105 protein-coding genes (1 of these 105 cut by a window edge) are annotated in these 114,310 nt (G+C 70.4%); 56 read left to right on the top strand and 49 right to left on the bottom strand.

What is annotated here, in order from left to right; all coding sequences use genetic code 11:
* Positions 1–27 precede the first annotated feature (27 nt).
* Positions 28–1,254, bottom strand: a complete 1,227-nt coding sequence (locus KI385_RS01910; RefSeq protein WP_238570494.1) for a beta-ketoacyl-[acyl-carrier-protein] synthase family protein — start codon at positions 1,252–1,254, stop codon at positions 28–30.
* A gap of 1,062 nt (positions 1,255–2,316) precedes the next feature.
* On the opposite strand from KI385_RS01910, the gene KI385_RS01905 reads away from it, so the two are divergent.
* On the top strand, positions 2,317–2,478 hold the full coding sequence (locus KI385_RS01905; protein ID WP_238570493.1) for a hypothetical protein: 162 nt from the start codon (positions 2,317–2,319) through the stop codon (positions 2,476–2,478).
* An 85-nt stretch (positions 2,479–2,563) separates the two neighbouring features.
* Here KI385_RS01905 and KI385_RS01900 read toward each other — a convergent pair whose 3' ends face one another.
* The 3 genes from KI385_RS01900 to KI385_RS01890 all read right to left on the bottom strand — a co-directional run bounded on the left by KI385_RS01900 (position 2,564) and on the right by KI385_RS01890 (position 4,844).
* Positions 2,564–2,923, bottom strand: a complete 360-nt coding sequence (locus tag KI385_RS01900; RefSeq protein ID WP_238570492.1) for an MmcQ/YjbR family DNA-binding protein — start codon at positions 2,921–2,923, stop codon at positions 2,564–2,566.
* A 155-nt stretch (positions 2,924–3,078) separates the two neighbouring features.
* Positions 3,079–3,576 (bottom strand): potassium channel family protein, encoded by a 498-nt coding sequence (locus tag KI385_RS01895; protein WP_425356849.1) that lies wholly within the window; start codon positions 3,574–3,576, stop codon positions 3,079–3,081.
* A gap of 308 nt (positions 3,577–3,884) precedes the next feature.
* Positions 3,885–4,844 (bottom strand): trypsin-like serine peptidase, encoded by a 960-nt coding sequence (locus KI385_RS01890; protein ID WP_238570490.1) that lies wholly within the window; start codon positions 4,842–4,844, stop codon positions 3,885–3,887.
* Positions 4,845–5,343: 499 nt separating this feature from the next.
* On the opposite strand from KI385_RS01890, the gene KI385_RS44415 reads away from it, so the two are divergent.
* Positions 5,344–6,078, top strand: coding sequence for a hypothetical protein (locus KI385_RS44415; RefSeq protein ID WP_425356848.1), 735 nt, complete (start codon positions 5,344–5,346; stop codon positions 6,076–6,078).
* A complete protein-coding gene (locus KI385_RS01880; RefSeq protein WP_238570489.1) occupies positions 6,056–7,285 on the top strand; it encodes a hypothetical protein in 1,230 nt (409 codons plus the stop codon). Before KI385_RS44415 ends, KI385_RS01880 begins: the two co-directional genes overlap by 23 nt.
* 258 nt (positions 7,286–7,543) lie before the next feature.
* Here the strand turns inward: KI385_RS01880 and KI385_RS01875 are convergent, their stop codons facing one another.
* The gene (locus KI385_RS01875) at positions 7,544–8,446 is read right to left on the bottom strand and encodes an NAD(P)-dependent oxidoreductase (protein ID WP_238570488.1); all 903 of its coding nucleotides are present in this window, start codon (positions 8,444–8,446) and stop codon (positions 7,544–7,546) included.
* Positions 8,447–8,575: 129 nt separating this feature from the next.
* Between KI385_RS01875 and KI385_RS01870 the strand changes: the two genes are divergently transcribed.
* From KI385_RS01870 to KI385_RS01855, 4 genes are all read left to right on the top strand, one after another.
* The gene (locus tag KI385_RS01870; protein WP_238570487.1) at positions 8,576–9,577 is read left to right on the top strand and encodes a GlxA family transcriptional regulator; all 1,002 of its coding nucleotides are present in this window, start codon (positions 8,576–8,578) and stop codon (positions 9,575–9,577) included.
* A gap of 172 nt (positions 9,578–9,749) precedes the next feature.
* Positions 9,750–11,585, top strand: a complete 1,836-nt coding sequence (locus KI385_RS01865) for a glycoside hydrolase family 15 protein (RefSeq protein WP_238570486.1) — start codon at positions 9,750–9,752, stop codon at positions 11,583–11,585.
* A 358-nt stretch (positions 11,586–11,943) separates the two neighbouring features.
* Positions 11,944–13,707 carry a coagulation factor 5/8 type domain-containing protein gene (locus KI385_RS01860; protein WP_425357054.1) on the top strand — a complete coding sequence of 588 codons (1,764 nt, stop codon included), beginning with the start codon at positions 11,944–11,946 and terminating at the stop codon, positions 13,705–13,707.
* A 280-nt stretch (positions 13,708–13,987) separates the two neighbouring features.
* Entirely contained in the window at positions 13,988–15,016 is a 1,029-nt protein-coding gene (locus KI385_RS01855; RefSeq protein WP_238570484.1) for a CPBP family glutamic-type intramembrane protease, read from the top strand.
* 4 nt (positions 15,017–15,020) lie between these two features.
* On the opposite strand, the gene KI385_RS01850 is transcribed toward KI385_RS01855, so the two are convergent.
* Positions 15,021–15,707 (bottom strand): LysE family translocator, encoded by a 687-nt coding sequence (locus KI385_RS01850; RefSeq protein WP_238570483.1) that lies wholly within the window; start codon positions 15,705–15,707, stop codon positions 15,021–15,023.
* A gap of 76 nt (positions 15,708–15,783) precedes the next feature.
* Complete coding sequence (locus tag KI385_RS01845) at positions 15,784–16,485, bottom strand: SDR family oxidoreductase (protein WP_238570482.1); 702 nt, start codon at positions 16,483–16,485, stop codon at positions 15,784–15,786.
* Between the two features lie 195 nt (positions 16,486–16,680).
* Between KI385_RS01845 and KI385_RS01840 the strand changes: the two genes are divergently transcribed.
* The 9 genes from KI385_RS01840 to KI385_RS01800 all read left to right on the top strand — a co-directional run bounded on the left by KI385_RS01840 (position 16,681) and on the right by KI385_RS01800 (position 28,556).
* Positions 16,681–17,304 carry a hypothetical protein gene (locus tag KI385_RS01840; RefSeq protein WP_238570481.1) on the top strand — a complete coding sequence of 208 codons (624 nt, stop codon included), beginning with the start codon at positions 16,681–16,683 and terminating at the stop codon, positions 17,302–17,304.
* 117 nt (positions 17,305–17,421) lie between these two features.
* On the top strand, positions 17,422–19,668 hold the full coding sequence (locus KI385_RS01835) for a DUF4132 domain-containing protein (RefSeq protein ID WP_238570480.1): 2,247 nt from the start codon (positions 17,422–17,424) through the stop codon (positions 19,666–19,668).
* Positions 19,669–19,813: 145 nt separating this feature from the next.
* Positions 19,814–21,127, top strand: a complete 1,314-nt coding sequence (locus KI385_RS01830) for a helix-turn-helix domain-containing protein (RefSeq protein ID WP_483439805.1) — start codon at positions 19,814–19,816, stop codon at positions 21,125–21,127.
* Between the two features lie 231 nt (positions 21,128–21,358).
* Positions 21,359–21,955: a toll/interleukin-1 receptor domain-containing protein gene (locus KI385_RS01825; protein WP_238570478.1), complete on the top strand. Its 597-nt coding sequence runs from the start codon at positions 21,359–21,361 to the stop codon at positions 21,953–21,955.
* Complete coding sequence (locus KI385_RS01820) at positions 21,952–24,276, top strand: hypothetical protein (protein WP_238570477.1); 2,325 nt, start codon at positions 21,952–21,954, stop codon at positions 24,274–24,276. Before KI385_RS01825 ends, KI385_RS01820 begins: the two co-directional genes overlap by 4 nt.
* A gap of 127 nt (positions 24,277–24,403) precedes the next feature.
* Entirely contained in the window at positions 24,404–25,303 is a 900-nt protein-coding gene (locus tag KI385_RS01815) for a hypothetical protein (protein WP_238570476.1), read from the top strand.
* Positions 25,300–26,571 (top strand): OmpA family protein, encoded by a 1,272-nt coding sequence (locus KI385_RS01810; protein ID WP_238570475.1) that lies wholly within the window; start codon positions 25,300–25,302, stop codon positions 26,569–26,571. Before KI385_RS01815 ends, KI385_RS01810 begins: the two co-directional genes overlap by 4 nt.
* 15 nt (positions 26,572–26,586) lie before the next feature.
* Positions 26,587–28,140: a hypothetical protein gene (locus KI385_RS01805; protein ID WP_238570474.1), complete on the top strand. Its 1,554-nt coding sequence runs from the start codon at positions 26,587–26,589 to the stop codon at positions 28,138–28,140.
* On the top strand, positions 28,137–28,556 hold the full coding sequence (locus KI385_RS01800) for a hypothetical protein (protein ID WP_238570473.1): 420 nt from the start codon (positions 28,137–28,139) through the stop codon (positions 28,554–28,556). The genes KI385_RS01805 and KI385_RS01800 overlap by 4 nt, the downstream gene beginning before the upstream one ends.
* 48 nt (positions 28,557–28,604) lie before the next feature.
* Here KI385_RS01800 and KI385_RS01795 read toward each other — a convergent pair whose 3' ends face one another.
* From KI385_RS01795 to KI385_RS01785, 3 genes are all read right to left on the bottom strand, one after another.
* Positions 28,605–29,045: an HIT family protein gene (locus KI385_RS01795; RefSeq protein ID WP_238570472.1), complete on the bottom strand. Its 441-nt coding sequence runs from the start codon at positions 29,043–29,045 to the stop codon at positions 28,605–28,607.
* 148 nt (positions 29,046–29,193) lie between these two features.
* Positions 29,194–29,760, bottom strand: coding sequence for a GNAT family N-acetyltransferase (locus KI385_RS01790; RefSeq protein WP_238577532.1), 567 nt, complete (start codon positions 29,758–29,760; stop codon positions 29,194–29,196).
* Positions 29,761–29,984: 224 nt separating this feature from the next.
* Positions 29,985–30,290, bottom strand: coding sequence for a hypothetical protein (locus KI385_RS01785; RefSeq protein WP_238570471.1), 306 nt, complete (start codon positions 30,288–30,290; stop codon positions 29,985–29,987).
* Positions 30,291–30,766: 476 nt separating this feature from the next.
* On the opposite strand from KI385_RS01785, the gene KI385_RS01780 reads away from it, so the two are divergent.
* The 8 genes from KI385_RS01780 (at position 30,767) to KI385_RS01745 (ending at position 38,645) form a co-directional block, all read left to right on the top strand.
* Positions 30,767–31,378: a flavodoxin family protein gene (locus KI385_RS01780; protein ID WP_238570470.1), complete on the top strand. Its 612-nt coding sequence runs from the start codon at positions 30,767–30,769 to the stop codon at positions 31,376–31,378.
* A 617-nt stretch (positions 31,379–31,995) separates the two neighbouring features.
* Positions 31,996–33,000 carry an acetylserotonin O-methyltransferase gene (locus KI385_RS01775; RefSeq protein WP_238570469.1) on the top strand — a complete coding sequence of 335 codons (1,005 nt, stop codon included), beginning with the start codon at positions 31,996–31,998 and terminating at the stop codon, positions 32,998–33,000.
* Between the two features lie 29 nt (positions 33,001–33,029).
* Complete coding sequence (locus KI385_RS01770; RefSeq protein WP_238570468.1) at positions 33,030–33,680, top strand: thermostable hemolysin; 651 nt, start codon at positions 33,030–33,032, stop codon at positions 33,678–33,680.
* Positions 33,667–35,235, top strand: coding sequence for an AMP-binding protein (locus KI385_RS01765; RefSeq protein ID WP_238570467.1), 1,569 nt, complete (start codon positions 33,667–33,669; stop codon positions 35,233–35,235). The genes KI385_RS01770 and KI385_RS01765 overlap by 14 nt, the downstream gene beginning before the upstream one ends.
* The gene (locus tag KI385_RS01760) at positions 35,232–36,173 is read left to right on the top strand and encodes a TauD/TfdA family dioxygenase (RefSeq protein ID WP_238570466.1); all 942 of its coding nucleotides are present in this window, start codon (positions 35,232–35,234) and stop codon (positions 36,171–36,173) included. Before KI385_RS01765 ends, KI385_RS01760 begins: the two co-directional genes overlap by 4 nt.
* Complete coding sequence (locus tag KI385_RS01755; protein WP_238570465.1) at positions 36,170–36,859, top strand: O-methyltransferase; 690 nt, start codon at positions 36,170–36,172, stop codon at positions 36,857–36,859. Before KI385_RS01760 ends, KI385_RS01755 begins: the two co-directional genes overlap by 4 nt.
* On the top strand, positions 36,856–37,386 hold the full coding sequence (locus KI385_RS01750; RefSeq protein ID WP_281066769.1) for a nuclear transport factor 2 family protein: 531 nt from the start codon (positions 36,856–36,858) through the stop codon (positions 37,384–37,386). The genes KI385_RS01755 and KI385_RS01750 overlap by 4 nt, the downstream gene beginning before the upstream one ends.
* Entirely contained in the window at positions 37,383–38,645 is a 1,263-nt protein-coding gene (locus KI385_RS01745) for an amidohydrolase family protein (protein ID WP_238570464.1), read from the top strand. Before KI385_RS01750 ends, KI385_RS01745 begins: the two co-directional genes overlap by 4 nt.
* A 9-nt stretch (positions 38,646–38,654) precedes the next feature.
* On the opposite strand, the gene KI385_RS01740 is transcribed toward KI385_RS01745, so the two are convergent.
* Positions 38,655–39,164: a MarR family winged helix-turn-helix transcriptional regulator gene (locus KI385_RS01740; RefSeq protein ID WP_181923500.1), complete on the bottom strand. Its 510-nt coding sequence runs from the start codon at positions 39,162–39,164 to the stop codon at positions 38,655–38,657.
* Positions 39,165–39,300: 136 nt separating this feature from the next.
* A complete protein-coding gene (locus KI385_RS01735; RefSeq protein ID WP_238570463.1) occupies positions 39,301–39,849 on the bottom strand; it encodes a DinB family protein in 549 nt (182 codons plus the stop codon).
* A gap of 144 nt (positions 39,850–39,993) precedes the next feature.
* On the opposite strand from KI385_RS01735, the gene KI385_RS01730 reads away from it, so the two are divergent.
* The 8 genes from KI385_RS01730 to KI385_RS01695 all read left to right on the top strand — a co-directional run bounded on the left by KI385_RS01730 (position 39,994) and on the right by KI385_RS01695 (position 48,032).
* Positions 39,994–41,001, top strand: coding sequence for an NADP-dependent oxidoreductase (locus KI385_RS01730; RefSeq protein ID WP_238570462.1), 1,008 nt, complete (start codon positions 39,994–39,996; stop codon positions 40,999–41,001).
* 371 nt (positions 41,002–41,372) lie between these two features.
* Positions 41,373–42,065 (top strand): urease subunit gamma, encoded by a 693-nt coding sequence (locus KI385_RS01725; RefSeq protein WP_238570461.1) that lies wholly within the window; start codon positions 41,373–41,375, stop codon positions 42,063–42,065.
* Positions 42,058–44,010, top strand: coding sequence for an urease subunit alpha (ureC, locus tag KI385_RS01720; protein WP_238570460.1), 1,953 nt, complete (start codon positions 42,058–42,060; stop codon positions 44,008–44,010). The genes KI385_RS01725 and ureC overlap by 8 nt, the downstream gene beginning before the upstream one ends.
* A gap of 80 nt (positions 44,011–44,090) precedes the next feature.
* Positions 44,091–44,765 (top strand): urease accessory protein UreF, encoded by a 675-nt coding sequence (locus tag KI385_RS01715; RefSeq protein ID WP_238570459.1) that lies wholly within the window; start codon positions 44,091–44,093, stop codon positions 44,763–44,765.
* Between the two features lie 39 nt (positions 44,766–44,804).
* On the top strand, positions 44,805–45,497 hold the full coding sequence (gene ureG / locus KI385_RS01710) for an urease accessory protein UreG (protein ID WP_238570458.1): 693 nt from the start codon (positions 44,805–44,807) through the stop codon (positions 45,495–45,497).
* Positions 45,494–46,303, top strand: a complete 810-nt coding sequence (locus tag KI385_RS01705; RefSeq protein ID WP_238570457.1) for an urease accessory protein UreD — start codon at positions 45,494–45,496, stop codon at positions 46,301–46,303. Before ureG ends, KI385_RS01705 begins: the two co-directional genes overlap by 4 nt.
* A 92-nt stretch (positions 46,304–46,395) precedes the next feature.
* Positions 46,396–47,169: an IclR family transcriptional regulator gene (locus KI385_RS01700; RefSeq protein ID WP_238570456.1), complete on the top strand. Its 774-nt coding sequence runs from the start codon at positions 46,396–46,398 to the stop codon at positions 47,167–47,169.
* On the top strand, positions 47,166–48,032 hold the full coding sequence (locus KI385_RS01695; RefSeq protein WP_238570455.1) for an SMP-30/gluconolactonase/LRE family protein: 867 nt from the start codon (positions 47,166–47,168) through the stop codon (positions 48,030–48,032). Before KI385_RS01700 ends, KI385_RS01695 begins: the two co-directional genes overlap by 4 nt.
* 30 nt (positions 48,033–48,062) lie before the next feature.
* Here the strand turns inward: KI385_RS01695 and mmsB are convergent, their stop codons facing one another.
* The 9 genes from mmsB to KI385_RS01650 form a co-directional block, all read right to left on the bottom strand.
* A complete protein-coding gene (gene mmsB, locus KI385_RS01690; protein ID WP_238570454.1) occupies positions 48,063–49,298 on the bottom strand; it encodes a multiple monosaccharide ABC transporter permease in 1,236 nt (411 codons plus the stop codon).
* 10 nt (positions 49,299–49,308) lie between these two features.
* Positions 49,309–50,844, bottom strand: coding sequence for a multiple monosaccharide ABC transporter ATP-binding protein (gene mmsA, locus KI385_RS01685; RefSeq protein WP_238577529.1), 1,536 nt, complete (start codon positions 50,842–50,844; stop codon positions 49,309–49,311).
* Positions 50,845–50,870: 26 nt separating this feature from the next.
* Positions 50,871–51,980 carry a multiple monosaccharide ABC transporter substrate-binding protein gene (gene chvE, locus KI385_RS01680; RefSeq protein WP_238570453.1) on the bottom strand — a complete coding sequence of 370 codons (1,110 nt, stop codon included), beginning with the start codon at positions 51,978–51,980 and terminating at the stop codon, positions 50,871–50,873.
* Positions 51,981–51,982: 2 nt separating this feature from the next.
* Positions 51,983–52,912 carry a hypothetical protein gene (locus tag KI385_RS01675; RefSeq protein ID WP_238577528.1) on the bottom strand — a complete coding sequence of 310 codons (930 nt, stop codon included), beginning with the start codon at positions 52,910–52,912 and terminating at the stop codon, positions 51,983–51,985.
* Positions 52,913–53,077: 165 nt separating this feature from the next.
* Complete coding sequence (locus KI385_RS01670) at positions 53,078–54,124, bottom strand: zinc-dependent alcohol dehydrogenase (protein ID WP_238570452.1); 1,047 nt, start codon at positions 54,122–54,124, stop codon at positions 53,078–53,080.
* Positions 54,121–55,281 carry a mandelate racemase/muconate lactonizing enzyme family protein gene (locus KI385_RS01665; RefSeq protein ID WP_238570451.1) on the bottom strand — a complete coding sequence of 387 codons (1,161 nt, stop codon included), beginning with the start codon at positions 55,279–55,281 and terminating at the stop codon, positions 54,121–54,123. Before KI385_RS01665 ends, KI385_RS01670 begins: the two co-directional genes overlap by 4 nt.
* Before the next feature lie 148 nt (positions 55,282–55,429).
* Positions 55,430–56,722, bottom strand: a complete 1,293-nt coding sequence (locus KI385_RS01660) for a nucleotidyl transferase AbiEii/AbiGii toxin family protein (protein ID WP_238570450.1) — start codon at positions 56,720–56,722, stop codon at positions 55,430–55,432.
* A gap of 142 nt (positions 56,723–56,864) precedes the next feature.
* Positions 56,865–58,226, bottom strand: a complete 1,362-nt coding sequence (locus KI385_RS01655; RefSeq protein WP_238570449.1) for a M64 family metallopeptidase — start codon at positions 58,224–58,226, stop codon at positions 56,865–56,867.
* A 365-nt stretch (positions 58,227–58,591) separates the two neighbouring features.
* Positions 58,592–59,506: an NADP-dependent oxidoreductase gene (locus KI385_RS01650; protein WP_238570448.1), complete on the bottom strand. Its 915-nt coding sequence runs from the start codon at positions 59,504–59,506 to the stop codon at positions 58,592–58,594.
* Between the two features lie 213 nt (positions 59,507–59,719).
* On the opposite strand from KI385_RS01650, the gene KI385_RS01645 reads away from it, so the two are divergent.
* Complete coding sequence (locus KI385_RS01645; RefSeq protein ID WP_238570447.1) at positions 59,720–60,979, top strand: helix-turn-helix transcriptional regulator; 1,260 nt, start codon at positions 59,720–59,722, stop codon at positions 60,977–60,979.
* A 1-nt stretch (position 60,980) separates the two neighbouring features.
* Here the strand turns inward: KI385_RS01645 and KI385_RS01640 are convergent, their stop codons facing one another.
* Positions 60,981–61,334 (bottom strand): hypothetical protein, encoded by a 354-nt coding sequence (locus KI385_RS01640; protein WP_238570446.1) that lies wholly within the window; start codon positions 61,332–61,334, stop codon positions 60,981–60,983.
* A 121-nt stretch (positions 61,335–61,455) separates the two neighbouring features.
* Between KI385_RS01640 and KI385_RS01635 the strand changes: the two genes are divergently transcribed.
* Positions 61,456–61,869 (top strand): hypothetical protein, encoded by a 414-nt coding sequence (locus KI385_RS01635; RefSeq protein WP_238570445.1) that lies wholly within the window; start codon positions 61,456–61,458, stop codon positions 61,867–61,869.
* A gap of 46 nt (positions 61,870–61,915) precedes the next feature.
* Here the strand turns inward: KI385_RS01635 and KI385_RS01630 are convergent, their stop codons facing one another.
* Entirely contained in the window at positions 61,916–62,773 is an 858-nt protein-coding gene (locus KI385_RS01630; protein WP_238570444.1) for an endo alpha-1,4 polygalactosaminidase, read from the bottom strand.
* Positions 62,774–62,999: 226 nt separating this feature from the next.
* Between KI385_RS01630 and KI385_RS01625 the strand changes: the two genes are divergently transcribed.
* Both KI385_RS01625 and KI385_RS01620 read left to right on the top strand, forming a co-directional pair.
* The gene (locus KI385_RS01625; RefSeq protein WP_238570443.1) at positions 63,000–64,640 is read left to right on the top strand and encodes a hypothetical protein; all 1,641 of its coding nucleotides are present in this window, start codon (positions 63,000–63,002) and stop codon (positions 64,638–64,640) included.
* A gap of 95 nt (positions 64,641–64,735) precedes the next feature.
* Positions 64,736–65,881, top strand: coding sequence for a hypothetical protein (locus KI385_RS01620; protein ID WP_238570442.1), 1,146 nt, complete (start codon positions 64,736–64,738; stop codon positions 65,879–65,881).
* Between the two features lie 191 nt (positions 65,882–66,072).
* Here KI385_RS01620 and KI385_RS01615 read toward each other — a convergent pair whose 3' ends face one another.
* From KI385_RS01615 to KI385_RS01570, 10 genes are all read right to left on the bottom strand, one after another.
* Positions 66,073–66,897, bottom strand: a complete 825-nt coding sequence (locus KI385_RS01615) for a M55 family metallopeptidase (RefSeq protein WP_238570441.1) — start codon at positions 66,895–66,897, stop codon at positions 66,073–66,075.
* Positions 66,894–67,283, bottom strand: a complete 390-nt coding sequence (locus KI385_RS01610; protein ID WP_238570440.1) for a 5-carboxymethyl-2-hydroxymuconate Delta-isomerase — start codon at positions 67,281–67,283, stop codon at positions 66,894–66,896. Before KI385_RS01610 ends, KI385_RS01615 begins: the two co-directional genes overlap by 4 nt.
* 147 nt (positions 67,284–67,430) lie before the next feature.
* Positions 67,431–68,582 carry a prephenate dehydrogenase gene (locus KI385_RS01605; protein WP_238570439.1) on the bottom strand — a complete coding sequence of 384 codons (1,152 nt, stop codon included), beginning with the start codon at positions 68,580–68,582 and terminating at the stop codon, positions 67,431–67,433.
* A 91-nt stretch (positions 68,583–68,673) separates the two neighbouring features.
* The gene (locus KI385_RS01600; protein ID WP_238570438.1) at positions 68,674–69,609 is read right to left on the bottom strand and encodes a DMT family transporter; all 936 of its coding nucleotides are present in this window, start codon (positions 69,607–69,609) and stop codon (positions 68,674–68,676) included.
* The gene (locus tag KI385_RS01595; RefSeq protein ID WP_238577527.1) at positions 69,606–70,856 is read right to left on the bottom strand and encodes an aminotransferase-like domain-containing protein; all 1,251 of its coding nucleotides are present in this window, start codon (positions 70,854–70,856) and stop codon (positions 69,606–69,608) included. Before KI385_RS01595 ends, KI385_RS01600 begins: the two co-directional genes overlap by 4 nt.
* 65 nt (positions 70,857–70,921) lie before the next feature.
* Positions 70,922–71,839 carry a phytanoyl-CoA dioxygenase family protein gene (locus tag KI385_RS01590; protein WP_238570437.1) on the bottom strand — a complete coding sequence of 306 codons (918 nt, stop codon included), beginning with the start codon at positions 71,837–71,839 and terminating at the stop codon, positions 70,922–70,924.
* Positions 71,836–73,017, bottom strand: coding sequence for an alpha-hydroxy acid oxidase (locus tag KI385_RS01585; RefSeq protein WP_238570436.1), 1,182 nt, complete (start codon positions 73,015–73,017; stop codon positions 71,836–71,838). Before KI385_RS01585 ends, KI385_RS01590 begins: the two co-directional genes overlap by 4 nt.
* Positions 73,014–74,123: a 4-hydroxyphenylpyruvate dioxygenase gene (gene hppD, locus KI385_RS01580; RefSeq protein ID WP_238570435.1), complete on the bottom strand. Its 1,110-nt coding sequence runs from the start codon at positions 74,121–74,123 to the stop codon at positions 73,014–73,016. The genes KI385_RS01585 and hppD overlap by 4 nt, the downstream gene beginning before the upstream one ends.
* A 251-nt stretch (positions 74,124–74,374) precedes the next feature.
* Entirely contained in the window at positions 74,375–74,995 is a 621-nt protein-coding gene (gene dhaL / locus KI385_RS01575; RefSeq protein WP_238577526.1) for a dihydroxyacetone kinase subunit DhaL, read from the bottom strand.
* Between the two features lie 359 nt (positions 74,996–75,354).
* On the bottom strand, positions 75,355–76,119 hold the full coding sequence (locus KI385_RS01570) for an IclR family transcriptional regulator (RefSeq protein WP_238570434.1): 765 nt from the start codon (positions 76,117–76,119) through the stop codon (positions 75,355–75,357).
* 68 nt (positions 76,120–76,187) lie between these two features.
* Between KI385_RS01570 and dhaM the strand changes: the two genes are divergently transcribed.
* Positions 76,188–76,580: a dihydroxyacetone kinase phosphoryl donor subunit DhaM gene (dhaM, locus tag KI385_RS01565; RefSeq protein WP_238570433.1), complete on the top strand. Its 393-nt coding sequence runs from the start codon at positions 76,188–76,190 to the stop codon at positions 76,578–76,580.
* A 35-nt stretch (positions 76,581–76,615) separates the two neighbouring features.
* On the opposite strand, the gene KI385_RS01560 is transcribed toward dhaM, so the two are convergent.
* The 3 genes from KI385_RS01560 to cynR all read right to left on the bottom strand — a co-directional run bounded on the left by KI385_RS01560 (position 76,616) and on the right by cynR (position 78,676).
* Positions 76,616–77,134 (bottom strand): hypothetical protein, encoded by a 519-nt coding sequence (locus KI385_RS01560; protein WP_238570432.1) that lies wholly within the window; start codon positions 77,132–77,134, stop codon positions 76,616–76,618.
* A 34-nt stretch (positions 77,135–77,168) separates the two neighbouring features.
* Positions 77,169–77,585 carry a hypothetical protein gene (locus tag KI385_RS01555; RefSeq protein WP_238570431.1) on the bottom strand — a complete coding sequence of 139 codons (417 nt, stop codon included), beginning with the start codon at positions 77,583–77,585 and terminating at the stop codon, positions 77,169–77,171.
* A 188-nt stretch (positions 77,586–77,773) separates the two neighbouring features.
* The gene (gene cynR, locus KI385_RS01550) at positions 77,774–78,676 is read right to left on the bottom strand and encodes a transcriptional regulator CynR (RefSeq protein ID WP_238570430.1); all 903 of its coding nucleotides are present in this window, start codon (positions 78,674–78,676) and stop codon (positions 77,774–77,776) included.
* A gap of 172 nt (positions 78,677–78,848) precedes the next feature.
* Here cynR and KI385_RS01545 point away from each other — a divergent pair, with 172 nt between their 5' ends.
* Positions 78,849–79,481 (top strand): carbonic anhydrase, encoded by a 633-nt coding sequence (locus KI385_RS01545; RefSeq protein WP_238577525.1) that lies wholly within the window; start codon positions 78,849–78,851, stop codon positions 79,479–79,481.
* A 54-nt stretch (positions 79,482–79,535) separates the two neighbouring features.
* Complete coding sequence (cynS, locus tag KI385_RS01540) at positions 79,536–80,006, top strand: cyanase (protein WP_238570429.1); 471 nt, start codon at positions 79,536–79,538, stop codon at positions 80,004–80,006.
* 93 nt (positions 80,007–80,099) lie between these two features.
* Here the strand turns inward: cynS and KI385_RS01535 are convergent, their stop codons facing one another.
* Positions 80,100–80,996, bottom strand: a complete 897-nt coding sequence (locus KI385_RS01535) for a LysR family transcriptional regulator (protein ID WP_238577523.1) — start codon at positions 80,994–80,996, stop codon at positions 80,100–80,102.
* Between the two features lie 191 nt (positions 80,997–81,187).
* Between KI385_RS01535 and KI385_RS01530 the strand changes: the two genes are divergently transcribed.
* From KI385_RS01530 to KI385_RS01515, 4 genes are all read left to right on the top strand, one after another.
* Positions 81,188–82,585 (top strand): M20 family metallopeptidase, encoded by a 1,398-nt coding sequence (locus KI385_RS01530; RefSeq protein ID WP_238570428.1) that lies wholly within the window; start codon positions 81,188–81,190, stop codon positions 82,583–82,585.
* 14 nt (positions 82,586–82,599) lie between these two features.
* Positions 82,600–83,928, top strand: coding sequence for an MFS transporter (locus KI385_RS01525; protein WP_238570427.1), 1,329 nt, complete (start codon positions 82,600–82,602; stop codon positions 83,926–83,928).
* A 163-nt stretch (positions 83,929–84,091) separates the two neighbouring features.
* A complete protein-coding gene (locus tag KI385_RS01520; protein ID WP_238570426.1) occupies positions 84,092–85,324 on the top strand; it encodes a CaiB/BaiF CoA transferase family protein in 1,233 nt (410 codons plus the stop codon).
* Positions 85,321–86,115: an enoyl-CoA hydratase/isomerase family protein gene (locus KI385_RS01515; RefSeq protein ID WP_238570425.1), complete on the top strand. Its 795-nt coding sequence runs from the start codon at positions 85,321–85,323 to the stop codon at positions 86,113–86,115. Before KI385_RS01520 ends, KI385_RS01515 begins: the two co-directional genes overlap by 4 nt.
* A 22-nt stretch (positions 86,116–86,137) precedes the next feature.
* Here KI385_RS01515 and KI385_RS01510 read toward each other — a convergent pair whose 3' ends face one another.
* Complete coding sequence (locus KI385_RS01510; protein ID WP_238577521.1) at positions 86,138–87,220, bottom strand: protein kinase family protein; 1,083 nt, start codon at positions 87,218–87,220, stop codon at positions 86,138–86,140.
* Positions 87,221–87,478: 258 nt separating this feature from the next.
* Between KI385_RS01510 and KI385_RS01505 the strand changes: the two genes are divergently transcribed.
* Positions 87,479–87,907, top strand: a complete 429-nt coding sequence (locus KI385_RS01505) for a hypothetical protein (protein ID WP_238570424.1) — start codon at positions 87,479–87,481, stop codon at positions 87,905–87,907.
* Positions 87,908–87,981: 74 nt separating this feature from the next.
* On the opposite strand, the gene tgmB is transcribed toward KI385_RS01505, so the two are convergent.
* The 4 genes from tgmB to KI385_RS01485 form a co-directional block, all read right to left on the bottom strand.
* Complete coding sequence (tgmB, locus tag KI385_RS01500) at positions 87,982–88,911, bottom strand: ATP-grasp ribosomal peptide maturase (RefSeq protein WP_238570423.1); 930 nt, start codon at positions 88,909–88,911, stop codon at positions 87,982–87,984.
* A gap of 6 nt (positions 88,912–88,917) precedes the next feature.
* A complete protein-coding gene (gene tgmA, locus KI385_RS01495; RefSeq protein ID WP_181923501.1) occupies positions 88,918–89,109 on the bottom strand; it encodes a putative ATP-grasp-modified RiPP in 192 nt (63 codons plus the stop codon).
* A gap of 208 nt (positions 89,110–89,317) precedes the next feature.
* Positions 89,318–90,916: a hypothetical protein gene (locus tag KI385_RS01490; RefSeq protein ID WP_238570422.1), complete on the bottom strand. Its 1,599-nt coding sequence runs from the start codon at positions 90,914–90,916 to the stop codon at positions 89,318–89,320.
* Positions 90,917–90,958: 42 nt separating this feature from the next.
* Positions 90,959–92,446, bottom strand: coding sequence for an alpha/beta fold hydrolase (locus tag KI385_RS01485; RefSeq protein WP_238570421.1), 1,488 nt, complete (start codon positions 92,444–92,446; stop codon positions 90,959–90,961).
* A gap of 168 nt (positions 92,447–92,614) precedes the next feature.
* Here KI385_RS01485 and KI385_RS01480 point away from each other — a divergent pair, with 168 nt between their 5' ends.
* The 10 genes from KI385_RS01480 to KI385_RS01435 all read left to right on the top strand — a co-directional run bounded on the left by KI385_RS01480 (position 92,615) and on the right by KI385_RS01435 (position 104,206).
* Positions 92,615–93,871, top strand: a complete 1,257-nt coding sequence (locus tag KI385_RS01480; RefSeq protein ID WP_238570420.1) for an ATP-grasp domain-containing protein — start codon at positions 92,615–92,617, stop codon at positions 93,869–93,871.
* Positions 93,868–94,755: a Rossmann-like domain-containing protein gene (locus tag KI385_RS01475; protein ID WP_238570419.1), complete on the top strand. Its 888-nt coding sequence runs from the start codon at positions 93,868–93,870 to the stop codon at positions 94,753–94,755. Before KI385_RS01480 ends, KI385_RS01475 begins: the two co-directional genes overlap by 4 nt.
* Positions 94,752–95,900 (top strand): PLP-dependent cysteine synthase family protein, encoded by a 1,149-nt coding sequence (locus KI385_RS01470; RefSeq protein WP_281066768.1) that lies wholly within the window; start codon positions 94,752–94,754, stop codon positions 95,898–95,900. Before KI385_RS01475 ends, KI385_RS01470 begins: the two co-directional genes overlap by 4 nt.
* Positions 95,897–96,955, top strand: a complete 1,059-nt coding sequence (locus KI385_RS01465; protein WP_238570418.1) for a mandelate racemase/muconate lactonizing enzyme family protein — start codon at positions 95,897–95,899, stop codon at positions 96,953–96,955. The genes KI385_RS01470 and KI385_RS01465 overlap by 4 nt, the downstream gene beginning before the upstream one ends.
* On the top strand, positions 96,952–98,211 hold the full coding sequence (locus KI385_RS01460) for an MFS transporter (RefSeq protein ID WP_238570417.1): 1,260 nt from the start codon (positions 96,952–96,954) through the stop codon (positions 98,209–98,211). The genes KI385_RS01465 and KI385_RS01460 overlap by 4 nt, the downstream gene beginning before the upstream one ends.
* Before the next feature lie 9 nt (positions 98,212–98,220).
* Positions 98,221–99,033, top strand: a complete 813-nt coding sequence (locus KI385_RS01455; RefSeq protein WP_238570416.1) for a class I SAM-dependent DNA methyltransferase — start codon at positions 98,221–98,223, stop codon at positions 99,031–99,033.
* A 67-nt stretch (positions 99,034–99,100) separates the two neighbouring features.
* The gene (locus KI385_RS01450) at positions 99,101–100,711 is read left to right on the top strand and encodes an ABC transporter substrate-binding protein (protein WP_238570415.1); all 1,611 of its coding nucleotides are present in this window, start codon (positions 99,101–99,103) and stop codon (positions 100,709–100,711) included.
* Complete coding sequence (locus tag KI385_RS01445) at positions 100,708–101,661, top strand: ABC transporter permease (RefSeq protein WP_238570414.1); 954 nt, start codon at positions 100,708–100,710, stop codon at positions 101,659–101,661. The genes KI385_RS01450 and KI385_RS01445 overlap by 4 nt, the downstream gene beginning before the upstream one ends.
* Positions 101,658–102,563 (top strand): ABC transporter permease, encoded by a 906-nt coding sequence (locus KI385_RS01440; RefSeq protein ID WP_238570413.1) that lies wholly within the window; start codon positions 101,658–101,660, stop codon positions 102,561–102,563. The genes KI385_RS01445 and KI385_RS01440 overlap by 4 nt, the downstream gene beginning before the upstream one ends.
* The gene (locus KI385_RS01435; protein ID WP_238570412.1) at positions 102,560–104,206 is read left to right on the top strand and encodes an ABC transporter ATP-binding protein; all 1,647 of its coding nucleotides are present in this window, start codon (positions 102,560–102,562) and stop codon (positions 104,204–104,206) included. The genes KI385_RS01440 and KI385_RS01435 overlap by 4 nt, the downstream gene beginning before the upstream one ends.
* A gap of 130 nt (positions 104,207–104,336) precedes the next feature.
* Here KI385_RS01435 and KI385_RS01430 read toward each other — a convergent pair whose 3' ends face one another.
* Positions 104,337–104,825 carry an EF-hand domain-containing protein gene (locus KI385_RS01430; RefSeq protein WP_238570411.1) on the bottom strand — a complete coding sequence of 163 codons (489 nt, stop codon included), beginning with the start codon at positions 104,823–104,825 and terminating at the stop codon, positions 104,337–104,339.
* A gap of 113 nt (positions 104,826–104,938) precedes the next feature.
* Positions 104,939–106,195, bottom strand: coding sequence for an MFS transporter (locus KI385_RS01425; RefSeq protein WP_238570410.1), 1,257 nt, complete (start codon positions 106,193–106,195; stop codon positions 104,939–104,941).
* 47 nt (positions 106,196–106,242) lie between these two features.
* Between KI385_RS01425 and pdxR the strand changes: the two genes are divergently transcribed.
* The gene (gene pdxR / locus KI385_RS01420) at positions 106,243–107,709 is read left to right on the top strand and encodes a MocR-like pyridoxine biosynthesis transcription factor PdxR (protein WP_238570409.1); all 1,467 of its coding nucleotides are present in this window, start codon (positions 106,243–106,245) and stop codon (positions 107,707–107,709) included.
* On the opposite strand, the gene KI385_RS01415 is transcribed toward pdxR, so the two are convergent.
* On the bottom strand, positions 107,687–108,349 hold the full coding sequence (locus KI385_RS01415) for an NADPH-dependent FMN reductase (RefSeq protein WP_238570408.1): 663 nt from the start codon (positions 108,347–108,349) through the stop codon (positions 107,687–107,689). The two genes, pdxR and KI385_RS01415, sit on opposite strands and share 23 nt — an antisense overlap.
* 170 nt (positions 108,350–108,519) lie before the next feature.
* On the opposite strand from KI385_RS01415, the gene KI385_RS01410 reads away from it, so the two are divergent.
* A complete protein-coding gene (locus KI385_RS01410) occupies positions 108,520–109,509 on the top strand; it encodes an ornithine cyclodeaminase family protein (protein WP_238570407.1) in 990 nt (329 codons plus the stop codon).
* Here the strand turns inward: KI385_RS01410 and KI385_RS01405 are convergent.
* The 4 genes from KI385_RS01405 to dacB all read right to left on the bottom strand — a co-directional run.
* The gene (locus tag KI385_RS01405) at positions 109,407–109,886 is read right to left on the bottom strand and encodes an FAD binding domain-containing protein (RefSeq protein WP_281066766.1); all 480 of its coding nucleotides are present in this window, start codon (positions 109,884–109,886) and stop codon (positions 109,407–109,409) included. The genes KI385_RS01410 and KI385_RS01405 overlap by 103 nt on opposite strands.
* 101 nt (positions 109,887–109,987) lie before the next feature.
* Positions 109,988–111,040 (bottom strand): chitinase, encoded by a 1,053-nt coding sequence (locus KI385_RS01395; RefSeq protein WP_425356847.1) that lies wholly within the window; start codon positions 111,038–111,040, stop codon positions 109,988–109,990.
* 184 nt (positions 111,041–111,224) lie between these two features.
* Positions 111,225–113,306, bottom strand: a complete 2,082-nt coding sequence (locus KI385_RS01390) for a SpoIIE family protein phosphatase (protein ID WP_238570406.1) — start codon at positions 113,304–113,306, stop codon at positions 111,225–111,227.
* A gap of 212 nt (positions 113,307–113,518) precedes the next feature.
* Positions 113,519–114,310, bottom strand: the end of a protein-coding gene (gene dacB / locus KI385_RS01385) for a D-alanyl-D-alanine carboxypeptidase/D-alanyl-D-alanine endopeptidase (protein WP_238570405.1). 819 nt of this gene lie beyond the right edge of the window; only the last 792 of its 1,611 coding nucleotides appear in the window; its start codon lies beyond the right edge, outside the window; its stop codon occupies positions 113,519–113,521.

The following is a 114,310-nucleotide window of genomic DNA, read 5'->3' as shown; positions in this document are numbered from 1 at the left end:
CTCGAATCCCTCTCCTCGCTGCCTTCCTCATGGCGCCGCGCGAAACACCAGCACAGCGTTCTGCCCACCGAAGCCGAACGAATTGCTCACCGCCGCCGACATCCGCAGCTGCCGCGGAGCCTTACTGACCACATCCAGATCGATGTCCGGGTCAAGGCACTGCAGATTCGCCGTCGGCGGGACCACCTGCTCCTGCAGCGTCAACACCGTGCAGGCCGCCTCGATCGCCCCCGCACCCCCGGCCGAATGCCCCAGCACGCCCTTCACCGCGGTCACCGGCGGCGGCCTACGGAACACCTGGCGCAACGCCCGCGCCTCGGCCCGGTCGTTCAGCACCGTCGAGGTGCCATGCGCATTGACATGGTCGATGTCCCCCGGCTCCATCCCGGCATCGCCCAACGCGGCCTCCAAGGCCTCGACCGCCCCACGCCCTTCGGGGTGCGGCGCGGTGAAGTGGTACGCATCGCACGATGCCCCGTACCCCGCCAGATAGGCCCGGGCCTTGGCCGCGCGGGCCCGCGCATGCTCCACCCGCTCCAGAACGAGCACCCCGGCCCCTTCCGCCAGGACGAACCCGTCACGCTCCGCGTCAAAGGGGCGGGAGGCGCCGGCAGGATCGTCACCACGGCGCGAGAGCGCACCCATCTGGTGGAAACACGCCGCGGGAACGCGACTGCACAGCGATTCGCTCCCGCCTGCCACCACGACATCGCAGACATCCGCGAGCAGCAACTGCCGGGCGGTACCCAAAGCGGTCGCACCCGACGCGCACGCCGTACTGACCGTCAAATTCGGTCCGCGAACCCGCAGATCCATCCCCAGCTCGCCGGCGACCATGTTCGGCACACTGCGAGGAATGGCCAACGGCGAAATATCGGTCGCCCGACCACCGGCGAGTTTGTGGAACTCCGCCTCGTAACGCTCCATGCTCGCCGTGCCGACGCCCAGGACCACACCCACCCGCATGGGATCCCAGCCCCCCGTGCCGAGACCGGCATCCGCCACCGCCTCACGGGCAGCCACCAGGGCCATCGCCGCAAACCGGTCCAAGCGCCAGGACAACCGGCGCCCCAGGCGCTCCGCCGCATCGAAGTCGGGCACACGGCAACAGAAACTCACGGGCAATTCAGCAAGAGCCGGATCACCCGCTGCGGCGGATTCGCCGCCCAGCACCCCCTGCCATGTGGCGGCCACCCCCACTCCCGCAGGCGTGACCAGCCCCAATCCCGTAACGGCCACCTCCCGCGCGCTCATCCGGCCCCCACCATCAGCACACCTGCCCCAGCGATTCCCGGCATGCCCTCAGTATCTGTACGCGACCTCCCGCCCCCGGTTCGCCGAGCCGCACGGTCCCCCGACCAGCGCAGCCGATCACTCGCGCACCTCGTTCCGTACCTCTTTCACCGGAGCCCGCGAGAAGCCCGGCTCCCGCGAGCGCCCCGCAATCAGTCAGTTCACCCACGCGGAAGCGGCCGGCCGCAACCCTCGAACGGGCGTCTGGACAGTCGGAGAACGGTGCGCCACCGCAAGGGAGTTCTGGGCCCCCAGTCTCCCGCCGGCCCCTACGAGCTGTATGGCGAGCCGGACACGATTCCCAACCGCCGCTTGCTCGCTCAACGCCGATCATGTCGTAGGCCCTTTTCTCTTCCTGCAGTTCACTCACTGCCTTCGCAACGAAAGACGGAGCACAACGACACCGCCGACAAAACCCTCCTCCTCGGCGTTTTGATGACATCGCATTACCGACTGTTCCAGGCCGCGTTTGCTGAACTTCGCGAAAATCGGCCTTCGGAATTGGGGGACGACGAGCAGCTATCCGTGCGGAGTCTGACGGTCGAATGGGGCGGTGACTACCTCACCGGCGTCACCTGGGGGGCGGGGCTTCCGGCGACTGAGCGGCGGCAGTGCGGGCACCGCCGTGTACGACAAACCTGACTGGTTGGAGGAAGGGGGCCTCGGCGACGAGCCCAGCGTGGGCCGACTGTCGTACCTCGTTGCTCGGTCCGGGATGTGACGGGCGCGTGCGCCCGCGAGCCGCCGAACGAAACGCCTGCTTCGGACCAAAGGGGGAGGAGCCGGAACGCGAACAGTGTGCGTTCAATCACCAAAGGTCTCAGGCGCTGGGATGATCTTTACGGGCTCCCTATCCGCGTGAAACGATGTCCGCGCCGCACGGGGGAGCGGCGCACGAGTGGGAACAACCTCCCTTTGCGCACCAACTGTTCAGCTGACAACTGAGGTGCTCCCTTCTTCCCTGGGGCGGCGAAAACCTACCAAGCCGCAGCCAATGACTTACACGGGAATGGGACCACCGATATGAACACCACCGCGCACTCTTCCGGCCGTACCCCGATCTACGAAGAACTCGTCGAGAAGCACGGCGATGTCCTCGCCGAAACCCGCGAGGCCGCCGAGCGTTCCCAACTCAAGGCGTCCCAAGCACTGGACTGGAGCGATCTGCGCCGCCGCCACCAGTGATGCCTTCTCTGCCGGTCCAGTGGTGGTGAGATGGGGCGGACGGGCTCTGCCGTCGACGCCCGACCAGCGGGAACATTGCTCTCGCTCACTCCGCCCCGGGAAAATCCGTCCCGGGAAAAGCGTCCAACAGCCGTGTCGGGGCTGCTTGCTTCCAGGAGTCGACGAGGATGTCCCGCAGCTCCTCCATGTCCTCCAGCTGGGCAAGCCGAACCCTCACCCAAGAAGAGCTGGCCTCGTGCGGCGGTACCCAGAATTTCTCGGGTTCCGCCGCGATCAGCTCCTTTCGCTCATGGATGGGGCACCTCACGGCAAATGACGTCTCGTCGTCGGGGATCGTGATGAACATCTTCCCGGCGACCCGGAAGGTGGGCATCTCCCAGGCCTCCTTCTCCACCGTCTCCGGCAGGGAAAGAGCGATACGGCGGACAGCAGCGGAATCGATCACGCTCCCTACCTTAGACACGCAGCGCACGATACGAACACATATTCCTCAGCTCCCTGCGAACCGGAACCGGCTCTCCTCGCCCCTCGCCTGACCGATGCCCTGGGGCATCCGCAGTTGCCCATCGGCAGGGGACTGTCCCGGCCCGCTCTTCTCGCTCAAGGGGTGGAGTGCGGGCCCTTGTCCCTGATCAGGTGTTCGACGTGGTCGAAGCGGGCGTGCAGAGTGCGCAGCTCCGAACGGAGTGTCTCTGCGTCCTCGCGTGCGTGGTTCCCCACGGCCTTTCCCAGGCGGATCATGTCCTCCTGAGCGTGACCGACAAACCAGGTGGCGAGGGCCGCCGTAATGACACCGAACGCAGTAATGGCGCTGAGCATCAAGAGGGACGCGATGATGCGGCCCCAGAGTGTCACCGGGTAGAAGTCCCCGTAGCCGACGGTGGTCGCCGTCTCGAGCGACCACCACAAGGCCCTCGGATAGGACGTGATATTCGCGTGTTGCGCACCCGATTCGGCGACGACGACCAGAGCGGCGCCCGCAAGAAGTACCACGATCATGACCACGGTGACCCAGAACGCCGCTTTTGCGTGAAGTCGGCGCCACGCCTCATTTCCGAAGAGGCGGGTCAGTACGGCGGCGAGAAACGACGGCACCAACGGGCGTCACCTTCCACTGCGGGCCCGGGTGGGCAACCGGCCTTCCCCTGAAACTGACATTAACAGGGGCTAAGGCGATGCTCGGCCAGGTTGGTGGGTGGGAGGTGATCTGGCCTTTTCGTCTCAGGGGACGCGGAGGAGGATGCATGCCGGTGAGGGACGAGCCGCGCGTGTACGAGATTCGGATTCACGGGTGTGCGGGCACGGAGGAGGCTCTTGCGCCGCAGGAATCGATCGCGCGAGTTCTGTGCCCGGACAGTATCGGATCGAAAACGGATCCGCCCGGTCCTGAGCGAGCGGTCTCACGATCAGTTCGGCGATGAGGCCTGGTGCGGCCCGGCGGGGGTGTCGCCGCGGACGGCATGGAGGTAGAGCGCCAGCGTGTCGAGCGTGAAGTACGAGCTGTAGGAGACGTCCGGGAAGTCGCCGCCTGTGTGATAGCCGCCGATGACGCCGATCAGGGCGTAACCGGTGAAGTCCCGTACCAGGAACGGGCCGCCGGAGGTGCCACCGATGTAACCGGCGCACGCGATCTCCAGGAAGTCGCCGGGGGCGGCCGGGTCGGTACTGGTGTACCGGTGGGTGGAAGAGGTGCAGTCCAGCGGCTTGGGGTGGGTGGTGTCGCTGTTGCCGGGGTAGCCGATGAGCCGTACGTTCCGGTGGCCGTACCCCGGGTACGGGCGGAGGTGGTAGCCGCCGGTCACCTCCTCCACCTCGGCCCCGTCCTGGCGCGCCGCGAGCCGTACGACCGCGTAGTCCCAGCGAGCGCCCGCGTCGGTTCCGAGGTCGTAGTAGCGCTGGTCGATGTAGATGCGGTCGACGGGGTAGATGCCGTGTGGCTTCTGGCCGTCGTGATACTGCGGCACGAAGGACAGATACCGCTTGGGGTTCGGGGAGCGCAGACAGTGTGCGGCAGTGACCACGAGGTCGCGGTGCGGGCTGCGGACGACCGTTCCGCCGCAGAACCGGCCGGTGTTGTTGCCGTCCGTCCAGAAGAATGTCCCCACCTGGGGGAGGCCGTCGAACGGGTGGCTCGGCGGCGTGGGGTCGGCCGCCGAGCGCGGCGCTCGCGAACTCCTTGCGGCGGAGGCCGGTTCGGCGGCCCTCATCCGCTGCGGAGTCCAGTACGCGTCGGCCGACACAGGGGCTGAACCAGATGTGTTTGCGGCGTGAGCGAGCGTCTCGGGCGGGACTGTGAGCGACAGTCCGAGAAGAAGCGTGGTGATCATCAGGGCGACGGGGCCGCGTACGGCAATCGGTCTGCGCATGATCGGGGTCCTCCCGAGGGCACGGCGTACGGAGCGAGAGACGTGTGCGAGGCGGGACGTGTGCGGGCGGGACACGTGCGAGGCGAGCGTGCCATGGTCCTACGGCGGGGAGGCGCGTGGCGAGAGGGCGTGCCGGAATTCGTGCTCCTGCTGTGCCCTATACCGCTCCTGTCCCGTAATGCGCACGTCCCGTACGGCTCACGGCCGGCTGCGCATCGGTACGTCGTCACGCGGGCGGCTCCCGAAGGTGCGATCCGGCCGAACGGTTCCCCGCCGACCGGGCCATGGGCAGCGCACCTGCACCCGCCGCCGCGGCGGCATCGGGAGCCGTCACCGGCCGGCCGCCGCGGAACACCCCGCAGCGCCCACCCCTGCCACCGCCCCTGTCCCCGCCCCCACCCCGGCTCCGGCCCCCGAGCCCTCGCCCGCCCCCGTGCCGGTGCCGGCCCGAGCGCCTACCGCTGCCCCCGACCCGCCTCGCACCCGGCCGGTGAGCGCCATGCCGGTAGCGACGTCGCGCCGCCCGGCCGCCAAGAGGCCCGGGCCGAGCAAGCCGAGCAAGCCGAGCAAGCCGAGCAGGCCGAGCAGGCCGAGCCCCGCCTCCGACGCATCCGCCCTCGACCCCCGGTTCGCCAACGGTCCGCTCGCCGTGCTGGACGGTGAGGGTTCGGCGTACTGTGTCGGCGGCCTCATCCTCGACCGTCCGGCCAGGACTCTCCCGGCCCTGGTCGACCGGGCATTGACCGAGGCGCGGCTCGGTGCGCCCCGCCTCAACCGCAACGGCAAGGACGCCGATCCGCTCGTCGTCATCACCGCCGAGGCGGCCGAACGGTTCGGTCTGCCGGGGACGTTGGAGGACCGGCGCGGTCTGCGTCTGCCCGAGGACCACAAGGTCATCACCCAACTCGCGCGCGCGAAGTGGCAGCTCACCCGCGGCGGTTTCGGTTCCTGGCCGCGGATCTACCGCCCGGCGCAGGGCGGGCAGCGTCAGTGCGTACAGCTGGCGATCCTGCCCTGGGGCGCGCTCGACACCCGCTCCTGGGGGAACACGAACCAGCACGTCGAGCTGGACTTCTGGGATCACGTCGAGCTGGATTTCCAGGTTGTCGTTGGAAGGCCGCGGGACCCGGATGAGGTGACCGAGCGGGGTAATGGGCGGTCCTCGGAAAATGCCTGGTGTCGGCGCTGCGTCTCGGGCAGGCTCCGCAACGATGAGAGACGAATCAGCGGGTGACCGGGCGTACATGCCGGTGGACTCGCTCAAGGGGCTGCTGCAACGAGGTCGGGGTCTGGGCGCGCTGTGGGCGCCGGACGATTCGGCGACAGCCGCCGAGTTGGTGTACGAAGCCGTCCGGCAGGACTGGCGGTGGGATTCGGTGGACGACCGCCACCTCTATCTGGCGCGCTTGATCCAGGGGCTGGGACTGGCGCTGGATCCGGTGGTCTCCCTTCTGGCGGGTGACGAGGACGAGTGCGAGCAGGCCACCAGAATCCTGGAGCTGCTGGCCGTGTCGGGGTCGGCCGAGGCCCGAGAGGCCTTGCGGGCCTACATCCGGGAGGGCGAGCACTGGGTGGATGTCATGGAGTCCGTGGCGGGCAGCTGGCCGGTGGAGTGGTGGGACGACCTGGCCGATGTCGCGCGGGCCAGGCTGAGCGGGGAGGAGTCGCTGCTGTGGCGCTCCGATCCCTGGGTGCGCTGGGGGACGGGACGCAGGACGTCCGCACATCCGCGCCCGAAGGGGGTACGGACCGTGGAGATGGGTCCGAGCCGTCGCCGGCTGCTGTCCGTACTCGCCGACCCGGACACGGCCGACGGTGCGAAGGCCGAGGCTCTGCACACTTTGGCCGGCCGCCCGCCGGAGCCGGACCTGATCCCCTTGGTGCCGGGGCTCGGGACGGTGGACGGCGCGTGGCCGCTGCCCTGGCTCGTGCGTGCGGTCGAGCGGCTCGGTTCCCTCGCCGTGCCGGAGGCGCGCGCATGGGCCGCGGACGAGCGGGGTTGGCTGTCCTGGACCGGCATCCGGATTCTGGCCGAACACGGCGAAGCCCAGGACCTGCCCGCGCTGATGCGGGAACTCGCCGCCCATGAGGAGGCGCGCCAGTGGTGCGGCCCAGACCGGCTGGCGGCCGGTCTGGCCCGCTTCGGGCCGGCGGCCGCGGAGGCCGCGCCGGCACTGCGCCGATTCTGGCTGTGCACCCCGCACTCCTACGAACGGCCGGCCTACTTGAAGGCACTTGCGGCCATCGACCCGGCCGGGCTCGACCGTGCGTACACCGAGTCCCTCTGGGACTGCGAATCGAACGCCCGCCTGCTGGGCATCGCCTCCGCACCCGACGTGCCGCTGGTCCGGCAGCGGCTGACCCGGCTGCGGGACGACCCGATGGAGGAACCCGAGGTCAGGGCCGCCGCCGGGGAACGACTGGCAGCGGGCGGGCGCTGATCCTCTACGTGTTGCCCGACGTGTTGCCCGACGATGCCCGGTGCGAGGCGTGTGGCGCTGCCTCTCACCGCGGGCAGTGATCACCGCCAGCGTCGATCACTCATGGTGGTAAAGGGGATGCCGAGGGTTGCCGGCGCTGTGGACGGGCCTTTTGTCTGTCGTGGATCTGGATCTGGATCTGGATCTGGACCTGGGGCCTGGACCTGGATCTGAATCTGGGGCGGTCCTTCGTTGGCCTGGGCAATATGCATGGCTGCGTCAGAGTGTGGGCCGGCTGCCACCGGCCCGTGCCGATCCCTTCAGCACCTCGATGACGCTCGCGTAGCTGTCGGGGCCGTGGCCTGCCTCCCTGGCTCGTTCCATCGTGGTCTTCAGCAGCTCCGGCAGGGCATTGTCGATGCCGCGCGCCGACGCCGCGTGGATGAGGTGGTCGATGGCCGCGATCTGGACGTCGATGGTGGCGTCGTCGCCCGGGTAGTGGCCGGCGTCCACCTGGGGCGCGTACGTGGTGAGGAAACCGGCAACGGCGGTCAGCCAGCGGATCGCGACCGGGGTGAAGGCCGTGGCCTGCGTCTTTTCCGCGCCTACCAGGGCGGTGCCGTGCAGCCAGCCGGTCATGGTGGACCACATCAGGCCGAGCAGGGCGGCGTCGTACAGGGAGGCCAGACCGGGGTCGGTTCCCAGGTGCAGGGGATCGCCCAGGGCTTCCAGGGTTGGCCGGTGGGCTTCGAAGACGGTGTGGGCACCGCTGTAGAGGAACATCATCTCCGGATTGCCGACACCCGGCGGGGTGGTCATGATCGCGCCGTCCAGGTAGTCGGCGCCGTGCGACCGGGCCCATGCGGTGGCCTCGTGGGCCTGCTCCGGGGATCCGGAGGTGAGGTTGACCAGGGCCTTGCCGGCAAGGGAGTCGGCGACCGGGTCTAGGACGGTGTGCAGCGCCTCGTAGTCCAGTACGCAGGCGAGGGTGAGCGGGCTCGCGGCGATGGCTTCCTCGGGGGTCGCGGCCAGGTGGGCGCCCCGTTCGACCAGCGCGTCGGCCCTGCGTGCCGAGCGGTTCCACACGGTGACCGGGTGGCCGCGCTCCAGCAGTGCGGCGGCCAGCGCCGAGCCCATCGAGCCCAATCCGAGGACGGTGACGGCCGGGTGACGAGTATTCATGGCACAACTCCTTCTACGCCGCGAGCGGCGGTCGGTGATCACGTACGGACCACGCTCGCAGCTCCCGGACGCCGCAAGAAGTGACAGCGGTGACGACCGGCACCAAATTCCTGCCATACCCTTCGGGGTATGAGCGCTGGTTCCGTCGCCGTGGTGGTGCCCGTCGATATCGGGGTTCCCTCTTGGGACCTCTACGAGTTGAGCATCCCCTGCACCGTCTTCGGCAAGCCGCAGCCCGACCTGGCCGACCCCTGGTACGAGCTGCGGCTGTGCGGAATCGGAGAGCCGCAGCAGGAGGGGCAGGGCGGCCCCATGGCCGACAACGGGCTGGCGCTGCGGACCCGTTACGGCCTCGACGATCTCGTCAACGCCGACACGGTCATCGTGCCCTCGGTGCCCGACCCCTGTGTGGAGGACGGCAGACCGCTGCCGCCGGACCTGATCACGGCCCTGCGCCGCGCGTACGACGCGGGGGCCCGCATGGTCTCCCTGTGCACCGGTGCCTTCGCGCTCGCCGAGGCGGGGCTGCTGGACGGGCGACGGGCCACCGCCCATTGGATGCACACCGCCCAACTGGCCGAGCGCTACCCGAAGGTGCACGTCGACGACTCGGTGCTGTACGTGGACGACGGAGACGTACTCACCAGCGCCGGGCTGACCGCCGGCCTCGACCTCTGCCTCCATCTCGTACGCCGCGACCTGGGCGCACATGTCGCCAATCAGCTGGCACGCCGGATGGTGGTACCCGCACACCGGCCCGGCGGTCAGGCGCAGTTCATCGACCTGTCCGTGCCCGCCACCGACGACCAGGGCTTGGGACCCGTACTGGAATGGGCCCGTGCACGGCTGGACCAACCGCTGACGGTCGAGGACCTGGCGCGGAGGGCGGCGATGAGCCCGCGGACCTTCTACCGCCGGCTCCAGGCGGCCACGGGGACGACACCGCTGCAGTGGCTCCTCAACCAGCGCCTGGGGCGTGCCCAAGGTCTTCTGGAGTCCACCGACCTCCCGATGGACAAGGTGGGGGAGCTGAGCGGACTGGGCACGGCGAACAACCTCCGCCACCACTTCCTCAAGCAGATCGGTGTGTCGCCGAGTGACTATCGGCGGGCCTTTCCCAGGACCGGGTGATCGCCACGCCGGGAGGCGGGAGGCCGGGAGGGGATCACCAGGGCGCCGGGATGCCGGGATGCCGGGATGGGGGCCGCGGACCCGGCCCCGCCCCTTTACGTCGCTCGCCGCCCGGAACCGCCCGGAGGTAACCTGAACCCAGTGCTTTTGCCCCCAGTGCCGGGGAGGTCAGATGACCGATTGTGAGAGCCTCCGCCCCAGCAAGGCGGACGCCCCCCGCTACCTGCCCATCGCCGAGCACGGCCTGATCGGCGATATGCGTACGGCTGCGCTCGTCGGCACGAACGGCACCATCGACTGGTACTGCTGCGCACGCTTCGACGCGCCCAGCGTCTTCGCGGCGATCCTGGACGCCGACCGGGGCGGGGCCTTCGAGCTCGCCCCGGACGTACCCGCTCGGACCAAGCAGTTCTACTTCCCCGACACCAACATCCTGATCACCCGGTTCTTCGCGGACAACGGCGTGGGCGAGGTCCAGGACTTCATGCCGATCGTCGACGACTCGCGCGAGGCGGACCGCCACCGGCTGATCCGGCGGGTGCTGTGCGTACGCGGGTCGCTGCCGTTCACCGCCCGGGTGGCTCCACGGTTCGACTACGGCCGGCGGCCCCATACGGTGAGTACCCGGCAGGGCCAGACGTTCTTCGAATCGCCGGAACTGTCTCTCGCGCTGACGTCCAGCGTCCCGGTCGCGATCGACGGCCCGGACGCCAGGTCATCGTTCACGCTGGGCGAGGGCGAGGCCGCGGTCTTCGCGCTCGACCGGATCGGCGACGGGGTGGAGCCCCGGGCCTGTGCGGTGACGGAGGCGGAGGAGCTGTTCGGTGCCACGGTGCGGTACTGGCGCGGCTGGCTGTCCCAGTCCCGCTACCGAGGACGCTGGCGGGAGATGGTGCACCGCTCGGCGCTCACCCTCAAGCTCCTCACCTACGCGCCGACCGGCGCCATCGTGGCCGCTCCCACCACCAGTCTGCCCGAGCAGATCGGCGGCGAGCGCAACTGGGACTACCGGTATGCGTGGGTGAGGGACGCCGCGTTCTGTATCTATGCGCTGCTCAGACTGGGTTTCACGGACGAGGCCAAGGCGTTTGTGCACTTCCTGTCCCAGAACGTCTGCCTCAACAACAGCTCCGACGGCCCGCTGCAGATCATGTACGGCATCGACGGCCGGAGTGAACTGCCCGAGGAAGAGCTGCTCCACCTGGAGGGCCACCTTGGCTCGGCCCCCGTCCGGATCGGCAACAACGCCGTCAATCAGCTCCAACTGGACATCTATGGGGCCCTCATCGACTCGCTCTACCTCTATGACAAATGGGGAGAGCCGCTGTCCAGCGAACACTGGGACACGGTCGGCAACCTGGTCAACTGGGTCTGTGACAACTGGGATCAGCCGGACGAGGGCATCTGGGAGACCCGCGGAAAGATCCAGAACTTCCTGTACTCGCAGCTGATGTGCTGGGTGGCGATCGAACGGGCGATGCGGATCGCCACGCATCGGGGTCTGCCGGCGGACATGCTCCGCTGGGGGCGGGCCCGTGATGCGATCTACCGGCGGATCATGGAGCGTGGCTGGTCCGCCGAGCGGAAGGCGTTCGTGCAGCACGAGGGTGACGATGTCCTCGACGCCGCGGTCCTGATGATGCCGCTGGCCAAGTTCATCTCGCCGACCGACCCGAAATGGCTCTCCACCCTGGACGTACTGGGCGAGGAGCTGGTGTCCGACTCCCTGGTCTACCGCTATGACCCCCGCAGCAGCCCGGACGGACTGCGCGGCGAGGAGGGCACCTTCTCGATCTGCTCGTTCTGGTACGTCGAGGCGCTCTCCCGCGCCGGTCGCGTGGACGAGGCCCGGCTCGCGTTCGAGAAGATGCTCACCTACGGCAACCACCTCGGTCTGTACGCCGAGGAAATCGGCCGTACCGGCGAACAGATAGGCAACTTCCCCCAGGCCTTCACCCACCTGGCACTCATCAGCGCGGCCTTCAACCTCGATCGGGCGTTGGGGTAGGACGAGCGCGCCGAACACCAGCATCACCACCACCAGGTGGGTATGGCATGGGCATGATCCCGGAGTCTACGGAAGGTGGGCGGGCCCGTGGTCGTGGAGGTGGGGGCACTTGATGCGCTCTCAGCCTCAAGGGCCGAGGAGTCTGCTTGAGGGCCGAAGAGTCCTGACGGAGCTCTTGACGGACCGTCCACACAAGGTGAACATGCGTCAGGCAAGAGAGCGCTCCCATGAACTTCAATCGTTCACTTCCTGAATCAGGAGAGCTGCTGTGCCCACACCCCCCGCTGACGCCACACCCCGCGCAGGCACCACACCCCCCGCGCACGCCTCACCCTCCTCCGACGCCTCGTCCGTCCGTATGCCGAGGCCCTCACGCCGCAGAGTTCTGGCCGCGATGGCAGCCGCCCTCCCCGCCGCAAGTCTGCCGGTTCCGGCCTCCCAGGCGCCCGCGGCGCCTGCTGCCGTCGCCGCGCTGCCGGGAGGCGGCGACCTCGGCCCGAACGTGCTGGTCTTCGACCCCTCCATGCCCGACATCCAGGGCAAGCTCGACGAGATCTTCAAGCAACAGGAGTCGGCCCAGTTCGGCACCGGAAGATACGCACTGCTCTTCAAGCCCGGCACGTACAGCGGCCTGAACGCCCAGATCGGCTTCTACACCTCGATCGCCGGTCTTGGACTGTCGCCCGACGACACGACCTTCCACGGCGATGTGACCGTCGACGCCGGCTGGTTCAACGGCAACGCGACACAGAACTTCTGGCGCTCGGCGGAGAACCTCGCGCTCCGTCCCGTCAACGGCACCAACCGGTGGGCCGTGGCGCAGGCGGCCCCGTTCCGGCGGATGCACGTCAAGGGCGGGCTGAACCTGGCGCCCGACGGCTACGGCTGGGCCAGCGGCGGCTACATCGCCGACAGCCGCATCGACGGCACGGTGGGCCCGTACTCGCAGCAGCAGTGGTACACCCGCGACAGTTCGGTGGGCGGCTGGAACAACGCCGTGTGGAACATGGTGTTTTCGGGAGTCGAGGGGGTGCCCGGACAGACCTTCCCCGACCCGCCGTACACCACCCTGGACACCACTCCGGTCTCCCGCGAAAAGCCCTTCCTCCATCTCGACGGGGGCGACTACAAGGTCTTCCTCCCCGAGAAGCGCACCAACGCCCGCGGCACCACCTGGGGAAACGGCACACCACGGGGCGAGTCCCTACCGCTCGGCCAGTTCTACGTGGCCAAGCCCGGCACCGACGCGGCGACCCTCAACGCCGCACTCGCCCAAGGCCTCAACCTGCTGCTCACGCCCGGCATTTACCACGTCGACCGGCCGATCGAGGTGCAGCGGGCGAACACCGTGGTCCTGGGCCTGGGATACGCGACCCTCATTCCGGACAACGGGGTGACCGCCATGAAGGTCGCCGACGTCGACGGTGTGCGGCTCGCCGGCTTCCTGATCGATGCCGGCCCGGTCGACTCCGCCACGCTGCTGGAGGTCGGCCCCGAGGGCGCATCCGCGAGCCACGCCGCCAATCCGACGACGGTCCAGGACGTCTTCATACGGATCGGCGGGGCGGGCCCCGGGAAGGCGACGACCAGCATGGTGATCAACAGCAATCACACCATCATCGATCACACCTGGGTCTGGCGCGCCGACCACGGCGACGGCGTGGGCTGGGAGACCAACCGGGCCGACTACGGGGTCCGCGTCAACGGTGACGACGTTCTGGCGACCGGGCTGTTCGTCGAGCACTTCAACAAGTACGACGTGGAGTGGCGCGGCGAGCGCGGCCGGACGGTCTTCTTCCAGAACGAGAAGGCGTACGACGCGCCCAATCAGGCCGCGGTCCAGAACGGCAGCACCAAGGGCTTCGCCGCGTACAAGATCGCCGACACGGTGACCACCCACGAAGGGTGGGGGCTGGGCAGCTACTGCTACTACAACGTGGATCCCACCATCCGCCAGGACCACGGCTTCGAGGCTCCGCCGAACCGCCCTGGCGTGAAGTTCCATGATCTGCTCGTGGTCTCCCTGGGCGGGAAGGGCCAGTACGAGCACGTGATCAACGGCATCGGTGCGCCCACGTCGGGCACCTCGACGGTGCCGTCCACGGTGGTCTCGTATCCCTGATCATCCGCCTGCTTCGACCATCCGGGTACAACGCCTGGACCCGAAGGGTGGCGTGGCTGGATCGAGAGATGTAGCGGCGGTCCGCGTCATGTCATGCCGCGGGAGGGTTTGACGCGCCGTTCGTGTCGTGCCCGCCGGAGTGCGGCTTCATCGGCGGCGCCAAGGGCACACGTAGGTCTCGGAGACTCTGCGGCGCGTGGCGGGCGGACGCATGAATCCGACGGAGGCGCCCCGGGCGCCCAGGTGCCCGCCTCTCTCGCCGTTCGCGAAGGGAGAGCTGATGACCACGATGTATGGGACGAGCGGGCCGGGCCGGGGCTCCGCGGGGCGGGCCTGGGGGAGGGCGCTGCTCGGCGGCGCGGTGATGGCGGGGGCGCTGGGAGCGGGCAATGCGCTGGGTCCGGTGCTCGTCCGGGCGCTCGGTGCCGAGGGCTATGCGCGGCAGCTGCTGCCCGCGGCCCTGGTGAGCGCGCTCGCGGTGCCTGCCGTGCTGTGGCTACGGGCCTCACGGTCAACGAAGCGATATCCACTGGGACTTGGGCCTCCGTCCGCGGCGGCACGCGGCTTCTTGCGTGGATCGGCCGTCACCACGTCGTGTGCCGCCCTCGTGCTCGGGGGCGGCACGGCGGCCGGGTGGGTGCGGTGGTCCGGCCTGGACCTGGCCGCCCTCGCGTCGTTCCTGGTGAGCAACGCCCTGGTGGCCGTGCTGCTCGAGGCGCTGCCGGAAGAGACGACGCTGCGCGGCTATGCGTGGGCCTCGTTGCGCGACCGTTTCGGCGGGGTGCTCTCGGCCCTGGGGACGACGATGGTCTTTCTGCTGGTGCCGGCAGCGTCCACTGTGGTGCAGGCCGGCGTGGCCCGGCTGGTGGGCGTGGCGGCACCGCCGATGGGCGTCACTCCGGCCGGTCAGGACCCTGTCGCGTATCTGGTGCTGCTCTCGGTCTTCGGACTCACGCTGGTGGCCGCCCGTACGGCACCTGGACCCGCGCCGCTGTGGGCGGCGATCGGTACACATGTGGCCTTCCTGAGCGTCAACCGCGTCGTGTTCGAAGGGGTGCAGCGGGACGCGGGCTGGTCGGCGCAGGTCGCCCCGCTCCACGCCGCGGTCCTCGAACTGGGGTATCTGGTGGCCACGGCGGTGGTCTTTGTCGGGGCGCGGATGGCCTGGTCCCGGGTGGGGGCACGGGTACGGACACAGGCACGAGTACGGGCTCGGGCGCGGTCGAGGGCACGGGCGCGGGCGCGCGCACGGGCCGGGATACCGGCGTACGCACGGGCTCAGGCTCATCGGCGCCGGCTCGTGGCCTGAGTCGTCAGGCGTGGTCGGCCAGGAGAAGATTCGCGGCGAAGCCGAGGAAGGCGATTCCGCTGACCCGTTCCATACGGCGCCGGAAGGACGGACGCCGGGCGCGCTCGCCGAGGACGGATGCGGCGCCGGAGACCACCCGGTACCAGATCGACAGCTCGATCACATCGATCGCCGTGAGCAGGAGAGTGGTGCTGAAGACCGGCGTCCCATGGGGGATGAACTGCGGGATCAGGCTCATGTAGAAGATGCCCGCCTTGGGGTTGAGCAGATTGGTGCCCAGCCCGGCGCGGAAGGCGGCGGCACGTTCGCGCGGGGACGGGACGGCGGGCCCCTCGGGGGAACCGGGCGGGGCCACGTCGGTGGCGGCGCCGCCCCCGGTGTCCGCCTGCGTGTGGTGCGCGTTCCGTTGCCTGGACCGCCACAGGGCCGAGGCGCCCAGCCACGTCAGGTACAGGGCGCCGCCGATGCGCAGGGTGTCGTAGGCCGGACGGGAGGCGGTGAGCAGTGCGGTCAGTCCGACGGCGGTCGCCAGGCCCCAGGCCACGCAGCCGGTGAGGATGCCCAGGGCGGCGGCGCGTCCGCCGGTCCGGCCGTGCGCGAGGGAAGTCCGCACCACGAGCAGGGTGTCCAGACCGGGCGTGACGTTGATCAGCGCGGCGACACCGGCGAAGGCGAGGGTGGCTGTGAGCATGACATGAGGCTAGTGGCGACGACGGACGTGCGGCCGTGGCTCGTCGAGCCACGGCCTGCGACGTCTGCCGCGGAGGTTACACGGGCTGACCGATCGGCCTGATGATCACGTTGTTGACGTCCACACCGCTCGGCTGCCGGATCGCCCACACGAGGGACTCGGCGACCTGGTCAGCCGTCAGGAGATTTCCCTCCGGAAGGCCGCCCATGCCCTCCCAGAACGGGGTTTCCACCCGGCCAGGAGCAATCAAGGTCACACCGATGCCATCGGCGGTCACCATGCGCCGCGTGTTCTCGGCGAGCCCCGTGACCGCCCACTTGGTCGCCCCGTAGATATTGCCGGGAGTGTGGACGAAGCCCGCGACACTGCCGACGAGCACGATCCGTCCGCGCGTCTCCTTCAGTGCGGGCAGGGCGGCCCTGATGAGCAGGGCGGGGCCGAGCACGTTGGTCAGGACCATCTCGCGCCATCCGGCGGGATCTCCGTCGGCGAGGGTGTCATGGGTGGCGAAACCGGCGTTGGCGACGACGGTGTCCAGCCGCCCGAACTCCTTGACGGTGGCGTCGACAGCCGCTTGGACCGTGTCGTGGTCGGCCGCGTCCCCGGCCACGGTCAGCAGCCCGGCCGGCTTGCCCAACTCCTCGGCAAAACGGCGCAGACGGTCGTCATTGCGTCCGGTGATGGTCACGCGATGCCCTTGATCCAGCAGCTGTCGGGCCGCTGCCGCGCCAATGCCGCTGCCACCGCCGGTGATCAGGGTGACGGGAGATTCGGTCATGGGTACCCCCTGGAAACGTGTCCTGGCCGTGCCCTGTCACCAGGAACACCGCCCTTGCGATGGCGGGGATTCCATCAATTGGAGTGCGCTCTATGTCAACCCGGATGCGTGTCGGACCGGATGGGGGCGAAGCGTCGCGTGGGGCGACGGGTGCCCGTCGCGGAACGGGCCGACCCGGTTTCGTAGACTCCGCGGATGCTCCCCGAACGATCTCCTGCCCCTGACGCCGCCATGTTCCGCTTCGGCAAGCAGCGGATGCGCCAGACGATGCGTGGCGCCATCGCCGCTTTTGTCTTCGCCCTCTCGATGCCGATCGCCTGCGTCGTGTACGAATACGGCGTCGGGACCTGGGTGTTCGCCGTGCTCTGGTTCCTGGTGCTCGGCGCGGTCGGGGCGTTCATGGCGTGGGCCGGGTGGGCGGACCGCGAGGCCTATCTGGCATTTGACGCGACCGGCGTGTGGTGGCTGCACAACAAGACGGCGCACGCGGTCGTCCCGTGGGCCTCGCTCGACGGCGTGGGGCTGTTCCGGTGCCCGCAGGGAACGGACAACTCACCGCACAAGCTGGTGAGTCTGGAGCTGTGCCCCGTCGGCGGGGTGAACGAGGACGACCCTGCGCTCTCCCCGCTCATCGTGCAGGACCGGTCCGGCGTTCCGGGTGTACCCGACCGCCGCTATCGCATCGGCGTCCCCGTGTTCGCCACCCGCCACTATGGCGGCGCGCTGATCGAGGCCGCCCGCTCCCGCGCCGCAGATCTCTGGTTCGGCGAGCACGAACGGCCCTTGGGCTACCTCCGTCAGGAGAACCTCATCAGCTAGGACGAGGCCCGTACCCGGGACCGGGGCGGGCCTCCTCGCTCGATGGGCCTGCGCCGCGCGCTTGCGGAGCGTGCGTGCGGGCCGCGTTGTCAGACCCTGCGGCTACGGTCTGCCGGTATGAACGAACTGTCACCGCATGCCGCACAGCTTCGGGCAGCGCTGGCCCGGCCCGACGCGGAAGGGGACGGCAATGTGTGGGCCGCGTGCGCGCAGCTGACGCCGGTGGAACTGGGCGCGCTGCTGCCCGCCGCATACCGCACCCTCGCCGACGAGAGCGCCTCGGACCACGCCCGCCGGGTCGCCCGCGAAGTGACCTGGACCAAGGCGCAGCCGTCCTTCACCGCCGCCACTCTCACGGACCTTTACGCCGCGCTGGCCGAGTCACCGCGGCCCACCGATGTCCGTTACGCGGCGGGTGCGTTGTTGCGCTGCACCGAGCCGTGGGACCAGGAAGCCCTGGCGGAGCATGCCGCGATCCTGGTGAAGGTGGCCATGCGGAGGGCCGACGCGACTGCCGATGCCGCCCTCGCCGTTGCTGCCCTGGCCGGCCCGGTGGCCGAGAAGGAACTCGCGGCATGCCTGCGCGCCGTGTACGACGACAGCCCGTTGAGACGCGCTGAAGTGGAGGTGATCCTCGCCACCGGCCCGAGCGAGCGCGCGCTGATTGCCGAGGACCGGCGCTACGGGCTCACGTGGGGCGACTGGCCGCCGCTGCCCGACCGGGGCGTGGAGCAGCCGGCCGACGCGCTGCATGCCGAACTCGCCCGGCGCGTCCTCCGTGCCGCCGCCGACCACCTCGCCGCCCTCCACGCCGGACGGATCCCCTACGTCGCCGACAAGGCCTTCACCCCGGCCGACACGGACACCCTGCGCCGCGCCGCCCGGCTGGCCCTGCGGCGCGACGAGCCCTGGGCCGGGGAGGCGCTTGCCACCGTGCTGCCGCAGGTCACCGTGGCTCCGACCAGCGCCAAGACCCTGCCCTCGCAGGGCGCCTGCATCGCCCTCGCCCAGGCGGTGGAGGCCTGTCCGACGCCCGAAGCCCTGGCCGCGCTGCGCGAAGCCCGCCGCGTCGTACGGCACGCCGGCGTCACCAAGAAGCTCGACCGCACCCTGCGGCGCGCCGAACGCAACCTCGGCCGGCGGCCTGAGACCGTGCTCCGCCTCCCGGACCTCGGCTACGGCACCGACGGAGGCCGGCGGCTCCCGTGCGGTGCGTACACCGCCGTGCTCACCGTCTCCGACGAAGCCACCCTGGCCTGGGAGCGCGCCGACGGCAGTGCCCTGAAGTCGCTACCGGCCGCCGCCCGCCGTGACCACCCCGAGGAAGTCGCCGCCGCCCGCGATCTGTTGGGCACGACGCGCAGCCAGATACGGACCTTGATCCGTGGCCTGGAAGGCGGCTTCGCCGAAGGAACCGTCTATCGGTACGGCCGTTGGCGCGATGCCCTGGCCACCCACCCCGTGGCCCGCGGCACCGCCCGCCGTCTCATCTGGGAGGTCGAGCACGCCCCCGGGCAATGGCGGGCGATGCTGCCCGCGGCCGGCCCGTCCGACTTCCCCGAGCCAGGCCCCTCCGACGCCGTACGGCTCTGGCATCCCGCCCGTGCCACCCCTGCCGAACGCCACTTCTGGCGTGACCGGATCGCGGCACTACGGCTGCGCCAGCCCTTCCGCCAGGCCTACCGCGAGCACTACCGGCCCCCGGAGACCGGCCACTCCACCACCATGTTCCACGGCCATCTGGTCCGTGTCGAAGCGGTCCTCGGCCTGGCCGTACGCCAGGGCTGGAACATCGAGGACGATGAACTCGCCCTCCCCGTAGGGGATATGAAGGCGCGCTTCGGCATCGCCGGGAGCCTCTACCCGGGCGCTACGGGGTGGGCGGAGGCCCAGGACGTCAGCTTCCATCGCGCCGACGGAACCCCACAGCCGCTGGCCGACGTCGATGCCGTCCGGCTGTCGGAAACCCTGCGCTCCGTCGACCTCCTCATCAGCACCGGTAGTTTCGCCTGGTGCGACACCCACGCCCACGACCGCGGCGCCTGGCAGGCGCTTGACCGCCTCTACACCCTGCCGCTCGGCCGGACCGCACGACTGCGCCGGGAGGCGGTGCGCCGCATCCTCGCCGAACACCTCGCCTCCGGCCGTATCGAGCTCGGCGACCGTCAACTGCGTCTGGACGGCTACGACATACACCTGGCCACCGGCCGGGTCACCCGCGACGGCGATCCGGTCGACATCAGCCTGCCCCAGGGCCGGCAGGCCGTCCCGCTGCCGTTCCTGCCCTACGACGAAGCGCTGCTGGAACGCGTCGTGCGTACGGTCGGCCATCTCTTGGACGACAGTGCCCACGGGCGTGGCTGACCCGGGTCCCGCAAGGGAAGGCGATTCGCCTCGCCCGCGGCGGAGCGTAATGAAACCGATAGCAAGCAATATGTGAACGGCACGGGAGAGCAGGTGTGATGCGTGGCACACTCCCTTCACCGGTCGAGAACGACGGGGGGCGGGTGTGCAGCGGATTCCGGTGGGGTTCGGAGCGGAGTTACGTCGGCGCAGGATCGAGGCGGGGCTGTCCCTGGGTGAACTGGCGACCCTGATCTGCTTTTCCAAAGGGCACTTGAGCAAGATCGAGCGCGGTGTGAAGTCGCCCAGTCACGATCTTGCGCAGTTATGTGACGGTGCACTCGACGCCGGAGGGCAACTCAGCAGCCTGATTTCCGCACCCGGTCAAAGCCCCGCCGCGGCCCCCTTGACCGAAGCGGATGTCAGCACACCCTGGACATTACGTATGCACCCCGGCGGCGAGAGCGACTTTGTGGCATTTGATCCCGCGTCGCTCGTCGGCGGGGCCATGCCCTCCACGATCGTGAGCTGGTCCATCGCGCCCCCTTTCCTCGAAAGCGGGGAGACGAATGCGGCATTGCCGTACTTCCGCGAAGCTTTCGATGAATTCCGTCGGCTGGGACAGATCTTCGGACCGGCCGTGGTCGCCCAGCTGTGCATCGCGGCCACCAGCGCCCTGCGGGGCATGGCGCACCACGCCCGGCCCGCCCACCGCGACGATGTGCTCCGCCTCGCCTCCCGGTTCGCCGAGTACACCGGGTGGATGGCCCAGGAGGCGGGCAGTGACGCGGCGTCGCTGTGGTGGACCGAGCAGGCGGTCCAGCTGGCCGCGGACGGCGGAGACGACGAACTGGCCGCCTACGCCCTGGTCCGCCGGGCCGAACTCGCCCTGTACAGCGGCGATTCGGTGGCCACCGTCCAACTGGCGCGGCGGGCCGCACAACAGGCCCGCAGCGCACGCATCCGCGGGCTCGCCGCGCAGCGCGAGGCGCAGGGGCACGCTCTGGTGGGGGACCGCGAGGCATGCCGCCGGGCTCTGGACCGCGGGGCGGAGCTGACCTCCGGCGCGCTGCCGCCAGGCGATGACGACCCGGTGCTCGGCAGCATCCATCTGCCGGATCTGACGGCCTTCGTCGCCGGCTGGTGTATGCACGATCTCGGTTCCCCGGCGGAGGCCGTCACCCTTCTCGGCGACGGACTGGATGCCATTCCTCTTCGGTCCCGCCGAGCCAGAGCCCGCTATGGCGCCCGGCTCGCTCTTGCATTGGCGAACGTCGGCGAAATCGAACAGGCCTGCGCCATCGCCGAATTGGTCGCCTCGCACGTCGCCCTCATCGACTCCGCCACCATCCGCGCCGATCTTCTGCGGCTGAGTCGTGCGCTCAATCGTTGGCCAAAGAATCCCACCGTCCGTCGGACCCTTCCGCACCTCGCGATCGGACTGCACACCCACCGGACCGGGCCGGTAAGTCCGGCCTGACTTCCCACCCGCCGTACCGCCCCGTACACAAGGCCACCGAAGAACCCCGCTCCTACCGTCCCCGGGGTGTTCCGTTGCCCGGCCAAAAGGCCGCGGGCAACGCGTTGACCGCACTTGAAACGCCTGTGAATCTCGGCTTCATCCACCCATGTTCCGACCACACCCGGACTGGCCCCGCAGCGCCTCGCTGCCGTAATCCACCGCTGTCACAATGAGGAAAGGCAGAACATCATGGCCGGCGTATTCATCAACTACCGGACCGGCGACGGCGCGGAAGCAGCTGTCCTGCTCGACGAGGAATTGAAGGACATATTCGGGCCGGAGAACGTCTTCCGGGACCGCCGCACCATGCAGCCGGGCGTGCACTTTCCGCCCGACCTGCGACGCCACCTCGAAAGCTGCGGGGTACTCCTCGTGCTCATCGGCCCCAACTGGCTGTCGCTGCACGATGCCGACGGCCGCCGCCGGATCGACGTACCGGGCGACTACGTCCACGAGGAGATCCGCTGCGCGCTGGAGTGGCGCAGGACCGTCATCCCCGTGCTGATCGACGCCGCCGTACTGCCGACCAAGGACGAACTGCCCTCCGACATCGCGGAACTGGCAGAGCGTCAGACCATGCAACTGAGGGTTCCGTACGCGCATGTCGACCTGCCGCACATCACCGAGGTACTGCGCGGCCATGTACCGGTGGCCGGCGCGGCCGCGCAGCCGGCGCCCCCGGCCGGCGGCAACGTGATCCACGCCAAGAGGAGCTCCATCAGCACCGGGAGCGGCAACGCCATCTACACCGAGGGCCGGGACGCACGCAGCGGAGGCACGCCGTGAGCGACACCGAACAGGCCGGCGCGGAGGGTGCGGTGCCGGAGGAGATGCCGGCCGAGGAGCCCGCGCCCGCGGACGACTCCGCCCAGAGTGCGGCGGGCCCGGCCGATCCCGGCCCGGCCCAGCCGTCCGCCGGAGCCGAAGCGGACGCCGTCGGCGCCCCGGGCGACCGGGCAGCGGCGAAGAACGCAGCGGCGAACGACGGTGACGGTCCGCGCGCGGCCCACGACTCCGGCCGGGCGGCTCCCCGCCGGGAAACCGGCGACGGCGGCGACTTCACCCGCTACCAGCAGGCCCGCCAGCAGAACGGCCTGAACAAGATCCTGCGCAGCGCGGTCGCCACCGGCAGCGGCTCGGCCTTCTACGCCGAGCAGCTGTCCATCGGTGGCGACAACGGCATCGAGATCCAGGTGCTGAGCGTCTCCTCGCTGACCGTCGCCCAGCAGCTGGACTCCCACCGGGACGTCGACCAGCAGCCGCAGATGGCCGCACGGCTGGCGGCGCAGCACGTCCTGGTGCTCGCCGGGCAGCCGGGCAGCGGCCGTCAGTCCACGGCCCTGACGCTGCTCGCCGGCTGCTGTTCCGACGACAGCATCAAGATCCTGCACAGCGAGGCCCAGGGCATCCTGCAGGCGCTGTGCCAACGCGCCGACGAACTGCTCGGCCCGGGCGGCTTCATGGTGGACCTGGGCGATCAGCCACTGAAGCTGTCGACGGTCGAGACGCTCGGCCATCTCGCCCGGAAACAGCGCGCCTTCCTCGTCGTCATCGGCGAACTGGGCCCGGTGGACCCCGACCGGCTCCGGCCGCACGCCGTCGAGCACCGGCGTCCGCCCCTCGGCGACGTCCTGGCCGTACACCTGAGCAGACTGCTCGCCGGGCACCCCGGGGCATGTGCGCACCAGGACTGCAGCGCCGAACACACCGCGGCGTTCACCGCCCGGATGCTGGAGTCCCAGCAGGTGCAGCGCACCCTCGACGGGGCCCCGTCCGTACGCAGCGTCGTGGAGTTCGCCGAGGTCCTCGCGCAGAGCATCCACTCCGAGGACACCAGCCTTAGCGACGTCATCGGGCAGTGGCGCGACCGGCTCCGCCGCCTGGCGAAACAGCTGTTGCAGGTGTCCACCCAGACCTCGCACGGCCCGGTTCTGGACCCGCACCGCCAGGCGTTCCGTATCGCCTACGCGTTCTTCCACGGCCATCCGCTGTCCGACGTCTTCGAAGCGGGGGACGTGCTCAGCGCGACCGTGCTGCCGCGCTACGAAACCCGTGAACCGGCGCCCACCAACCACGTCTTCGAACGGGAACTGGACCAGCTGATCCCGCAGGAGATGCGCGCCTCCGTGGACACCACGTCCGTCGGTGGCGTTGACGACAACCCGCGGCGGGCCAGGCTGGTGGACGAGGAGCTGATGCACGCCGTCATCGAGGTCGTCTGGCACGACTACGACAGCCTGCGCGATCCGTTGCGGGAGTGGCTGACGGCGCTGGTCGCCAGGCCGCTGGAGCGGATCCGGGTACGGGCCGCGCAGATCGCCGGGATCCTGCTCAGCCATGACTTCGACAGCGTCTACCGGGACCTGATCCGCAACTGGGCCGGAGATTCCGCGGCCTATCGGCAGTCCGCCGCCCTGGCGCTGGAGATGGCGGCCCACGACCCGCGGCTGGTGCAGCGGGTACGGGGCCAGATCAGGAGCTGGCTGGGCAGCCCCCGGTGGCAGTTCCAGGACAGCGCGGCCCGGGCGTACGGAACCCTGGTCGGCGCCCAGGACGTACCGGACACGCTCTGGGCGCTGCGCGAGCTGGGCACGCGACAGGAACTGGCGTTCAGCAGCTCGGTGGCCTTCTCGATGTCCTGGCTCTATCTGGCCGGCTCGCCCGGCCCGACGGCCGACGCGCTGGACCGCTGGATCACCTCCGAGAACGACCATCTGGCCAAACACGCCATCCGCACCCTGCTGATCCTCAGCCGCTACGGCGCCGGCCCGGACCGCCGCGACCGGCCCGTACTCGCCGACGCCGCCATGGCCGACCCGGACCGTGCGGACGCCCTGGTCCGTCTGTGGCGCCGGGCGCTGATGGGCCAGGACAGCTCGACGCGCGCCTGGGACCAGCTGCGGCGCTGGCTGCTCGCCGCGGACGCCGACAAGGAACTGGCCGCCTTCCTGGAGACGCTCGTACCGCGGATCTGCGCCCGGCCGCTGACCCTTCGCACCGGCTTCTACCTCGGTATGTGGGCCGGCCGCCACCCGGACTCGGGGACCGTCCGCCAGCTCCGGCAGCAACTCGCCAACGGCGGCCCCGCCCCCGACGCCGCGACCTGACGACGCCTCGCACACGGCGCCCCACCCGCGGCGCCCGACACAGGACCGCTCGCACCCGACGCCTTACACACGACGCATCACACACGACGCCTTACACACCACGGCTCGCACGAAAGGGAAGACGACGATGACAGAGCGCAAGGGACTGCGCACCAGGCTGCGCAACTGGTGGCGCAGGGTGACGAAGAGTGGTGCGGAGACCACCACCGATCCGGAGCCCGAGGACGACACGGCCGGCACCGACACCCCGCCGGTCGGCCAGGCGGAGCAGGCCGAAGTAGGGGTGGAGCTGCCGCCCGGCGAGGACGTGCTGACGGTGGCCGCCCGCGGCGATGTCTTCACGTTCGAACTCCTCCCGCACTTCCGCTGGAGCAGCCAGGAGATGACGCTGGACAGCCTGCGCGAGCGCGCGGCGCTGCACGAGGAGGCGGCCCGCGGCAAGCTGCTGCGCCGCGCCTGGCCCATCGCCCGGACCTGCGATCCCGCCGATCCGGTGGCCGCGGAGAGGGCCGTCAACAAGGAACTGCGCGGCGGCTGGTGCTACAACGACGAGAAGGGTCTGATCCGCTGCCGCCCGTCGGTGCGCCTGCGCATCGACCCGGCCCTGCGCGAACACGTACTGCCCTTCCACCTCGCCGAACTGCGGCTGACGGAGGAGCACCGGCTCGGTGAGCTCAAGGCCGGCCAGGTGCAGGCGCGCACCGAGCGCTGGCTGCGGGTGATGAGCGAACTCGAGCTCCTCGGCACCCTGGGGCCGGCCGAGCGGCGGCTGCTGGTGCCGTTCGCCGCGGCACTCGCCGACGAGGACTTCTTCAAGGTCATGCAGGCGCTGAAGAACACCCGCCGCAACGGTGCCGAGGCGCTCGCCCAGGTCCTGACCGACGCCACCAGGAACCACGAGCAGGTGGGCCTCTTCGAGTACGCCAACGCCTACGACAAGGCCCTGAGCGAATTCTGCCGCCAGATGGGACTCAGCCCCTTCTCCTGGGTGGACACCGTGGCCGACGTCGAGGAGCCGGCCCCGTGACCCTCGCAGCGACCGGAACCGCCGGTGGACGTGGACGCCGCAGGGGAGCGCCCACGCTCGCCGGTGTCCTGGCGGTGGTGCTCATCGCCGGCCTCACCACCGCATGCGGTGACCCGCCACGTCTGGACGCCTGCGCCTGGATGAAGCAATCAGCGGATGCCCCCGGACGTACGGTGGTCCTGGTCGATGTGTCCGCCTCGGTACGGGGCACGGCCGCCGGCGGCCGCGACTACGCCCACGGCGTGGGCCGTCTGCTGGAGGCGGCGGTCGAGCGCAAGGACACCGTCTCCGTTGGCAGCTTCAGCGGCGACTCGGCACAGATCACCTGGGCAGCCAAGGACCGTTCGGCCGACTGGATCAAGGACAACAAGAACTCGATCAACCAGAAGAAACGTAAGCAACAAGCGATCGGCTGCCTCACCGGATTTGTCGGCAAGGCCGAAAGCGCGGTGCCCAAGAGCAGCGGCAGCAATGTCCTTGCGGCCCTCACGGCAGGTGTCTCCTCGCTGGACGGCGCCTCCGGCCGTCGCAGCCTCGTCGTGCTGACCGATGGACTCTCCACCACAGGCTGCGCCGATCTGCGCTCGGCCGCCTTCAGGGACAACAGCGAGATCAACGCCATCGCCCGGGTCTGCGCGGCCCGCGACGAGCGGCCCGCCCTGAGCGGCGTGCACCTCACCCTCGCCGGGCTGGGCCAGCCCGCCGCCGACCAGCCCGCTCCCACACCGTCCCAGCGGACCTGGCTGAGCAGACTGTGGCGCAAGCTGTGCGACGCCGGAAAAGCGGCTGCTTCCGATACCTCCTGCGGCATCGCACCGACCGCCATCGGCACGACACGGCACGGGGCGCCGCGGCACAAGCCGCCCCAGGACCCGGTGGTCCACTATGCGAACGACCGCCCCGAGACGTACGAACTCCCCGGCGCGGCGCTCTTCGACACCAATTCGTCCGCCGTCCGCGCAACGGCACTCCCGCTGCTCAACGACGTGGCGGTCAGCGCCCGCACCACCCCCGGCAGCAGGGTCAGCGTCTTCGGTTACGTCGACCCGCGCGGCCGGCCGGACAACAACCAGCAGCTGTCGCAGGCCCGGGCGGACGCGGTGAAGAAGGTCCTGATCGGACTCGGGGTGACCCGGGTGAACGCATACGGCCGAGGCCTGCCGGAGGGGTGCTCGACGAAGCCGAGCCACGCCGCGAAGGGCCGGATGAGCGCCGAGGACAGGCTCCAGTGCGACCGGCGCGTCGACATCGAAATCATCAGAAAGTGAGGGCCGCGGGCAGCGATGAACACCACCAACGGAACGAACCGGGCCGGGCCTGCCGCCCGCTATCAGTCGGCGGTCGACTGTCCCGGTAGCGACCCCTCCGTCGTCGAACTGGGCCTCGAGCAACGACGGCCCTCCCGGCCGGCGGACCAGACCGACAACCGGGAACAGGCCGCCCTCATGCGTGCCTTCACCGACGCCAACACCGCACTGACCGCAGCCCAGGCGGGGCTCGGCACCGCCGCTACCGAGGTCGCCGACACCTTCCAGGAGGCGCAGACATCCATCGAAGCGGCCGAGCGGTTCACCGTCGCCCGCTCGTCCCAGTGGGCGAGGGAGCGCATCGACGAACTGCGCACCCGCCACGCCGACGACGGACCCGAGAGCCTCCGGCGACCTCCGAGGCTCTGGCAATGGCTGCTGTGGCCGACCATGATCGCCGGCGTGGCCTTCGACACGATGTTCATCGGCACCCTCATGCAGCGGTTCTTCGGACTGGCGGAGGGAGAAGTCGCCTACTACCTGGCCTACTTGCCCGGATTCGGGATCGCCGTCTGTCTGCTCGCCGCGGGCAGCCTGCTGGCCGAATCCGTCTTCCGGCGACGCACCAGGACCGCCCGCACCCTGGAGCGGACGCGCCGCCGGGCGAGCGTGGCGCTGCGTGAGGCGATATGGCCCAAGAGCCCGCGTACGGAGCGGCGGACGGCCGGCGAACTGCCCTGGCCGAACGCGGCCGGGCCGGTGCTCTTCGCGCTGGCCATCCTCACGACGGTGTGCATCTGGGCCCGCATGCGCGCGGCCGACGCGGTGCGCGAGCATGTGGATCTGGCCCCGGACCAGAACGCCGTCGTCATCCTCACCCTGGTGCTCAGCACCGCCGCCATCGTCGTCAAGGTGCTCGCCCACAACCCCTGCGCCGACAGCGCCAAGGAGGCCGAGCGATCCGTCGTCGCCGAGGAGAAGCGCGGCAGGGAACTGCTGGGCAAGGCACGCCGCAGTCTGGTGGAGCACACCAAGAGCTGGTGGCGGCTGCGGTCCACCGTCGAGGAGGCCGCGACCGACGCGCACCGTACGCTCGACGACGCCTGCATCCGCATCATCGAGGAACGTGCCCGCACCGGCGTGGCCGGCAGCTATGAATTCCCGCTGACCACGCCCGCCTGGCCCTACCCCAAGGCTGTGCGCAACGGCGCAGCCGCCACCCAGGCCACCGAGGACCGGTCACCCGCCCGCCCCACACCGCCCCGGGCCCGTCTCGAACTCCTCGACCAGGCCTACACGGTGCTCGAACGCTACGCCCCCGAGAAGCTCGAAGACCGCCTCAACGGCATCGCGGATGCGCTGAACGCGCAGTTCCGGGCCCCGCACCGACAGCCCGACCAGCCGGAACCCGGGCCTGTGCCGCCCGGCGCACCGCGGGCTCCCGACGAGCCCGAGGCACCGGGCGAGCCCCAGGCATCCGACGAGCCCGAGGCGTCCGAAGAGCCCCAGGCGACCGATGAGCCACCGGCGCAGAAGCCCGGCGGCGCCGACGCGGACGGCCGGCCCGAAGACGGCGGGATGGCATCATGACCACGCACCCGCGCTTTCGTGCGGAGGAGGTGAAGCACCTGGAATTCCTCCAGGCCGTGATCGCCCGCCACGCCAACACCTCTTTCCTGGTCAAGAGTTGGGCCATGACCGTCAGCGGTGCCTTCATCGCGGTCGCCACCCGGGGACCGAGCTGGAAGACAGCCGCCGTCGCCCTGGGCCTGGCCGCGGGATTCTGGCTGCTCGACAGCTATTACCTGCGCCAGGAACGGAGGTTCCGCACCCTCTACGAGAGGGTCGCCGACCGCCGTACCCCGCAGGTTCCGCCGTTCACCATGGATGCCGAGCAGCACGGCGACCATGTCTCCTGGCGTGGCGTCGCGCTGTCCAGGACGATGGTGCTCTCCTACGGAGTCCTGGTCGCCATCGACACCATGACGGTCCTCTTTCTCGCCTGACGGCCGTCAGCGGTTCCCGCCCCGGGCCGTTCCCCTACGGCCCGGCGCTCACCCTTGAGCGGACCCGGCGGCGGTCCATGGCAGGAGCAGGCCGTCGCCGTCGGCGCGTGGGACGAGATGGATATGCAGATGGCGGATCGTCTGGGTGGCCGAGGGGCCCCGTGAGGTGATCACGTTGCAGTCCCCGACCTCTGCCGCGAGTTCGGCGGCGCGCAGCATGGTGGTCGCCGACACCACCGGGTCCTCGGCGACATCGGCGACATGGACCCTCGGGATGACCAGGACATGTCCGGCGGTGACACCCCCGTGCCGAGGCCGGATGGCGATGGTTTCGGGCCACTCGCGCAGGACCGTTGCCGGCGCCTGGCCATGCACGATGCGGCAGAAGGGACAGCCGCGCCGGCGCGTGTGACGGGACGGCCGCGGACTCCGCGGGCAGGCGCCCGGCGCGTCGCCGGTCACTTCGAGGAACTCCCCGGAACTGACCATGAATCCTCCGCCTCGGACTGGGCGCACTGGTGTCACCGGGCCGGCGCATCTGCTGGATTCCATAATCAACCATTGGATCCAGTTATGCGTAACTCATCTGCATTTCCGGCCAATTGAACGCTGGATGACGCCCCCGAGGGGGTCGTCGTCACCAGAGCTTGTCGATCTCGCCCGGGTAGAGCTCGATGCGGCTGTGGCAGAAGGACGAACGATGCAGCCGGGCCGAGGACGAGAAGAAGTCCGCCATGGTGACCTTGTCGAAACCGGGCCGATCGCTGGGGAACGGGGTCGCCGGCGTCCCGCCGATGAGCACCGTGCCGGGGAGCTGGTGCCAGCCCGCGCCTTCGTAGAACGGCTGGAGCGGACGGTCGCAGGTGAACAGACCGATATCCAGGTCCATGGCTGCCATCGCCTCGTGGGCAGCCGTCACCAGACGGTGGCCGTGCCCCTGGCCGCGAGCGGCGGCCCGGGTCACCACCGTGCTCAGCCCGGCGGCCTGATACCGCCGTCCGGCGTGCACGATCGGCTTGGTGAGGATGTCCAGGGCGGCCAGCACCGTGGCGCCGTCGACGAGCAGCATCGACACCGGCCGCAACGCCGGGTCGTGGGCGAAGGTATCGGGCGCCGCAGCGGAATCGGGGGGCCATGCCTCGTCCCGTAGCTCCGCTACCTGCGTCTGCAGAGCGGGCGGGACCTCGGCTTCCGGAAACGTCATGATCGGCACGCGCCCATTGTGACTGCCCGTGCAATCAGGGCCAAGGGAATTGTGTGCGGCTGCGCCCGGCCGTCGTCCGTGGGCCCGGGGACGCAATCCTCTGCGGGATGGCTCACAGGCGGATCGGCCGTCCCCGTGTGGCCGCGGACTCACGCGGGGACGGGCCGCCTTGCTCAGGATGGCTGCCTGCGACTACGGATGATGCTCTGTGTGTCGCGAGGGGTTTACAGGGGCCGGGCCCACAGGTCCCACTGGAGACCCGAGCCGTCGCAGAACGGGTCGGCCCACTTGCCGCTGCTCACCAGGTCGGTCCCGGCGGCCTGGCATCCGCTGAGGGTCCAGAACTTCTTGCCGGTCCACACGGTTCCGGGAGGACCGTCCATCGGCTTGACCTGGTGCTGCGCGGAGGAGGTGGCCGGCGCGGCGGCCTTGGCTCCGGTGGAGGCGGTGGCGTGAGCGGCGGCCCCCAGACTGACGACCGTGAGCGCGGCGGCAGCGAGTGCGGTGGTGAGAATTCGCCTGTTACGCACGTGATTTCCTTTCCCCGTAGCGTCAGGGCCCCTTGCGAGCCCCGTCACCGTGCACACGGATGCGGGACCCTCGGCGTATGACACCACTTTGTGTGACCTGGGTCACAGTGTGCGCCGGGGTGGGGGCGGTCGAGTCCTGACTGAAAAGCCATTTGACGAAGCGTCAGGTGTGTGGACTCGCGTGTGCGTCTGATTGTGAAGTGTGCCGCGGCGCCCGATTTCGCCCGGCCGTGCCGAAGTCCTGGTCGGCACGGTCATGGTGACGGGGCGTCCGCTGCGACTCGCCGGGTCGGGGGGTGGCGAGGTAGCGCCGCGAGCTGTTCCGATCTGCGGATTTACCTGTTCTTTTCGGGGTGTTGGCCGGAGGCGCTTGCCTTGGTGGCGCGGGGATGGATAGCGTACTCAGCACCTAAAGCTTTCTGGACAGCTTTAGTGAAAGCTAAAACATTGATTCGGTCCCGGGGTGGGGGAGAAGCATGCAGATCAAGGTTGCGGTGGCGTATCACAGTGGATACGGCCACACCGCGAAGCAGGCGGCGGCCGTGGCGGCCGGCGCGGAGAAAGTGCCCGACACCCAGGTACGCCTGGTCTCCCTCGCCGAGCTGAACGACGAACTGTGGGAGGTGCTGCAGGAGTCCGACGCCCTCATCTTCGGCACGCCGACCTACATGGGCGGCAGCAGCGCCGTCTTTCGCACGTTCGTCGAAGCCACCAGCAAGGTCTGGGGCGACAACATGCGCTGGAAGAACAAGATCGCAGGTGGCTTCACCAACAGCGGCAACATGGCGGGCGACAAGCTCAATGTGCTCATCGACCTCGCGCTGTTCGCCGCCCAGCACGGCATGATCTGGGTCGGTCTCGCCGAGTACGGCGGCTGGAACACCTCCTCCGGCAGCCCGGAGGACATCAACCGGCTCGGCAGCTGGCTGGGCGCCATGTCCCAGTCGAACAACGACGAGGGGCCCGACGTCACGCCCTGCGCCAGCGATCTGCGCACCGCCGAGGTACTCGGCCGGCGGATCGCCGAGACCGCCCACATCCACCGGGCCGGCCGCGCGGCGGTCGAGTTCCCCGAGGTATCCGGCTGACCTTCGGCAGCCCGCACCGAGGCTCGGCTCGTTCCGGTCGCCCACGTCCATGACGCGGGCGGCTCCCTCCGTATCGGCGAGCCGACGAACGGCCCGTACACGGCCTGGCGATCGGCCGGCGAGCAGCCTGGCCAACGGCTCGGCAAGCGGCCTCGCCGACCAACACGGCGTCAGCCGCCCGGTACGGGCGTCACCTGCTCGACACGGACAGCGCGGCGGGTCCCGGGACACATCCCGGGGCCGTCCGGGGCGACCGCTCCCCGACGCCGCCCGCCCGTGCCCGGCGCGTTCCGGGACGCGGTGATGTCGCCGCCGCGCCGGCCCGGCAGCGCCTGCACCACCGGCCCGTGGACAGGGCGCGGTCGCCCGCCACCGGCCGGAGCCCGCGCCGGGCGGTACCGCACACAGCACCTTGTCCAGCCCGCTCGCCCCCTCGGCGCAGCGGAGCGGGTTCGCCCCCACGCGCACCCCGCTCCCACCGGTCCCGGCCGGCTGAAGCTCGTCCCCGTTCGGCAGTCCCATCACTTTTCACCGTGCCCGCGGCTCTGTGCGCGCACGGAAAGTCCTGGCCGTGTGCCGTCCGCGCGGCTTCATCTGCCACCCCGAGGAGATCAGCCATGTTCAAGACCACCACCGACGCCGAGCTGGCGGGCAACCCGATCGACGAGGTGATCGGCTCCACCATCCGCTACGCGGCACTGACCACCGCCGCCAAGCTCGGCATCTTCACGGCCCTGGAGGAGGGCGGCCCCAAGACCCTCGACGAGCTGGCCACGGCGATCGGCGCCAGTACGGACGGCACCCGTGCGGTGGCCGACGTCGTCGCCGTCCTGGGCTGGCTCACCCTGGAGGACGGGCGCTACCGCAACGGCCCGCTCGCCGAACGCTGGCTGGGCAAGAACGCCGCGTACGACTTCACCCCGGCGCTGCTGTGGGCGTACGAACTCACCCACGTCATGTGGGAACTGCCGCAGGCCGTACGGGACGGCAAGCCCGACCGGTCCCTGTGGGAGCGCTGGGCCGACAACCCCGACGCCGGGCGTGACTTCTCCACGTACATGCGGGTCAAGTCGCGGCTCACCGTGCAGCCCATCGTCGACGCCGTACCGCTGCCCGACGGCGCCCGGCGCCTCCTCGACCTGGGCGGTTCGCACGGACTGCACTCCATGGCCATGTGCGAGCGGCACCCCGAACTCTCCGCGACCATCCTCGATCTGCCCGAGGCGCTCGCCGACACCGGCGCCGCGATCGAGAAGGCGGGCCTCGCCGACCGGATCACCCTGCAGCGCGGCAGCTTCCTCAGCGGTGACCTCGGCACCGGATACGACGTGGTCTTCCTCTTCGAGATCGTGCACAACCACACCGACGAGGAGAACCGGGACCTGATCGCGCGGGCCGCCGCGGCGCTGCGGCCCGGCGGCCGGATCGTGGTGCTGGAGGACGTACGCGGCGAGCAGCTCGACGAGCACAACGCGGCGTTCTCCCTCGCCATGTTCGCCTGCTCCGGCGACCGCACCTACAGCCTGCCGGAGATCTCCGGCTGGCTCACCGGCGCGGGCCTGAAGTCCGTCGAGCGGATCGCGCTGCCCTCATCCGTTTCTCTGGTCGTCGGCACCAAGTAGAGCCGACGGCCGTGGAAGGGGGGAGCACCGTGCAGATCGATCTGGCACACCGGTCGACCAGCTCATGGCTGCTGGCCGCGGACCTCGCACATGACGTGTACGCCCAGGCATACGGCGCCGATGTCGCGCCCCGGCCCGATTCGTTCATCGTCGCCCGCCCGGCCCGCCACGGGGCCGAAGAGCCCGGCCCGCCACTGGCCTGCGCGGGGCTCACCTACGGCCGGGACCAGGCGCTGTTCTCCGAGCGGTACCTCGACACCGGCATCGAGGCAGCCGTCCTGGCCCACCTCGGAGGAACGGTGGACCGCAGGCGGGTGGTGGAGGTGGGGGCGCTGGCCACCCGTCGCGCCTCGGTCGGCCGCGAACTGATCCGCGCCACCCCGATCATCGCCTGGTGCCTGGGCATGGAGTACATCCTGTGCACCGTCACCAGCAGCCTGATCTCCATGCTGGGCCGCGCCGGTATCTGCTTCGTCCCGTTCGGTCCGGCCGATCCTCGGCGGCTGACCCCCGCCGAGGCGGCGCGCTGGGGCACGTACTACGACCATGAGCCACAGGTCGGCGTCATCGCCCTGAACGCGCTGGACCGCCTCTTCTCGGACGCCACCGGACGCTACTCCGTCACCGATCTCCAACTGAGCATCAGCGCAATGGAGGTGGTCGGCCATGCGGGGCATTGAGGAGAGCCTGGTCAGGTTCGGTGAGTCGGAGCGCCCACTGATCGAGGTGCTGGGGGAGGACGGTGCCCCGGCGCGGACCTTCAGCTACCAGGAGGTGACGCGCCGGGCCGCGGACCTCGCCGAACGGATCGGCCCAGGGGACGGCCGGCCGCTGCGCATCGGCGTGATCTGTGGCAACACCCCTGAATTCGTGGTCGCCGACCTCGCGCTGATCGCCGCACGCGCCATCGAGGTGCCCGTCCCGCTCGCCTTCTCCGCCGAGCAGGCCGCCGGTCTGCTGGAGGAGACCGACCTGTGTGTGGTGGACGCGGCCGGACGGGAGCGGCTGACGCAGTGGGGGCGGGACCGGGTCCTGCGCCCGGACTGCGAGGTGCTGCCGCTGTCCACGGACGAGCCCGTTCCGTCCGCGCCGTTGGTGCTGTCGCCGACCGGCATCAGCCACGCGGAATGGGAGTGCAAGGTCATCCACACCTCCGGGACGACCTCGCGCCCCAAAGGCGTACGGATCCGGGCCGAGGCGCTCGACGCACTGCTGCGCTCGCTGCGTTCGGTGATGCCCCGCGGGGCCTTCGCCCGCTATCTCTCCGTCGTGCCGTTCAGCCTGCTCATCGAGCAGGTCACCGGTCTCTACATGGTGCTGCTCGACGGCGGGACGCTGGTCCTGATGCCGCCCGGCAAGGCACTGGTCGGCACCGCGGCGGCGGCCGCCGGCGACTCGCTGCCGTATGTGGCGGCGTCCCGGCCGACCGCGATGGTCGCCACGCCCGCGCTCGTCGATGCCTTCGCGACGGCCGCGGACCGGGCCGCGGCCGGCGGACGAGCGGTGGCCCCGGCCCTGTTCGGCACGCCCGACGCACCGCTCATCTGCTGCGGCGGGGCGCCCGTACACCCCGAGCTGCTGCGCCGCCTGGAGGACCACGGCCTCCCTGTGCACGAGGGGTACGGGCTGTCCGAGAACAGCTCCGTGGTCAGCTGGAACACCCCGGCCGCACGCCGCCTCGGCACCGTCGGCCGGCCGCTGCCACACGTCCGGGTGCGGCTCGCCGACGACGGTGAACTCCTGGTCAACAGCACCTCGTTGTTCGCCGGCTACACCCGCGACGACCCGTCCAGCCTGATCCTCGACGCCGACGGCTGGCTCCGCACCGGCGACCTGGCCCAGATCGACGCGGACGGATTCATCAGCATCACCGGACGCAAGAAGAACGTCATCATCACCGCGGCCGGCCGCAATGTGGCCCCCGAGTGGGTCGAGGCACAGTACGCCCAGCTCCCCTTCGTCCGCGCGGTCGCCGTGGTCGGCGACGGTCTCGACGCCCTGCACGGACTCTTCCTCGTCGATGAGTCCACCGACCTCGCGGCGGCCGCGGTGGCCGTCCGGGAGTTCGGCGCAGCGCACCTCTCCGAGGTGGAGCGGGTCGCCGTGCCGCACCTCGTCGCCGACGGACGCCTCTACCGCAGGTTCTTCACCGTCACCGGCAGGCCCATGCGGGCAGCTGTCCGCACCGCCCTGACCAACGGAACGCTGTACGACCACCAAGGAGCAGACGCATGACCACGATCGCTGACGTGCGGCCCTACGGAGTCGCCACCGGCCGGCTCGTCCTGCCCGCCGAGGACAGGTCGCTCGGTGTACTGGACCCCGCATGGGTCACCGGGCTGCTCGCCGACGCCGGCTTTCTGCTCTTCCGAGGTTTCCGCACCGGCCTGGAGGAGTTCACCTCCTTCGTCAAGGCGCACTCCAGCCGGATCACCCTCGACCCGGCACGTTCCTTCCACGGCGGTGCGGTCGCCCAGAAGGTGGACGCGGGCACCGGCGCCGTCGGCCTTCACCTGGAGAACGGCAACAGCCCCTTCGGCCCCGACCTCACCTGGTTCCTCTGCGAGAAGGCCGCCGCCAGCGGCTCCCGGACCACCGTCTGCGACGGCTATCGCGTCTGGGACGCGGCGAGCGACACCGCCCGCGCGGTCTTCGGCGTCAAGGACATCATGTACAGCCGCCGGGTGGAGGAGACCAAGTGGAAGGCGTTCGTCTGCCACCAGACGGAAGGCCGTAAGGACCCCGACGACATCACCTTCGACGACATGAAGGAACTGGTGGGCGGCAATGTCTCCACCACCCTCCAGCTCAACGACGACGGCTCCCTCCACTACGCGTACCGCACCGGCGCCGTCCGTCCGACGCTCTTCGGCAGCCGTCTCTCCTGGGCGAACAGCGTCTTCGGCCCCTCGTACAACTACGAGGCCCCGCGCATCACGTTCGCCGACGGCACCGAGATCCCCGAGGAACTGCTCACCGAATTCCGCCGAATCACCGCCGAACTGACCGAGGAACTGGACTGGCAGGACGGTGATGTGGCGCTGATCGACAACACCCGGGTGATGCACGGCCGGCGCGAGATCCTGGACACCGACCGCACCATCTACAACGCGCTGAGCTACCTCGACCCCGCGCTGCTGTCCACCGCGAGGGACGGGAGGACACAGGGATGACCACCGTGACCACCGGACTCGACGACGAGCGGGTCGGTGCCGTCCTGGCCGAGATCGCCCGGACCGCCGAGGACAACGACCCGGACATCATGAGACGCGCCTACGCCACCGCGGCGGACTGGCCGCAGCCGCCCACCGCCCAACAGGCCGCCGAGCTGTGCGCCCAGGCCGCGCTGCCCGTGCACCCGCAGGTCGGCACCTTCCTGTATCAGCTCGTACGGAGCCTGCGCCCGGCCCTCGTCGTCGAATTCGGCACCTCCTTCGGCGCCTCGACGCTCTACGCCGCGGCGGCGCTGCGCGACAACGGCGCCGGCCGCGTCATCGGCTCGGAGCTGCATCCGGGCAAGGCCGACCGCGCGCGCGGGCATCTGTCGCGCGCGGGGCTCGACGGATACGCCGAGATCAAGACGGGTGACGCCCGTGAGCAGCTCGCCGACCTTCCCGGTCCGGTCGACCTGGTGCTGCTGGACGGCTGGAAGGAGCTCTACCTGCCGGTCCTCAAGATCCTCGAACCGTCCCTGCGCGCCGGCTCGCTGATCGTCTCCGACAATCTGCCGATGCTGCCCGCGGAGTTCACCGACCACGTCCGCGCACCCGGCAACGGCTACCTCTCCCAGCAGCTTCCGCTGGGTGACGGCATCGAATTCTCCCTCCGCCTCCAGGGAAAGGGCTCCGAAGAACTGTGAACTCCCGCACCCACCGCCGTACCCTGCTCCGCGCCGGTGTCGCCGCGCTGCCCCTGGCGGCAGTGGCACCGGCCGCACACGCCGCCGCCGACGGCACCGGCCGGCTCACCGCCACCGACGTATCCTGCTGGACCGACGCCTACCTGGAGGCATGGCGGACCAAGAACGACACCGCCGCCGTCCGGCTGTTCACCCCCGACGCCGTGTACGAGGCGGTGCCCGGCGTTCCCGCCCAGACCTTCCGCGGCCGCGACGCCATCGGACGCTACTGGCGCGACATCACCGCCGGCCAGACCGAGATGACCGGCCGCCACGGCACGCCGGTCGTCACCGGCAACCGGGCGGCCGTCGAGCTCTGGGTCACCCTGCGGGCCCCTGCCATCAACCCCGACGGCGACCACTGGGTCACGTTCCTGGAGACCAACATCCTGCTCTTCGCACCCGACGGCCGCTGCCGCCGCAACACCGAGTACTGGAATCTGCAGATGGGCCGCCTCGCACCGCCCCAGGGGTGGGGCACCGCATGACCACCGCACGGCTGCTCGTCACCGGCGGCCGGGTCCTCAGCATGGACCCGGCGCTCGGCGAACTGCCCGTCGCCGACGTCCTGGTGGAGGACGGCCGGATCACCGAAGTACGGCCGGACCTCGACGCCACCGGCGTGTACGAGCGGATCGACGCGCACGGGTGCCTCGTCCTCCCCGGCTTCATCGACACCCACCGGCACATGTGGCAGGCCGCACTGCGCGGCAGCGGCACCGACCAGACCCTCGACCAGTATTTCGCGACCGTGCTGCACTCCCTGGCACCCCGGCTCACCGCCGACGATCTGCACCTGGGAAACCTGCTGAGCGCACTGGGCGCCCTGGACGCGGGGGTGACCACTGTCCAGGACATCTCCAACATCGCCAAGCCGACCGAGGAGCACACCGACGCCCTGCTCGACGCGCTCACCGACTCGGGACTGCGCAGCGTCTTCGCTTACGGCCACGGCACCGCGCAGGACGCCCGGCGGGTGCGCACCCGTCGGCTGCACGCCAAGGACGCCCTGGTGACCATGGCCCTCAACGCCGAGGCCGGCGGCGACGAGACCATCCGGCGCAACGGGGACCTGGCCCGCGAACTGGAGCTGCCGACCGCCCTGCACGTCAGAGGCGGCAGACCGGTCTCCCGGCTGCGCCGCCTCGGCGTACTGCGCCCCGGCACGGTGTTCATCCACGGCACCGGGTTGGAAGCCGGCGAGCTGGAGATGGTTCGCGACAGCGGAGGGGCACTGTCCATCGCGCCCGCCATCGAGATGACCATGGGCCACGGGCTGCCCCCGTTCGCCGCGGCGGCGGCCGCCGGATTGCGGCCCAGCCTCAGCGTGGACGTCGAAGTCGCCGCGCCGAGCGATATGTTCACGCAGATGCGGGCCGCCTTCCAGGTCGGGCGCTTCGCCGCGCTGCAAGGCCATGCGGGCCCCGGCGCGCCCCTGCTCACGGCACGGGAGGTGCTGGAGTTCGCGACCATCGGCGGCGCCGAGGCCCTCGGGATGGCGGACCGCACCGGCTCCCTCACTCCGGGCAAGCAGGCCGATCTGATCGTGCTGCGGACCGACCGCCCCGGCGTGGCGCCGCTGCACGACGCCACCGGCGCCGTCGTGTCGGCGATGGACCGCGCCGACGTCGACACCGTGCTCGTCGCGGGCCGGATCGTCAAACGCGCCGGGCGGCTGCTGCACGCCGGCCTTCCCCGGCTGCTGGCGCGGGCGGAGGAGGTGCGCGAGCGGCTGGCCGGCCGCTGAAGCACGGCGTCAGCGGCGGATCAGCACGCCCTCCTCGATGGCGGCGAGCGCGATCCGCAGCTGTTCGCTGAGGACCTTCGCGGTGCGTTCCGGAATGCGGTCGACGAGCCGGGCATGCACGGCTGTCGTGGCGCGCACCGCCGCCTCTGCGGTCTCCACACCGCTCGGCGTGAGCTGCACCCAGCTGCTGCGGGCGTCGTCCTCGGCCGCCTCGCGGGTGACATAGCCGGCGGCCACCAGGCGTTTGACGACATTGCTGGTGCCGCCGGAGGAGAGCAGGAGGGCGTGCGTGAGGTCGGTGGGCTTGAGGCGGTACGGGGCGCCGACGCGCCGAAGGGTGGCGAGCACGCCGTACTCGGCCTGGGTGAGCCCCAGCTTCTCCAGCTCGACCCCGGCCGCGACGTCGAAGGCCGAAACCAACAGGGCGCTCCGCTTGGCGAGTTCCAGGGGTAGACCGGCGATTTCGGGCAGCTCGTTCCCCCATGCCGAGATGATCTCGTCTACGTGGTCAGGCTCCACTGCGATCCGCCTTCCCTCTGCCCGATAACTCAGTTCAAAGATATCCCACCGTCCGGTCGGTAGCGTTCTGACCTGGGGAGACCTTGTGGTCGTCAGACGCGGACCCGGTGAAAGCCACCGGGCGACGCCTGATTTCTCATGCTCCGGTGGAACCGTCGATCCGCTCACGCAGCAGATCCGCATGACCGTTGTGCCGGGCGTACTCGGCGATCATGTCCACCATGATGGAGCGCAGTGAGAACGGTTCGCCGGTTCTCAGCCGGATCCCCGTCGCGTCCAGCGACTCCGCGGCGGCCGTGATCTGCCGGGACCGCTCGCACTCCGCCCGCCAGACGGCGAAGTCCTCGTCCGCATCACCGTCCACGAAGTCGAAGTCCTGGTCGGGATCCTCGTCGGAGTAGTAGAGCAAGGGCAGGTCCTCGCCGGCGAACTGGATACGGAACCACCAGCGCTCGACACCGGCCAAGTGCCGCACCAGACCGTGCAGCGAAAGCGCGGAGGGCGGCACCGCGCGTTCGGACAGCCGGTCCGACGGCACACCCGCGCACTTGAGCTCGAACGTCGCCCGGTGCCAGTCCAGGGCCGCGGTCAGCGTCTCCCGTTCGTCGCCAACCGCAGGCGCCGCGCTGCGGGTGTCGCTCGTCAATCGTGGTCCGAAATGCCGGGGAACGGCTCGGTCGGTCATTGTCTGCTCCCAGATCGTGGATGGACTCGGCCGAGTCTGGCAGGCACCACTGACAACCGCCGTGCGCGCAGGAATGTTCCGGGTCCGGCGGGCGCTGCTTCCTTACACAGAAGTGGCACGCCGCACACAAGAGGAGAGCAGTGCATGACCGGCACCGTGCAGGAATGGCAGTTGTTCGCGCGCCCCGTGGGACGCCCTGTGCCGGGAGACTTCCGGCTCGTGGAGCGGGAACTGCCTCCACCGGCCGAAGGTGAGGTGTCGGTCCGCAACACCCACCTCTCGGTGGACCCTTATATGCGCGCCCTGATGGGCACCGCGGAGTCCGGGGACCTGGCATACGGGCTGGGCCGGCCGATGACCGGCGGAGCGGTCGGTGAGGTGGTCGAGTCGCGGGCGGCCGGACTGTCCCCCGGGGACCTGGTGCTCAGCGATCTCGGATGGCGAACCGGCGCCGTCGCACCGGCCGCACACTTCACCGCGTTACGGCGGGTCGAGGGCGTACCGGACTCCGCGTTCCTCGGTGTGCTCGGCATGCCCGGTCTGAGCGCCTACGTCGGGCTGACCGAGATCGCGAAGCTGCGCGAGGGCGAGACGGTCTTCGTCTCCGGCGCGGCCGGTGCGGTGGGCAGCCTGGCCGGACAGATCGCGCGGCTGCGCGGGGCGAAGACGGTGATCGGCAGCGCCGGATCCGAGGAAAAGGTGGCGTACCTGATCGGCGAACTCGGCTTCACCGCGGCCTTCAACTACAAGACCGGCGAGGTGCGCAAGCTGCTCGCCGAGGCCGCCCCGGCCGGTATCGACGTGTACTTCGACAACGTCGGCGGGGACCACCTGGAGGCCGCCATCGATGCACTGACCGTGGACGGCAGGGCCGCGCTGTGCGGAGCGATTTCCGGATACCACGCCACCGAACCCCCGCCGGGGCCGCGCAACATGATCGAGCTGGTCAAGAAGCGGCTCACCCTGCGCGGGTTCGAGGTAGGCGATTATGCGGGGCTCCAGTCGCCCTTCGCCGACGAGATGGGCGGCTGGCTGGCCGAAGGGAAGATCACCTTCCGGGAGACCGTCGAGGACGGCATCGGCAGCGCGGTGACGGCATTCCTCGGACTGATGGACGGCCGGAACACCGGGAAGATGGTGGTGCGCATCTGACGGGCGTCCACGACTCGGACCGTTGGCCCAACGGGGGCGGACGAGAAGCCGGAGAGCCAGACGGAATGAGGGCCGCTGAGTGGCCAGTTGGCCACGAGTGGACCACCTAAAACCTCAAGTTCAAGCGTATCGGCCTGACTTCACTCATACGGGTGCAGGTCGGGCCGTACGCCGTTTCCGGCTCTGCCGGCGTGATCATGTTGCCCTCGCAAGGAGTTGGGGCCGGCGGCCAAGGAAGTTGTGCCGCACCGATGGCGGGGGGAAGTCCTGGTGACTCCGCCCCGGGTTGCCAGTGGTGCAGGGCCAGGTCAGGTCCCAGCGCACGAGCCCAGGACAGAAGCTCTGGGTAGGACGAGCACAGGGTAAGGGCCATGCACCTGACTCCACATGAACAAGAGCGCCTGATGATTCATCTGGCGGCGGACGTCGCCGAGAAACGTCGGGCCCGGGGGGTGCGGCTCAACTACCCCGAAACGGTGGCGCTGTTGACCGTGCACGTCCTTGAGGGTGCCCGGGACGGCCGCACCGTCGCCGACCTCATGTCCTCCGGGCGCAAGGTGCTTGCCCGGGAGGAGGTCATGGAGGGCATCCCCGAGATGATCAAGAACGTGCAGGTGGAGGCCACGTTCCCCGACGGCACGAAGCTGGTCACCATCCACGACCCCTTCCCGGAAGCGGGCGAGGACGAACAGCCGCTCGTCTCCCCGGGGAAGGTCGATTACTCCACGGAGCCGGAGGACGAGTTCGTGCCCTTCAACGAGGGGCGCGAAGTCACGCGCCTGACCGTCAGCAACCCGACCGACCGTCCCATCCAGGTCGGTTCCCACTACCACTTCGCCGAGGCCAACGCCGGGCTGGACTTCGATCGTCAGGTCGCCTGGGGCAAGCGCCTGCACGTCCCTGCCGGCAGCTCCGTCCGCTTCGAGCCCAACATCACCGAAGATGTCGAGCTCGTACCCATCGAGGGCAGACGATTGGTCTACGGTCTGCGCGGCCAGGCCGGCGGCCCGCTCGACAGCGCCGAGAGCCCGTCCGACGCGGCCGGGGGTGAGCTCAATGCCTGAGTGCCCCGAGTGTCCCGAGACCCCCAAGCCCTCCGACCCCCTGACCCGCGCCCAGTACGCCGACCGGTTCGGCCCGACGACCCGTGACCGTATCCGCCTCGCCGACACAGAGCTGCGGATCGAGATCGAGGACGACTGGGCGGGCGGCCCGGGGCGCAGTGGGAACGAGATGGTCTTCGGCGGCGGCAAGGTGATCCGTGAGTCGATGGGACAGTCCATCGCGCCGCGCGACCCGGTCAGCCCCGACGAGACCGAGAGCCCTGAGGAGACCGGGGGCGCTGACGAGTCCGGTGACTCCGGCGGCAGCGCTGTCGTAGAGCCGCCCGACACCGTGATCACCGGTGCCGTCATCCTGGACCACTGGGGCATCGTCAAGGCCGATGTCGCCATCCGCGACGGCCATATCACCGCGCTCGGCAAGGCGTACAACGACGAGACCATGGACCGCGTCCACGCCGGGCCCAGGATCGCGCTGTACGACGGCCGCCCGATCCCCACGGATTTCGTCATCGGTCCCGATACCGAGGTCATCGCCGGCAACGGGAAGATCCTCACCGCCGGCGGGGTCGATACGCACGTCCACTTCATCTGTCCCGAGCAGGTCGGCGAGGCGCTGTCCGCGGGCGTCACCACGCTCATCGGCGGCGGTACCGGACCGGCGGAGGGCAGCACCGCCACCACGGTCACGCCCGGCTCCTGGCACCTCGCCCGCACCTTCGAGGCCCTGGACGCCTTCCCGGTGAACATCGGGCTGCTCGGCAAGGGCGCCACCATGTCGGAGAAGTCCATGTACGACCAGGTGGACGCGGGCGTCATCGGCTTCAAGATCCACGAGGACTGGGGTGCCACTCCGGCCGTCCTCAAGAAGTGCCTGGAGGTCTGCCATCAGACGGGCGTCCAGCTCGCACTCCATGCCGACTCGTTGAACGAGGCGGGCTTTGTCGACGACACCATTGCGGCCATCGACGGCCGCTCCATCCATGTCTTCCACGTCGAAGGCGCGGGCGGCGGCCACGCCCCCGACATGATCAAGATGGTGAGCGAGCCGAATGTACTGCCCGCCTCCACCAATCCCACCCGGCCGCTGACCATCAACACGGTCAAGGAGCACTTCGACATGGTGATGGTCTGCCATCACCTCAACCCGAAGATCGAGGAGGACCTGGCCTTCGCGGACTCCCGGATCCGGCCCTCCACGATGGCCGCCGAGGACATCCTGCACGACCTCGGCGCCATCTCGATCATGTCGTCGGACGCCCAGGCCATGGGCCGCATCGGCGAGATGATCACGCGCACCTGGCAGACCGCGCACGTCATGAAGGTGCGCCGGGGCTTCCTGGAAGGCGACAAGCTGCCGGAAGGTGAACGGCCGACGGGTGACAAGGGAGCCGATAACAAGCGCGCCCGGCGGTACGTCGCGAAGTACACCATCAACCCGGCGATCGCCCAGGGCATCGATGCGGTGGTCGGGTCCGTGGAGATCGACAAGCTGGCCGACCTGGTGCTGTGGGAGCCGAAGTTCTTCGGGGTCAAGCCGCACATGGTCATCAAGGGCGGACAGATCGCGTACGCGCAGGTGGGAGACGCCAACGCGTCCATCCCCACCCCGCAGCCGGTCCTGCCCCGCGCCATGTGGGGCGCCACGGGCCTGGCGCCCCGCTCCACCTCGTACAACTTCGTCACCGAGCGGGCCATCGAAGGCGGGTTGCCCGAACGGCTCGCGCTGGGCAAGCAGTTCAAGGCCATCAGTTGCACACGTGACGTCGGCAAGGCGGATATGAAGGAGAACAGCGCCACTCCGGACGTCCGGATCGACCCCGACACCTTCGAGGTGATCGCCGGGGGCGCGAAGGTGGAGGACGTGTCGACGTGGGTCGAAGACCAGATCGTCGAGCGGATCTATCCCCGTGAACTCCCCATGGCACAGCGGTACTTCCTCTTCTGAGATCTCGACCGAGAGCCGCGGAGCGACCCGGGCGGCGAGCTGGGAAAGGTGAGCCCGACGATGAGGAAAGGTGACCTCGGATGAGTCGCGCCGCGCTGTTCGTCCTGGCCGACGGCCGGTTCCCCGCCGGAGGGCACGCGCACTCCGGTGGAGCCGAACCGGCCGTGGCCGCGGGCCGTATCAAGGATGCGGATTCGCTGCGGGAGTTCTGCCGGGGGCGGCTGCACACCGTGGGCCTGGTCGCCGCGGCGCTGGCCGCCGCGGCCGCCGCGGGCCACGATCCGGTGGCGCTGGACGAGGCCGCTGACGTCCGTACTCCGGTGCCGGCGCTGCGGACCACCGCCCGCAAGCTGGGGCGGCAGATGATGCGGGCCGCCCGCGCGACCTGGCCGTCGGCCGAGCTGGATGCACTGGCCGCGGCCCGGCCGCGGGGCGCGCACCAGCCGGTGGTGCTGGGCCTGGCCGCGCGGTCGGCCGGGCTGGCGCCGCTGGATGCCGCATATGCGGTGGCGTACGAAACCGTCAGCGGGCCGGCCACGGCGGCGGTCCGGCTGCTGAGCCTGGACCCGTTCGACGCCACCGCCGTCCTCGCCCGCCTCGCCCCCGACCTGGACCGGACCGCCGCGGCGGCCACCGGGGCCGCCGCACGCATCCCCGAGGAGGGGATCGACGTACTGCCCGCCGCGTCCGCGCCGCTGCTGGACATCACCGCGCAGCAGCACGCCGCCTGGCCGGTACGCCTCTTCGCCTCCTGACCACCACCCCACGACACACGATGAAAGGCCGGAGTCCGTATGCACCTCGACCACGGAGAGACGTTCCCCGAGCGGCACACCTACAGTGCTGACCCCCGGCGCCCCGACGGCACCCGGCGGGCGCTGCGGATCGGCCTCGGCGGGCCGGTCGGCTCGGGCAAGACCGCGACCGTCGCGGCGCTGTGCCGGGCGCTGCGCGACGAGCTGTCCATCGCCGTCGTCACCAACGACATCTACACCCGCGAGGACGCCGAATTCCTGCTCCGCGAGGCCGTACTGCCCGCCGAGCGGATCACCGCCGTCGAGACCGGCGCCTGTCCGCACACCGCCATCCGCGACGACATCTCCGCCAACCTCGAAGCCGTCGAGGACCTGGAGGACGCCGTCGGCCCGCTCGATCTGGTCCTCGTGGAGTCCGGCGGCGACAACCTGACCGCGACCTTCTCCAAGGGGCTGGTCGACGCCCAGATCTTCGTGATCGATGTCGCCGGCGGTGACGACATCCCCCGCAAGGGCGGACCCGGCGTCACCACATCCGACCTCCTCGTCATCAACAAGACCGACCTCGCTCCGTACGTCGGCTCCGACTTGGAGGGCATGGCGCGCGACGCCAAGGCACAGCGCGGCGAACTCCCCGTCGCCTTCACCTCCCTCAAGACCGAGGGCGGTGTGAAGCCGGTCGCCGACTGGGTCCGCGAACGCCTCGCCGACTGGAGCGCGGGTCCCGCATGACCCTCGCGACCCCGGAAGCCGGGCCGGCCCCCCGTCGGACTGCCGTCGGCGTGTGTGCCACCGCTCGCATCCAGGCGGCGGTCAGGGGCGGCACCACCACGCTGCCCGTCCTGGACGGCGAGGGGCCCTTCGAACTGCGGCGTCTGCGCTCACGCGGGACCGAGGCGCGGGTGTGCGTCGTCGGTGCCATGAGCGCCCCCCTCGGCGGCGACCGGCTGCGGATCGAAGCCGCCGCAGAGCAGGGCGCGGCGCTGCACATCACCTCCGCCGCCGCGACCCTCGCCCTGCGGGGCCGGACCTCCGAGCATGCCACCTACGACGTGCGGCTGACCGTAGGGGAGCAGGCGCAGCTCCACTGGCTCCCCAAGCCGTTGATCTGCGCGGCCGGCAGCGATCTGCGCCAGACCTGGACCGTCGACCTGGCGCCCACCGCACGGCTCGTACTGCGTGAGGAACAGGTCCTTGGACGCGCGGGTGAGCCGCCGGGCCATGTGGCGAGTCGTCTCACCGTCCGACGCGGTGGGCGCACTCTGCTGGACCAGCAGGCCGCATACGGTCCGGGCGCACCCGGCTGGGACGGCCCGGCCGTTCTCGCGGGCCATCGCGCGGTCGGGCAGCTCCTGATCGTCGACCCGGCCTTCGAGGAGACGCCCCCCGAAGTCCACCTGCTGGGCGGCGCTCCGGAAGGCGGCCAGGCCGTGTTGGCTCCGCTTGCCGGCCCTGCCGCGCTGGTCACCGCCGTCGCCCCGGACGGCCTTCGCCTGCGTCACCTCCTTGACGAGGCACACCGGCTGCGGCATCGCTGACCATTGCCCGGTGCGTGCGTCGCGCCTAGGCTCTGTTCGCGATACCGGTAGACGGCCGGGATATCGAACGAGACGGTGAGGGGCGAGGGCACATGGGGCGGCTCGTACCGGCGGTGACGCGCGCGCTGGACATACTGGAACTCTTTCTGCAGCAGGGCGGCGCGCTCTCCGCGCCCGACATCACCCGCAAGCTCGGACTGCCGCGCACCACCGTGCATGAACTGATCACCACGCTCGTCGCACGCAACTACCTCGTCCCGGTGCCCGAGCAGCCCGGGCACTACCGGCTCGGGGTACGTAACTACCAGCTGGGCAGCCGGTACGCCGAGCAGCTCGATCTCGCCGCGGAGGGACAGCAGGTGGCTCGCACGGTCGCCGAAACGTGCGGCGAGACCGTCCATGTCGCCCTCCTCGAAGGCGCCGATGTCATCTATGTCGCCAAGGTGGACAGCAGACACGCGGTGCGGATGGTCTCGGCCGCGGGGCGGCGGCTGCCCGCGCACTGCACCGCGGTCGGCAAGATGCTGCTGGCTTCGTTGCCGGAGGGTGAGGTGGCGGAACTGCTGCCGGAGGAGGGGGAGTTGGTGGCGATGACGTCGCACAGTCTCACCTCCACCGACGCGTTGCGGGCACAGCTCGTCGAGATCCGCGGGCGCGGTGTGGCGGTGGAGCGACGGGAGTCGAACCCGGATGTGAGCTGTGTGGCCGCGCCGGTGCGGGACTCCGCGGGACGGGTGGTGGCGGCGCTCAGCGTGTCGGTGCCGATGATCCGCTGGAGTGAGGAACAGCGCCTGGAGTGGGAGGAGTTGGCGCTCAAGGGCGCCGGCGATCTGTCCGCGCGGCTCGGGTACCGGGGGCGGTCATGAGCGCGGGGTGGGAGGTGGCGGTGGCCGAGCCCGCGTGGCTCGGTGAGGGACCCACTTGGGACGCGCGGGCCGGCCGGCTGATCTGGGTGGACATCCTTTCCGCCCGGGTCCACACCTTCACCCCGGCCACCGGCCGCCGTACGGTCATGGCCACCGAACAGCATGTCGGCGCCGCCAAGCCGCGCGCCGGCGGGGGAGTGGTGGTGAACCTCCGTGACGGAGTGGGGTGTTACGACGCCTCCGGCGCGTTCTCCTGGTTGTGCCGGGAGCCGGTGCCGGGCCGCCGGGGCAACGACGCGGCCGTCGCGCCGGACGGCTCCCTGTGGGCGGGCACCATGCGCTACGACGAGAGCGCGGGCGGCGGCACACTGTCCCGGGTCGCGCCGGACGGCACGGTGACAAGGATCCTCCCGGACGTCACCGTCAGCAACGGCATCGGCTGGAGTCCCGACGGGCGGCTGATGTACTACATCGACTCACCGACGCGTCGGGTCGATGTCTTCGATGTCGACGACAAGGGGTTGGTACGGGGCCGCCGTCCCTTCGCGCGGATCTCGGAGTCCGAGAGCAGCGCCTCGACGGCGGGCTTTCCGGACGGGCTGACCGTCGACGCGGAAGGTGGTGTGTGGGTGGCGTTGTGGGACGGGGCCCAGGTGCGGCGCTACGCCCCCGACGGGTCGCTCGACCGCGTTCTGCGACTGCCGGTCGGCCGCCCCACCGCCTGTGCCTTCGGCGGGGCGGCGCTCGCGGACCTCTATGTCACCACGGCCCGTGGGGGCCCGGGCGGGTCGTCGCTCGGCGGGTCCCTGCTCGTCGTCCCCGGGGCGGGACGTGGTCTGGCGCAGCCGGAGTTCGCCGGGTGAGCTGCCCGTAGGAAAGGTGGGGTCACCCCCTCATGACCCCACCTTGCGCTTGTTCCAGACGTCGAAGCCGACCGCCGCCAGCAGCACCAGTCCCTTGATGACCTGCTGGTAGTCGGTGCCGACGCCGACCAGGGACATGCCGTTGTTGAGCACGCCGAGCACCAGGGCGCCGATGATGGCGCCGAGCACGGTGCCGACACCGCCGCTCATCGACGCACCACCGATGAACGCGGCGGCGATCGCCTCCAGTTCGAAGTTGATGCCGGCCTGTGGAGTGCCCGCGTTGAGGCGTGCGGCGTAGACGCAGCCGGCCAGCGCCGCCAGCACCCCCATGGTGACGAAGACCCAGAAGGTGACCCGCTGGTCCCTGACGCCGGAGAGCTTGGCCGCGGCCTTGTTGCCGCCGAGCGCGTACATATGCCGGCCGACGACCGCGTTGCGCATCACAAAACCCAGCCCGATCAGCAGGGCGCACATGATGAGCAGCACCACCGGGACGCCGTGGTAGCTGGCCAGCGTCAGCGTGAAGGCCACCACGGCCGCGACGATCGCGGCGCACTTGAGCAGCCAGATGCCGAACGGCAGCACATCGAGTTCGTAGGCCAACTGGCGTCGGCGGTCCCGGTGTTCCTGGAACAGGACGAACGCGATGACGAGCAGGCCGATGGCGAGCGTCGGGTTGTGGTACTGGGTGTACGGGCCCATCTCGGGAAGGAATCCCTGGGCGATGTCCTGGAAGGCGCCGGGGAACGGGGCCAGCGACTGCCCCTCCAGCATGATCTGCGTCGCGCCGCGGAAGAGCAGCATCCCGGCGAGCGTCACGATGAACGACGGTATGCCGACATAGGCGATCCAGAAGCCCTGCCAGGCCCCGGCGACCGCGCCGATCAGCAGCGAGAGCACCAGCGCCAGGACCCAGGGCATATCGTGCTTGACCATCATCACGGCCGCCGCGGCGCCCACGAACGCGGCCAGCGAACCGACCGACAGATCGATATGGCCCGCGATGATGACGATCATCATGCCCATGGCCAGGATCAGGATGTAGCTGTTCTGCTGGACGATGTTGGAGACGTTGTTGGGCAGCAGCAGTGTGCCGTCGGTCCAGATCTGGAAGAGCACGACGATCAGCGCCAGCGCGATGATCATGCCGTACTGCCGCATATTGCCGCGCACCGTGTGCAGCAACAGTGCGCCGGCCGACGGGCCGAGGCCGCCGTCGGGCGACGGGGCGGCGGACGGGGACGGTTCGGTTGCGGTGGTCATCGGGCGGCCCTCAGCTCTTGTCCGTGGTCATATGGCGCATCAGCAGTTCCTGGGTCGCATCCGCACGGCCGATCTCGCCGGTCAGCCGGCCGGCGGCCATCGTGTAGATGCGGTCGCACATGCCCAGCAGCTCGGGCAGTTCGGAGGAGATGAACACCACGGCCTTGCCCCGGGCGGCCAGTTGGTTGATCACCATGTAGATCTCGTACTTGGCGCCCACATCGATGCCACGGGTCGGCTCGTCCAGGATCAGCACCTCGGGATCGGGATGGATCCACCTGCTCAGCACGACCTTCTGCTGATTGCCGCCGCTGAGCCGGCCGACCGGCTCGAAGACGGTGGGCGCCTTGATGCGCATCGAGATGCGGTAGCGCTCGGCGACCCGCCGCTCCTCGTGCTGGTCGACGAGGCCGCGCCGGGCCAGTTGGGGCAGGGAGGCGAGCGAGATATTGCGATGGATGGTGTCGAGGAGGTTCAGGCCGTAGGTCTTGCGGTCCTCGGTGACGTACGCCAGGCCGTGCGCCATCGCCTCCGGGACGCTCCGGCAGACGATCTCCCGGCCGCCGAGGCGTACGGTGCCGCCCGCGTACCGCCCGTAGGCGCGGCCGAAGACGCTCATGGCCAACTCGGTACGGCCCGCGCCCATCAGGCCCGCGATCCCGACGATCTCCCCGCGTCGTACGGACAGCGAGACATCGTCGACGACCTTGCGCTGCTGGTCGATGGGGTGGTGGACGGTCCAGTTCGCCACGGCGAGCACCGTCTCACCCGCGTCCGCGCCCTCGTAGCGGGTCCGCTCGGGAAACCGCTGGTCCAGTTCGCGGCCGACCATGCCCCGGATGATGCGGCCCTCGGAGAGCTCCGGTTCCGCGCCGGGCCGCTCGCGTACGGTCAGGCTCTCGATCGTGCGGCCGTCCCGCAGCACGGTGACGGTGTCCGCGACCCGCCGGATCTCGCCCAGCTTGTGCGAGATGATGATGCAGGCGATGCCCTGGGCGCGCAGTTCCAGGATCAGATCGAGGAGGTTGGCGCTGTCCTCGTCGTTGAGCGCGGCGGTCGGCTCGTCGAGGATCAGCAGCCGTACCTCCTTGGACAGCGCCTTGGCGATCTCGACCAACTGCTGCTTCCCGACCCCGATATCGGCGATCCGGGTCTGCGGCTTCTCCCCGAGCCCCACCCGCTTCAGCAGCGAGGCGGCCGCGCGCAGGGTCTCGTTCCAGCTGATGACGCCGCGCCGGGCGCGTTCATTGCCCAGGAAGATGTTCTCCGCGAGGGACAGATACGGGATGAGCGCCAGCTCCTGGTGGATGATGACGATGCCGCGGCGCTCGCTGGCGCGGATGTCCCGGAACGCGCAGGGTTCGCCCTCGAAGAGGATCTCGCCCTGGTAGCTGCCGTGCGGATACACACCGCTGAGGACCTTCATCAGGGTCGACTTGCCCGCGCCGTTCTCCCCGCAGATCGCATGGATCTCCCCGGCGCGCACGGACAGCTCCACCCCCGACAGGGCCGTGACGGCGCCGAAGGTCTTGGTGATCCCGCGCATCCGCAGTACGGGGGTGCCCGGCGCGCTCACCGCAGATCACCGGCCTTGAGGTACCCGTCCTTCACCAGGAGCTCAGTGTTGCTCCTGTCGATGCTGACCGGGTCGAGAAGGAAGGCGGGCACGACCCGCGCGCCGTTGTCGTAGGTCTTGACGTCGTTGACCTCGGGCTTTCGGTGGTGCAGTGCGGCGTCGCTCATCAGCACCGCCTGCCGGGCGAGCTTCCGGGTGTCCTTGTAGACGGTCTGCGTTTGCTGGCCGGCACGGATGGACTTGATGGAGGCCAGCTCCGCGTCCTGGCCGGTGACGACCGGATACGGCTTGTCGGCCGACCCGTAACCGACGCTCTTGAGCGCCGAGATGACACCGATGGAGATGCCGTCGTACGGGGACAGCACCGCGTCCACCTCGGCATCGCCGTAGTTCTTGCTCAGCAGATCGTCCATCCGCTTCTGCGCCGTACCGCCGTCCCAGCGCAGCGTGGTGGCCTGGCTCATCTTCGTCTGCCCGCTGCGCACGTTCAGCTGCTTGCTGTCCAGATACGGCTTGAGCACGGAGAGGGCGCCGTTCCAGAAGTACTTGGTGTTGTTGTCGTCGGGCGACCCGGCGAACAGCTCGATGGTGACCTCCCGGTCCTTGTCCCGGTCGAGGTGGAGCTTGTCGACGATGTACTGCCCTTGGAGACGGCCGACGCGCGCGTTGTCGAAGGAGGCGTAGTAGTCGACGTTCGGGGTGCCGAGGATGAGGCGGTCGTAGGAGATCACCGGGATGCCGGCCTCCTTGGCGCGACGCAGCACATCCGTGAGCGCCGAGCCGTCGATCGCCGCGATGACCAGCAGCCGGTGGCCCTTGGAGATCATGTTCTCCAGCTGGGCGACCTGGTTCTCGACCTTGTCGTCGCCGTACTGCAGATCGGCCGTGTACCCCTTCGCCTCGAACTGCCTGGCCATGTTCCTGCCGTCGGCGATCCAGCGCTCGGACGACTTGGTGGGCATGGCGATGCCGATGGTGCCGCCGGCGGCTCCTGCGGGCCGATAGCGGCTGCCGCCCTTGGCTTCCTGGCCGCAGGCGGTCAGCGAGACGGTGAGCGCGATGCCGAGGACACCGGCGCACGCACGGTGAACTGTGCGGGTACGCATGGTCAGTTGCTCCTCTCGGGGACGGGGAAGCGGCGGAGTTCGCCCGGGAGCCGTGCGCCGGGCGGCGACATCCGCCCGTCGGCGCCGAGCCGGGCGAGCAGATCCAGCACCAGCCGGCCGCGCCGTACCCGCTCGCGTGCGGTGGCCAGTGCCGTCTCGCGCAGCTGCGCGCCGTAGGGGTAGAGGCCGGGGGAGCGGCTGAGCCCGAACTTCAGATAGAGGGGTGCGCCGCGGCGGATCAGCTGTGCCGCGTCATACATCCGGACGTATCCGCCGAGGTCGTCGGGGGCCTCGACATAGAAGTCCATCGGCGCCCGCGAGACCCGCCGGATCTGGGTCAGATGAGCCAGCGTCAGATCGGAGGGGATGTTCAGGGAATCGGCGCCGAGCCGTTCGTAGAGCTCGTACGTGGCGGGGTTGACCGGTCCGATGAGCGCGGAGACCTTGAACGTGGTGTCGGCGGGCAGGGTGCCGTTCATCCGCAGCCGGTGCAGCAGCCACAGCACACCCTCGTCGGCGACGAGCAGACAGCGCACGCCCAGCGCGGTGGCGCGCAGCGCGTCCTCGACACAGCCGGCCACCGCCTCCTGGCCACGGGCCCGCAGCCCCGCCCCACCGGAGTCGGAGCGGGTGGCGCCACCGATGTCCCAGGTGCCCCGCGGGCCGGTGAACAGGCAGAGTTCGGTGTCCTGTGCCGCGCAGGACTCGACCATCTCGGTGATATTGGCGTCGGTGAGCATCCAGACGCCGCTGCCCTGGCTGATGCGGTGGATGGGCACGTCCAGGCGGCCGGCCTCCTTGAAGACGGTGGCCAGCGCCTCGGGCCCTTCGACGGAGGGGATCTCGGTGCGCCAGGTACCGCCGTCGGGAAAGGCGTACGGCGAGGTGTCCGCGGGATCGTCGGCAGGTGCGGCGTGTCCCAGCGCCGCCAGGACGGAGGCGGCGGGGAGACGGGGGGCGGGCGTCGCGGCGGGAGGGGCCGGGGAGGGGGATGCGGACAGGTCGATCAACGGAACTCCTCATTCAGCGTTCGAGATATCGGACGTTGTTCGGAAGTGCTGGCGTGCCTGGGCGCCGGCGTACCCCGCAGCGACTTCTCACCCCGACGGGCGCAGCAGCACCTTGCCCACCGCCGGATCGCCGCCGCCGACCAGCGCGATGGCCTCGGCGTACCGCTCCAGCGGAAACTCATGGGTGATCAGCGGTGCCGGATCGAGCAGGCCGGTGGTGAAGGCCCGGACGGCATGTGTCCAGGCGGCGGACGGTGCGCCGAACACGCTGTAGACAGTGATCTGACTCATCGCCAGATGGATCGGGTCGATACCCCGGGCGCCCGGCGCGGGCAGGCCGACCAGGACGACCCGCCCTCCCCTGCGGGCCAGTTGGGTCGCGACCGCGGCGGTATCGGGCGCTCCCGCGGTCTCCACGACCAGATCGAAGCCACCGGGCGGCCCGTCGGCCTCCTCGGGCGTACGGACCTGGGTCGCGCCCAGTGGTAGAGCCTGCTCGGCGCGCGCCCGGCGCGGATCGATGACGACCAGCTCGGCAGGTGTCGAGGCGGCCAGGAACTGCACCGCCAGCAGACCCAGCGTCCCCGCACCCACCACCGCGATACGTTCCCCCGGTACGGCACCGGCCATCAGGGCCGCCGAGGCGGCCACCGCCGACGGCTCCAGCAGCGCGGCCGCCCGCAGGTCCGCATCGTCCGCCAGAGGGTGCAGAAGCCGGGCCGGCACGACGAGCGTGTCCGCGAACGCTCCGGGCCGGGTGAAGCCCGTCTCGTCGTACCCGGCCGTGCACAGTGAGGTGTCCCCGGCCCGGCAGCGGTCGCAGATCCGGCAGTTGCGAAAGCCCTCCGCGACGACCTTGCGGCCGGTCAGTGCGGCCGGCACACCGGCGCCGACATCCTCGACGGTGCCCGCCCACTCATGGCCCGGCACGACCGGGTAGCGGACGTACGCCGCGGGTCGGGTGCCGTCGTGCACCTCACGGTCGCTGCCGCAGATACCGGCGGCCACCACCCGCACCAGCGCCTCACCGGGGCCGGGCGGCGGCGTCGGCGCCGTGACGAGGCGGTGGTGGCCGGGCCGGTCGACGACGAGCGAGCGGGTGCGGGACCCCGCGACGGCGGTTTTGGCCCTCACCGGCCGGCCCCCGCCGGGTCACGGCGCTCCCAGCCCTCGGCCCACAGATCGAACCGGGCCTGCTGCTGGGGAAATTCGGCCGCCGCGTCGGTGTCCAGCTCGACACCGAGTCCGGGCGCGTCGGGCAGCGTGAAGTAGCCGTCCACGACCTGTGGTGCGCCCTTGACCACTCGCTTGATCTCGGCGTCCGCGAAGTCGTTGAAGTGCTCCAGCACCTTGAAGTTCGGTGTGCAGCCCGCCAGTTGCAGCGACGCGGCGGTGAGCACCGAGCCGCCCACGTTGTGCGGAGCCACCAGCACGTAGTGCGTTTCGGCGGTCGCCGCCAGCTTGCGGGCCTCCAGGATGCCGCCGATGTGCCCCAGGTCCGGCTGGATGATGTCGGCCGCCTGGGACTCGAACAGTTCACGGAACTCGATCCGGTCATGGATGCGTTCACCGGTCGCGATCGGTGCCGTCACCTTGCCGGCGACCTTCGCCAGCGCCTTGAGGTTCTCCGGGGGCACCGGCTCCTCCAGCCAGGCCGGATCGAAGGGCGCCAGCTCGTGGGCCAGCCGTACGGCCGTCGCCGGGCTGAACCGGCCGTGCATCTCCAGCATCAGCTCGCAGTCCGGTCCGATCGCGTCCCGTACGGCCTCGATCAGTGAGACCGCGGAGCGCGTCGCCGGGGGATCGAGTTCATGGTGCCCGGTGCCGAACGGGTCGATCTTCAGCGCCCGGTAGCCGCGGTCCACGACCCTGCGGGCCGCCGCGTGATACGCCTCCGGGGTGCGTTCGGTGGTGTACCAGCCGTTGGCGTACGCCTTGACGCGGTCGGTCACCCGGCCGCCGAGAAGCTGCCACACCGGGACGCCGAGCGCCTTGCCCTTGATGTCCCAGCAGGCCATCTCCACACACGCGATACCGGACATCACGATCTCCCCGGCCCGCCCGTAATCGCCGTACTTCATACGGCGCACCAGATCCTCGACCGCGAACGGATCCGAGCCCACGACGTGGTTCGCCTCGGCCTCCCGCAGATAGCCGAGCAGCGCATCGGTACGGCCCAGCATCCGCGTCTCGCCGACGCCCGTCAGACCCTCATCGGTGTGGACCTGGACATAGGTCAGATTGCGCCAGGGGGTTCCGACGACATGCGTGCTGATACCGGTGATGCGCACGGGAGTTGCCCCTTCGTCGTGTTCGAAATTTCGTCACACGTTCGAAATGTTGGCGAGACCGTAATGACCGTGCGCAAGCGGTGTCAATGGCCGTGCGCAAGCGGTGTCAATGGCCGTGCGTCAGGGCATCGCGTCACGGCCCGAAACGTCAGTGCAGCTCATCGACGACCGCGGGCCACCACCGGGGGTTCTCCCGCCAGACCCGCCACCTGTCGTGACCAGCAATGACGACACCCAGCGCGTCCTCCACGCCGAGGGCCTGACGCCCCACCACCTCACGCACGATCACGACGGTCGCCAGCAGGCCCTCCCAGCCACCGCCCGCAAGATGCCCGAGGACGGCCAGAGGATCGGCTGCGGCCGCCCCGCGAGTGGACTCCACCAACGGGCGCAGCCACCGGACCCATCGGTCATAGACACACTCGCCGGGGGGTTCCGCCACAGCGAGCAGCGGTGCCAACGCATGTCCGAGCCGCTCCCGGTAGCTGTCGGCGGTGCCCGTCACCCAGGGACAGTCGGCGGTGAAGTGTTCCCAGTCGTCCGCCACCCGCAAGGTGTCGATCCACCAGGAGCCGGCCGGCCGCAGCCCATCGACCCCGCCGAGCACGAAGGCGTCCCGCACCAGCTCGTAGGGCGGTGGGGTGTGCTCGGCCAGCAGCACCGCGTCGTAGAGGTCCTTGCCCTGCGGATGGAAATCGGTGACCAGCCAGAGCAGTTTCCAGGCCAGTGACAGGGCGGGGGAGGCGGCCAGAACGCGGCAGTCGGGACCGTCGCCCAGCGGCCGCAGCGCGGTGAGCTCGGGCGGGGCCGGCAACGGCTCGTGGAACACCACATCGAGCTGAACGGTGCCGCCCGCGGTCCCCGGTGCCGTCCAGGGAAGCAGCATCCGGCGGCCGGGCACCCGCTCGTACGTCCAGATGTCCTCGGTCACCATGCCGGCCGCGTCGATCCGGACCGGGCCGCCGTCACTCGCCGCTGCCGCATCCCGTGCGATCCCCTCGAACAGGCCCGCCGTACGAGGCCCGTCCATCGCCCAGTCCTGCGGGACGACGACGAAATCCAGGTCGCCCGGGTCCCGGGCCGCATCCCGGAACCAGGTAGCCATCAGCACACTGCCGCGCAGAACCAGATGCCGTGCCCAGGGCCCGTTGGCGATCGCGGCGAGCACCACATCCAACGCGGTCCTCCGGGCCCGATGCCAGGCCCGGCCCGACGCCTCGTCCTCGAAGCGGGGCTCGCCCGCCCGGTAGGCGCGGGAGAACTGCTTGAGGGCGGGATCGAAGACCGCCGGCCGGCTCATCCCGTGCGGCGTCGGCAGCAAGGTGCGCGGCAGGCCCTTCCGGAGCCGGGTCTCCTCGTCGAGAGGGGCATGAGGGATGCCGGAAGTGCCGGGCCACGGCCCTTCCCAGGCACCGGCGTCGTCCTGAGCGGGCGGCGTCATCGTGCGGGCTCCTTGGTGATCAACCTCCAGGCCGAGGTGGATGGTGTGGAGGCTACCCGGTCACCGGTGCGCGCCGTGTGCCGGTACCGGGCGGGTGCGCTGACCGGCCCGCCCGGTACCGGGGGAGTGTGCGAGCGTCCCGTTACGGGGCGATCCGCCAGGTCAGCGATCCGGACAGCTTCTTGCGCAGTGCCGGGTCACGGACCGCGTCCGTACGGTCGGTGGCGCGGGCCGTGATCCGGTGGGCGCGGCCGTCGGCAGGGACACCGAGGGTGCGCGGAACGATCGAGGCCTTGCCCCGAGCGGCCTTGCGCTCACGGCCGTCGACGTACCACCTCACCTGCGCGGAGCCGGGCACGGTGACCCGGATGCGGTCCCCGCGGGACAGCTTGTGATCGGTGGCGACCGGGCTGCTCAGCACGCTCGCCCACCGGTAGAAGCCCGCGATCATCGCCTCCCGGCCGGGAAGGTTGAACTCACGGCCCAGCGACCGCATGATCGAGTTCTCCGTGGGCCGGTTGAGCCCGTACTGGTAGTAGCCGCCGCCCTCGAACGCGCCGACCGTGCCGCCGTCCGGCGACTGCTGACCGATCCAGCGGTACCACTTCTGCTGCTGGGCGGTCATCTGGTCGGCGGAGAGCGTGGTGATGTTGGACTGGGTGGGCTCCGGACCGGAGTAGGTGCCGGACTGACCGTAGTCGTACTCGTCGGCGAGCTTGCCGAGCGAATGACCGGTCTCGTGCACCGCGATCTGGTCGGACTGGTCGTTGTCGGAGGAGGCGGTGGCGATCCCGTCGTAACCGACCTGCGAGGAGATGTCGTTGTAGCCCGCGCCACCGTACTTGGTGGAGTTGGAGAGCATGACGACGAGGTCGGCGGCCGGGGCCTTGGAGGCGTACGACTCGACCTTGCCGGTGTCGACGCAGAGCAGTCGCTCGGTGCCTTCGCAGAAGAACGCGGAGTCGAGGGCGGTGTCGCGGACCACGTCCTGCGTCGGGTCACCGGAGACACCGGACTCGTTGGAGACGGCGTCAACGGCCCAGACGTTGAACAGGCCGGAGTACGAGGCGTACGGCTCCACGGCGCTGATCTTGGCCCACTTGGCGCGGACGTCGGCGTGGAAATCCTCCTGCTGGGCGGCGGTATAGCCGTCCCCGACGAAGACGACATCGAGCTTCGAGCCGACGGGCCCGTTCTGCACGATCGAGGTGACATCGCCGTCGGAGGCGATCGCGGACCTGGCGGCCTTGGTGAGCGGCGGCGAGACCGGCACGGTGGTCTGCCGGGGGTGACCGTTCGCACCGGTGAAGTACTCGACCTTCTGGGTGCGTTGGTCGTGCTTGGGCGGGGCCGCAGTGGCGCCTTGAGCCGTGGCCGCGATGGTGGTCGTGGCCGCCAGCGCGGCCACGGCCAGGCCGGCGGCGACGCCGGTACGTACGGAGATCCGTTTGGAGGGGCGTATGGAGCTGTCTGTGGAAGCACTTGTGGAGGTGCGTCTGAACATGGGGGGTCCTCCCGAAGCCCGCCGCCGAGCGGCGAGTTGAGCGAATTCAAGCGCGCTCAACGTAGAGGCTCCAGAGGATCAAGGCAATGGAAGGTGCAGAAGTGCAGCTACCTCAACATCCTCGACCCACGCCGACGTTGCGATGGATATTGTGTGCGCGACGAGGCGGTGACCGCCGCTTCGAAGGCAGCGGGGGAAGAGAGACTCTTCTTTCGGCGTCGTGTCGACGGCGTTCGCCCCGGACAATGTCACCGTCGCCGGTGGCTGCGACGACCACCGGATACGGCTGTGGAAGACGGACAGCTGAGGGAGGGCGCGGGCGCGGGTGTCCATGCCCCCGCCCGCCTCCCCGCCGCCGCGCGGCTTCAGATCTCGATGACGAGCTTGCCGCGTACGTGACCCGCCTCGCTCAACTCCTGTGCCTTGGCGGCGTCGGCCAGCGAGAAGGTCTCGACGACCGGTACGGTCAGCCTCCCCTCGACGGCGAGCCGGGCGTGCGCCGCCAGGCCCGCCCGGACCTGCTCCGACGGCGTACCACCCGAGGAGAACGGCACGCCGTGATCGGCCGCGTTCGGGTCGGCGATGGTGACGATGCGGTCCGTCGTCCCGCCGCGCAGCACGATCGAGACCGGTAGCGCGTCCTGCCCGGCCGCGTCGAAGACCGCGTCGACACCCTGCGGGGCGGCCGCCCGGACCCGGTCGGCGAGACCCGCTCCGTACGCCACCGGAACCGCACCCAGCGTGCGCAGGAAGTCGTGGTTGGCCGGGGACGCCGTGCCGATCACCGTCGCGCCCAGGGCCACCGCCAGCTGGACGGCGACCTGGCCGACCGCGCCGGCCGCACCGTGCAGCAGCAGGGTCTCGCCCTCCTTCAGGCCCAGCAGATCCAGGACGCGTTGCGCGGTCTCACCGGCGATGGGAAGGGTCGCCGCGGCCCGGAAGGAGAGCTCGGCGGGCTTGGGCGCGATGTCACCCGCGAGGGCGTACTCCGCGTATGCGCCTGTCTTGGTCCAGCCGAAGACCTCGTCGCCGACGGCCGTATCGGTGACACCCTCGCCGACCGCGTCCACGACCCCTGCGAACTCCAGCCCGGGCACCGCGGGAAACGTCGTCGGGTAGAACTGCTCCACCCATCCGTAACGCCGCTTGTAGTCGAGCGGATTGACGCCGACCGTCACCACCTTCACCCGCACTTCGCCCGGGCCGGGCACCGGCTTGTCGGTGTGCCCGAGGGCGAGCACGTCCGTGCCACCGAATTCGTTGTAAATGATCGCCTGCATATCGGTCTCCCCGCTGAATGCGCAAAATGTGTCGGAAGTCGTGGAAGTCGTGGAAGTCTTGGAAGTCGTGGAAGCCAAGGAGGTCTTGGACGTCTCCGAAGTGATGGCTTCAGCTTTGTCCTTGAGGGGTCGGGTGGCCGCCAGCCATCCGGACAGTCCCACCTGGCCGAAAGGCCAGCGCCGGCCCCGGCGACCGTGGTTAGGCTGAGGCACATGGAGTTGACCGGATCCGTGCCCGCCCTGACCGCCGCATACGAGGTGATCCGCCAGCCGCTGGGCGAGATCCTGCCCCGCCTTTCCACAGTCCTGGCCGGACTGGTCCCGCATCGGGCAGTGGCCGAACTCTCCACCCACTGCGCCCACTCACCGTTCAAGACCTACGGCGATCCGGAGATCATCGGCCGGCTCTCCACCGCCGACCTGACGCCCCTGCTCGCCTCGGGCACCCCCGGCCGCCCGTGGCAGGGCACCCTCACCCTCGCCGGCGCCGAGCGGCCCGTATTCGTCGCGACGAGCCATGCGACGCCCCGGGGCGCCGTCCTGCTGCTGGTACGGGAGGGCGACGCCGCGCCCGTCGACGAGAGCGCCACAGCCCTGATACAAGCGCTGTGGGACGTGGTCACCAGCCATTTCGACCGGCTGGCGGAGGAGGCCATGCCCGGCGCGCTGGCCCGCTCGCGGACCGCCGCCGGGACCCGGGCCCGGGTGATCGCGGAGCTGGGCGAGGCGTACTCGGCAGCGCTCACCGCGCTGCTGGGTGTCCTGCGCAGCCGCACCCTCGACGATGCGGCGGCCCGCGCCACCGCCACGGATCTGGCGGTCTCGGCGCTGGTGGAGCTGCGTGCGGAGGCGGAACGGGACCAGGAGATCGCCGAGGAGCCGGCCGGCCAGGCCTTCGCGCGGCTCGCCGATTCGCTCCGGCCGCTCGTGCGCTACAGCCCCGTACGGCTGGAGCTGGGCGCGCCCGACTCCACCCGGACGGTGGCCGCCGACGTGGCGCACACCGCGCGAGTGATCGTCCGGGCGGTGCTCATGAAGGCCCTGGAGCAGGAGACGGTGAGCCGCGTCCACGTCGGCTGGCAGCTCACCGATGACGAACTGCGCGTGACCGTACGGGACGACGGGCCCGGCACACTCAGCCACTGCGATCTGGCCCCCGGCCGGGTCAAGGAACGACTCGACGTACTGGACGGACGGTTGGACGTCGACGCGGTGCCCGGGTGGGGCACCACGGTGGCGGCGGCCATCCCGCTGCGGGTGTCCCAGGACCCGGCACCCGACCCGCTCATCGCCCTGGGCGAGCGGGAGTTGCAGGTGCTGGCCCGGCTCGCGCTCGGCCAGCGCAACCGGGCGATCGCGCAGGAACTGCACATCAGCGAGTCGACGGTGAAGTTCCATGTCGCCAAGATCCTGACCAAGCTCGGCGTCGAATCGCGCGGCGAGGCGGCGGCGCTCTTCCACGCAGTGGCGTAGATCAGGCGTCGTCACGCCCCACGAGCGCATCGAAGAGCGGCCAGCCGTCCAGCTCCTTCTCCGTGGAGGTGGTCGGCAGTTGGCCGCTCGATGCCACCTCGTCGAAGAGCCGGCGGACGGTGCCGGGCTCGTGGAGATTGAGCACCGCACGACGGTCGCCGACCCCGCCCGAGTGCAAGAGGCCATCGGGGACGAGGCGCCCCGGGCGGGCCCGGAAGACGATCCGCAGGGTTGCCCGCGTGGCGTCGTGGTGGAGGGACAGAATTTCGCGGCATTCGGGGTGCCGGTGGCGGACCGACCACAGCCAGGTCTCCTCGCCGACGACCAGACGGCGGAGTTGATGCGTTTTCCTCACGCGCCCGAGAGTACGGGAGCCCGCTGCTCCCGGCCCGCGGTTTGAACGGCGGCGGCCGGCTTCCCGTATCTCTCCATATCCGTGCCCCGTGGGGCATCGGTCCACGACGTGAGGAGCGCTCATGACTGACCCCGGTATCCCGCAGCTCCAGGCCCTGCCGGACGGAGACGCCGAGCTCTCGCTGGTGGTGCGTCTGCAGTGGGAGGATGTCGCCGCGCTCGGTCAGGAGGCCGCCCGGCTCGCCGCCCGGTTGAAGCGCCCGGTGACGCTGGACGAGGCCGCCGGTCAGCGGTTGCGCATCCGGCAGCCCGCGCCCCGGGCCACAGCCGTGGCGCAGGAGCGTGCCCAGCCCGCGCCCCGGGCCACAGCCGTGGCGCAGGAGCGTGCGCAGCCCGCCGTGGCGTCCACGACCGTGGCGCAGGAGCGTGCCCAGCCCGCTGTGGCCTCCGCGACCGTGTCGCCGCTGCCCGCCCGCTCCCCGCAGGAACAGGCCCGGCAGGCGATAGAGAAGATCAACGGGACTGCCGGTTCATGAGACGGCGTGTCCGCCGGCGGGTTGCGGCGCCGCCGGAGCGGAGTGGTCAGCAGCGCTGGTCGACATGGCCGGCGCTGCCCGCCGGGCGGACATCGCGATCGCGCAGGGTGAGGGAGAGGCGCTTGCCCCAGGCGCGGCAGGCGGCGGCGAAGTCCTTTTTCTCGTACTCGATGACAAAGACCCTGTTGGCGTAGGCGTCCGCGAAATCGCCGCATTCCTGGTAGTGGGCGCATTCTTCGACGACGGCGAAGTCGAAGCCGATGCTGTGGCGCCGGGGCAGCAGATCGGTGGTGTTCTTCTGGGCGACGGCCAGCTGTCGCTGGTGGGCGCGGCGGGTCAGGAGTTCGGCGAAGGCCGCCGCATGCTGTGCGGTGAGCCTGCCGTGGGACCGTTCGTAGGAGTCGAGGTTGTCGGGTTCCACGGCGTCATAACCCGCCTTGGCGCAGCCGTCGATCCAAGGGCCGATGATGTCCATGAGAGCTGCTCGTTTGGCGGCGGTGGAGATATCGAGCAGGGGCTCGTCCCAGTCCTGGTCGATGACGGGATTTCCGCGCTCGTCCCGCAAAAGGAGCTCGGGGTGGCGGTCTTTCCAGGTGCCGGTGTCGTCGGGCTGTGCCTGGAAGGCATTGACGTAGCAGATGTTGTAGAGGCCGGGGGCGGTCTCGGCCGTGCGGTCGCGGGAGACCGCCCGGACCGTGTCCGGTGGCGGATACGGGCCGCCGAGCTGATAGTCGAAGGCCGCGTTGGCGGCCGGCGGCCGTACGGCGGTCGGGGCAGTAGCCACCTGCGACGGCGCCGGAGTCCCGGGGCCGGCGTCCTGCGGGGAGCGAGCGGCGGAGCACGCCGAGCTGAGCGCCGCGACCAGGACGAAGGTGCCGACGGCGAGGGGGCGTAGAGGATGCACGGGCAGAGCTTATAGTTCGCATTTCATCCGGTGCGGAGCCGGCCATCGGGCCGGCCTGCCCGCCGCGGCGGCGCTCATTGGGCCGTTTACGCGCAATTTCTCATACCGCACGCCGTCAATGTCGAAAATGCACGCCGGGATTTGATGGTCTTTCCTGGGAGTGCGGTCCTCGTGGGGAAACGCTCCCGCAGTTTCCCGAAACCGAGCAGGCGGCGAGAGGACGGGAATGCCCGAGGAGTTTTCGGAACGGCGCCGGGCCACGGCCTGGCTGCAACGCCCTGCCGGACTGTTCGCGCAGGAGCACGTCGAGGACGACCTCGGGGCCGGACATCCCGCCCTCCGGGCCGCCCGGCTCTACCGCAGGGTGAGCGGAGTGGACCGGCACGCCAGAGAGGTGGGCCCGGAGGAACTCGCCGCCCTGGGCGACCCCATGGCCACCCTCTTCTTCCGGCGGAACGTCTTCCCGATGGCCGTACAGGACCTGCTGGACGGGCTGCCCGATGCGCCCGATCAGCCCAAGGTGTACCTGATCAGCGAGGCGGGGACGATCCCGTCGGTCAGTGCACCGAACCTCCGGCGCGACATCCGCTTCGCCATCACCTACGCCGTGCGGGGCACCGAAGCGGACCTGATGATCAGCACCGGCGCCAACAGCGACCCCCGGACGACCTTTCTGCAGGTCGCCGCCTGGGACGACACCCACCAGGTCTTCAACTACTACATGCGGATCGCCCCGGCCTGGGTGTGGACCGGCAACTCCTGGGACGCGCTGGCGCCCGGCTCCCGCGGCAGAGGCTGCTTCGACAGCCACATCAACGGCAGTGTCGTGATGAAGGAACTGAAGCAGCCGTGGCCCGGCTGGCAGTCCCAGTCGGCCGCCATCCAGCTGGCCGAGGACGACCCGCTGCGCGACAACCCGCTGTACCAGCGTGTGATCGGCGCCGAGAACCTGGAGTCGACCATCCGGTCGCAGATCAACCGGTGGACCCGGGCCCGGCTGCGCGCGGTCACCGCCGACGGCACCGTGCAGCACCCGGACCATCTCCTGCGCCAGCTGTTCACCACAACGGCCGTCAATCTCACCAGCACCGCCACACAGAGCGCGAGCATCCGCCCCGGCGACGACCCGCTGCCGCTGCCGATGGGGTTCTGGCTGAACAACGACGCGCTGCTCGACGACCTCGAACTGGAGGTGGAGGCCGCCGTCCCGGCCACGACCACCGCCCGCTACGCGCACAGCCTTGAGACATACGGGTTCCGGCTGGAGGAGAAGGCCAGCGGCTTCAGCCGGCCCGGGGACACATTCTTCGCCTTTGTGGTGCCCGAGGCGGCCCTGGAGGACAACACCGTCGTACGAGTGCTGTGCGAACAGGGCCTGATCTCACGGAAGTTCGCGGCCTGCGTGCTGATGGTCGACTTCCCCAACCCCGTCTTCAGCCCCGACCGCGCCCGGCTGATGCGGTACGTGCCCACCACGGCGACCGCCGCCGACGCCCTCGGCGCCCAGCTCGCGCACCGCATCCTGGACGCCGCCGCCGAACTGCCCGCCGACAGCCCCGAGGGCCGCTTCGCCGCGCACTGGAGCCGCCCCGATGCCACCTGGCGCACCGACTTCTCCCGGCGGCTCACCGACTACCTGGAGAAGATCCAGCAGCGGATCACCACCGAAGAAGGCTTCGACGACTACGTCCGACTGGCCGAGTCACGCCGCAGACGGTTCAAGGCCATGAAGCTCAACGAATTCGAGCTGACGCTGCCGACCACCGACATTCCCGCCACCGCCGCACAGCTGCGGATGCGTGAAGACGCCACCGTGGAAGAAGCCGAGGCGGAAGAAACCACCGTGGAAGCCGCCACCGGGCAATAGGCCACCGAAGAACAGGCCACCGAAGAACAGGCCACCGAAGAACAGGCCACCGAAGAACAGGGCCACCACGACCGCACAGACCGAGGAGCACCGCCATGACCACCCTCAGCAGCTATTCACCGCCCGGAGGACTGACCGACCTCAGCGACTTCGGCCGCAAGGCATGGGACGTTTTCGTCTCCGACAACGTCGACTTCGCCATCAAGGGCCCCGACCCCGGCCAGGTGCTCCACGACGGTCCGCGATCGCAGTTCTACAACCTCACCAAGACCGATACCGCCGCCGACGCCCGGACGGCGACCGTCAGCTGGACCGCGTTCCCCCGCATCCTCAAGGTCCACTCGACCTCCGACACTCAGCGCTGGAAGAAGGCCGAGGCCAGCCGCAAGGCCCAGGACGAATACTGCGAGTGGAGCGTCACCCGCAAGGACGGCAAGATCACCAGGGCCACCTTCACCTGCGAGAGCCCCGAGTACTGGGACGTCCTGGCGAAGACCGGCCCGGAGACCGTCCTCCGCCTCTACCGCCGGTTCATCAGCCCCGACGTGCAGGAAAGCGATCTGTTCGTCAACGGCGTCTACGACCGCTCCAACAAGTGGAACAACACCACCGCGCAGGGCGCCATGCACCTCATCCAGAAGAACAACACCCTGGCCGCCGAGATCGAACTGGCCGCCGCGGCCACCATCCGCCGGGTGATCGACGGCACCGAGCTCACCGCCGAACAGGAGCTCGTCAAGTGCAGCGACTACGGCCAGGCCGAGCGCAACAGTGACCCCCACATCGGCGGGTCGGTGAACGCCCTCGCCCGTCAGAAGGCCTCGATCAGCCTCACCGACCCCGTCGGCCTCTACTTCGACGGTCTCTCCACCGAGGGCTGGGCCGCCCCCGACGGCTCCGACCCCCAGAGCTACTGGACCTACGAGCGCGGCGACACGGAGCACCGCGTACGCGCCGTCTACGAGGTCCCCGCGAGCAAGAACTTCACCGTCGGCGACATCACCATCAACGGCAGGCCCATCGAGTACGGCGCCCAGATCGCCGACTTCGTCACCATCAAACTCACCGCCGTCGCCTGCCGCTTCGGCCGGTCCACCACCGAGCCGCAGACCGCCTGCAAACAGGTCGCCACCACCGAACTCGCCCGCCCGGAGCACGCCTTCGTGGCCAGCGCATTCTCGGCCTACGGCTACCTGGGCACCGCACCGGAACGAGCCCTGCGGCCGACTCGTAACGCCTGACGCCGCGATATGCCTGACCATGGTGCGGCGACCGAGGCCGGCCGGACCCGAGGCCGTCACCCCGGCGGGCCCGCTTCTGGCGGGCGATACTGCCGGTCGCCCCCTGGGTGCTGAGCTTCGGCCTGGCCGGTCGGCGGTGCTGGGCCGCGCCGCCTTCGTGCCGCTGAACCGCGGCGAACGCCGACCCGCTCTCACTCCGCGATGCCCCGGGTGAGCAGCACCACGGTGACGAAGGTCCGGTACAGCCGGATCGCGTCCTCGTCGCTGACCCGCACCGTCAACTCATCGGCCCGCTCCACCCTGTTGATCCATGTCGCCATCTCGGCGAGGTCCGCGTTGCGGAAGCGGATGGTGAGCGTGGCAGGCAGTTCGATCGAGGGCGGCACGGCATCCGGCAGCCGCAGGACCGCTTCGCGGGCCGCCTCCCTGATCACCTCGCGCGCCTGCTCCGGGTGCAGGCTGTCCGCCGCGAAGCGCGAGACCGAGGTCTTGACCACCGCGGCACGGATGCCCGGACAGAACGGCTCGATCTCCTCGCCGGTCGTCCGGTCACCCGTGATCAGGACCACCGGCACCCCGTGCCCGAGCGCGACCAGGGCGTTGATCCCGCTCTCGCCCGCAGGCGTCCCGTTCAGCCACACCCCGGCGATCGCCCGTGGGTTGTAGGTGTGCGAGAGCACCGAGGGGGCACCGCCCATCGACCCGTGGTATGAGACGAAGAAAACCCCGTCGAACGAGGCGTCGAGGCCCTGCATCATGTAGAGCGGCTTGTGACGGCCGGACAGGTACCGGGCGCGGCCCGCGAGCCGGTCCGGCCGGAGGTTGGCCATTGCCGAATGCGAGTCGTTGACCAGGAATTCGCTCGCGCCGGCGGCCATCGCGCCCTCGATCGCGGCATTGACCTCTTCCTGGAGCAGATCGCGGAAGTACCCGTACTGGGAGCCCGACGGTCTGCACTGGTCCCAGTCGACGACCCCGGCGGTGCCCTCCATGTCCGACGAGACAAAGATCTTCACAGTGCTCCCGATGCCCCGGGGGCGGCGGGGGCGACATGTTTGCTGTAGGCCGCACCGAGTTCGGTCACATCCACGGATGCATGGACCGCCGTGCCGGGCACGGACGCCGTATGGCTGCGCACCAGCTCCAGGACGGCCTGGCTCAGCGCGGACCTGGTCTCCGTCGTACGGCCGGGCAGGATCGCGAACTCCACGTGGATCAGGGCCTGTTCGGGCTCGCCGTGTCCGATGACGGCCTCGTCGACGCACCGGAAGCGTGTCTTGCAGCTTTCGATGGGGATGCCGTCGACCGTCTTGGCGGCCAGTGAGTGAAGTTCGAGCGCGAAGCGACGACGATCGAAGGACCCTTGCAGCGCTTCGTCGTACTCGACGAGGATGTGCGGCATTCTCTCTCCCGGTTCGGACGGTGTGTTGCTCAGGCATTGCTTTACGGACTGCTTTTAACGACTGCTTTTGCCGACTGCCTTTACGGACTGCCTTACGCACTGTCTTACGGACCATGGCCCGGCGGAAGTACGCGTAGGAGCGGAACGCTAACGGACCGCCCAGCCGCGGTCGCGCAGGGCGTCGGTGAGGGGACGCGCGACGTCGGGGGCGACCAGGAGCTCGACCGAACCGTGCGGCGGCGGCACCCTGTGCGACGCACGCCGCGCGTCCGGCGCATCCCGCACGTCCGACGCGTCCGCCCCGTTCGGCACAGACGGAAGGACCATGCCCTCCAGGTCCACCCGCGCATCGCCCACGTCGTCTAGCAGCCGCTCCAGCTGCCGGCTGCGGTCGTCACCGAGGGCCACCGAGAGTGCGGCGGGGGGATGCGCCCCTGGGCCGCCGTACGGGGTGGCGATGCGCGCCCGGCCCTCGCTGCCGCGACGCAGTATCTCGGTGAGGTCGGCCAGGGCAGCGCCGTGCTGTTCCGGTGAATCCTCCGTCAGCCGGCCCAGCGCCTCGGCGGTTCTCCGCAGATCCGCGGTGAGTTCGGTGAGCAGCGGGCCGACGGCCGCGGCATTGGCGGCGAGGATGTCCGCCCACAGCGCGGCATCGCCGGCCGCGACCCGGGTGACGTCCCGCATGCCGCGGCCGGCCAGCCGTACCGCGTAGTCCTCGCCCTCCAGCAGCCGGGCGGCGGTGAGACTCGCCATCACGTGCGGCAGATGGGAGATCAGCGCCACGGCCCGGTCGTGGTCCGGCGGGTCCAGCAGCACCGGTACGGCGTTGCACAGCGACACCAGCTCCAACGCACGGTTGAGTGCGCTCTCGCTGGTTTCAGGTGTGGGCGTCAGCACCCAGTGACGGTCCTGAAAGAGATCGGCGCGGGCCGACAGCGGTCCGGAGCGTTCCCGCCCGGCCAGCGGATGCCCGCCCACCAGGAGGGTGGTGTCGCATCCGAGGGCCAGGCATTCGGCGTGCGGAAGCGCCTTGACGCTCGCCACGTCCGTGTACACCTTGGCCAGTTCGGCCTTCTGATGGTCCGCGATGGTTCTGGCGATGTCCGAGGGAGGGACCGCGATCACCGCGATATCCACCGGGGCCGACGGTGGTTCGGGCGTCCCCGCGCCCCGCGCGGCGGCGATGCGCAGGCGGTCGCGGTCGCGGTCGATCAAGTGGGTGGTCACTCCCCGGGCGGTCAGTGCCAGGGCGATCGATGTACCGATGAGACCGGTGCCGACGACTGCAGCGGAATGCAAGGTGTCGCTCCTCGACCGTGGTGAGATGGGCGGCGAGCCGTCCGGGCCCGGACGGAATGCTGGGCGGGCCCGGACGGTCCTCGGGACGGCGCTACCGGTCGGCCGGGGTCTGTGCCGCCGGCTCCGCAGGGATTTCCTTGCGGGTCAGACGCCGTAGCAGCGCCGGGTTCGTCAGCATCACGGCGTTGCCGATCAGGATCAGCACGACGCCCGCCAGGTCCCGCGCCGTCCAGTGGAATTTCTCGAACACCGTGGACAGCAGAAGCGCCACGATCGGGAAGAGCACCATCGCGTACGCGGCGCGCTCGCCCCCGATCCGGCCGAGCAGGGTGAGATAGGCGCCGAAGCCGATCACCGAGCCGAAGACGGCGAGGTAGACGAGCGAGCCGGCGTACTTGAGCGTGGGGTCGAACAGCGCTCCGTCACCGAAGATGGCGGCGAACGGCACCAGCAGCAGCGCCCCGTAAGCCATCGCGTACCCGGTTCCCTGGATCACCGGAATACCCGCGGCCTGGGTCTTGCCGGAGACCACATTGCCCAGGCAGAAGACCAGGGTGCCGATGGCCGAGAGCACGATGCCCTGGCCCGATCCGGAGCTGAGGCCGAAGTGCTGGAACTCCGGCCAGAACACCGTGACGATGCCCAGCAGCCCGACCCCGCCGCCGATGAGCATTTTCGTGGTGATCGAGCGGCGGAAGAAGAGCCGCGCGAAGACCATGTTCACCACCAGCGACATCGCGAAGATGATCGAGACAAGGCCGGTGGTCAGATGCTGTTCGGCGAAGTAGAAACAGACGAAGTTCGTGGAGAACATCAGCCCGCCCATGAGCGCGAACTGACCGTGCACACGCAGCGGATAGCGCAGCGGCAGACCGCGCAGCCGAGCCCACGCCAGCAGGATCAGCGCCGCCAGGGCGAAGCGGTACGCGATCGACACCGTGGGGTGCACATCTCCCAGCTGGCCCTTGATGGCCAGCCAGGTGGAGCCCCAGATCAGCACCGTCACGACGTACAGGACGGCGTTCATACACAGCTCCGTTCCAGCAGACCGACCAACCGGCGGGCGCCCTCGGCGACTTGGTCCGGCGTCAAGTAGCTCAGGGAGAGCCGCATCTGGTAGCGGCCGCCACCGCTGTCCGGATAGAAGTAGCTCATCGGGGTCCAGATCACTCCGTGTTCGCGGGCGGACTCCTCCAGCAGCGCATTGTCCGCCGGGACGGGGAGGGTCAGGGTGAGGAAGAACCCGCCCTCGGGCGAATTCCAGTGGATCCCGGCCGCCTCGCGCCGCTCCGGAGGCAGCAGCCGTTCGAGGGAGTCGAGCAGGACCGCCAGATTCTCCTGGTAGAAGTCGGCGGCCGGTTTGTTGGCCTCCCGCAGACGGAAGTCGTGGGTGAGCAGCATGCCCCCGATCACCGCCTGGCTGAGTGCCGGGGTGTTCACCGTCACCATGCCCTTGATCTTGGACAGTTCGTCCGCCAGGAGGGTGCGGCTGCCGTCCGCTGCCTGGACGAGCTGGTCGGCGACGACATAACCGACCCGGGCGCCGGGGAAGCAGGTCTTGGCGAAGGAGCCGAGATAGATCACTCGCTGCCGGGTGTCCAGCGCCTTGAGCGTGGGCAGCCCGGTGCCGGTGCGGGTGAAGAACCCGTACGGATTGTCCTCCAGGAGGAGCAGGTCCTCCTCCTCGGCCAGTTCGAGCAGCTGTTGGCGCGTGGCGAGGGGCAGACAGGTGCCGGTGGGGTTGGAGAAGTCCGGCACCACATAGAACGCCCGCGGCCGCTTCCCGGCCGCCCGCAGGTCGGCGACCGTCCGCCGCAGTACTTCCGGGTCGGTGCCGTTCTCGCCGTCCGGTACATGCGCGGTCTCGATGTCCAGCAGCCGGGCCGCTCCGGTGATGCCGACGTAGCAGGGAGAGGAGACCAGCAGGACGTCCGAGGGGTCGGCGAACAGCGCACGGAGGACGATGAACATGCCCTCCTGGCAGCCCACGGTGACCACCAGGGACTCCGGGGCCGCCTCGATGCCCTCGTCGTTGCGCAGGGCGCGGGCCACCAGTTCATGGATCTGGCCGTTGGTGCGCCCGTACTGGAAGAGCAGCGTGCGGACCTCGTCCGGGGTCCGGCCCTGCTCCTCGGAGAGATACCGCTTGTAGGCGTCGAGGTAGGAGCCGATCCGCTCGACCTCGAAGAGCCCTTCGTACGGGCGGCCCGGACCGAAGGAGATCGCCTGGGGGTAGCGGGAGGTGACCTCGTTGAGGAAGTTCATCACCTCCATGAGCGGATCGCCGAGTGAGCCGTGCAGCCCTTGGGCCGACAGCACGGTGGTGGGGGAGCCGTCACTCACCGGGCGTCCTCCCACAGGACGGGGCAGAAGGCCGGGTCGGTGTAGTCGGGGTGGCCCTGCGCGTCCGCGCGGACGAGTACATCGTTGTTGTAGACGACGCGCTCGCGGTTGGACAGGACGAAGGGACGCCACTGGTTGGTCCGGTCCTGCAGATGCAGGGAAATCGCGCGGCGGGGGCGGTCGCTGACGTTGTATCCGCTGCCGTGATAGGTGCGGCAGTGGTGGAAGCTGATGTGTCCCTTGGGGATGTTCACGGGGACCTTTTGTACCTCGGCCTGGTTGTAGGCGGCGTTCTCCGCGAGCATGTCCTCCAGCTCCGACCGGTCGCGGTCGGCGAAGTGACGGCTGGTGGAGTCGTCCCCGCCGATCTCCTTCCAGCGGTGACTGCCGTCGACCATCGTGATCGTCCCCATCTCCTCGTCACAGTCGTGGAAGGGGATGAAGGCGGTGAGCATCTCGTCGGAGGAGCAGGTCTGCCAGTAGTGGCGGTCGAAGTGCCAGGGCACGATGTTGCGGGAGTCGTCCGCACGTGGCGGCTTGTGGATCAGCGTGCTGTTCCACAGCCGTATCTGGCTGGTCTCCGCTATGCGGGCCGCGACCGCCGCGATGAGCGGCTTGGACAGGATGCTGCGGATGGTGTCGTCCTCGTAGAAGATGTAGTCGTTGTGCCGGTGCACATCGCCCTGCGAGGGCTCCCAGTACGCCAGGCGCGGCGGCCGCGTCGGCAGGGTGCGGTCCCGGTGGCCGGCGTAGAAGCGGTCACTGGCGGAGTTCAGGAGATCGACCTCCTCATCGGTGAGCAGCTTCTTCGACAGATACCAGCCGTGCTCCTGATAGAACTGCACCTCGTCGTCCGAGGGCAAGAGGTCCTGCTCGGCAGCGGTCAGCGTGAAGCGCGCGTCATTGTTCGTCATGCCATGTCCCTGTCGTTCGTGGCGATGGGGTGTGCAAGGCCGGGGGAGGGATGGAGCAGGTCGGGGGTGAGCGTGTCGAGGCGGGGCCGGCCGGTCAGTGCCATCGCCTCCTCCAGTTCCGCCCGGAGGGTGGAAAGGACCCGTTCGACGCCGGTGGCACCGTCGACGGCCAGGCCCCACAGGACCGGGCGGCCGACCAGTACCGCCCGGGCACCCAGCGCCAGCGCCTTGAGCACGTCCGTACCGCGGCGGATCCCGCCGTCGACGAGGACCTCGCACTCGCTCGGCACGGCCGCGACGACCTCGGGCAGTGCGTCCAGCGCCGCCACCGCGCCGTCGAGTTGGCGGCCGCCGTGCGTGGACACGATCAGACCCTCCACTCCGAGGTCGGCCGCCTGCCGGGCGTCCTCCGCGGTGAGTACCCCCTTCAGCACCAGCGGCAGGCTGGTCAGCGAGCGCAACCAGACCAGGTCCTCCCAGGTGAAGGCGGCGTCGTGGTGCCGGGCCGCGTGGTCGGCCAGCGTGGAGCTGCCGGCGCGACCGCTGTGCAGCTCGGCCTTGTGGCCGTCGTCGAGATTGGCCGGCCGGATGTGCGAGGGCAGGCTGAAGCCGTTGCGCAGATCGCGCTCCCGGCGCGCCATCCGGGGGGTGTCGACCGTGATCACCAGAGCCCGGTAGCCGGCTGCCTCGGCCCGGCGCACGAGCGACTCGGTGACCTTCCGCTCGCGCAGCACATAGAGCTGTAGCCACAGCGGGCCGGTCGCGGCCCGCGCGGTCTCCTCCAGCGTCCGGCTCGCGAAGGTGCTGGCGATCGTGAGCGCGCCCACCTCACCGGCCGCGCGGACGGTGGCGGTCTCGCCCTCCGGATCGACCAGTCGGTGGTACGCCATGGGCGCGATCCCGATGGGCAGGGCCACCGGACGGCCGAGCAGGGTGGTGCTCACCTCGCAGTGGGACACATCGACCAGGACCCGAGGGCGGAACCGGTACCGGTCGAATGCCGCGCGGTCGCCGCGCAGGGTCACCTCGTCGCCGCTGCCGCCGGCGATGTAGTCCCACACGGCCCGGTCCAGCTTGGCACGGGCCGCTGCCGCATAGTCCTGCGGGGACAGCAGCACGTCCCGCTCGGGGGCGTCGGCCGCGGCGGACCGTCCGGCAAGGTCGGCCCGGGCGGTCATGCGCCGGCCCCCGCCGCGACGCCGACGGGTACGGCCGCATGCGGATCGGTGCCGCGCTCGCGCTCCACGGCCTCGTAGAGGGCCTTGATGTTGCCGCTGCCGAAGGTACGGGCATCGAGCCGCTGGATCAGCTCGAAGAACACCGTCCGGCGGGCGTACGGGGAGCGGGTGAACACCTGCACCAGCTGGCCCCATTCGTCCCGGTCGGCCAGCAGACCCAGCTCCTGGAGCACTGCCGGGTCGATGTCCACCTCGATGCCCCGGTCGGCCAGCGAGGAGTAGTAACCGGCCGGGGTGGAGAGCAACTCCACGCCGGATTCCCGGAGTTCGCGGGCCGCCCGGACGATGTCGTCCGTGCCGTAGGCCACATGCTGGACGCCGGGGCCGTCGAAACCGTCGAGGAAATCGTTGAGCTGACCGCGGTCGCCGACCGGGTCGGGCTCCACCATCGTGAAGGTGATCCCCCGGGTCTCGTCCTGCACGACCTTCGACGCCATCGCCTGCCCGCCGATCACGAGGTACTCGTCGTAGGTGTGCCGCAGTCCCAGCGCCCGCTGATAGAAGTCGACCATGGTGTCCAGCGAACCGGCGCGCAGGCACAGCGCGAGGTGATCGACCGACCGCAGCAGCGCGGGCCCCGGGGCGACGCCCTCCCCGATGGGTCGGTATCGCCCGGGCAGAAAGGGACCTGACGGATCGTCACGCTGGACGAACGTATGGACCAGGTCGTTGGTCGCGGCGATGGTGGCTCGCGTGACCCGGCCATCGGCGTCCTCGAACGTCTCCGGTTCCGCGACGGCGTCGGCGCCGGCGGCCACCGCCCGCTCGAAGTCGCCGACCGCGTCGGTCGACTGCAGGGCCACATCGCGCACCCCGTCGCCGTGCCTGCGCACAAAACGCGATGCCGCATGGTCGGCGTGCAGAGCGGAGGTCAGCACCAGGCGGACGCCGCCGTGTGCCAGCACCAGTGAGCGGGCGCCGGCCAGCCCGGTGAGCGGGCCTGCCTCGGCCGCCACCTGGAAGCCGTAGGTGCCGCAGTAGTAATGGGAGGCCTGATAGACGTCCCCCACGAAGAACTCAACATGGTCGATGGAATGGGCGGTCACATTGATCCAATCGTCGTTCGGGATGGGGTGCGGGCGCGCCTTTGCGTCGGATGGGAGTCGGGGGGTCGGCGGCAGCGGGAGGCCCCGCTCAACTGGCCGCGGCAGGCCGTCACCTGCCGTGTCGCCGGGGGCCGCTTCCGCGGCAACTCCGGGCGCGAACAGCGCCACGCCGGCACGACGGGGCGAACCGTCGGCCCGTGGACGCCAGGTAGCGATTGGGGGGAAGAGTTACGGAGTGGCCGGCCGCGGCGTCACTGGCGTCGGCCGGGGCCCTCCGCCGTCTCGGCGAGCGCGTGAAACACATAGGCGGTCGACGTGGCACCGGGGTCCTGGTGGCCGATGCTGCGCAGTCCCAGGTACGACGCCCGGCCCTTTCTGGCCTGGAGCGGGACGGTGGCTCGCATACCGGCTTCGGCCGCATCGGCCGCGGAGTGTGCGGACGTACAGAAGTCGGCGCCGGAGCGCGCCGCGTCACGGAAGGCGTCGACCGCGGGGGAGTAGGCGTCGATCATGGTCTTGTCGCCGGGGACGGCCGCACCCAGCTGCTGCACCTTTGCCAGCGCCGCGGCGAGCGCCGTGGCGAACTGCGGGGCGTCGACCTCCGCGGACGTGCCGAGGGATTCACCGAGGGCCCGGAACGCGCCGCCGAACAGGGGTCCGGAGGCACCGCCGACGACCGATACCAGTGAGTTACCCGCGGTCGTCAGGACCTCGCCGACCGAGGCCGGGGTCTTCGACGGGTCGTCGAGCCGGTCGCGCACCGCGGTGAAGCCCCGGGCCATGTTCGCCCCGTGGTCGCCGTCTCCGATGGCGGAATCGAGTCGGGTGAGGTGCTCTTCGTTCCGGCTCATGGCCGAGGTGATGTTCTGCATCCAGTCGAGAGCGAGCGAAACATCCACCGGTTCTCCTCTGGCGTTGGGGATCGCGGACTCCGGTGTCGGCGGTGCGGACGAGGATAAGTTGTCGATCGTCTTCGCAGGCTTCCGCATGGCAGGCGCTCCTTCGTTCCCCCGTGCCCGCAGCCTTGAGCAGCGAGTCGGTTAATCAACGCTATACCGAAAGCTGTTCGGCAATGCCGAATGACAGAGGAAGCAAAACGCAGCGACCCCGGCGCCGTCAAGAGCTTCCGGCACAGTGGCCCCACGGGCGCCTCATCTGAGGCCCAATGGCCGTCTCCATGCAGCGAGTTGATGAAGTCTCCATGAAATATGGAGGGGTCTTCACGGAGGCGTCAGCCGCAGGCGCGCAGACCCGCGTTGCGCGGTGCCCCGAGGTCCCGCGACAGGCTGCGAGCCACTTCGCGGACCGCGATCGCGCACTCCTGACGTGCACTTTCGGCCAGCAGGCGCTCGACGGGACCCACCAGGCCAAGGCCGCCCACGACCTCACCGGTGCGGTCGAAGACGGGGGCCGCGATGCCGGCGTCGCCCAGGGTCAACTCCTGGTCGTCCAGCGCATATCCGATCTCGCGCACCCGGTCGAGCTGTGTGCTGAGCCGTGCCGGGTCGTCGATGCTGGAGCCGGTGACCCGGGGCAGCTCGCCCGCCAGGAGTTCGGTACGCTGTTCGGCGGGCAGAAATGCCGCGATCGCCTTCCCCAGGGCGCAGGTGTTCCAGGGCAGACTGGCCCCCGTCTCCAGCACCTGTACCGACCCGCCGGGCCGGAAGGCATGGTGGATCACAAGAACATGACGGTCCGTCAAAATGCCGACCCACACGGCGGCACCGGCCTGGGAGGCGAGCAGATCCGCCCACGTCACCGCGCGGGTACGCAACTCGTGCGAGTCGAGGTAGGCATTGCCCAGGGTCACCAGACCGGGGCCCAGCTGGTACTTGCCCGTCTCGCGGTCCTGGACGACCATGCCCTCCGCTTCCAGGGTGCGCAGGAGGGCGTGCGCGGTCGGCTTGGCCACGCCGATACGGTCGGCCAGCTCCGTCACGCCCAATCGCGGCGTCGCCGTGGCGAGCTCCCGGAGGACGTGGATCGCCCTGTGCACCGCCTGGACCATGCAACACCCCTGTTCAGTATTGATGAACGCCGTTCTGAATCATAGGGTCCTTGTTCATGACACCGCTGGTTGGCATCGTCATTGTGTCGCACAGTGCGGAGATCGCCCTCGGCGTGCGGTCCCTGGTTGAGCAGATGGCCTGCGAAGGAGTCGTTGTCGCCACCGCCGGCGGCACCGACGACGGTCGTACCGGGACGAGTTACTCCCGCATTCTGGCCGCCCTGCGCACGGCGGACAGCGATGTCGGCGTGGTGGTCCTGCCGGACCTGGGAAGCTCGGTCCTCACCGCACGCCTCGTCCTGGACGACCACCCCGGCATCCAAGCCGTCCTGGCCGACGCCCCGTTGGTCGAAGGAGCCGTCGCCGCCGCCGTCACGGCCGCGAGCGGCGCCGACCTGTCGACGGTCGTCAAAGCGGCCGAGGAGGCGCGTCATATCAGCAAGTTCTGACCGGTCGCCGAGGACGGGGTGACGGCGCGTACGAGCTACTTGCTCAGCACATTCGCCGCCACGATGCACAGCCCGAGCAGCATGTCCACGGCACCGACCCGGCAGGCCGCCGCCCAGCCCCGTCCCGCCACCCGGGCCGCCCACACCCCCCAGCCGAACAGCGTCACCGTATTGAGGGTCAGCGCGACATCGACCGCGGCCTCCTCGCCCCACCATCCGGCGTACGCGCCGAACAGGGCAGCCACCGTCGGCAGCATCGCGGCCACCAGTGGCCACTCGGTCAGCATCGACCGTACGGCCGTGGTGGTGACCGGCGCCTTGTCGCCCGTTCGGTGTGCGATGGAGTGTGCGTAGCCGTGCGCCGCGGCTGACGCCGCTCCCGCCAGTAACACCCACACCGCGTCATATCCGGGATCCGACGTGCCGGTGTCATGGCCCAGCGCGGCGGCCAGCACGCTGGCGAGCACCGATCCGTACACCCCGCCGAACAGCAGCCGCTGCAACGGCTCTTCCCGTCGGCGAGGACGTCTGGGAAGCGTGGTGCTGGTCGACATGGCGCCACCTCACAGGTCGGGGAAGTGCGCCCGTTCAGGCGGCGGCTGCGGCCTCGTTCAGCGCATGGGTGATGAGCGGCAGGTCGGTGGCGTCCACCTGGTGGAGCACCTGTCGCAGGCTGACGTCGCAGTGGCCGACCAAAGAGGCCGCAACCCGCAGGACCGCCAGCTCGCTGGGCGAACCCACGTTCCAGGGCCCGTCCAGCAGCCGCAGGCCCACCGCGTTCCAGTCGACCGTGGGGTGGCCGTCCGGATATTCAAGAAGCGAGCCGAGCCCGACGTTTTCGTTCTCCGCGCTCTGGTCGCAGAACAGATGAAGCCAGAAACCGTTGCGGTGGCGGCCGAGCAGGCGCACGGCGGCACGCATCTGGACGTTGCCGACCGGGCGAACGAGGCGTTCGGCGAGGTCGTGACCGTCCTGGGGCGTGAGTTCCTTGACTGACTGGGGCATGGGTTCTCCGTCCGTGGGGATCGCTCACCACCATGCCCCTCCCGGTGCACGGAGCCGGCAGTTCACCACGAGAGTCACCCGTGTCGCAGCATTCGCGCGGCTCTTCAGGTGAGACTGGTGCGCGCCTGGTTGATGTGCCCCCGCTCCGTCTGCGGGTGCCCCGCACGAAGCCGCGCGGGGCACCCGGCTCAGCTCTCTCCGGGCCGTTCCGCCGCCCAGCCGCGGGCCACCCGGGTGAAGGCATGGGCGGCGGCGCTCCGGTAGGCGGTTTCGCGGCGGAGCAGGGTGACGGTACGGGAGGGCAGCGGCGGGTCGAGGGGGACGGGGTGGAGGTGGGGGTGGTCGTGGGTGATGGCGTCGGGCAGCACCGTGGCGAGTGGGGTGCGCCGGACGATTTCGGTGAGGGCGTTGAGGGAGTTGGCCTCCACCGCGATATGCGGGGAGACCCGGTGCCGGCCGAAATGGGCGTCGATATGCCCCCGGGTGGCGAAGTCGCTGCTGAGCAGGGCGAGTTGGAGATCGTTCAGGGCGCTGATCGGCAGCGCCTGAGTGCGCCCGGCATGGGGGTGCTCGGTGCCGACGACGAGGCCGAGGGTCTCGGTGAACAGTGCGGTCGCGGCGATGCCGGGCAGATGGGGACCGCCGAAGGCGATGCCGAGGTCCAACTCGTCGGCGAGCAGGGCGGATTCGATGTGGTCCTGCGTCATCTCGCGCAGCTCCAGAGTGATGGCGGGATGCCGTCGGTGGAAGGCCTCCACCAGGGGCCCGACGAGGTAGGCGGTGAACGTCGGTGTCATCGCCAGTCGCAGGGAGCCGCGCGAGAGGTCCTGGACATCGAGCACCGCGCGCTCGGCGGCCGCGAGGTCCTGCAGGGCGCGGCGCGCGTAGTGGACATAGGCCTCGCCCGCGTCCGTCAGGCGCACGGTCCGGCCGGAGCGGTCAAGCAGCTGCACCTTCAGTGACCGCTCCAGCTGCTTGACCTGCTGCGACAGGGTGGGCTGGGAGATGTGCAGCGCTTCGGCGGCACGGGTGAAATTCGCATGCTCGGCGACCGCGAGCAGGTAGCGCAGATGACGCAGTTCCACCATCACACCTCACCTCGTCTGCGGATACGGCCCTGGCTTCTGCGGACCATCCACCTATAGATACGACCAATCGCAGTCATGGATTCTGCGACTTGGACACTATAGGCGCAGGTCACGCATGGTGGATGACGTCGGCCCCCGCCGGCGCCCGAGCCCCGATCGAAGGGAGTGAGTGACCATGCAGCACCTGGCCGAAGGAGTCCGGCGCTTCCAGCAGGACGTCTTCCCCGCCCAGGCGGCGCGCTTCGCCCGTCTCGCCACCGCCCACACACCGACCGCGCTGTTCATCAGCTGCTCCGACGCTCGCGTCGTGCCCGAAATGATCACGCAGCGGGAGGCGGGCGAGCTGTTCGTCATCCGTACCGCCGGCAATCTCGTCCCCGCCTACACCCCGGGCGCGGACGGTGTGGCCGCCGGCATCGAGTACGCCGTCAGCGTCCTGGGTGTCGCCGAGATCGTCGTCTGCGGGCACTCCGCCTGCGGCGCCATGACGGCCCTCGCCGACCGCCACGACCTCACCCACCTGCCCGCGATCGCCGACTGGCTCCGCCACGCCGATGCCTCCCGGGCCCGCACTGCCGGCACCGGCCGTGGCGGGAGCCGGACCGACGCCCCGGCCGGTGCCCCGGTCGACGCCCTGGTGCGCGACAACGTCCGCGCCCAGCTCGCCAACCTCACCACCCACCCCTCGGTGGCCCGCGCCCTGGCCGAGCACACGCTCACGCTGCACGGCTGGTGCTTCGACATCGCCACCGGCGCCGTCGAGGCTCTCGATCCCACCAGCGACCGATTCACCGCCCTCGCGGCCTGATCGCTCCTTACCCCTCTCCACATTCCCCGTCCCTTCAGCGAATGGAAGCCCCTCATGGTGCACGCACAGTTCGACCCCACCGCCCGCCGGCAGCTCGCGATCGCCGCGGTCGAGTCCAAGACCCGTAAGGACCTCACCTGGCAGCAGATCGCCGACGCCGCCGGTCTGTCGGTCGCCTTCGTCACCGCCGCCGTCCTCGGGCAGCACGCCCTGCCCCAGGCGTCCGCCGAGGCCGTCGCCGAACTGCTGGGCCTCGACGACGACGCGGCGATGCTCCTGCAGACCATCCCGACCCGCGGTTCGCTCTCCGGCGCCGTCCCGACCGACCCGACGATCTACCGCTTCCACGAGATGCTCCAGGTCTACGGCACCACCCTCAAGGCCCTGGTCCACGAGCAGTTCGGCGACGGCATCATCAGCGCGATCAACTTCAAGCTGGATGTGCGGAAGGTCGCCGACCCCGAGGGCGGCGAGCGCGCGGTCATCACCCTCGACGGCAAGTACCTGCCCACGAAGCCGTTCTGACCGCGGCGTCCGCTCGGATCGGACGCTGAGGGCGCGGGCCCGGTGTACGGCCCATGCGAGGTGGCACCTCGATCATGCGGTCGTACGCCCGGCTCACGCCCCGTCCATGCGCTCCATCAGGTGCGTGAGGAATGTCTGCACGGCGACGGGCAGTACCCGCCGAGCCATGGACTGGATCTGGACGGAGCGCTCCGCCAGCTCCGGATTCCGTACCGGGATCGCGACGACATCCTCGCCAACACCGCTTCCCCGTACTGTCAGTTGGCCCGCCATAATGATTCCGCCGCGCAGCCGGGCGAAGGCATGCAGCGCTCCGCTGTCATTGCTCACGAATACCGGCTGGAAAGTGAGATCTTCCAGGCTCGCGCAGATATCGAAAAGCTGCCGGATGGTCGTGGTCTGTTCCATCAGTCCGAGCGGATACGGCAGCAGATCCGAAATCCAGAGCTCGGTGCGTCCGGCGAGCGGATGGCCCGTCGGAACGAGCGCGAGAATGGGCTGCCGAAGCGCGTACTCGACCTTGATGCCCTCTTCGGGCGCCAGGCTGTAGGTGACCGCCAGATCGGCCTCGCCGTCCCGTACCCGCCGGGTGGCGTCCCCGGGGGTGGTCACATGCAGATGGAACCGCACCCCCGGATGCGTCTCCCGGAAGCTGACGACGGCCTCCGGCAGGAAGCCCCGGGCGAAGCCCTCCGAACTGGCGATCCTGACCGTGCTGTGCCGCAGCGTCCCCAGCCCGCGAAGATCCGCGAGGACCTGTTCGGACTCCAGCTGCGAGCGTCTGGCATGGGCCGCCAGCATCTCGCCTGCCTCGCTGAGGACCATGCCGCGCGGCCTCCGCTCGAAGAGCGGGACCCCCACCTCGTGCTCCAGACGCGCGATCTGCCGGCTGATGGCCGAGGCTGCCACGTGGAGGTGCGCCGAAGCCTGGTTGATCGATCCGGTACGCGCGACTTCGAGGAAGTACCGCAGTGCCGGCGCCGGTTCCATCGATGTCACGTTGCCACCTCATTGCTGCGCCGCTGTGCGGCAGACCACGTGACCTTACCGCCCGCATCGTCGGGTGCAACCTTGCCTGTTCGGCAATGCTCCGTTGCATTTACGGTAATTGTGCCGCGCCTCGGGCTGTGGCTAGCCTGCGGTTCCTGATGTTCCAGGGATTCTGGGAGAAAGGAACTTTCGTGCCGCGCTCTGAGGCAATCGACCGGGCATTGGAATATTTCGATTCCGGTGCATTTCTCACGGATCTGGAACGGCGGGTCGCCATTCCCACCGAGAGCCAGTCCCAAAACCCGGTGGAGCGGCAGCGCCAGCTGCGGTCCTACCTGACGACGGAAATGGCCCCCGCGGCCGCCCGGCTCGGCTGCACCACCCGGATCGTCGACAACCCGGTGGCCGGCGGTGGCCCGTTCCTCATCGCCACCCGGCATGAAGGCGAAGGGCTGCCCACCGTGCTCACCTACGGGCACGCCGATGTGGTGCCCGGCGAGGCGCACCGATGGCGGTCCGGCCTGGAACCATGGCGCCTCGTCGTCGAGGGGGACCGGTGGTACGGACGCGGAACCGCGGACAACAAGGGCCAGCACAGCGTCAATCTTGCGGCACTCGAACAGGTACTGCGCACCCGGGGCGGCAGCTTCGGCTTCAACCTGAAGGTGATCGTCGAGACGGGCGAGGAGACCGGCTCGCCCGGCCTGCGCGCCCTGTGTGCGCAGCTGCGCGACGAACTCGCCGCCGATCTGCTGATCGCCTCCGACGGGCCCCGCATCTCCGCCCCACGCCCGACGCTGTTCCTCGGCTCGCGCGGCAGTGTCGCCTTCACCCTGCGCGTTGCGCTGCGCGACAGGGCCCACCACTCCGGCAACTGGGGCGGCCTGCTGCGCAACCCCGCGACCGTCCTGGCCGGCGCGCTGGCCACCCTCGTCGACGGTCGGGGCAAGATACTCGTACCCGGGCTGCGCCCCCCGTCGATCCCGCCGGGAGTCACAAAGGCGCTGGCCGACCTTCCGGTGGGCGGCGGTCCGGACGACCCCGTCATCGACGAGGACTGGGGCGAGCCCGGCCTCACCCCGGCCGAGCGGCTGGTCGGATGGAACACCCTGGAAGTCCTCTCGCTGGCCGCCGGAAACCCGGACACACCGGTCAACGCCATCCCCGGCACCGCACATGCGCATTGCCAGCTGCGCACCGTCGTCGGCACGGACGCCGAGGGCGTGGGCAAGGCCTTGCGCGCACACCTGGACGCGCACGGGTTCCCCATGGTCGACGTGGAAACCGGCCGGCTGATGTCCGCGACCCGCTCCGACCCCGACGGCCCCTGGGTGCGCTGGGCCGCGCAGTCCCTCGCCCGGACCACCGGCGCCGCGCCCGCGATCATGCCCAACCTGGGCGGGTCCATCCCGAACGACGCGTTCGCCGATGAACTCGGACTCTGCACGATCTGGGTGCCACACTCCTACCCCGCCTGCGCCCAGCACGCCCCGGACGAACACCTCCTCGCGCCGGTGGCGCGCGAGGCGCTGCAGATCATGGCCGGTCTCTTCTGGGACCTCGGCGACCCCTCCACCCGACCCCTCTGAGCGCGGAGAACCTCATGGACACACCCATCGCAGGAGACCGGCCCGACACCGCGCTGCCGGAGCCCGCCGTCACCACCACCAAGGCGCACCGCGTCATCGTCGCGGCGTCGATCGGGAACGCTCTTGAGTGGTTCGACATCATGGTCTACGCGTTCTTCGCCGGGACCATCGCCAAACTGTTCTTCCCCGCGGCGGACGACACCGTGTCGCTGCTGCTCGTGTTCGGCACATTCGGTGTGACCTATCTGGTCCGTCCGCTCGGCGCGGTCGTCCTCGGCCGGTACGCGGACCGTGCGGGCCGCAAGGCAGCCCTGATGGTGTCCATCCGCATCATGATGCTCGGGACGTTCCTGATCGCCGTCATGCCGACGTACCCGACGATAGGCATCGCCGCCCCGATCGCGATCCTCTTCTCCCGCCTGCTCCAGGGCTTCTCCGCGGGCGGGGAGTTCGGCAGCGCCACCGCCCTCCTGGCCGAGCACACTCCCCGGATGCGCGGCTTCATGGCCAGCTGGCAGTTCGCCAGCCAGGGCGTCGCCACCCTGCTCGCCGCCGGCTTCGGCACGCTGCTGACCAGCACACTGTCGGACGCCCAGCTGGAGTCGTGGGGCTGGCGGATACCGTTCGCCTTCGGCCTGCTGATCGGGCCGATCGGTTTCTACATCCGGCGCTACCTCGACGACGCACCGGAGTTCGCCCGGTCCGCGCGGCAGGAACCCGAGCGGAGCCCGGTGGGGGAAGTGCTGCGGGACCACAAGAGCAGCGTGCTGCTGTCGATCGGCGCCATCGCGGTGTCCACGGCCCTCACCTACCTGATCGCCTACATCCCCAGCTTCGCCGTGAAAGAGCTGCACCTTCCCGCCTCCACGGGCTTCGCGGCGGCCATGGTGACCGGTGCGGTGCTGACGGTCGTCACGCCTCTGATCGGCTACCTGTCCGACAGAGTGGGCCGGGTCCGGGTCATGTCCGTCTTCGCGGTGCTGATCCTCCTGCTACTCCTCCCCTCCTTCGGCTACCTCGTCGCCCACCCCGGCTTCGGCGTCATCCTCGGCGTGATGTTCCTCGTCGGCCTGCTCAAGGCCGGCTACTTCGGGCCGCTGCCCGCCCTGATGTCCGAACTCTTCCCGGTCACGAGCCGGGCCACCGGCGTCGCCCTGAGCTACAACCTGGGCGTCATGCTCTTCGGCGGAACCACCCCGCTGGTCATCGTCTGGCTGATCGACGCGACGGGCAACGACCTGGCCCCCACCTGGTACCTGTCCGGCCTGGCGGTTCTCAGCCTGACGGCCGTCCTTCTCGCCCGCCGCCGGCTCCGGGCCGTGGGCGCCGCCACCGACGAGTGACAGGCGGCCGGTCCGGGACGGACGATCCGCCCACCGGCCCGGACCGGCGCCACCCCCATCCACCGCGCCGACCACGCCTGGCCCACCCACCGCGCAGCGACCACGCCCTGTCCACCGCGCCCCCGAGCGTGCACCGCTTTCCTCTGCGAAAGGGCTCGCCCCGATGATCTCGACCACCCCTCCCGTCCCCGCGCCCGGAGCCGAAGCGTCACCCGCGCTCACCGGAATCCGCGTGCTGGATCTGTCCCGCATCCTGTCCGGCCCGCTCGCCACTATGGTCCTGGCCGACCTCGGCGCCGAGGTCATCAAGGTCGAGGACACCAAGGACGGCGACGACACCCGCCAATGGGGCCCGCCGTTCCAGGGCACCGAGGCCGCCTACTTTCTTGCCGCCAACCGCAACAAGCGCGGGATAGCGGTCGACCTCAAGACCGACCAGGGCCGGGAGTTCGTGCTGCGGCTCGCGGACCGGGCCGATGTGGTCGTGGAGAACTTCCGCCCGGGCACCGCCGACCGCCTCGGCCTGGGCCACCGCGACCTGTCCGCCCGCAACCCCCGCCTGATCTACGCCTCGATCTCCGGCTACGGACAGACCGGCCCCTGGGCCACCCGGCCCGGCTACGACGCCATCGCCCAGGCCCAGAGCGGGATGATGAGCATCACCGGAGAACCCGGCGGCCGGCCCATGCGGCCGGGCGTCGCCACCGCCGACATCGGCGCGGGCATGTGGGCCGCCATCGGCATCCTCGCCGCCCTCCAGGCCCGCCGGACCACCGGCCGCGGACAGCACGTCGACATCTCGCTGCTCGACGGCCAACTCGCCTGGCTCACCTACGTGGCCGGCGGCTACTTCGCGACCGGCGCCGTCCCCGCTCCGCATGGCTCGGCCCATCCCACGATCGTCCCCTACCAGGCCCTCGCCACGGCGGACGGCCATGTGATGGTCGCCGCCGGCAACGACAAGCTGTGGCGGCGCCTCGCGGACGTCCTCGGCCTGGCCCCGCTCGGCCATGACCCCCGTTTCGCGACCAACCCCGACCGGGTCCGCCACCGCGAGCAGCTGATCCCGCTGCTGGAGGAAGCCCTCGCCCGGCGCGGCGCCGCCGAATGGGCACAACTGCTGGACGACGCGGGCATCCCGTGCGCCCCCATCAGCGACGTCGCCCAGGCGCTGAGCGGCCCGCAGGCCGTCGCCCGCGGGATGGTCACCGAACTCGACCACCCCACCGCCGGACGCCTGCGCACCGTGGCCTCCCCCCTGAAACTCAGCGCGACCCCTGCCCGCATCCGTACGGCACCACCTCTGCTGGGCCAGCACACCGACGAGGTACTCGCCGAGACCGGCTACTCCCCGGCGGACATTGCCGAACTCCGTGCCTCGGGGGCCGTACGGTGACCGGTACCGGAGCCATCGGCATCCGGCGCGACGGCGCTCTCGCCACGGTCAGGATCGGCAGCGGGCGCCGCGCCAACGCCCTCGGCACCCGCGACTGGCAGGCCCTCGCCGCCCTGTTCCACCAGCTCGCCGAGGACCGGACCCTGCGCGCGGTCGTCCTGTCGGGGCGCGGCACCGGCGCCTTCAGCGCAGGCTCCGACATGCGCGAATGGCTCTCCGCCGACCCCGCCGAGATCGAGGCGAGCTTCTCCGCCATGGAGACCGCGCTCACCGCCGTCGAACGCCTCCCGGTCCCCGTGGTCGCCGAAGTCCGCGGCACGGCCGCCGGAGCCGGCTGCCAACTCGCCTGCGCCTGCGACCTCAGGGTCGTCGCCTCCGACGCCAGGCTCGGCATGCCCATCGCCCGCTGGGGCATCCTGGTGCCCCCGGCCTTCGCGGCCCGTATCGCGCTGCTCACCGGCCCCGCGGCCGCCCGCGATCTGCTGCTCACCGGCCGGCTCGTCGACGGCGAAGAGGCGGCGCGACTCGGTCTGGCCACCGTCAGCGTCCCCGAGCCGGAACTGGCAGCCACTACCTCTGCCCTCGTCGCCTCGATCAGCGAACACCCTCCGCCGGCCGTCCGCGCCGCCAAGCGGTCCGTCGACGCCCTGCTGGCCCCCGCCCGCGACCGGTTGCGCCGGCTGCCCCCGGGACCCGCCGCCGACTACGCCAGCCTCCAGCACAGCCTCAACGCCTTCCTCTCGCACTCCCTCACCACCCCCGCCTCGGGCAGCCCGACAGGGGGTGGGTAGGTCACCTGCCGCGGAGGTGGCGTCAGCTCGGAACCGTGGCCCCGGCGCCCAACTCCCGCGCGATCTCCACGGTCGGGAACCGCGTCCGCTTGCTCTTCGTGAGCAGACGGCGGTGGAAGCCGTCCAGGACGACGGCAGGGCGGGCGTGCCGGTCGATGATGGCGGCGATCTCGGCCGGGATGCCGCCAGGCCGTCGGCCGGCGATCCAGTCACGCAGGAAGGCTCCGCGTTCCGTGTCGCCGCGCACGCCGTCGAGCAGATGGTGATGGAGCAGGTGGCTCGCGGTGTAGCAGTGGTCGTACGCGAGGTGGTCGGAGAGGAACTCGGTCTCATCCGCTGAAAGGTCGAAGCGGGAGCTCAGGGCAAGTCCGAAGTCAGCGAAGTAGAGCCGGCGGCCATCGGTCAGGATGTTGGCGAAGTGGGCGTCGAAGTGGACGAGTTCGCGAGAGCTCATGAAGGCGGTCCCGCGCGCCAGAGCCTCCTCCACCCAGGGGTAAGGCGAGCCGTCTCCGCCTTCCGGCACGGCAGCCTTGCGGCGGTCGTTCAGCCATCCGGCGAGTGTGTGCGGTACGTGTTCCAGGAAGAGCACCAGGCTGGACGAGGACCGTCCGATGGCCTCCAGCCGGTGGCGAACGGCCGGTGATCCCTCCCAGTGCGCGACGGCCCCCTCCAAACCCCCGAACTCGTCGGTGAATCCTTCGGGAGGGGAGTCGGGCAGGACCCGCCAGTGATACATCAGCGGGAAACCCGCGTACTCGTTGCCGAGAACCCAGTTGGTGGTCATGGTGTGCACCGCAAGCTCCCGCCAGGCACCGAACCCGGCCGAGCCCGCCCCGTACTGGTAGAACATCGGCAGCCCGAAGACGTTCGCCGTCGACCGCGCAGACTCCGGCCGCAACTCGATATCCGTCAGGGGGACCCGCTTGACGAAGACGCGCGTCCCCTCGATGTCCAGCTCCGCCGACCTGCCGCCGATACCGGACCCGAGCGGGGCGGCGGCTGCCACGCCCTCCCCGAGCCGATGGTCGCTCAGCAAGGAGAGCTGGGTGCTCACAGCCCCGTATCGAGCCAGGCGCGCGGCAGGCAGCGGATCCTGGTCAAGTATCGACGCTCCTCGGTGCCCGAACCAGGGCTTCGGCGATCGCATGAACGGGACCGACCCTACGCGCCGGCGAGGCCGCCGTTCTCATGGATGACCGCGTCCGCCAGATTCAGAACAGACCCCACCACCACGGGAGATCACATAGGATCGCGATCCAAACCGAACAACTGTCGCAGTCACCCGCAGAGTCGGAGAATTCTCTCCGTCGCAGCAGACCAAGGTGACAGGCGGCAGGTGACAGTACAGGGGGAAGGAACCTCGATGAAGACATCCCGTCTTGGGCGTCGGCTCGCCGGGACCGCAGCCGTCACCATCATGGTCGGCGCAGGTGCACTGGTCGCGGCGCCGTCCGCTGTGGCCAAGGCTAATCTGCTGGCCATCGACAAGGTCTCGCTGCACGATCCGGGCGTCCAGGTGAACGTCACGTACTCCTGCGACCCCGGCATGAACCACCAACTGGTCGCCAACGCGGCCAAGGTCAACCAGACCGGTCACGACGAGTCGGTCGCCGCGGGCACCATCAAGGCCGACAAGCTCGCCTGTGACTACAACAGTCACGCGGCAAAGGTGACCATGCGTCCGGCTGCCGGTTCGCACTTCGCCAAGGGCGACAAGGTGAAGGTCACCGTCTTCTATTTCGACAATGACGGCTTCAGCTATGCGCGTCAGGAGACGGTCGCCGTTCTGTAGGCACGTCATCCCGCCCCGGTGGACCGGCCACTCGCGGTCCGCCGGGGTATGTCGTATGCGTCGAGCGGCGTTTTCTACGTGAACGGCTCGGCGGCCAGCCAGGTGGCCACGGCCTGGGCGAGCGGCTGGTCGGTGTCGAGCTGGATGAAGCCGAACTGGCCGCCCTGGTTGCATTCCAGGAACCACCAGGTTCCGTCCGTTTCCTCGGCGAAGTCGAAGGCGCCGTAGGCGAGTTGAGCGGTGGTCATATAGCTCTCCACCGCCCGGTGGACGGCGTCGGGGACCGCGACGGGCTCCCAGGTGCTGTTGTCCGTGAAGCGGCTGTCCACCTCGTCGGGGTCGGATTTCTTGCGGGCGGCGGAGAGATGGCTGCCGATGCAGGTCAGCCGGATGTCGGCCTGCTTGCGGATGTGCCGCTGGAGCAGGGTCGGGCCGGCCGCGACACCGGCGAAGTCCACGTCCGGGCTGATGCGGGTGGTGGGCAGCACCAGCGGGGGATCGCCGGGGTGCTTTCCGGAGATCGATTTCACCACGAGGTCCCGGTGGGTGGCCGCGAACTGACGGGCGACCGACGGAAATGTGGTGATCAATGTGGGGGGCACGGCGAAGCCGCTGTGGTGGGCGGTGTGGAGCTGCCACGGTTTGTAGCGTGCCTGCATGGCCGCGACGGGATGGTTCATCCAGCGTGCCCGGGTGCAGCTGAGCATGCCGTACAGCGCCTGCTCGGACTCGGCCGTGAGCCAGGTGGACTGCTCCGAGGCGCGTGCCCCGGGAGTGCCGGGCCGGCGGACCCATATCGAGCGCAGGCTGCCGAGGCTCACCATGCGTTCGCCTGCCTTGAGGTACCCGTGGAAGTCGTCCCTGACGTAGTCCGCCGACAGGGCGACCGTCCCGGGCAGGTCGGCCGGGTCGAGGCGTACGAGCGGGACGCCGAGGTCGTGCAGCGTCGACACCACCATGTCCGCTGTCAAGTCCTCCTCACAGGTAAGGATCAGGACGGTCATCGGCGCTCAGTCGTCGAAGTGGGTCTTGGAGCCGGCGGTGGAGGCGGTGGTGCCGGTGGCCAGCAGCACTGCCCGGCTGCAGGTGGCCGGACGCCCGTCGGGCAGGACGTTGAGCTGCCGCGTGGCGTCGTAGGTGTACGGAGTGCTGGTCGGTGACTTCACCGCCGGACGGGCGTAGCTCAACGCGAACGGTCGCATGCCTTCTCCTTCATAGCCCGGTTCCTGAACCCTGGGACGCTTGGATGGGAAGCTCGGCCTGATAATTCTGTACAGAGCTTGTGATGAACCTGGTCGAATAATTATCACTTTTGATCGTTTCTGCGGACACTATTGACGAAGCTGTAGTGAGGGCGTAAGTGACGGCCCGATGCGTGCTGCCCAGCGGCGCAGGTGCCCGGGCCCTCGGTCAGATTCCGCAGTCGACGATGCGTCCGTCGACGGTGCCGATCAGCAGTCGGCCCGGCCCGGCGACGGTGAGAGAGAGCGGGTCCGCCACTATGCCGTCGATGGACAGCAGGCGCCGCTGGCGTACGGTCCCCTCGCCCGCATGCAGGGCAACCACCTCGCCGGAGTTGTAGGCGACGTACACCGTCTCGCCATCGGTGTCCATCGCCGTCGCCTGTGCGTCGGCCAGGAACACCCACGCGGGTGCCCCGTCCGGCAGGCGCCGGCGGGTGACGAAGGCATCACCGGGCCGGAGGCCGTGCGGATAGGGGAAGGTGCCGGCGTGGACGAGGGCCGGGCCGTGTGCGTCGTCGAGATGGACGGCGGGACCGCCGACCAGGTGCGCATTGCGGGCGCTGTCCCATTCGAGCGGGAAGAGTCTGTGGACCTGGGGAGGCGCCGCGCCGTCCGGTGGGTCCACCCGCACGACCCAATTTTCCGCCGAGTGCCGGTGCGGATCCCCTTGCAGGAAGAGGAGTTCGGGGCTGTGGCGGACCGGGAGGTGATGGTTGAACAGGTCGTAGCCGCCCAGCTCCAGGCGGGCTGCCTCGCGATGGCCGGGGGAGACCAGCACCGTGACGGGGCGTTCGACGTGGTGCCGGCAGTCGCGCAGGGCCAGCCAGCCGTCGTGACGGGCGACGCAGGCGACGGCGAAGCCGGGGTCGACGGTGTCGAGAACGGCGCCGCCGTCGACGGACAGCCGGTCGATCGGGTACGGCCGCTCGTGCCAGCCGTCTCCGTCCCAGCGTGTCCGGCCGCTGGTGTTGACCCACGCCGAGCGCCGGTCCGGTGTCAGCAGGATCTCCCGGCCACCGTCTTGGCCCGCGACGGCCCACTCCCGTATCCCGTCCGGGCTCCAGCACTCCAGCTGTATCCCGTCCAGCGTGGCCAGGATGCGGCCGTCGTCCAGGGGTTCCACCGCCCAGACGAGCTGCCGAGGCGCCCAGGGCGTCCAGGCCAGATGCGCGAGCTCCCGGCGGAGGTTGTCCGGCGCGTCAGGTATCCGCGCATCGGGCGGGCCCCACGGCAGCTCCTCCGCTGCCACCATCCCGTCGGTGGCAGCGGTCCAGTCCTCGCACTCGATGACGTACCGGAGCGCATCCGGGCCATCGTCGTCGAGGTCTTCCTCGTCGTCCGGTGCCAGGAAGACCTCCAGCGTCCGGTCGTCGAGCCACCGCAGGCCGCAGATGTGCCGATACCGCCCCTCCATCACGGAGACGACCTTGCCGGAATCGAGGTTCAGGAGCAGCAGTTCACCCTCCTGACTCCAGCCGCCGGTGCCGATCGCGAGCAGCGGCAGGCTCGGATGGAACCGCAATACGCTCACCGGCCAGTGGGACCGCAGCAGATGGTGGCAGCGTGCCCCGTCCGCTGTGTAGACCCCGACCCTCGACCGGGTCCAGCCCCGTGCCGCATCCCAGCCGGGCCACTGCATAGTGCCGAGCGCCCCGCCGATCGCGAGCAGGCCGAGCCGCTCGTCGCGTACGGCTGTAGTGGGGAACCCGATCTCGGCGTACGGACGGCCGCCGAATATGCGGTGGATGGTGAGTGGTTGATGCATGAGGACGGTTCTACCCGAGAATCGAAAGCCTGGTCGGCCAGGTTACGGACTTGGCAACCCCGGCCCGAGGCAGTGCACGTCGGTGCTCGGTACCACCCCGTCGACCAGGTACTTCGCCGCCGCGCCGTCCACGCAGGCATTGCCCCGGCTGGCGAACACCCCGTGTGAGTAGTCGTGGTGCAGGGTGATCAGACGGGAGCCCGGCAGCCGCCGCCGCAGTGCGTGCGCGCCCTCGATGGGGGTGACGGGATCGTGCTCGGAGGCGATCAGCATCACCGGGGGCGCCTCGGCACTGCCGAGGGGAGTGTTGTGCACGGGCCGGTGGTGCCAGAAGGCGCAGACCGACGCCTCCATGCCCGTGAGTACCGGTTGTGGGTCGAGCCGCCGGATCCGCCGGATGTCGGCGACCACGCGCCCGGGCGTGGGAGCGTGGCTGTCCGCGCACTTGACCGTGCGGTTGGCCGCCTCGTACGTGCGTGACGCGGCGCCGTCGAAGGGTTCGGCGGGGCGGAGCCGTGCGGTGCTGCCGTTGTCCAGGTAGGCGCGAATGCCGTCGGCGAGTGGGGCCCAGCGCTCGGTGCGGCCCAGCGCCCGGTAGACGGCGCGGTCGAACTCCGCCGCCCCGAAGCCCTCGACCGGACGCCGGGCAAGCCCATCGCGCACCCGCTGGTAGGCCGCCCGCACCACATCACCACTACCGCCCAGCCCAAACCGCCCCGAGTGAACAGCAACCCACGACAGGAACTCCGCGCGCCGGCGAAGCAGCGCCCGACTCTGTTTACGGTCGAAGTCGTACCACCCCCAAGGCCCGACGACGCTGTCCAGCACCATCCGCGCGATGTGCCGCGGGAATTGAGCGGCGTACGCGGCGCCGAGATAGCTGCCGTAGGAGACGCCGAGGAAGCTGATCCGCCGCTCGCCGAGAGCGAGGCGGATCGCGTCCATGTCGTGGGCGGTCCGGGTGGTCGACAGATACGGCAGGGCCGCTCCGGCACCGGCGGCGCAGTCGTCCGCGGTCCGCCGCAGGGTATCGAGGTAGGCACGCTCGGCCGCGCGGCCGGCCGGTACGGGGTCCTGGCCGGGGCTGTCGAAGAGGCCGCCCATCGGGCCGCACTGCACGGGCGTGCTCTGCCCGGTGCCGCGCGGGTCGAAGCCGATGACGTCGTAGGAACGCCGCACGCTCTCGGGGAGCTTGGCCCGTTTGGTGACGGCATACGGGAGGCCCGCGCCGCCGGGCCCGCCGGGGTTCACCAGCAGCACTCCGCGCCGCTCGGCCGGTGGGCCGTCGGCGCGGACACGGGAGACGGCTATGTGGATCTGCCTGCCGTCCGGACGGCTCCGGTCCAGCGGGACGCTGAGCCGGCCGCACTCCACATGTGCGGGAGCGGGCGGATCCGGCACGGAGGCCGGACAGGCGCCGAAGTGGAGCGCGGGGGCCGGGGGAGCGGCGTGTACGGGCACGGCCGGGAGGAGGGCGGCCGTGGCGGTGAGCGCGCAGAGCAGGCCGGTGCGGGAAGGGGCGGGGATCACAGGTCTCGCATTCAGGAGCGGCGGTGGGGCGGCGGTGACGGCCGCGCAGCCAGTGGCAATGAAAATGATTATCGTTTACAGTGGCGGCCGGTCAAGCCGCCGGGGTGCTCGCAAGGGCCCCGGCGGCCCGTCCAAGGACCCCAACCACGTTGACGACGAAGGGAAACCGTGGCTCATCTGCTGATGGTCGAGAGCTGGGTCGGAGCGATGAGCAGGCTGCTCCCACGAGCGATCCGCGAGGGCGGGCACGAGTTCACCTTCCTCACCCGCGATGTGCACCACTACCTGCGCTCCGCGCCCGAAGGCACCGCCCATCCCCTGCTGGGGGCCCGCAATGTGCTGACCGCCGACACCAATGACCTCGACGCCCTGCTGCCGACCGTCGACCGCCTGCACAAGGCCCTGGGGTTCGACGGCGTGATCACCTCCTGCGACTACTACCTCCCCACGGTCGCCCGGATCGCCGACCGCCTGGGGCTGCCGGGCCCCTCGCCCGAAGCGGTCGAGAACGCCTGCCGCAAGGACGCGACCCGCCGGGCGCTCGCCCACGCCGGAGTGGCCGGACCGCGGTTCGCGGTCTGCGCGGACCGGTCCGCGGCCGTCGTCGCGGCGGCGGAGCTCGGCTACCCGCTGGTGCTCAAGCCCGTGGACCTGTGCGCGGGGATGTACGTACGACGCGTCGACGACGAGGAGGAGTTGGTCCGCGCCCACCGTGCGCTCGACGACTTCCCCGTCAACGCGCGTGGCCAGCGCCGTGCGCCGCTGGTGCTGCTCGAAGAGCTGCTGCACGGCCCCGAAGTCAGCGTGGAAACCGTGACGTTCGAGGGCCGCACCCATGTGGTGGGAGTGACGGACAAGAGCGTCGGCGGGGCACCGGCCTTCATCGAGACCGGCCATATGTTTCCCGCCGCCCTCACGGCCGCCGACGCAACGGCCGCCGAGCAGACCGCCGTGCAGGCCCTCAAGGCACTCGGACTCGACGATGTCGTCGCGCACACCGAGATCAAGCTGACCCCCGACGGGCCGCGCGTGGTCGAGGTCAACCCGCGCCCCGCCGGGAACCGCATCACCGAACTCATCCGCCATGTGACCGGTAGCGACATCGCCGCCGCCTGCGTGGACGTGGCGCTGGGCCACCCGCCCGATCTGCGGAGACGGGACACCGGGCTGCGCAGTGCCGCGATCGGATTCCTGGTGCCGCGCACCGCGGGCGTCCTGGAGGCCGTCGACGGCGCCGACCTTGTGCGCGAGGCACCGGAGGTGCTGGAACTCCAGCTCGCCGAGCCCGGCAGCGCGGTCAAGCCGGCCGACAGCAACAACGCCTACCTGGGACATGTCATGGCCGGCGATGCCACGGGCCCCGGAGCCCGTGGGCGTGTTGAGGCCCTGCTGTCCGCGCTCTGTCCGCGGGTGGTGAACCGATGACCGGCACCGTCAAGACCGTCATCACTCCGACCGGGGCGCCCCGTTCCGGCGCCGGGCCCACCGCCGCCTCGTACGACGACCTCGTCGCCGGCGTCCTGCGCGGCGACTTCGGTCCCACGCCCGAGACCCAGCGGATCGCCGTGGCCTTCAGCACCCGGCAGGCCGTACGCCATGAAGGGCGCACCGGCGGCTACCGCAATGAAGTGCTGACCCTGCGGCTGGGCGCGGCGGTCGGCTCCTGTGCGCTGGAACCCGGCGAGCTGCCGGAGGCCGCGATCGAGGACTGTGTCGGCGCGGATGTCGCCCGCCTCCTGGAGCACGAGCTGCGCCCGGTGCGGGTGGCCGCCCTCGACGCGTATCTGATGCACGTCCTGCCGCACACGCCCGCGAACGGCGCGCGGCCGTGGTCACTGCCCGCCGGGAGTTCGCTCAGGAAGTCGCGGGCCAGGGCGCGGGCCGTCGTCCACCTCATCGACGCCCCGCCCGGCGCGCGGGTACTCGTGGTGGGCGTGGTCAACTCCCTGCTGGAAGCGCTGCGTGAGCGCGGCCTTTCGTACCTGCCCTGCGATCTCAAGGGCGGTACGACCGAGTGGGGCGAGCCGATCCGTACCGACGCGCTCGCGGAGCTGCCGCGCTGCGACGCGGTGCTCGCCTCCGGGATGACGCTGGGCAACGGCACCTTCGAGCCGCTGCGGGCACACGCGCTGCGGCACGGCATGCCACTGGTGATGTTCGCCCAGACCGGCAGCGCGGTGCTGCCCCGCTTCCTGGGCGCCGGGGTGAGCGCGGTGTGCGCCGAGCCGTACCCGTTCTTCTGGCTCGACGGCGGGCCCGGGATCATCCACCGCTACGGCGGCAGCGCGGCCCCCGGAGCCGCCCGGTGACCACCGCCGTCCTGCACCCCACCGCCAACCGGGAGCTGCTCGGCCTGCTCGGCCGCACCCCGCTCGCCCGGATCACCGCCGATCTGCCCTGCCCGCACCCCGGCTTCTGGGCCAAGCTCGAAGGGCTCGGCGCCGGCGGCATGAAAGCCCGCGCCGCCGTGTCCATGCTGCGCGGCGCCGCGCAACGCGGCGAACTGCGGCCCGGTGCCCCGGTCGTGGAGTCCACCTCCGGCACCCTCGGCATCGGACTCGCCTTCGCGGGCCAGGCGCTCGGCCACCCCGTCGTGCTGGTCGGCGACACCGAGCTTGAGCCCTCGATGCGGCAGCTGCTGCGGACGTACGGAGTCCGACTGGAGCTGGTGGACCGCCCGGCCGCCGAGGGCGGCTGGCAGGCGGCCCGGCTGGCCCGGCTGCGGCAGCTGCTGGCCGAGCTGCCCGGCGCGTACTGGCCCGACCAGTACAACAACCCCGACAACATTGCCGGTTACGCCTCGCTGGCCGCCGAGATGGCGGCCCAGCTGGACCATCTCGATGTCCTGGTGTGCAGCGTCGGCACCGGCGGCCACAGCGCGGGCGTGGTCGGCCCGCTGCGCCGGCACTGGCCGCGGCTGCGGCTGATCGGTGTGGACGCCACCGGCTCGACGATCTTCGGCCAGCCCGCCAGACCCCGGCTGATGCGGGGCCTGGGCAGCAGCATCCATCCGCGCAATGTGGCCTACCAGGCGTTCGATGAAGTGCACTGGGTCGGGCCGGCCGAGTCCGCCGGCGCCTGCCGCCGCCTGGCCCGGTCCAACTTCGTCAGCGGCGGCTGGAGCACCGGCGCGGTCGCGCTCGTCGCGGCCTGGGCCGCCCGTGTGCACCCCGGTGCCGTCGTCGCCACGGTCTTCCCCGACGGGCCACAGCGCTACCTCGGCAGCGTCTTCGACGACGACTTCGCCGCGGCGCACGGGCTCGATCTGACCGCCGCGGCCACCCGCCCCGTCGAGATCCCGCACCCCCAGGCCGCCGAGGCGACGGGCTGGGTCAGATGCCGGACGGTGGCCGACCCGCTCACCGGCCGCCACCAGGAAAGCCGCGACCGGCATGCGCCCGCAGCCGCAGGCCCGTACCCCGCCCGCCAGGACCACTTCGAAGAGGCCCCGTGAAGCTCAGTCAGCGCACCGTACGGCTCGAACTCGCCGAGCCACTGCGCATCTCCCGTTCGACGATGGCGGCCCGTGACGCCGTATGGCTGGCCATCGAGCACCAAGGACAGCGCGGCTACGGCGAGGCCGTCAGCAGTACGTACTACGGCTTGGACGCCACCACCCTCGGACGGCTGCTGAGCGGGACCGCCCTGGAACTCGCCCGCTTCGCCGACCCCGAGACCGCACACGACGCCCTGCGCACCGGCGAACTGCCCGCGCGGGACACGCCCGCCGCGGTCACCGCGGCCGTCGACTCGGCGCTGCTCGACCTCATCGGCAAGCGCGCCGGCACCCCCGTGCACCGGCTCCTCGACGCCCCCACCGCGCCCGTCGCCGCGACCGCCCGCACCCTCGGCATCACCGGACCGCGGGAGGCGGCGCAGCAGGCGGCCCGGCTGGTGCGGCACGGTTTCACCGTCCTCAAGCTCAAGGTGGGTACCCCCGACCCCGAGGACGACCTGGCCCGCGTCCTGGCCGTACGGAACGCCGCACCGCACACCCGGCTGCTGCTCGACCCCAACGGAGCCTGGTCCACCACCCAGGCCACCTCCCTGCTGCCCCGGTACGCGCATCTCGGCATCGAGGCCGTCGAGCAGCCGCTGGCTCCAGGAGACCCCGAGTCACTGGCCCGGCTCGCCGCACACTCACCGCTGCCGATCATCGCCGACGAGGACGCGATCGGCATCGAGGACGCCCGGCGGCTGGCCGGCCGGGTACACGGCATCAACGTCAAGCTCGCGAAGTGCGGCGGCGTCACCGTGGCCCGGAGCATCGCCGATCTGCTCGCCGGCAGCGGCACGTCCCTGATGCTCGGCTGCCTGACCGCCAGCACCCTCGGCATCGCACCCGCCGTCCATCTCGCCCACCGGGCCCGGTGGACCGACCTCGACGGGCACCTCCTGCTCGCCCACGACCCCTGGACCGGCATCGGCGGCACCGACGGCACCGTACGGGCGGGCGACCGGCCCGGCCTCGGCGTACGGCCGGCCGACGGCGAGGAGGCACCGCGATGAAGACCTGGCACGAGATACGTGGCTTCCCGCTCGCCATCCGCCTGCTGCTGATCAACCAACTCGGCGTCAACACCGGCTTCTACCTGCTCGTTCCCTACCTCGCCGTGCACCTGAGCGAGGACCTGGGGATGTCGGCCGCGGTCGTCGGCGTCGTGCTCGGCGTCCGCAACCTCAGCCAGCAGGGACTGTTCCTCATCGGCGGCTCGGCGTCCGACCGGCTCGGCGCCCGCGGCGTGATCATCGCCGGTTGCGCGCTGCGCACGGTGGGCTTCGGCCTCTTCGCGCTCGGCGACAGCCTGGCCGTGCTCCTCGCCGCGTCCGTCCTCAGCGGGCTGGCCGGGGCGCTGTTCAACCCCGCCGTACGCGCCTACCTCGCGCAGGAGGCGGGCGACCGCAAGGCCGAGGCGTTCGCCCTCTTCAATGTCTTCGCGACCACCGGGGCCCTGGTCGGACCGCTCCTGGGCAGCGCCCTGCTGCTGGTCGACTTCCGCGCCTCCGCCCTCACCGCAGCCGCCATCTTCGCGGTACTCACCCTCGCCCAGGCCGTGGTACTGCCCGCACGTGAGGTCGCCCCGGCCACCAACAGCGTCCTGGGGGACTGGCGCGAAGTAGTCGGCAATCGCGTGTTCATGGCCTTCGCGCTGGCGATGGTCGGCATGTTCACCCTGGAGAACCAGCTGTATCTGCTGCTGCCCGACGGCGCCCGCAGGGCCACCGGCTGGGAGGGCGCGGCCGGCCTCGTCTTCCTGGTCGGCACCGTCGCCAACCTCTCGCTCCAGATGCGTATCACCCGTGCGCTGAAGGAACGTGGCAGCCGGGCGCGTTGGATCGGCGTGGGGCTCGGCCTGATGGGCCTGGCCTTCGTACCGCCGATGGCGGTCGCGGGCCTGGGGACACCACCCGGAGGGGTCGGCGGCGCCGCGCTGCGCGCGCTGCCCGTCCTGGCGGGTGTGCTGCTGCTCTACCTGGGCGTCATGATCGCCCAGCCGTTCGTGATGGAGCTGATCCCCGACTTCGGCCGCCCCGACCTCACCGGCACCTACTTCGGACTGTTCTACGTGGTCTCCGGGATCGCCGCGGCCGTGGGCAACACCGTCGTCGGCTGGGCCATGGACACCGGCGACCGCGCGCATCTGCAGTGGCTGCCCTGGGCGTGCTGTCTGGTCTGCGGACTGTTGTCGGCGGCCGGAGTGGCCTGGCTGCACCGACTGCGGGGACTGCCGGTGCGGGTCGCTCCCGTCTCGATGGCGGCGTGAGGAGGACAGATGCGTACGCATGAGACCGCAGCCGAGGGCAGCAACCTCCTCACCGACAACCCGGAGTTGTACGAGGCACGCTTCCCCGATACCGAGCGGCTGGCCGGTCGCTGGGCCGAGGACTGTCTGCGGCGGTACGCGGCGGGCCCACGGGTCCTGGACCTCGGCTGCGGCACCGGGCGCGACGCCGCGTATCTGCACGCGGCCGGGCGCTCGGTCGTCGGCGCCGACCTCTCCGACGCGATGCTGGCATACGCCCGCAGCCACCACCCAGGGCCCCGCTACACCCGTGCCGACCTGCGCGGATTCCAGTTCCCCCGGCGCTCCTTCGACGCCGTGGTGTGCCTGGACAGCGCCCTGCTGTACTGCCACACCAACGCCGAACTGGACGGGCTGCTCGCCTCCTGCCGGCGCGCGCTGGCGCCCGGCGGGCTGCTCGTCGCGGAGATGCGCAACGGAGCCTTCTTCCTGGGCCGTACGGAGCTGCTCGACGCCCCGGCGGTGAGCGGTTTCAGCCGGCAGGGCGTCACCTACGAGTCCACGACCACCCTGTCCGTCGACCGGGCCGCGCAACTACTGCGCCGTACGCGGGTGTGGACCGCCGACGACGGTTCCCCGCCGGTCGGGCAGCGCTCCGCCTGGCGGCTGCTCTTCCCCCAGGAACTGCGGTACGTCCTCGCCGCCCACGGCTTCGAGGTCCTCGACCTGCACGACGGGCCGGGACCACGCACCGAGCCGCCGTGGAAGGAGGGCGCGATGCCGGGGCCGACCGCCGACGCGGACCGGCTGCACCTGGTCGCACGCCTGACCCGCCCTACCTGACGTCCCGTCCCCGCTCCTGCCGACCAACCGCCAACCGCCTCCGCACACCAAGGAATGCCAATCCGCCATGCACCACACCCCTGCCGATGACTCCGTGAACCCCTCCCGCCTCCCCTTCCCTGGCCTGCATCGCCGCGGGTTCCTCGCCGCGGCCGGCGGTATGGCCGGACTCGGCGCGCTCGCCCTCGCCGGGTGCTCCGGCTCCGGCACCTCGGACGATGCGGGCAACAGCGGCGGCAAGCCCCGGCGCGGCGGCAGACTGCGGGCCGCCTTCGCCGGCGGCGGTGCGAGCGAGACCCTCGACCCGCACCTCGCCAACCTCTTCGCCGACGCAGCCCGCGCCAAGGCGCTCTTCGACAAGCTCGCCGACTACGGAGCCGACCTCTCCGCCGTACCGCGGCTCGCCTCCTCCTGGGAGCCCAACGCCGGCCTGGACCGCTGGACGGTCCGGCTGCGCAAGGCGACCTTCCACAACGGCAAGCCGGTCACCGCCCGCGACGTCCTCTACAGCTACCGCCGCATCGCCGATCCGTCCCGGGCGTTCCGCGCCAAGGCGTCACTGGAGCCCATCGACCTCAAGGCGAGCCGCGCCGTGGACGACCGGACGGTGTCCTTCGTACTGAAGCGGCCGACCGCCGAATTCCCCAACCTGCTGGCCGCCTTCGGCGCGTACATCGTCCCCGAAGGAGCCCACGACTTCGACCACCGGCCGGTCGGCAGCGGCCCCTTCCGCTTTGTGTCGTTCACCCCCGGCCGGTCCGCCGTCTTCCGGCGCAACGACGACCACTGGGACGGCGCACCGCACCTGGACGAGCTGGAGTTCGTCGTCGCCAACGAGGAGTCCGCGCGCATCAACTCCCTGCTCGGCGGCCAGGTCGAGTACGCCCACGAGCTGACGCCGACCACCGCCCGCGCGCACGAGGGCAAGGGGCAGATCGAGATCGTACGGCTGCGCAACAGCGCCATGCAGGGCTTCGCGATGAAGACCGACCGGGCGCCCTTCGACGACAAGCGGGTCCGTGAGGCCTTCTTCCTGATCGCCGACCGCAAGGAGCTGGTCGACGGCGCACTGTCCGGCGCCGGCGAGATCGGCAACGACCTTTTCGGCAAGGGCTACCAGTACTACGCCGACGGCCTGCCGCAGCGCGCACAGGACCTGGACCGGGCCCGCCACCTGCTGAAGAAGGCCGGCGCCGACGGGCTGAAGGTCACCCTGGACACCTCCGCCGTGGCCGCCGGGTTCACCGAAGCCGCCGCGATCTTCCGGGACCAGGCCGCCAAGGCCGGGGTGAAGGTGAAGGTGGCGATGGGCAGCAAGGACAGCTACTGGCAGGACACCCTCGACTCCGGAACCCTGTCCTGCTACCGCTCCGGCGCGATGCCCATCGAATCGCACTTCTCCCAGCGGCTGCTGACCAACTCCACCACCAACGCCACCAAGTGGCGGCACAAGGACTTCGACGCGCTCTACCGGGAGGCCCAGTCCACCAAGAACACCCACGACCGCGCCGCCGTCTACGCCCGCATGCAGCGCCGGCTGTACGCCGAAGGCGGCTTTCTCGTCTGGGGATTCGCCGACTGGATTCTCGGCACCGCCCGCACCGTCCGAGGCGTCGCACACCGGGCGCCCGCCAACACCCTGGACTGGGCACGCTTCGACAAGGTGTGGTTCGCATGACCGGACTGCGGCAGTGGCTGCTGCGCCGCCTGCTGCTCGGTTCAGGGCAGCTGGTGGCCGTCGTACTGCTCGTCTTCGCCCTCACCGAGGCGCTGCCGGGCGACGCCGCGGTCGCCCTCGCCGGCGATCAGCCCGACCCCCAACGTATCGCGGCGCTCCGCACCGCGATGCACCTGGACCGGCCCGCTTACGAGCGTCTGGCGGACTGGGCGGCCGGCCTGCTGCACGGTGACTTCGGCACCTCCCTGGTGTCGGGCCGGCCCGTCAGCTCGTACCTCGCCGACGGCTTCGGCCCGACCGTGCTGCTCGCCGCGCTCACGGTCGTCCTGCTGGTGCCCGTCGCCGGTGGCCTGGGCGTCCTGGCCGCCCGGCACGAGGGCCGGTTCACGGACCGCCTCATCAGTGCCGTGACCCTGGCCGTCTACGCCGTACCGGAGTTCGCCCTCGGCATCCTGCTGGTCACCGTCTTCGCACTGCGCCTCGGCTGGCTTCCGCCGACCGCCGTCGGCTACGGCGCCGATCTGCCGACCCATCCCGCGGTGCTGGTGCTGCCCGTACTGGTCCTGCTCTCCCGGCCGGTCTGCTCGCTGGCGCGCCTGGTCCGCGCCGGCATGATCGACGCGCTGGCCGCGCCGTACGCCGCGCAGGCCCGCCGCTACGGCATCCCGGGCGCGCGCATCCGGTACGCGCACGCCCTCCCCAACGCCCTCGCGCCCGCTGCCCAGCAACTCGCCCGCACGGTCGACTGGCTGCTGTGCGGCGTCATCGTCGTGGAGGCCCTGTTCGTGATCCCCGGACTCGGAACGGTCCTGATGAACGCCGTCGCGGAACGCGATGTCCCCGTCATCCAGGGCCTCGCGATCGTTTTCGGCCTCACCGCCGTCGTCCTCAACCTCGGTGCGGACGTGGTCGCCCACCGTTTCGCCCCCCGTGCGCAGGTGGCCGCATGACCACACCGGCAACCGGCGCTCCGCCGACCGGAGCTCCACCCCTCGTCACCGCCCGCACGCGCCCCGGCCGCTTCGCCGTCGCCCTGCTGATCATCGGCGTCCCGCTCGTCCTCGCCCTCCTCGGGCCGCTGTTCGCCGGTGAGGCCGGACCGCGCGCCGCCTCCTTCACCCTGGGCGGTGGGCACTGGGCCGGCACCGACTTCGTCGGCCGGGATGTCTGGCGGCAGGTGCTGCTCGGCGGCCGCCCGGTGGTCGTGACCGCGCTCGCCGCGACAGCGCTGGCCTACGCGGTGGCGCTACCGCTGGGCCTGATCAGCGCACTGACCCACCGCACCTGGCTCGAAGAGCTGCTGATGAGGCCCCTGGACGTCGTGCTCGCCGTGCCGTCCCTGCTCCTCATCCTGCTGGTGGCGGCGGTCCTCGCGCCCGGCCCGATGGGCCTCGCGCTCCTGGTGGCCCTGGTCAACATCCCTGATGCCGCCCGGCTCATCCGGGCCACCGCGGCCGAGGCGGCCTCCCGCCCCGCGGTCGAGGCGCTGCGTATGCAGGGCGAAACCTGGTGGCGGATGGCCGTCGGCTACGTCGGCCGCTCGGCTCTGCGCACCCTCGCCACCGACGCCGGGGTCCGGCTCACCGGCGTGCTGTATCTCGTCGCTACGGCGGCCTTCCTCGGCGTCGGCGTCGAACCGGACGCCGCCGACTGGGCGGTGATGGTGGACCGCAATCGGACGGGGCTGTTTGTGCAGCCCTGGGCCGTGGTGGTGCCGGCGCTGCTGATCGTGGGGCTGACCGTGGGGGTCAATCTGTTGGTCGACGCGGCGCTGGCCACGCGTGAGAGGCGCGTACGGCCCGGCCGCCAACCGGGGGAAAAGCCGGGGGAAATGAGGGAGAGCAGTCCGTGAACAAGAAGGAAGTGAACAAGAAGGAAGTGAACGAGAAGGAAGTCGCCCAGGTCCGGGACCTGCGCGTCGAAATCGGTGACAGGGCGATCGTCGACGGGGTGAGCCTGCGGATGCTGCCCGGCAAGATCACCGCCCTGGTCGGCGGCTCCGGCAGCGGCAAGACCACCACCGGCCTCGCCCTGCTGGGCACATACCCGCCCGGCGCCACGGTGACCGGCGAGATCCGCGTCCCCGAGGGCATCGTCGGCTACGTACCCCAGCACCCCGCCACCGTCCTCAACCCCGCCCGCCCCATATCCGCCCTCCTCCAGGACATCGCACGCACCCAGGTACGCCATCTGCCCCGCCGCGACCGCCGCCCCGCCATCCAGGAACGCATCCTGAGCGCGCTCACCCGGGCCCAGCTCCCCGACGGCGCAGCCCTGCTGTCCCGCTACCCCCACCAGCTCTCCGGCGGACAACAGCAACGCGTCGTCCTCGCACAGGCCCTGCTGACCGGCGCCCGGGCAGTCGTCGCGGACGAACCGACCACCGGACAGGACGCCCTGACGAAGCGTCACCTGACCGCTCAACTGGCCGCCGTGTCCCGGCAGGGCATCGCCGTACTGCTCCTGAGCCACGACCTGGATGTCGTCCGTGCGCTGGCCGACGAGGTCCATGTCATGCGCGCCGGCCGCATCGTGGAGTCCGGCCCGCCGGAACGGCTGTGGCGCGCGCCACAGCACCCCTGGACCCGCGAACTCCTCTCCGCCCCGGGCTCCGCCCCTGCTTCCGCCGAGGTCAGGCCGGAGACAACGACGGCCACGACGGCCGGCGCCGGCGGTGATGGCGCCGACGCCGGTGACCGCAAGGCCGTACTGCGGATACGCGGCCTCACCGCCCGCCACGACACCACCACCGTCCTGCACAGCACCGATCTCCTCCTCCACCCCGGCAGCGGCCTGGCCGTCGTGGGCCGCTCCGGCAGCGGCAAGACCACCCTCGCCCGCTGCCTGGCCGGCCTGCACCGGACCTACGACGGCGAGGTCCTGCTCGACGGCGTCCCGCTGCCCCGCGGCCTCCGTGCCCGTAGCCGTCGGCAACTGGCCGCGGTGCAGTACGTCTTCCAGGACGCCCGCGCCGCATTCGACGAGCACCGCCCGGTCGTCGACCAGGTGACCCGCACCGCGATACGCCTGCGCCACGTCCCCCGGTCGGAAGCCGTGGCCGAGGCCGAGCGCACCCTGACCTCCCTCGGCCTCGCCGTCGACCTCGTACGCCGCAAGCCCGGGCAGCTCTCCGGCGGCGAACTCCAGCGTGCCGCGCTGGCCCGTGCGCTCATGGCCCACCCCCGGGTCCTGATCTGCGACGAGATCACCTCCGGCCTGGACAGCATCACCCGCCGCGGCCTCCTCACCCTCCTCACCGACCTCCTGCACACCCGCCCGGACCTCTCCCTGGTCCTGATCACCCACGACCTCGACACCGCCACCGTCGCCGACCGGATCGCCGTGCTCGACTCCGGCCGCCTCGTCGAACAGGGCCCGACCGACCACCTGCTCGCCCACCCCCGCCACCCGCTCACCGCCTCCTTGCTCCAGACATCCCCCCACCTCGCGTCCACGACGCGGGACGAGCGGACGAGCGGGGTCCGGACCGGATAGCCGGGTACGGACACTCAGGCCCTGGGGCCCACGGCACGGTCACCGCGGGCCCCAGGGCCATAAGGCGTGCGGCAGAACCTCGGCCGCCCGACCCGGCCGCCCGCAGCGCATCGGTGTCGCCGAGGGACGGCTACTCGCTCACCAGCCCCTGCCACTCCGCCACCATCAGCCGCCCGTCACCATCCCGGTCCAGCGCCGCGAAGGCCTCCTCCGCCTGAGCGTCCGAGAACCCGGTCGCGCGCTGCAGAGCCGTGAACTCCTCCCGGCTCACCACACCGTCCCCGTCGGCATCGGCCAGTGCGACGGTCGCGGCGACCGACGGCCCCACCACCTTGCCGATCACCCCCGACCCGGCGGCCCGCGCGAACGCCTCGATGAACCGGTCAAGATCCAGGCGTCCCTCGACGTCGACGTTCGTCAGGGCGGCGAGCTGCTCGAAGGTGTTGCGCATCCCGGCATGCAACGCCTGCGCCTTGGCGGACTCCGCCGGCTCGCCCACCGCTTCGGTCAGACGCCGCGCTCGTTCGGTGAAGTCCTGCACCGTCAGGTAGCCGTCGCCGTCGGTGTCGTACATGGAGAAGCGGTGCTCATACTCCGCGCGCAGGGCATCGGTGATCATGCGTCATCCCTTCTGGACGTGTGCGGCTCCCGGCGGAGCCCGGAGAGGCGGCCGATCGCGGACGCCGCGATCACCACCAAGAGCACACTAGGTCGCGACGCCATAGCTGACGGTTAGCAAGAAGGGTGTGGCTGACCGGCCGATCGGGCGCGGCCGGTCACCCGATCGCGCCATGCCGGGACGACGGCGCCGAGCATCACCCCGGCGGTGAGGACGAAGGCCCACGGATACCCGGTGCGCCCCGCCAGCACCCCGAACCCCACCGCGCCGATGCCCATACCCGCGTCGTAGGCGAAGTTCCACAAGGCGCTGACCGTCCCGTAACCGGATGCCGAAACTCCGGCGTACATCAGCGTCAGGGTGGCGTTCTGGGTGATGCCGAACCCGATGCCGAACAGGGCCACGCCGGCGACGACCGCGACGGGGTGCTCGGTCAGCGCCGTGACCAGCACTCCGACGGCCGAGACCAGCAGGCCGGGAAGGACGAGACCGGCAGGCCCGTGCCGGTCGCCATGACGGCCTGCCGCCCAGCGGGCCACCGTTGATGCAGCGGTCTGCACGAACAGAGCCACGCCGACCACGCCGGTGAACGCCGGCGGTACGGCCAACGGAAGGAAGGTCACGATGATGCCTGCCGCCAGAGCGGTCGCCGCGAAGACGACGGCGGGCCGGACCAGCTGCCCCATGCGGAATCCGGCGACCATGCCGACCGGCCGCCCCGACATCAACTCCCGGTCGGGCAGACCCGGTACCGCGACGATCGCCATCAGCGCGACCACACCCGCGGCGACCGCAACCGGTGTGTACCCCACGCGCGAAGCGAGCCATACGCCCAACGGCAGACCCACCAGCGACGGCAGACCGGACACGATGCCGACCAGCGCGAGTCCCTCACCACGGCGCTCGGCCGGTATCAGCGAGGCCGTCAACGCACCCCCCGCGACCACCGTGAAGGCGAACCCCAGGCCACGCAGCAGACACACCGTCACGATCCATGCCATGCCCGGGAAAGCGGTCAGCACCAGCGCGGGCGCGCCGAGCAGGAACAAGCCCGCGATCAGCGCCACGCGGTAGCCGTGGCGGGCGACGAACCGGGGAGCCGCCAGCTCGCCGACGACCGTGGACAGCATCAGCGCGCCCGTGGCCGTCCCCGCGGCGCCGCCGCCCCCGCCGGACGCCGTGGCGTACAGCGGAACGACCGACAACAGCAGAAAGAAACTGGCCGAGGCGCCGATCATGCTCACAAAACGCAGCATCAGGGCGCCTGTCACCAGCGGCGGGCGCGGACCGGCGGGAGCGGACGGAGCGACCTGGCCGGGTCCGTGACCCGGGTGCGGTGGGGGAGTCTGCGAGTCCTTCGACGTGGTCATACAGCGCACGCTAGGTTTCCGGCGGACCACCGATAAGCTCCAATTCCATGCCCCTGCAGTGGTCCGGTCTGTCGCCCGCCCTCTTCCTCGCCCTCGACCGCGAGAGCCTCGAACCGCTCCGTTCGCAGCTGGAACGCCAGGTGCGGGACGCGATCCGCTCCGGACGTCTGCAGGTGGGCGAACGACTGCCGTCCTCCCGTGAACTCGCCCGCAGTCTCGGACTGTCCCGGGGCCTGGTGCAGGACTGCTACGCCCAGCTCCAGGCCGAGGGATATCTCGTCACACGCGTCGGCTCCGCCACCCGCGTAGCCGCCGGCGCGTGCGGAGCACCTGCCACCGCCGATCCACCACCCGCCGCACGTCCGCACCTGCTGGCCGACTTCAAGTGGGGCGTCCCCGATCTGCGGTCCTTCCCGCTCGCCGACTGGCTGTGGGCGATGCGCGAGTCGGCACGGGCCATGCCGACGGCGGCCCTCGACTACGGCGATCCGCGCGGCGACGCACACCTGCGCGACGTCGTGGCCGGATACCTACGGCGGGTACGTGCCGCCGCGGCGGATCCGGAACGGATCGTGGTCTGCTCCGGCTACGCACAGGGCCTCGGCCTGGCCCTGCGCGCCCTGGCCCGGACCGGCATCCGCACCGTGGCCTACGAGAACCCCGGCTCACCCGCCACCGTCTCCGCGGCGGCGTCCGCGGCGGGCCTTTCGGCGATCCCCGTCCCGGTCGACGCACACGGCATCGACGTCCAGGCCCTGTCCGCGACCGAGGCGCGCGCGGTGGTGGTCACGCCCGCGCACCAGTGGCCCACCGGGGTGGTGCTCGCCCCCGAGCGACGGCTGGCACTGATCGAATGGGCGGTGCGCCGGGACGCCGTGATCATCGAGGACGACTACGACGCGGAGTTCCGCTACGACCGGGAACCGGTGGGCGCCCTGCAAGGGCTCGCCGCGGACCGGGTGATCGCCATCGGCACCGTCAGCAAGTCGCTCGCGCCGGCGCTGCGCATCGGCTGGCTCCTGTGCCCACCCGCGCTCGTCGACCAGATCATCGACAACAAGCGGCTGAGCGATCGCGGCTCACCCACGCTCGACCAGCTCGCCTTGGCGACCATGATGGAATCCGGCCGCTTCGACCGGCACCTTCGCCGGATGCGTACGACCTACGCGGCCCGGCGCACCGCGCTGCTGGCGGCGCTCGCCGAACACGCCCCCGACGTCACGGTGACGGGCCTCGCGGCGGGCTTCCACGCGGTCGCACAGCTGCCCGCACCGACCGACGAGCAGCACCTCATCGCCGCCGCCGAGGCCCGGTCCGTCGGTCTGTACGGGATGAGCCCCTGCTGTGCCACGGCGCCTCCGTCCGCGCCACCCACGACCGAGCCATCCACCACCACGCCGGTTCAACTGGTCCTGGGATTCGGCAATGTCGGCGAGCGGGCCATCACAGCCGGTATCGCGGCCGTGGGCGACCTGCTCAAGGGCCGCCCTCTCAGTCCTCCGCCCGCTGCGTGACCGTCGCCTCGGTGCGATCTCCCAGGAACTCGTACCACCGGCGTTGCAGGCAGACATAGCGCGCATCCGCTTCGACGAGACTGAGGAAGGCGGTAACAGTCTCCGCAAGGCGCCGCTGCAGCCCGGTGTCGGCCAGCTGCCCCTCCTCGGCGAACCCCTGATGGGCCGAGGCAAGACTGAACATGTCCGGATAGACCCGGGTGCCGAGGTGCTCCAACGGAACCCTCAGCGTCCACAGCCCACGATTGCCGCCGATCAGCGACGGCGAGGCGGAGACGAGCAGCGCATGCTTGGTCTTGAACGGCTGCGGCCGGACCCGGGAGACCCAGTCGATCGCGTTCTTCACCACCCCGGGCACGGAGCCGTTGTACTCGGGGGAGGCGATCACGAAGGCGTCGCACCACTCAAGCCGGTCACGCAGCGCCAGCGCGCCGTCCGGCAACCCCTCCGCGGCCTCCATGTCACCGTCGTACAGCGGCATCTCGAATTCGCGCATCGTGGCGAGATCGACGGCGGCACCGGCTTCGGTCATCATGCGGCCCACGAGGGAAGCCAGGCGGACGTTGAACGATTCGGCCCGCAGGGAAGCGCCGAGGACAAGGACTCGCAGCGGGCCGGGGTGTGCATCCGTGGGCGGCATGGGGACGTCCTTCCGGCACAGGAGGGGGTGTGCCGGCAGCGTAGCCGCGCCGGGCCGACAAAATCGGTAGCTATCGCCCATGTCCTGATCGTCGACGGCAATCAGGCTACGGTCGGAACTTCGGCTCGGTGCCCTGCCGACCGTAGGCGGTGATCAGGAGGCTGAAGCGGATGCTGGTTCTCGGGCGCTCGCAGGTCGAGGCGCTGCTCGACACGGACACGCTGATCGACGCGCTGGCGTCGGCGATGGCGGACCTCAGCGCGGGCCGCGCCTCAGCACCCGACCGGGTAGCCGCGCTGGTGCCCGAACGGGACGGATTCCTGACGGCCATGCCGGGCTTCGTGCCCTCGGCCGGGGTCCTCATGAGCAAGCTGCTCACCCTCTTCCCGCACAATGCCGGCACACCACTGCCGACCCATCAGGCACTGATCGTCGCCTTCGATCCGGACACCGGCGAACCCGCGGCGTTGCTGGACGGAACGGCGATCACCACGGCGCGCACCGGCGCCTGCTCGGCACTCTCGGCACGGCTGCTGGCCCGCGAGGACGCCTCGGTGCTGGCGGTCCTGGGCACCGGCGAACAGGCCCGGTCGCACGCCGCGGCGATGTGCCGGGTCCGTCCGATCCGGCAGATCCGTGTGGCGGGCCGGGACCGGGCGAAGGCCACCGCCCTGGCCGGCGAACTGTCCGCCGAGCTCCAGGTCGATGCCCAGGCGGCGGCCACCTACGCCGAGGCGCTCGACGGTGCGGACATCGCCGCCGCGACCACCCACGCCACCGACCCCGTGATCCGCCGCGCCTGGCTGACGCCCGGGGTGCATGTGACCTCGGTGGGATTCAACCCGGACGGCCGCGAGATCGATGACGCCACGGTCGCCGAAGCGCTGGTCTGCGTCGAATCGCGGCAGGCGGCGCTGGCCCCCTTCCCCGCGGGCAGCAGCGACCTGCTGAACCCGATCCGCGACGGCGTCATCACCGAAGAGCATGTGCACGCAGAGCTCGGCGAACTCATCGCCGGCAGCAAACCGGGACGCTCCTCGCGGAACCAGATCACCCTCTACAAGTCGGTCGGTGTGGCGGTGCAGGACGCCGCCGCCGCGGCCCTCGTCGTCGCGGCTGCCCGGAAGCAGTCCGTCGGGACGGAGATCCGCTTGGCGTGACGCCCGCCGCCGAGACGTAGGGGCAATGGCAACGGCGGCCTGACGGGCGGCCGGTGCGCCGGCTCCCTACAGCAAGTGCCCAGCACCGCGTGCCCGTGGTTGATGCCCTCCAGCGTGGCACAGCCGTCGCCCGGGACACGCTTGTTGCACGCCGATTCCGGGTCGTGGAAGGAGGAGCAGCGCACCCGCTGCATCAGATTGCCGCCCATGGATGCCATGTTCCGTAGGTGCGCCGACGCGCCGAGGACCAGTGCCTGGGCGAGCACCGGGAAGCACTGCACCACGACCGGGGCTTGCGCCACGTCGCTCCTACGGGCCAGTGCCCCGCTATGCGGACCGCCGTCGAGCAGGTCATGGCTATCGGCTTCCCTGGTCACAGCCCTTCTTCGAGCCGGTGAGATCGAGATGTTCGCGCAGCGTGTCCAGCAGGCTCATGCGGGGCTCCGGCTCCACGACATGGTGAGGGCTTCGACGCGCTTCAGCGGCCCTGCGCGGCCCTGACGTTGTCGCCGAACGTCCATGCCTTCGACCCGTCCCAGTTGATCGACCAGGTCATCAGGCCCTTCAGCCCGTTGTCGTACGTGTGCCAGGCCTGGGTCACCAGGTTCGGTGGCAGATAGCCGCCGCCGGCGCCCGGTTGCGCCGGCAGTCCCGGGACCTGCTTGTCGTAGGGGACCCTGATCGTCGTGCCCTGGACGACCAGCCCCTTGTCCAGGCAGTCCGTCTGCGCAGTGAACCCTTCGATCGTGCCCGCGGAGTACGAGTCGCCGGAGCACCCGTACATGCTGCCGTTGTAGTACTGCATGTTCAGCCACCAGAGCCGGCCGTTGTCGGCGTACTTCTTCACGACGGGCAGGTACGCACCCCAGATCGAACCGTAGGTCACGCTGCCCCCGGTGACGTAGGCCGTCTCGGGCGCCATCGTCAGGCCGAAGCCCGGGGGCATCTGGGCGAGCACACCGTCGATGATGCGCATCAGGTTGGTCTGCGAGACCGACAGCCGGCCGATGGTGCCGCTGCCGGTGAGGCCGGTCTCGATATCGATGTCGATGCCGTCGAAGTGGTACTTCTTCAGGATCGGCACGATCGTTTCGACGAACCGGTCGGCAACGGTGCTGGAGTTGAGGTCGATACCGGCCGACGCACCGCCGATGGACATCAGGACCGTGAGACCGCCGGCCTTGGCCCGGCACATCTCGGCCGGGGTCGGGATTTTCACCGTGGCGTCCATCCCGTCCTCCCAGAGGGCGGTGCCGTCCGGGCGAATGACGGGGAACGCCGCATTGATGACGTTGTAGCCGTGCTCACGGATGCGGGTGTCGGTGATCGGAGTCCATCCGAAGGGCGGGTGCACGCCGTTCGCGGCACCGTCCCAGTTCTCCCAATACCCCTGGAGCACCTTGCCCGAGGGCTTCGACTTGACCGCGCAGGTGTCGTCCCGGGGCGCACCCGGCGCCGCGGCGACCAGCATCTGCAGGACGCAGGCCATCGTCAGGACGATCCCCGGCAGACGCGATGTCCGACCGATCACGCTGTGCTCCCTTCGTCGCATGACGAGCCGTCACCGAGTCGCTGCGCGTCCAGGGGAGCGTGCCGGTGGGGGACGCACCTACCTCCTGGACCGTGGGGCTGGAGACGTGCGTGGCATGATGCGCCACACGGTAAGTTGGTCCAGACCTATCGTCAAGTGCCTTGAATCAACGGGGACTTGGCGCTCAGTGGCGGACGCGGGCGATGAGCAGCGCGACATCGTCGTAGTCGTGCGGGTGCCGCAGCGCATGCAGCAGGCGGTCGCAGGTCTCCTCCAGGTTTCGGCCGGGGGTGCCGAGGAGGCTGAGCAGGACGTTCAGGCGGGTGTCGATGTCCTGGTCGCGGGTCTCCACCAGACCGTCGGTGTAGAGGACGAGCTGGTCGCCGGGTACGAGGCCGATGGTGGTGGTGTGGAAGGGGACGTCGCCGACGCCGAGCGGGGCGCCGGTGGGCAGGTCCAGGAGTTCAGGGGCGCGGCCGGGCTGTACGAGGACGGGGGGAAGGTGGCCCGCCGTGGCGATCCGGCACTCGCCGCGGTGCGGGTCGTAGACCGCGTAGACACAGGTGGCGATGGACTGTTCCAGGCCGGTGCTGCTGCGGTCGACATGGTGAAGTATCTGGGCGGGATCGAGGTCGAGGTCGGCGAGGGCGCGAGTGGTGGTGCGCAGCTGGCCCATGGTGGCGGCGGCGTTGATGCCACTGCCCATGACGTCGCCGACCACCAGGGCGGTCTTGTCGCCGGCCAGGGGGATGACGTCGAACCAGTCGCCGCCGACCTCGCTGGCGGCACCGGCGGGCTGGTAGCGGGAGGCGATCTCCAGGCCAGGCTGGGGCGGCGGACGCTGGGGGAGCAGACTGCGCTGGAGGGTGAGAGCGGTGGCGCGTTCCCGCTGGTACCCGCGGGCGTTGTCGATGGACACCGCTGCCCGGTTGGCCAGCTCGCCGGCCAGGACGAGATCGTCGTCGTCGAAAGGCAGCGGATTACGGATCCGCTTGAGATCCAGGGCGCCGAGCACGGTGCCGCGGGCGATCAGTGGCACCGCCAGGTAGGAGTGCAGGCCGGCTCGGGCCAGGATCGCGGCGGCCGCGCCGTTACGGGCGATGTACGGCAGGTCGCTCGCAGTGACGTGCGGCACGAGCACCGGGATGCCGGTCGTCACACACCGGGTGACCAGCCTGTCGGCCTCGTACCGGGCGGGTTCACCGACCGGATCGGCGGCGCGGACCGCTTCGGTGGCGTACGCCGACGCCATCGCCAGCGCGCGGAACACCGAAGGCCCGGACGCCGACGGCCCCAGGGCGCTGGGATGGTTCAGGGCGGTGTCGAGGAGGTCGACGGCGGCCAGGTCCGCGAGGTCGGGGACGACGATGTCGGCGAGTTCGCGGGCGGTCTGCTCAAGATCGAGGGTGGTACCGATCAGCACGGAGGCGTCGGCGATGAGGGCCAGGCGCTGGCGCGCATGGTGCGCCTCGGTGGCGGCGCGATGCCGGTCGGTGACATCGATCACCGATCCGGCGATCCCCAGCACATGGCCGCCCGGGGCCTCCAGCCGGTAGAAGGAGACCGACCAGGCGTGATCATGATCAGGGTCGGCCGGGGTGCGACCGACGACCGACTGATCGACCACCGGGACTCCGGTCGCGAGAACCTGGCGCATCACGGCTTCGAGCGCCTTGGTGTCGACGAAGGGCAGCACCTCGTGGACACGTCGGCCGATGTGCTGGTCGGCGGGCACTCCGTTGATGCGCTCCAGCGCCGGATTGACGGCGACGTAGCGCAATTCGGTGTCCAGGACGGCCAGCCCGATCGGGGACTGCGAGACCAGCCGGGTGGACAGGGCCACGTCCCGCTCCACCTGGCGCAGGGTCGCCTGGTCGGTGGCGAGCCCGAGCGCATAGAAGTCGCCGCGGTCGTCGGTCAGCCGCATGTTGCGGAACTCCAGCAGCCGGGTGCTGCCGTCCTTGTGCCGGACGGGGAAGACCCCGGCCCAGGTCTCCCCGCTGTCCATCACTCGGGCGAACAACTCCAGCACAAGATCGAAGTCCGCTTCGTCGACCAGCAGCTGCGCGGCATGCCGGCCGAGCGCCTCCTCGGCGGTATAGCCCAGGAGCTGTTCGGCCTGCGGGCTCCACAGCACGATCCGCCCGTCCGCGTCGAGGACAACCGCCGCGACGGCCAGCACGTCCAGCAGACCGCCGGGCGGCGACGGCTCCGCCCTGGCGCGGCCGGCCGGGCCGGGGTCGGCCTGGAACGCATCGGTGCCCATACGAGCCGCTCCTCCTCCCGCCCGCCGCGGCGACGCGCGGCCCTCCGGTGTCGATCAACCGACTCCCGCCCGAAGGTCCGGGGTGTCTTCATCCTCTCTCGGCACCGGCGACCGCCGCAGCTTCGCCGGGGGAGGGCGCGGGGCACTCTTGGGATCCGGCCGAGGCCGGATCCGGCCTCGGCCGGTGCCTCGCTGCCCGGGCGCCGCAGTGCTCAGCGGCCGCCGCCCGTGTCGCCTTCCTGGAGGTGGGCGGCGACACCCGCCACATCGTTCCCGATGTCCAGGACATCGTTGACGTCGAGGCGGGGCGTCGAGGCGCCGTTCACCCCGGCGAAGAACACATCGAAGTGGCCCTTGCGCGTCTCCACGTAGCCGGCCGTGGTCTCGGCGCCCACGGCCAGCCGGTCGTTGAGCGCGTCGACCCCTGCCACGGTGCCCGTCTTGGCGAAGACCTTGGCGCGTGCCGGGCAGTGGCGGCAGGAATCCGCCAGGCTCCCGTCGACGCCCAAGACGGGCAACGACGTGCGGAAGCGCTCCGCCTCGCGGGTGTGCTGCCAGTACGTCAGGAGCTGCGCCAGGGCCCGCGGCGTGGTCCGGTCGACCGGACTGCTCCCCCGGCCGTCGGCGAGCTGCACGGCCTTGCGGTCGACCCGCGCGCCGTCCAGGAACTTGGCGAGCACGGGGAAGCCGGCCTCACAGTCGGAGCTGGTCGCACTCGTGGCCATAAGGCAGATCCCGAGGTTCGCCCCGAGGTTGTGGCTCACCTTGAAGATCAGCCTGGCGTACTGCGCGTACGGCGGGGAGGTGTACCGGGCCACCGTGGGGGCGCTCCGGTACGAGTCCGGCAACCGGTCCGCGGGGTTGCGGCCGACGGCAGCCGCGCTCACCTCGACGCCCACCCGCTTCAGCGCCTCGATCATGGCGGTCCGGCCAAAGGCGTTCGGGTCCTTGATAGGCGACACCCGCAGGACGGGGGTGGAGTCGGCGGCGATGGTGCCGGACAG

It is taken from the genome of Streptomyces inhibens, from assembly GCF_022221585.1.
In the GTDB taxonomy this organism is placed as follows: domain Bacteria; phylum Actinomycetota; class Actinomycetes; order Streptomycetales; family Streptomycetaceae; genus Streptomyces; species Streptomyces inhibens.
Note: the sequence above shows the minus strand (reverse complement) of the source record. Positions and strands in the feature narration are given on the sequence as shown.

Bases quoted from the DNA above. Each gene is read 5' to 3' on its own strand.
- KI385_RS01655 (WP_238570449.1), bottom strand. From the start codon at position 58,226: ATGTTCAGACGCACCTCCACAAGTGCTTCCACAGACAGCTCCATACGC.
- KI385_RS01455 (WP_238570416.1), top strand. From the start codon at position 98,221: ATGCGTACGCATGAGACCGCAGCCGAGGGCAGCAACCTCCTCACCGAC.
- KI385_RS01450 (WP_238570415.1), top strand. From the start codon at position 99,101: ATGCACCACACCCCTGCCGATGACTCCGTGAACCCCTCCCGCCTCCCC.
- KI385_RS01460 (WP_238570417.1), top strand. From the start codon at position 96,952: ATGAAGACCTGGCACGAGATACGTGGCTTCCCGCTCGCCATCCGCCTG.
- KI385_RS01430 (WP_238570411.1), bottom strand. From the start codon at position 104,825: ATGATCACCGATGCCCTGCGCGCGGAGTATGAGCACCGCTTCTCCATG.
- KI385_RS01735 (WP_238570463.1), bottom strand. From the start codon at position 39,849: ATGACCGACCGAGCCGTTCCCCGGCATTTCGGACCACGATTGACGAGC.
- mmsA (WP_238577529.1), bottom strand. From the start codon at position 50,844: ATGCGCGGGATCACCAAGACCTTCGGCGCCGTCACGGCCCTGTCGGGG.
- KI385_RS01475 (WP_238570419.1), top strand. From the start codon at position 93,868: ATGACCGGCACCGTCAAGACCGTCATCACTCCGACCGGGGCGCCCCGT.
- KI385_RS01800 (WP_238570473.1), top strand. From the start codon at position 28,137: ATGACCACGCACCCGCGCTTTCGTGCGGAGGAGGTGAAGCACCTGGAA.
- KI385_RS01445 (WP_238570414.1), top strand. From the start codon at position 100,708: ATGACCGGACTGCGGCAGTGGCTGCTGCGCCGCCTGCTGCTCGGTTCA.
- KI385_RS01590 (WP_238570437.1), bottom strand. From the start codon at position 71,839: ATGACGAACAATGACGCGCGCTTCACGCTGACCGCTGCCGAGCAGGAC.
- KI385_RS01910 (WP_238570494.1), bottom strand. From the start codon at position 1,254: ATGAGCGCGCGGGAGGTGGCCGTTACGGGATTGGGGCTGGTCACGCCT.
- KI385_RS01780 (WP_238570470.1), top strand. From the start codon at position 30,767: ATGCAGATCAAGGTTGCGGTGGCGTATCACAGTGGATACGGCCACACC.
- cynS (WP_238570429.1), top strand. From the start codon at position 79,536: ATGGTGCACGCACAGTTCGACCCCACCGCCCGCCGGCAGCTCGCGATC.
- KI385_RS01390 (WP_238570406.1), bottom strand. From the start codon at position 113,306: ATGGGCACCGATGCGTTCCAGGCCGACCCCGGCCCGGCCGGCCGCGCC.
- KI385_RS01860 (WP_425357054.1), top strand. From the start codon at position 11,944: ATGCCGAGGCCCTCACGCCGCAGAGTTCTGGCCGCGATGGCAGCCGCC.
- dhaM (WP_238570433.1), top strand. From the start codon at position 76,188: ATGACACCGCTGGTTGGCATCGTCATTGTGTCGCACAGTGCGGAGATC.
- KI385_RS01905 (WP_238570493.1), top strand. From the start codon at position 2,317: ATGAACACCACCGCGCACTCTTCCGGCCGTACCCCGATCTACGAAGAA.
- KI385_RS01855 (WP_238570484.1), top strand. From the start codon at position 13,988: ATGACCACGATGTATGGGACGAGCGGGCCGGGCCGGGGCTCCGCGGGG.
- KI385_RS01880 (WP_238570489.1), top strand. From the start codon at position 6,056: ATGAGAGACGAATCAGCGGGTGACCGGGCGTACATGCCGGTGGACTCG.
- KI385_RS01875 (WP_238570488.1), bottom strand. From the start codon at position 8,446: ATGAATACTCGTCACCCGGCCGTCACCGTCCTCGGATTGGGCTCGATG.
- chvE (WP_238570453.1), bottom strand. From the start codon at position 51,980: ATGCGTACCCGCACAGTTCACCGTGCGTGCGCCGGTGTCCTCGGCATC.
- mmsB (WP_238570454.1), bottom strand. From the start codon at position 49,298: ATGACCACCGCAACCGAACCGTCCCCGTCCGCCGCCCCGTCGCCCGAC.
- KI385_RS01635 (WP_238570445.1), top strand. From the start codon at position 61,456: ATGACTGACCCCGGTATCCCGCAGCTCCAGGCCCTGCCGGACGGAGAC.
- KI385_RS01545 (WP_238577525.1), top strand. From the start codon at position 78,849: ATGCAGCACCTGGCCGAAGGAGTCCGGCGCTTCCAGCAGGACGTCTTC.
- KI385_RS01815 (WP_238570476.1), top strand. From the start codon at position 24,404: ATGACAGAGCGCAAGGGACTGCGCACCAGGCTGCGCAACTGGTGGCGC.
- KI385_RS01695 (WP_238570455.1), top strand. From the start codon at position 47,166: ATGAGCGCGGGGTGGGAGGTGGCGGTGGCCGAGCCCGCGTGGCTCGGT.
- KI385_RS01840 (WP_238570481.1), top strand. From the start codon at position 16,681: ATGCTCCCCGAACGATCTCCTGCCCCTGACGCCGCCATGTTCCGCTTC.
- KI385_RS01730 (WP_238570462.1), top strand. From the start codon at position 39,994: ATGACCGGCACCGTGCAGGAATGGCAGTTGTTCGCGCGCCCCGTGGGA.
- KI385_RS01625 (WP_238570443.1), top strand. From the start codon at position 63,000: ATGCCCGAGGAGTTTTCGGAACGGCGCCGGGCCACGGCCTGGCTGCAA.
- KI385_RS01745 (WP_238570464.1), top strand. From the start codon at position 37,383: ATGACCACCGCACGGCTGCTCGTCACCGGCGGCCGGGTCCTCAGCATG.
- KI385_RS01755 (WP_238570465.1), top strand. From the start codon at position 36,170: ATGACCACCGTGACCACCGGACTCGACGACGAGCGGGTCGGTGCCGTC.
- KI385_RS44415 (WP_425356848.1), top strand. From the start codon at position 5,344: ATGCCGGTAGCGACGTCGCGCCGCCCGGCCGCCAAGAGGCCCGGGCCG.
- KI385_RS01600 (WP_238570438.1), bottom strand. From the start codon at position 69,609: ATGAACGCCGTCCTGTACGTCGTGACGGTGCTGATCTGGGGCTCCACC.
- tgmA (WP_181923501.1), bottom strand. From the start codon at position 89,109: ATGCGACCGTTCGCGTTGAGCTACGCCCGTCCGGCGGTGAAGTCACCG.
- KI385_RS01595 (WP_238577527.1), bottom strand. From the start codon at position 70,856: ATGGAGGTGATGAACTTCCTCAACGAGGTCACCTCCCGCTACCCCCAG.
- KI385_RS01645 (WP_238570447.1), top strand. From the start codon at position 59,720: ATGGAGTTGACCGGATCCGTGCCCGCCCTGACCGCCGCATACGAGGTG.
- KI385_RS01660 (WP_238570450.1), bottom strand. From the start codon at position 56,722: ATGACGCCGCCCGCTCAGGACGACGCCGGTGCCTGGGAAGGGCCGTGG.
- tgmB (WP_238570423.1), bottom strand. From the start codon at position 88,911: ATGACCGTCCTGATCCTTACCTGTGAGGAGGACTTGACAGCGGACATG.
- KI385_RS01850 (WP_238570483.1), bottom strand. From the start codon at position 15,707: ATGCTCACAGCCACCCTCGCCTTCGCCGGTGTCGCCGCGCTGATCAAC.
- KI385_RS01760 (WP_238570466.1), top strand. From the start codon at position 35,232: ATGACCACGATCGCTGACGTGCGGCCCTACGGAGTCGCCACCGGCCGG.
- KI385_RS01870 (WP_238570487.1), top strand. From the start codon at position 8,576: ATGAGCGCTGGTTCCGTCGCCGTGGTGGTGCCCGTCGATATCGGGGTT.
- KI385_RS01715 (WP_238570459.1), top strand. From the start codon at position 44,091: ATGAGTCGCGCCGCGCTGTTCGTCCTGGCCGACGGCCGGTTCCCCGCC.
- KI385_RS01520 (WP_238570426.1), top strand. From the start codon at position 84,092: ATGATCTCGACCACCCCTCCCGTCCCCGCGCCCGGAGCCGAAGCGTCA.
- KI385_RS01705 (WP_238570457.1), top strand. From the start codon at position 45,494: ATGACCCTCGCGACCCCGGAAGCCGGGCCGGCCCCCCGTCGGACTGCC.
- KI385_RS01795 (WP_238570472.1), bottom strand. From the start codon at position 29,045: ATGGTCAGTTCCGGGGAGTTCCTCGAAGTGACCGGCGACGCGCCGGGC.
- KI385_RS01835 (WP_238570480.1), top strand. From the start codon at position 17,422: ATGAACGAACTGTCACCGCATGCCGCACAGCTTCGGGCAGCGCTGGCC.
- KI385_RS01505 (WP_238570424.1), top strand. From the start codon at position 87,479: ATGAAGACATCCCGTCTTGGGCGTCGGCTCGCCGGGACCGCAGCCGTC.
- KI385_RS01700 (WP_238570456.1), top strand. From the start codon at position 46,396: ATGGGGCGGCTCGTACCGGCGGTGACGCGCGCGCTGGACATACTGGAA.
- KI385_RS01585 (WP_238570436.1), bottom strand. From the start codon at position 73,017: ATGACCGCCCGGGCCGACCTTGCCGGACGGTCCGCCGCGGCCGACGCC.
- KI385_RS01650 (WP_238570448.1), bottom strand. From the start codon at position 59,506: ATGCAGGCGATCATTTACAACGAATTCGGTGGCACGGACGTGCTCGCC.
- KI385_RS01560 (WP_238570432.1), bottom strand. From the start codon at position 77,134: ATGTCGACCAGCACCACGCTTCCCAGACGTCCTCGCCGACGGGAAGAG.
- ureC (WP_238570460.1), top strand. From the start codon at position 42,058: ATGCCTGAGTGCCCCGAGTGTCCCGAGACCCCCAAGCCCTCCGACCCC.
- KI385_RS01535 (WP_238577523.1), bottom strand. From the start codon at position 80,996: ATGGAACCGGCGCCGGCACTGCGGTACTTCCTCGAAGTCGCGCGTACC.
- KI385_RS01425 (WP_238570410.1), bottom strand. From the start codon at position 106,195: ATGACCACGTCGAAGGACTCGCAGACTCCCCCACCGCACCCGGGTCAC.
- KI385_RS01775 (WP_238570469.1), top strand. From the start codon at position 31,996: ATGTTCAAGACCACCACCGACGCCGAGCTGGCGGGCAACCCGATCGAC.
- dhaL (WP_238577526.1), bottom strand. From the start codon at position 74,995: ATGCAGAACATCACCTCGGCCATGAGCCGGAACGAAGAGCACCTCACC.
- KI385_RS01805 (WP_238570474.1), top strand. From the start codon at position 26,587: ATGAACACCACCAACGGAACGAACCGGGCCGGGCCTGCCGCCCGCTAT.
- KI385_RS01765 (WP_238570467.1), top strand. From the start codon at position 33,667: ATGCGGGGCATTGAGGAGAGCCTGGTCAGGTTCGGTGAGTCGGAGCGC.
- KI385_RS01415 (WP_238570408.1), bottom strand. From the start codon at position 108,349: ATGCCGCCCACGGATGCACACCCCGGCCCGCTGCGAGTCCTTGTCCTC.
- KI385_RS01555 (WP_238570431.1), bottom strand. From the start codon at position 77,585: ATGCCCCAGTCAGTCAAGGAACTCACGCCCCAGGACGGTCACGACCTC.
- KI385_RS01525 (WP_238570427.1), top strand. From the start codon at position 82,600: ATGGACACACCCATCGCAGGAGACCGGCCCGACACCGCGCTGCCGGAG.
- KI385_RS01725 (WP_238570461.1), top strand. From the start codon at position 41,373: ATGCACCTGACTCCACATGAACAAGAGCGCCTGATGATTCATCTGGCG.
- KI385_RS01490 (WP_238570422.1), bottom strand. From the start codon at position 90,916: ATGCATCAACCACTCACCATCCACCGCATATTCGGCGGCCGTCCGTAC.
- KI385_RS01825 (WP_238570478.1), top strand. From the start codon at position 21,359: ATGGCCGGCGTATTCATCAACTACCGGACCGGCGACGGCGCGGAAGCA.
- KI385_RS01890 (WP_238570490.1), bottom strand. From the start codon at position 4,844: ATGCGCAGACCGATTGCCGTACGCGGCCCCGTCGCCCTGATGATCACC.
- ureG (WP_238570458.1), top strand. From the start codon at position 44,805: ATGCACCTCGACCACGGAGAGACGTTCCCCGAGCGGCACACCTACAGT.
- KI385_RS01610 (WP_238570440.1), bottom strand. From the start codon at position 67,283: ATGCCGCACATCCTCGTCGAGTACGACGAAGCGCTGCAAGGGTCCTTC.
- KI385_RS01440 (WP_238570413.1), top strand. From the start codon at position 101,658: ATGACCACACCGGCAACCGGCGCTCCGCCGACCGGAGCTCCACCCCTC.
- KI385_RS01620 (WP_238570442.1), top strand. From the start codon at position 64,736: ATGACCACCCTCAGCAGCTATTCACCGCCCGGAGGACTGACCGACCTC.
- KI385_RS01865 (WP_238570486.1), top strand. From the start codon at position 9,750: ATGACCGATTGTGAGAGCCTCCGCCCCAGCAAGGCGGACGCCCCCCGC.
- KI385_RS01790 (WP_238577532.1), bottom strand. From the start codon at position 29,760: ATGACGTTTCCGGAAGCCGAGGTCCCGCCCGCTCTGCAGACGCAGGTA.
- KI385_RS01410 (WP_238570407.1), top strand. From the start codon at position 108,520: ATGCTGGTTCTCGGGCGCTCGCAGGTCGAGGCGCTGCTCGACACGGAC.
- pdxR (WP_238570409.1), top strand. From the start codon at position 106,243: ATGCCCCTGCAGTGGTCCGGTCTGTCGCCCGCCCTCTTCCTCGCCCTC.
- KI385_RS01845 (WP_238570482.1), bottom strand. From the start codon at position 16,485: ATGACCGAATCTCCCGTCACCCTGATCACCGGCGGTGGCAGCGGCATT.